We start from the raw sequence: 114,684 nt of genomic DNA on the forward strand, positions 1-114,684 counted from the left end.
GCGCCGGGGCCCCTTCTCGCAGATCAGATCTCGATGAGGTCCTCGGACGAGATCACCGGAATCGCAGCGGTGATCGCCTCGAGTCCGGACAGACGCGCGGGCGACAGCTGCTTGATGACCTCTTCGCGCGACATCAAGCCGGCCTCGACGACCAGGTCGGCCACGTTCCGGTTGGTCAGGAGCGCGGTCTTGGCCAGAGCAGCCGCGGCAGCGTATCCGATGAACGGCGTGAGAGCGGTGATGACGCCGACCGAGGCGCCGACCATGGCGCCGAGACGATCGCGGTTCGCCGTGATGCCGTCGACGCAGTTGACGCGCAGCGTCCACATCGCCTGGCGCATCCAGGTGATCGACTGGAAGATCGAGTGAGCGATCACGGGCTCGAACGCGTTGAGCTGAAGCTGCCCCGCCTCGGCTGCCATCGTCACCGTCATGTCCGCACCCGCGACCGCGAACGCCACCTGGTTGACGACCTCCGGGATCACCGGGTTCACCTTGCCGGGCATGATGCTGGAACCAGCCTGCATGGCGGGCAGGTTGATCTCGCCGAAGCCCGCCTGCGGACCGGACGACAGCAGTCGCAGGTCGTTGCAGATCTTCGACAGCTTCATCGCGTTGCGCTTCAGCGTCGAGGAGAAGGACATGAACGAACCGGTGTCGCTCGTCGCCTCGACGAGGTCGGCGGAGGTGACCAGGTCGAGCTCGGTGATCTCGCGCAGGTGCTTCAGCACGGCGGGCGCGTAGTCGGAGTGGGTCGTGATGCCCGTGCCGATGGCCGTGGCGCCCATGTTGATCTCGAACATCAGTGACGCGTTCTCGGTGAGGCGCGTGTGGTCGTAGCCGAGGGTCGAGGCGAAGCCGTGGAACTCCTGGCCCAGAGTCATCGGCACAGCGTCCTGCAGCTGGGTGCGTCCGACCTTGAGCACGTCGTGGAACTCATGCGACTTGTGCAGGAACGAGATGCGCAGCAGATCGAGCTCTTCGAGCAATGACCGGAGCGTCAGCGACAGACCGATCTTGACAGCGGTCGGGTAGACGTCGTTGGTCGACTGGCTGCGGTTGGTGTGATCGATAGGCGACAGGAACGCGTAGTCGCCCTTCTCACGCCCGGCGAGCTCGAGCGCGATGTTGGTGATGACCTCGTTGGCGTTCATGTTCGTCGAGGTGCCGGCGCCGCCCTGGATCACCCCGACGGTGAACTGGTCGTGGAACTCGCCGTCGATCACACGCTGAGCGGCCCGGTCGATCAGATCGGCGCGCTCGGGGTCGAGGACCCCGATCTCGCGGTTGGCCCTGGCGCTGGCCTGCTTGACCATGGCCAGCGCGACGACGAGGTCGGGATAGACCGAGATCGGGCGCTTCGTGATCGGGAAGTTCGCGTCGGCGCGGGCAGTGTGGATCCCCCAGTACGCGTCGGCGGGAATCTCCATGCTCCCGAGAGAGTCGGTCTCGGTGCGGGTGGGGGCAGGCGCGGCAGAAGCCATGTCACATCCTTGTGGGTAGTGGCGAGTGTGTGGTGCGGGGGATGCTCCCAGTCTACGCCTGCGTGCATGCGCCGCCAGGGATACGACGGCGGGTCAGCGTTTGCGCGAGAAGGCCTCGAGTCGTTCGTCGGGGCTGAGTCGCGCCATCCTCTCGAGCCATTCCAGCGAGAAGTGATCTCCGGTCGGCGCGTCCGTCACGGGCACCACGGTGTGGGTGATCGTCTCAGGACGCACATGCACGATCTGGAAGGCCTGTGCGGCATCCATGCCGTTCACGTCGGCGGCAGGGCGCGCGACATTCATGGTGTAGCAGGTCGCCGAAGCCACGCTGACCGGCACGCCCGCGAACGTGCCGTGCGAGGAGTAGTGCAGGTGACCGGCCAGGATGCCGCGCACGTCCGTATCGCGGATGACCGCCGCCAGTTCGTCCTGGTGCCGCAGCTCGAGGATGTCGAAGAGCGGCAGGTGGCTCGGCAGCGGCGGGTGGTGCATCGCGAGCAGAGTGCCGTGCGGCGCCGGTTCACTCAGGATCTCCCCCAACCACGAGAGCTGACCGGCGTCCAGGTCACCGTGATGCCACCCCGGCACACTCGTGTCGAGCGCGATCAGTCTCAGCCCGTCGAGGTCCCATACCCCCGTCACCGGCTCCTGGGTCGGAGGCAGATCGAGCAGCCCCTCTCGCAGGGCCGGGCGCTCATCGTGGTTGCCTGCCACCCACACGATCGGCGCCGCCAGCTCTTGCGCGACGGGCTCCACTGCACGACGGAGCCGGCGATACGCGTCCGGCTCCCCCAGATCCGCCAGGTCTCCGGTGATGACGATCGCCGCCGGGTGCGGATGCACAGCCCTGATCGCCTCGAGAGTGCGGGCGAAGTTCGACTCGACGTCGAAGCGTCCGCCGAGCCGCACGCCGTTCGCCAGGAAGTGCGGGTCGCTCACGTGGATGATGACGTGACTCGCGGGATCATGGCGACCGAAGACGAACTCGCTGTCGGAAGGCACTGGCATGGTCTCAGCCTAGGCCGCACGGCGACATCGGACCATGACACCTCCACGGCAGCTGTAGTAGTCGCGATAGTGTGCTCGGATGGCGAAGAACGAGACGAGGCGACGGAACATCGCGGATGCGGGGCTGAGCGTCCTGGCGACGGACGGTTCTCGCGGGCTCACGCACCGCGCCGTCGACACGGTGGCCGGCGTGCCGGTGGGCACCACCTCGAACTACTTCCGCAGTCGGGATGCGCTCATCGAGGGCCTCGTCGAGCGGATCGGCGAACGTCTCGCCCCCAGCGACGATGACCTCGCCCGCCGATCATCCGAACAGCCGAGCAGGGAGCTCTTCGCCGACTACGTCAGAGACATCGTGCGTCGTCTGACCGACGACCGCGACGTCACGCTGGCGCTGTTCGAGCTGAGGCTCGAAAGCAGCCGTCGCCCCGAGCTGGCCGCCCTCCTGGGGGCATGGCAGCGAGCGGGCTTCGATGCGGATGTCGCGTTCAACACGGCAGCGGGGCTTCCCGGCGGCCGACGCGAGATCGCGCTGTTCCACTACGCGATCGACGGGCTTCTGCTCGATCGGCTGACGTCTCCGATCGATCCCGACACGTCGACCGACGAGATCGTGGACGACCTCGTCACCGGCCTTCTGCGCTGAATCCGGACGCCGCCGGACACTCCGGTCAGTGCCCGACGACGATGATCAGGATGCCGGCCACCACGGCCACCGCACACAGCGCGAAGCACCCGTAGGCGCCGTACAGCGCGATGCGTCGCTGCGCCTCGGTGAGAGGACTCTTCTTCGCCGCCTTGGCGGCCTGCTTCGCCGCCCGCTTGAGCTCCTTCTCAGAGATCACGGTGATGGCGTCGGTGAACTCCGCCGGACTCACGACCGGCGCGTGTCCGCTGCGGACCAGCAGACGCAGACCGAACGCGTAGAACGTCACCACGGCGCAGGCGCCGATCAGAGCGGCGAGGAACACCTGGACGAATGCGCCCCAGTCGATGCCGACACTCACTTCGACTCCTCGCTGTTCGTCTTCTCCGGGTTGTCCGTCTGCGTCACGACGCCCGTCTTCGGCGCCTTCTTCGCGGCCTTCGCCGCAGCTTTCGCCTTCGCATCCGATCTGGCCTTGGCCTTGGCCTTTTCTCGCGCCTCTGCGCGGGCCTTCGCCTCGGCCTTGGCCTCGATGATCCGCTGCTGCCTGCGCGTGGGCGGCGTCGTGTCCGGGTGCTCGATCGCGAGCCCCGACTCGGCGACGTCGCTCATCGCGTTCGCCGAGGTCACTGCATCTTTGCGTGAGCGCAGGAACAGGCCGATGATCACGGCGAGTGCGAGGACGGTGTCGATCGCGATGCCCCAGAGTCCGAGCCATGTGATCAGCAGGGCCGCGAGAGCGCCGACGGCACCTGCCGCCGGAAGTGTGAGGAGCCAGCCGATGGCGATTCGACCGGCGGTCCGCCAGCGAACCGTCGACCCCCGACGGCCGAGGCCCGAGCCGATGACCGAACCCGATGCCACCTGCGTGGTCGACAGAGCGAAGCCGAAGGCGCTGGAGGCGAGGATGGTCGCGGCTGTCGAGCTCTCCGCCGAGAAGCCCTGCGCGGGCTTGACCTCGGTCAGGCCCTTGCCGAGCGTGCGGATGATCCGCCACCCTCCGAGATACGTTCCGAGAGCGATCGTGACCGCACAGGCGATGATGACCCAGAGATACGGGTCCGCCTGCTCGCTGTTCTGCCAGCCGACCGTGATGAGCGCGAGGGTGATCACGCCCATCGTCTTCTGGGCGTCGTTCGTGCCGTGCGCGAGGGCCACCAGCGATGACGTGAAGATCTGACCCCAGCGGAAACCGTCCCGCCCGTCGGGCTTGCCGTCGTAGCGCCGGGTGATCGAGTACGCGAGCTTGGTCGCCGCGAACGCGATGATGCCGGCCGTCAGCGGGGCGATGAGTGCCGGAAGGATGATCTTCGACAGCACCATGCCGAAGTCGATGCCGCCGACCCCGACGCCGACCAGCGTCGCTCCGATGAGACCGCCGAAGAGCGCGTGGGACGAGCTCGAGGGCAGACCCAGGAGCCAGGTCAGCATGTTCCAGGTGATGGCGCCGATGAGACCGGCGAAGATCATCGGGAGGAACACGTCGCCCTGGATGGTGTCCTCGCGGATGATCCCGTGCGACACGGTCTTGGAGACCTCGGTCGAGAGGAACGCGCCGACGAGGTTCAGCACCGCCGCGAGAAGGACCGCTGTCTTGGGCTTGAGTGCGCCCGTCGCGATGGGGGTCGCCATCGCGTTGGCCGTGTCGTGAAACCCGTTGGTGAAGTCGAAGAAGAGTGCCAGCGCGATAACCAGCACGACGATGAGGGCTGCGGTTTCCACCGTTCGCTTTCGGTCGTTGAGGAAGAAAGGAGAGGTGTCGACGGGATCGACGTGACGAACGAAGAGTTCACCGTGGGTTTTACTTCCGTTAACCGGCCCCGGTAGATCCTCCCACCCTCTCGGGTACCGGTCAACTCGACCTGGGCTAGCGTGGAACTCGTGACTGATGCCCCGATCGCAGACCGCCGCTCGACCCTCCGCACGCACCACGGCGACACATTCGATGATCCCTACGAATGGCTCCGCGAGAAGGACTCCTCCGAGGTGATCGCACATCTCGAGGCCGAGAACGCCCACACCGAGCACGAGCTCGCACACCTGGCGGATCTGCGCGACACGCTCTTCCACGAGATCAAGGGCCGCGTGCAGGAGACCGACCTCTCCGTGCCGACGCGTCGCGGGAACTGGTGGTACTACAGCCGCACCGAGGAGGGCGCGCAGTACGGCATCCACTGCCGGACCGCGGCTGCCGAGGACGACTGGACTCCCCCGGTGCTGGAACCTGGCGTTGCAGTGCCCGGCGAGGCCGTGCTGCTCGACGGCAACGTCGAAGCCGAAGGGCACGAGTTCTTCTCGCTCGGCGCGTTCGACACCTCGGACGATGCGACGAAGCTGCTCTGGGCGACGGATTTCGAGGGAGACGAGCTCTATACGGTGCATGTGCGCGACCTCATCACCGGAGAGACTCTCCCCGATGAGATCCCCGACACCGGTGGCGCGTTCTTCACACCTGACGGAACCGGGATCCTCTACACGACCCGCGATGACGCGTGGCGTCCTGACACGCTGTGGCTGCATCGCCTCGGCACCCCGGTCGCGGACGACGTGAGGCTCTTTCACGAGCCCGACGAGAAGTACTGGCTCGGAGCCGGCATCACCCGCAGCCGCAGGTACCTCGTGATCGCTGTCGGATCGAGCATCACCAGCGAGGAGTATCTCGTCGATCTCGAGGGCGATCTGACCGCCGCACCTCAGATCGTCTGGCCGCGCCGTGAGGGCGTCGAGTACTCCCTCGAGCACGCCGTGGTCGACGGCGAGGACCGCCTCTACATCCTGCACAACGACGACGCGCTGGACTTCGAGCTCGCCTCGGTGCCGGCATCCGACCCGCAGGGAGACCGTCATGTGGTCCTCGCGCATGAACCGGGACGCCGGTTGCTCGGGATGGATGCGTTCCGCGATTTCGCGACGGTGGAGTACCGCCGCGAGGGGCTCGAGCGTGTCGGGCTGCTCGACTACGCGACCGACGCGGTGAACGACATCGTCTTCGACGAGCCGCTCTATTCGGCCGGCGTCAGCGGCAACCCGGAGTGGCACTCGCCGTTCCTCCGGCTCGGCTACACGTCGTTCGTGACCCCGGGGACCGTCTACGAGCTGGATCTCGCCACTCGGGAACTGCACCTGCGCAAGCAGGTCGCCGTGCTCGGCGGGTACGACCCTCTCGACTACGGGCAGAAGCGCGACTGGGCGACGGCATCGGACGGCACCCGGGTGCCCATCTCTCTCGTCTGGAAGCGCTCGTTCGGCGAGCCGGGCTCGGAAGTGCGACCTGTGCACCTCTACGGCTACGGATCGTACGAGCACTCGATCGATCCCGGCTTCTCGGTCGCGCGGCTCTCAGAGCTCGACCGAGGAATCGTCTTCGCCGTGGCGCACGTCCGCGGCGGCGGTGAGATGGGTCGGCAATGGTACGAGGACGGCAAGCTGCTGAACAAGCGCAACACCTTCACCGACTTCGTCGCGTGCGCCGAGCACCTCATCGAGCAGGGAGTGACGTCTCCTGAGCGCCTCGTCGCCGAGGGCGGAAGCGCCGGCGGGCTCCTCATGGGAGCCGTGACGAACCTCGCCCCCGAGCTCTTCGCCGGAGTCCTGGCGGCTGTGCCGTTCGTCGACGCGCTCACGACGATCCTCGACCCCTCGCTCCCCCTGACGGTGATCGAGTGGGACGAGTGGGGCGACCCGCTGCACGGTGCCGACGTCTACGAGTACATGAAGTCGTACTCGCCGTACGAGAACGTGCGGGACGGAGTGGACTATCCGCGGATCCTGGCGGTGACCTCGCTCAACGACACCCGAGTCCTCTACGTCGAGCCCGCGAAGTGGATCGCCGCCCTGCGCGTCGCCGGAGCATCCGACGCTCTGCTCAAATGCGAGATGGTCGCCGGTCACGGCGGTGTCAGTGGTCGCTACAACTCGTGGAAGGAGCGCGCCTTCGAGCTCGCCTGGATCCTCGACACGGTGGGCCTCGCCTCGGAGTGACGCTCGACACTCGGTGATCTGAGTTCAGGGCGACCGGCTGAGATCAGGACGCACCACACAGCATCAGCCTGATCTCGCGCTGTTCTCCTGCTTCCGACAGCCGCACTCACTCCTGCACATTCGGCGATTGATCCGATTCGATTCACATCAGAGCTGCCGGGTCCCACCAGAGGGCGTGCGGCTGCAGAGTGACTGCATGCGACTGGAGGACTGGCTTCGCGAGCGCGACGGAGCCGCACACACGACGGAGATCTACGCGGCTGGATTCAGCAGACACGCTGTCGCCTCGGCTGTCGACTCCGGGCGGATGCTGCGGCTCCGCCGATCTTGGATCGCATCGAATGGCGCAGTGCGCGGGCATCACGCATCGCTGCGGTTGCTGACGTCCTGTCCGATTCCGGGCTCGAGACCCACTTCGTCATCCTGATGCGCTCGATCGGGGTGGTCGTCGTCCAGCAGGTGTGGGTCGACGGGCACCCGCTGGATGCCCTGATCGGTGATCGCCTCGCGGTCCAGTTGGACGGATTCGCCCATCACAGCAGCGCCCAGGATCGACGGCGCGACATCGAGGCAGACGCTCGATTGCGCTTGCGCGGTTACGCCGTGCTCCGACTCGACTGTCACCAGGTGATTTTCCAACCACAACTGGTCCTGAACATGGTGCGTGCGGTGATCGCCCAGCAGTTGCATCGTCGGGGATGACTGGCGTCACCAACTGGGTTCAGGACGACCGCCTGAGATCAGGAGAGTTCAGTCGGAATCCTCCTGATTCGCGTCGGTAGCCCTGTTCTCGCCCTACACCCGTGCGGGGTGCCGAGAGCAGGCGGATGCCGACGGCACCGCCTGCTTCGGTCTCAGCCGAAGAGCGCTGCAGCCTCGTCGTAGCGGCTGCGGGGAACCGTGTTCAGCTCGCCCAGTGCCTCTGCGAACGGGACGCGGACGATGTCGGTGCCCTGCATCGCGACCATCTGGCCCCATGCCTTCTCGACGATCGCGTCGGCCGCGTGGAGTCCGAGGCGGGTCGCGAGCACACGGTCGAACGCGGACGGTGATCCGCCTCGCTGGATGTGTCCGAGGATCGTCGCTCGGGTCTCGATGCCCGTGATGCGCTCGATCGCGGGAGCGAGCTGATCGCCGATGCCGCCGAGACGAGGGCGGTTGAAGGCATCGAGGCCCTTGTCGCTGTAAGCCTCGTCCATGCCGAGCAGCTTGAACCCCTCGGAGACGACCACGAGCGGTGCACGACCACGGTCATGCGCGCTGGAGACGAGAGCGGTGATGTCATCGATGGACATCGGCACCTCGGGGATGCAGATGGCGTGCGCGCCCGCCGCCATGCCCGCGTGCAGAGCGATCCAGCCGACGTGACGACCCATGACCTCCGCGACCATGCAGCGCTGGTGCGAGTCTCCCGTGGTGCGCAGGCGGTCCATCGCGTCCGTGGCGATGTTGACGGCCGTGTCGAAACCGAATGAGTAGTCCGTGGCGCGAAGGTCGTTGTCGATCGTCTTCGGCACACCGATGACGTTGATGCCGTCCTTGGCGAGGCGGTCGGCTGCTGCGAGAGTGCCCTCGCCGCCGATCGCGATGATGCCGTCGATCTTGTGCCCGTACAGCGTCTTGGCGATGTTCTCGGCGCCACCGCGCTCACCCTCGTAGGGGTTCGTGCGACTGGTGCCCAGAATCGTGCCGCCGACCTTCGACAGACCCTTCACCTCGTGTCGGGTGAGGGGGAAGAAGTCGCCGTCGACCACGCCGCGCCAGCCGTCACGGATGCCGACGAACTCGAGGTCGTAGGTGGTGGTGCCCTTGAGCACGATGCCGCGGATGACCGCGTTGAGTCCGGGGCAGTCGCCACCGCTCGTCAGAATGCCGATCTTCATGCTTGCCTCAGACGGTTCAGGGGAAGGGGGAACAGGCGACGATGCCTGCGATCGACACTAGCGCTCCGAGCCGACCGGGCGCCATTCGAGACGATGAAAACCGGGGATCTTGCCGGCGATTCGAGACGATCAGCGAGAAATGAGCGAACATGTCACCGAACACCAGAAATCGGCGTCAAGAACCGAAGTTCTTAACGCCGATCTCCATGGAATCAAGCGTGTGTCACACGGCTCCGAGCGCCTCCCGGAGCAGATGCATGAGAGCGCCCAGCTGCACGGGCTCGGCGGCAGCCTCGTCGAGTGCCTCGCCGTCGAGCGCACGGGCCGCGAGACCCTGCTTCTGATCGATGAGCTCTGCGATCTTCGCGTCGATGGTGTGCGCCGCGATGATCCGCCAGGCGGTCACCGGCTCGTCCTGACCGATGCGGTGCACCCGGTCGATCGCCTGCGTCTGCTCGGCCGCGGTCCACGACAGCTCCGCCAAGACCACGTTCGACGCCGCCTGCAGGTTCAGACCGACACCGGCAGCGGTCAACGAGCACACCGCGATACCCACGGCGGGGTCGCTGTTGAAGTCGTCGATCGCCTGCTGACGGACGGTCGAGGTCTGGTCGCCGCGGATCGAGACCGACCGGATGCCGGCGGAGGCGAAGTGCGCCTCGGCCTGATCCATCACGTCGATGTGCTTCGCGAAGAACACGACCTTGCCCACGGAGCGCTGGAGCTGGGCCGCATAGTCGGCCGCCAGATGCGCCTTCGCCTGTCCGATGCGGCGCACCATGGTGAAGACGTTGTCCCCACCGGTGCCTGCGGCCTTCGACTCCTCGAGCTCGTTCTGAGCGACCAGGCGCACGATGTCCTGGTCGATCTCGCCCGGTGCGAGTCCGCGATCCCCTCGCGCCTCGATGATCCGCCGGTAGCGGGCGGCGAGCCGCTCGCCCAGCTCGCGCTCGGCCTGACGGATGCCGCGGCCGAACTCGTCATCCAGCTGCACCGGGAGGTCCGCGATGAGCTTGTCGGGCAGATCGGCTGCGACGTCCTTCTTCTTGCGCCGGACGATCCCCATCGAGATCACCGCTTCGCGGGCCTCCGGGTAGAACGCCTTGTCGGCGGGGGTGAAGCCGGTCGCGTCGAGCTTCTCCATCAGCTCCGGGCCCGGCTTCTCGCCTGTGGTCCAGCCGAGGAAGCGCCAGATCGCGTCGAAGTCCTCGACGTCGTTGATGAGCGGTGTGCCTGTGAGCGCGAGCATCAGGGGCTTGCCACCCGGAGTGCGCTCGCGCACGCGGTTCGCCAGCGACAGCACGTTCTGCGAACGCTGCGAGCTGAGGTTCTTGATGAAGTGCGCCTCGTCGACGACCATGCCGCGAAGACCGATCGAGGCGAGCCACGACATGTGACGGTCGAGGATCTCGTAGTTCACGATGAACACGTCGGCGAACGCGTCGATGTCGGTGCCGTCGCCCTGGATCACGGTCGCCCTGCGCTGCGGGGTCCACCGCTCGACCTCTCGCGCCCAGTTCATCTTCACGACGTTGGGCACGACGACGAGCAGCGGGTAGGCGCCGGCGACGGATGCGGCCAGCACCGACTGCGCGGTCTTGCCGAGGCCCGGTTCGTCGGCGAGCAGGAAGCTCCTGTGTCCTTCGCGCACCGCTTCGAGGAAGCGCGACTGGTGCACCATGACCTCGAGGCCCTTGGGAGAGAGGTGGTCGTACTCGGGGGCCGGCGGCAGGTCCATGCTCGCGGCTCCTCCCCCGGCTCCGGTCTCGAACGCCTTGTACAGGGGGCCCATGAGCTCCCAGCCGTCCAGGCGTCGACGCGGAGTCGTGGCGGCGCGCGGGGTGAGATCGGGGGCGAGGAACGGATTCGCCAGCTGGCGCGCCTCGACGGAGGGCGGTGTGACCTGACGCTCGGGGATCCCCGCGGACACCATCGGCGTCTGCACGGGAGCGACGTCCGCGATGATGAGCTCTTCGGGAGCGAGTTCCGCTCCCGACTCGAGCAGCCAGTCGCGTCGCATGCGCTTCGCAACAGGCGAGGTCGCCTGATCGGCCTCGAGAAGCTGGATCAGCGAAGTGTCGCGCGCTGCCGTCTTCGCAAGGATCGTCGCCACGCCGTCGAGCCGCTTGAGCAGCTCGGCGCGGGCGGCATCCGCGATCTCAGGATCGGCCTTGACTCGTGCGCGCTCTTCACGCACCAGGAACGCGATGACCTGGAACTTGACCCGGTTCGTGGGTCCGAGCTTTCCCCGCTGCGACTTCGCCTCGATCTCACGCACCTTGCGGGCGAGGATCGGGATGAGGGGTGCCTCATCGTCGCGACGAGACGTCTTCTTGCGCCGTGTTGCGGCGGTTGCCGTGGTCGGCATGCTCCTCCTGAGCGTGAAGGCCGGAGCATCCGTGGGATGCGTCGGCCGTTCTCGGTGTCCGCGTGTGGCGTGAGCCAGGACCGTACGAACAGTATTTCCGGTGATCGTCTACGAGCGAATGACGCGCGAGGATCAAGGACCACCGAGGCCCATTCTATGCCATGCGACCTGAGCGACGCAGATCAGGACACGCAGAGTTCGACCGGAGTTCAGCTGGAGCTGCGCGACAGCACGCTCTCGGCATCCGTCACGTCGGCGGCCATCTGCGCCTTCAGCTTCTCGATCCCCTCGAACGCGACCATGCCGCGCAGACGCTCGACGAACTCGACGGTCACGTCGTGACCGTACAGATCGAGATCGGTCTCGCCGATCACGTGCGCCTCGACCTGCCGCTCGAGAACGTCGTCGAAGGTGGGGTTGGTGCCCACCGAGATGGCTGCCCGATGCCTGAACCCCGTCTCGTGATCGACGAGCCATCCGGCGTACACCCCGTCGGCGGGGACGAACGAATCGACCGAAGCCGAGAGATTCGCGGTGGGAAAACCGAGTTCGCGTCCGCGTTTGAGTCCGTGCACCACCTCGCCGCGCACGTCGACGTTGCGGTCGAGCACGCGGGCGGCCGCGGTGACATCGCCGGCCATCAGCAGTTCACGGATCCACGTGGACGAGACGCGACGGTCGGATCCGTCGAGGAACACGTCGTCGACGACCTCGACCGTGAATCCGTACCTCGGCCCGAGTTCTCTGAGGAGCTCGGGGTCTCCTGCCCCGCCTCGACCGAACCGGAAGTCCCTGCCGACGAGGACGGTGGACACATGCAGTGCACCGGTCAGGATGCTGGCCACGAAGTCTTCGGCGCTGCGCGCCGCGAGTTCTTCGTCGAACGTCAGAAGCAGTGTGGCGTCGAGCCCGAGTTCTCCCAGCAGCTCCAGCTTGCGCTCGACCGTGACCACGTTCTCGGGGCAGCGATCCGGTCGAAGCACCGCGAGTGGGTTGCGGTCGAAGGTGACGGCGACGGCGCGGACTCCCGACTGCGCCGCGATCTCCTTCAGACGCCGGATCACCGCGCGGTGACCGGCGTGCACGCCGTCGAACTTTCCGATGGCCACGGCGGAGGGGCCGAAGCCGTCCGGCACTTCGCTCGGGTCACGGAAGACGATCATGCGCTGGCCTCGGCGTGGAGAACAGATCGAGTCTCTCGCGTCGGCCTGTGCGTGCGCAGCCACCAGATGCCGAAGATCGGCAGCACCAGCGGGATGAACAGGTAGCCTCGCCCGAACATCGACCAGACCGTGTCGTGCGGGAACAGGTCGGGGAAGAAGATGCTCAGAGCGCCGACCACCAGGACTCCGGCGAGCTCGAAGACGATCGCCACCCACGCCACCGCGTACCAGCCGCGTCGGCTCGCGAGAACGAGCGCCAACGTGGCGAGGATGTACACGACAGCCGCGAGGGCCGAGAGGGAGTACGCGAGAGGCGCCTCGTCGAACTGTCGGAAGATCTGCACGAAGCTTCGGCCGGTGGCCGCCAGCGCCATCACGGCATAGACGATCACGAGGACACGGCCGATGCCGGTCATGCGGGAGGTGGGAACGGTGGTGCTCATAGCGTCCTCCATTCTAGATCCGGGCGGGAAGAGGCGGATGCGCTCCCGACCGGCTCAGGCCACCTGAACGGTCCAGATGACGTGCATGCGCCACACCATGATCGCCACGGCGAGAGCGGCCACACCGAGGATCACTGTGCTCCAGCGACTCCTCTCCATCAGCGCCCACAGCACCGCGCCGATGGGCAGCAGCACAGCGGAGACGAGATAGACCCAGTACTCGAGCAGGTCGCCCGTCGGAGGGTTTCCGGTCAACGGTGCCGCGATTGCGGCCACGACCTGGACGACGAGGAGCAGCTCGACCAGGGCGAGCGCGCCGACGGTGTAGTCGCTCGGACGCCGGCCGGCCAGACCGAGGACGACGCAGAACAGCCCCGCCGCGGTCGCGACCGCCACCTGAGCGATGGTCAACCAGAGGATCATCTGGGTGCCTCCGGCATGTTCATGGCGCTCTTGAGGTCAGCACCGCGTCTCTCGACGACGCCGACGAGGACGCCCTCCTCGTCGATCGCGGCCGCCAGAGAGCCGGTCAGCCGATCGGCCTGTCCCATGAGCCTCTTGCCGTGACGAAGATCTCTCGCTTCCTCGGCCGACACCGACAGCGGGTCGAGGACCCTGGCGGCCGCGGCGGCCGGGGTGAGCAGCGCCGTCTCCACGACATCGTCGACCGCCACGGCATCCGTGACGTCGAAGTCCCCCACGCGTGAGCGCCGCAGCGCCGTCAGGTGCCCGCCGACTCCGAGCGCTGTGCCCAGGTCTCGAGCGAGCGAGCGGATGTAGGTGCCGGAGGAGCAGTCGACGACGACGTCGAGATCCAGGAACCCGTCGCCGGAGCGCTCGGCGATGAGATCGAAGCGCGAGACCGTGACGTCGCGGGCGGCCAGCACGACCTCCTCCCCGGCGCGCACGCGGTCGTATGCGCGGCGTCCATCGACCTTGATAGCCGACACCGAGCTCGGCACCTGGGAGATCGCACCGGTGAGCTCCCTGATCCCGGCGGACACTCGCTCGGGGGTCACCGAATCCCATGACTCGGCAGAGGCCCGCGTCAGGATCTCACCGTCGGCGTCGTCCGTGCCGGTCGTCTGCCCGAGTCGGATCGTGGCCTCGTAGGTCTTGTCGGCTCCCACGATGTACGTGAGCAGTCGCGTCGCGCCTTCGACCCCGATCACGAGCAGACCGGTGGCCATGGGGTCGAGGGTTCCCGCATGCCCGACCTTGCGGGTGCCGAGCGCACGCCTGGTGCGTGCGACGACGTCGTGGCTGGTCAGTCCAGCTGGTTTGTCGACGAGAAGGATGCCGGGCGAGACCATCTCTCAAGCCTACGATGCGTCTGAATGCTCCACCGCACGTTCCGCCTCGCTCGCGCCGCCACCTGCCCTCGACTCCCGCCAGTATCCCGGTTCGCCTAGGCTGTCGGGGTGCCCTCGACATCGCTTCCCGCCTCCGCGGTGTCTCTGCCTCTTGCGGACTGGTATCGGGGCGCAGCACGAGATCTGCCGTGGAGGCGCCCTCGATTCCATGAGGACTTCGGCGCCTGGGGCACGCTGGTCAGCGAGTTCATGCTGCAGCAGACACCGGTCAACCGGGTGATACCGCACCTCGAGGCGTGGCTCGACAGGTGGCCCACCCCCGCGGCGATGGCTGCCGCCTCGACCTCCGATGTGCTCCAGCAGTGGGCCAATCTCGGCTATCCCCGCCGCGCCCTGTGGCTGCACCGCGCTGCCGTCGAGATCACGGAGCGACACGGGGGCGTCGTGCCCAAAGACGTGGATGCGCTGCTGAAGCTCTCGGGAATCGGCGACTACACGGCCAGAGCTGTGGCCGTCTTCGCATACGGCGACCGACACCCCGTCGTCGACACCAACACTCGTCGCGTGATGGCACGCGCGATCCTCGGCCAGGCGCAGCCGGGCCCGCCCTCGCGCCGCGATCTCGAGCTCATGGATTCGCTGCTCCCCGCGGATGTCGCCGAATCCGCCGTGTTCAACGCCGCGGCGATGGAGCTGGGCGCCACCATCTGCACGGCGCGGTCGCCGCGCTGCGAGATCTGTCCCTTGGTCGGCGTGTGCGCGTGGGTGGCTGCAGGGCGGCCGGACACCGGTGACACCCGGAGGCGCCAAGCGACCTTCGAGGGCTCTGACCGTCAGGCGAGAGGCGCCGTGCTGCGGATCCTGCGAGCCGCTGCACCTGACGCGGTCCTGATCGACTCCGTGCTCGCCGAGTGGCCGGATCCTCTTCAGCGCGACCGTGCGATCGACTCCCTCATCGCCGACGGCCTCGCCGAGGCCGATGGCGAGATGCTGTCGCTCCCCCGCTGACTCCGACGGTCAGACGAACTGCCCGATGCGATGGGCCAGCACCGTCAGCTCGACGCGGGTCCTGACCTCGAGCTTCGCGAAGACCCTGCCCAGATGAACCTCGACCGTGCGCACCGACACGTGGAGCGAGTCGGCGATGTCGCGGTTTGGAGCACCACCGGCCACCAGCATCGCGACCTCCAGCTCTCGAGCGGTGAGCATCGATGCCCAGACTCGGCGGCACGATGAGAGCGGATCTTCGGTCGCTGCGCCGTCGGTGACCTCCACCCGCTCCAGACGCACGGCGACCGCCCTCGCCCAGGCGGTCGCGCCGGAGACCTCCAGGAGGTTCCGCGCCATCGCCAGGTGCTCTCTGCCGATGGCGATGTCACCCTTGATCAGCGATCTGGTGCCGATCATCGCCTCGACTCGCCCGCGCGAGAACGGCGAGGTCAGAGTGCGTGCCGCTGCGACGACGAGCGGACGCTCGACACGCCATTCGTCATCCGAACAGCTGGTGATCTGCACCCGCAGTCGCTGGGCGAGACCGATCTCGGGCGGCTCGATCCGATGCGGACGCCACGATGCACCATGCGTGACGACGATCGCCTCCTCGAGTCCGGGAACAGACAGCGTCGGCTGCGGAGCGCCGCGGTCGCGCCAGAGCCGCATGCATGCCGCAGCCTCGGCCGAGTTGCCCGCCAGGAACGCCTCGATGCCTCGATCCACGAGCTGATCGATGCGCGGAGGCGCGGGAAGTGCGGCAGTGAGAGCCTTGGCGAACGGCCCGAGGTGACCGAGAACCGCCAGGTCGAGCCGTCGAGCGACGACGACGCCGAGTCCGGCGAACGGCACAGCGACGGGCAGCTCGAGCGCGGCATGCAGCATCCGGTCGCGCGCAGCGCCGATGTCTCCCCGCCACATCAGGAGCAGGACTTCGACGACCGCTCGATACGCCGCGACCAGTGGACTGAGCTCGAAGCCCGCGACGAACGGGTCGACCTCGACCCCGACCGGCGAATCGCCCGCGGCGAGCAGGCTGAGGCCCCTGTCGACGTCTCCGTCGACTGCCGCTCGCAGGGCGCGGAACAAGCTTCCGGTGAGCGGGCCTGCGCCGCTCACGTCGTCTCCGTCGCCGTCGCCGATCACCAGCCATGCGAGCGCGACGACCGGGTCGCGGAGTTCTCGATCGGCCCCGACGCGCGCGCTCGCCTTTCTGAGAGCCTCGAGCCACGGACGCATCCCCCGGCGGTCGCCCCGTTCGGCGCACAGCATCGCCGCGAACGCCGAGGCCCGGGCCCACGAATACCACTGGTCGGCGTCATCGACGCGCGGCTGGATGACGCTCGTGTCGACCTCAGGCACGGCCCCACGGAGATGCGCCTCGGCGACGAGCAACCCGCCGAGACCCTGCAGGCGATAGAGCTCGTCACCGCCGGGAAACAGACTCCCCAGTCGCCTCGCCGCGTCGACCGCGTAGCCCGCGGCGATGGCCGCGACACCGGCGACGAGAGTGGCCTCATCCCGTTCGATCCCGCTCGAGTGCGCGGCTGCTTCTGCCGCGAGGTGGAAGGCCCGCTCGCTCAGTCCCGCCTCCGAATGCTCCCTGGCGATGCGCGTCAGCTCCCCCGCGGTCGCCGGTTCGCCGTGCATCGCCGCTCGAGCGCCGTGCCAGTCGGCATCGACCCGCTCGCCGCGCGCGTCGAAGAGTCGGTGCAGTCTCGAGTGCACCGCGGCGGCCGACGAAGACGCCGTCGTCGCACGCAACCAGATCGCCAACCGGGGGTCGGCGAGCCGGACTCGGCCCGCGTGGATCTCGAGAAGCGCTCCGAGCGGTCCGCCGACGAGTTCTGCGGCGGACCGTCCCGCGAAATCCACCAGCGGGTCGAGCCTGTCGTCGAGCCGCAGAGACACGGCGACGAGGATCTCACGGTCGCGATCGTCGAGCTTCAGCTGAGCGAACAGCGCCTCGACGGATGGCACCATCGGCAGCGGCGACGGGAGCGCCCTGAGACCGTGCCGCTGAGCAGCGTCGAGTCGTGCCGCGACCGCCAGGATCGTCTGCGAATCCTCCGACAGCTCGAACGCGAGTCGCGCCGCGACATGCGGCGCGCAGCTCAGATCATGCTCGAGAAGGTCGTCGAGGATCGCCTCGACGACCGCGGGTGCGACCGAGGCCGCCCCGTGCGCGCGCGAAAAAACGATGCCGAACCCCCCAGTCCCCGCGGGCGATCACCCGTTGAGCTGAGGTTATCAAGACACTCCGACGCCCCGAAGAGGGCGCCGATATTCAGGACTTCGTGTCGTCGTCTTCGTCGCGGAGGTACGGATCTGCGTCGCCCGCGTGCGACGCGGACGATGCGAGCTTCGCCACTTCGGCGTCGCGCTGCTGCGCTTCACGGAGGAGGGCCGAGATGTGATCGGCGTTCTCCGGCAGCGCATCGGGGATGAACTCGAGCGTCGGCACGAGGCGCGTGCTGAGCTGCTTACCGACCTCGCTGCGCAGCATGCCAGTGGCGGAGGTCAGAGCCTCCCCGCTGGAGAGTCGCTCCTCTTCGGTACCGAGCACCGTGTAGAACACCGAGGCGTGCTGCAGGTCACCCGTGACACGGACATCCGTGATCGTGACGAAGCCGAGGCGCGGGTCTCGCAACCCCTTCTCGAGGCGCTCCGCAAGGATCACTCGAATCCGATCAGCCAGACGGGCCTGTCGTTCACCAGCCATTGTTCTCTCCCTCTACGTACTCTTCGGGCGAGGATGCATCACGCACCCTCGCCCGAAGATATCGAACTCGATCAGCCGCGAGGCTTCTCGATCAGTTCCGTCGTCTCGATCTCGTCACCGATCTGGATGTCGTTGAACTTGCCGAGGCCGATACCGGCTTCGTAGTCCGTACGCACCTCGGTGACGTCGTCCTTGAAGCGACGCAGCGACTCGATGGCCAGGCCATCTGCGATGACCACACCGTCGCGGATGACGCGAGCCTTGGCGTTTCGCGTGATCGTTCCCGATCGCACGATGACACCGGCGATGTTGCCGAACTTCGAGGAGCGGAACACCTCGCGGATCTCGGCGACACCCGACTGGACCTCTTCGTACTCCGGCTTGAGCATGCCCTTGAGCGAGCTCTCGACCTCGTCGATCGCGTTGTAGATCACCGAGTAGAACCGGATGTCCACACCTTCACGCTGAGCGCGCTCGCGCGCCTTCGTGTCGGGGCGGACGTTGAAGCCCACGATGATCGCGTTGTCGATCGTCGCGAGGTTGACGTCGGACTCCGTGATCGCACCGACACCGCGGTGGATGATGCGGAGCTGCACCGAATCGTCGACCTCGATCTTGAGCAGCGACTCCTCGAGTGCCTCGACGGCACCGGAGACGTCACCCTTGATGATGAGGTTGAGCGACTCGACCTTGCCCTCTTCGAGAGCACGGGTGAAGTCCTCGAGCGAGATGCGCTTGCGGGCCTTGGCCAGCTGGGCGTTGCGCTCGACTGCTTCACGCTTCTCAGCGATCTGACGGGCCATGCGGTCTTCTTCGGTGACGATGAAGACATCGCCTGCACGCGGCACCGAGTTCAGACCCTGCACCTGCACCGGACGCGACGGGTAGGCCTCAAGGACCTGCTCGCCGTTCTCGTCTGCCATCGCACGCACACGGCCGTAAGCCGTTCCTGCGACGATCGCGTCACCGATCCGAAGTGTTCCGGACTGGATCAGCACCGTGGCGATGGATCCGCGGCCCTTGTCGAGCTTCGCCTCGATGGCGACACCGCGAGCGGCCTTGTTCGGGTTGGCCGTGAGGTCGAGACCCGCGTCGGCGGTGAGCAGCACAGCGTCCAGGAGTTCCTGGATTCCGGTGTTCGCCCGAGCCGAGACGTCGACGAACATGACGTCTCCGCCATACTCCTCTGCGACCAGACCGTACTCGGTGAGCTGCTGACGGACCTTGGCCGGGTTGGCGTCGGGCTTGTCTACCTTGTTCACCGCGACCACGATCGGCACGTTCGCCGCCTGGGCGTGGTTCAGCGCCTCGACCGTCTGGGGCATGATGCCGTCGTCGGCTGCGACCACGAGGATCGCGAGGTCGGTGACCTGCGCTCCACGAGCACGCATGGCGGTGAACGCCTCGTGACCCGGGGTGTCGATGAAGGTGATGGCACGCTCGATGCCCTCGTGCTCCGTCCACACCTGGTACGCACCGATGTGCTGCGTGATGCCGCCGGCTTCACCCTCGATGACGTTGGTCTGGCGGATGGCGTCGAGCAGGCGGGTCTTACCGTGATCGACGTGACCCATGACGGTGACGACGGGAGGACGGATCTCGAGGTCGTCCTCGCTCTCCGCCTCCAGCTCGGCCTCGAGGTCGAGACCGAAGCCCTCGAGGAGCTCCTTGTCCTCGTCCTCAGGCGAGACCATCTGGATCTTGTATCCGAGCTCCTCGCCGAGCACCTCGAACGTCGCCTCATCCAGCGACTCGGTGGCCGTGGCCATCTCGCCGAGGTTGAAGAGGATCGTCACGAGGGTTCCGGGCTGAACCGTGTAGCCGGTCAGCGTCTCGATCTTGTCGGCGAAGTCCGCGATCGACGCACCACGGCGCATGCGGATGATCTCCCCGTTGCCGCGGGTGACGTTGACGCCACCGACGACCGGGGCGCTCCGCATCTCGAACTCCTGCCGCTTCGCCCGCCGCGACTTGCGCTGCTTGCTCTTGCCGCCGCCCTTGCCGAAGGCACCTGCGGTACCTCCACCAGGACCACGGCCGCGACCGCCGCCACCACCGGGGCGACCTGCGAAGCCACCGCCGGGACGAGCACCGGGACCGGCACCGGGTCCACCGGCACCGCCGGGACGACCGGGGCCGCCGGGACGCTGCTGGAACGGTGCACCACCGGGACGACCACCCTGACCGCCGCGCGGAGCGCCGGGACGGGGAGAACCGGGACGAGGCGCACCGGGACGCGGGGCACCGGGGCGCGGAGCCTGCGGACGCGGGATGTTGCCGGGAGTCGGGCTCGGCCGCTGGCCCATTCCCTGCGCCGAGGCGAAGGGGTTGTTACCGGGACGAGGACCTGCCGGACGCTGGCCCATTCCCTGCGCCGACGAGAACGGGTTGTTGCCCGGACGCGGTGCGCCGGGCTTCGGTGCGCCGCCGTCGTTCGACTTGGGCGCAGCGGATCCGGACGTACCCTCGGCCGAAGCAGCAGGCTCGGCCGGAGCCTCTGCGGCCGGGGCGGGAGCCTCAGGAGCCGGAGCGGCAACGGGCTCTTCCGGCGCGGGGGCCGGCTTGGGTCCGGGCTTGGGCCCGGGAGTCGGTCCACCCGTCTTGGCGGCACCGGGCTTCGCGGCACCGGGCGTTGCAGCACCGGACGTTGCAGCACCGGGCGTCGCCGCACCGGTCTTGGCCGCACCGGGCTTGGCGGCACCGGGCTTGGCCGCAGCGGGAGCCGTGTCAGCGGATGCCTTCAGCGAGGCGTCCGACTCGATGGCAGCGCGAAGCTTGCGCGCCACCGGCGGTTCGATGGTCGAAGAGGGGCTCTTGACGAACTCTCCGAGTTCCTTGAGCTTTGCAAGTGCGATCTTGCTGTCGACGCCGAGTTCGGCGGCGATCTCGTGTACGCGTGGTTTACCAGCCACAATTCTCCTGTCTGGGGTCGGTCCACCCAGACAGGGCAGACCACTAGTCGCGGACGGGTCTCATTTCGAGCCGTTCACTTTGTTTCCATAGCCGTTCAGCCTTTGTTTCTTGGTGGGTATTGTTCGATGATCCGCGTATCCAGATTGCCGGATGCGCGAAGTGCTCGGCCGAAAGCTCGGCGCCGCAGAGCGGCATCCATGCATTCCGGTGTCGGATGCACCCACGCGCCTCGCCCTGGCAGGACGCTTCGCTCATCGATGATGAGGATTTCGTCTTGGGACACCACTCTGAGAAGAGCGGCGCGGGGAGCACGCGTGCGACAGCCGACGCACGTTCGTACGGGTTCCATCTTACACCTGTGTTCCCGTCCGACTCGCGCGACGGGCGCGAGTCGGACGTGACGAGCGGTCAGTCCAGGACGCTGTCGGGCTGGATATCGATCTTCGCGCCGGTGAGCTTCGCAGCCAGACGAGCGTTCTGGCCCTCCTTGCCGATGGCGAGGGAGAGCTGATAGTCGGGCACCAGTGCACGCACGGCCCTGGTGTTCGCATCGAGGATGAACGAGCTGGTCACCTTGGCCGGCGAGAGGGCGTTCGCGACGAAGGCGGCGAGCTCCGGATCGTGATCGACGATGTCGATCTTCTCGCCTGCGAGCTCCTCGGTGACGGCGCGCACGCGACGCCCCATCTCACCGATGCAAGCACCCTTGGCGTTGATCGCCGGGTCGTTGGCGCGGACGGCGATCTTGGTGCGGTGTCCGGCCTCGCGGGCCAGCGAGACGATCTCGACGAGACCTGCGGCGATCTCGGGCACCTCAAGTGCGAACAGCTTGCGAACGAGACCGGGGTGCGTGCGCGAGACGGTGATCTGCGGCCCCTTGAGGCCCTTCGCGACGCTCGTCACATACACGCGCAAACGCGAGCCGTGGGTGTACTCCTCGCCCGGCACCTGCTCCTCGGGAGGAAGGATCGCCTCGACAGCTCCGAGGTCGACGTGGATCATGCGAGGGTTCGGCCCCTGCTGGATTACGCCGGCGACGATGTCGCCTTCCTTGTCCTTGAAGTCGCCGAGCACCACGTCGTCCGCGATGTCGCGCAGACGCTGGCTGATGACCTGCTTCGCGGCGAAGGCGGCGATCCGGCCGAAGTCATCCGGCGTGGCATCCTCTTCCCCGATGATCGCGCCCTCTTCGTCCTTGACGACCTGCAGCACGGCGACGTGCCCGGTCCGACGATCGAGCTCGACGCGGACGCCCTCGGGGGTGGCGCCCTCCGCGGAGACATGCTTGGAGTAGGCGGTCAGGATGGCCTGCTCGATGATCGAGACCAGCTCGTCGAAGGGGATCGCCTTCTCCTTCTCGATCCCACGCAGCAGACTCAGTTCGATATCCATGACGACTCCCTATTCAGCTCTCGTCGCGCGGGTGTGCACGCGCGACATCCGTACCACGATACCCTGTGCCCACCGCCGGTCGCCACGAGGCGGCCGCACCGATGCGGTGCCCAGCATGCAGGAGGACTCAGTGACGACGTACGACACCATCGTGATCGGGGCGGGGATGTCCGGGGTGACGGCGGCTCGCATGCTCGCCGATGCCGGAGCGGACGTCATCGTCCTCGAGGCGAGGGATCGCATCGGCGGCCGGATGCACACCGATCGCACCGCAGGCTTCCCCGTCGATCTCGGCGCGTCGTGGGTGCACGGCATCGAGGGCTCAGCGCTGTGGGATCTCGTGCAGGCTCTCGAGATTCCGACGCTCGAATACACCGTCGGCAGTTTCCAGGCCGGAGGGCGGCCGATCGAGAACTTCGACGGCGACGGCAGGCCGATGGATGCCGCCCGCACCTCCCAGTGGGTCGCCGAGGTCGAGGAGGCCGATCGCCTGCTGGTCGACGAGATCGAACGTTCCTCCCCCGGCGACACCTATCTCGATGTCACCGAGCGCGCGCTCGACCGCACCGGCTTCGATCCTGAGCGCATCGACGAGATCCGGGAGTTCTTCCGTCATCGCGTCGAGGAGCAGTGCGGAGCGTGGATCGGCGACCTCGACGCGCACGGGCTCGACGAGGACGCGATCGACGGAGACGAGGTCATCTTCCCTCGCGGGTACGACGAGCTCCCGCGGCGCATCGCCGCCGGACTCGACATCCGCCTGAGCCAGGCGGTCACCCGGATCGCGCGCACGGATGCCGGAGTCACCGTGTCGACCGAGAACGGAGAGTTCTCCGCACGAAGCGCCCTGGTCACCGTGCCGCTCGGCGTGCTCAAGGCGCGGTCGATCGACTTCACCCCTCCCCTGCCCGAGGCTGTCGCCGGGCCGATCGAGCGACTGGGCATGGGGGTCTTCAACAAGATCTTCATCCAGTTCCCGGAACGCTTCTGGAACGAGGACAGCTACGTGCTGCGGACACTCGGAGAGGCCGGCGAGCACTGGCACTCCTGGTACGACGTGTCAGCCGTCAGCGGACTTCCCACCCTGCTGACTTTCGCGGCCGGTCCGTTCGGCCGCCGGATGCAGGAGCTGTCCGACGACGAGATCGTCGCGGATGTCGTGCGCGCTCTTCGCGACCTCTACCCCGATGCCGTCGGCGAACCCACCGCTCACTGGGTCACCCGTTGGGGCCACGACGCGTTCTCGAACGGCTCGTACTCGCATCTCGCGGTCGGGTCGTCGCACCACGACCACGACGAGCTCGCGGGACCTGTCGACGCAGTGCTTCATTTCGCCGGCGAGGCGACGTGGGGAGACGAGCCGGCGACAGTGGGGGCGGCCTTCTATTCGGGCCACCGCGCGGCCGAGAGGATCCTCGGCGGCTCCGTGGATCTCGCCCGGTTCGCCGCTGGGATCAGAGCGCGGGAGCGGACTCCAGCGAGTTGATCGCGCCGATCAGGCGGAACAGACTGCCGACCTGACGCTGATCGAGGTGCAGGGCCAGTCGCGGAAGATGCAGCACGTCATCGTCGGCGACCTCGGGCGACCGCGGAGCAGTCCTCTCGATGCGTCCGCTCGCCAGCATCCCGGCGAACTGCTCGTTGAGCTGCTCCACCTCGGTATCGGACGGCTCGGCTCGGAGGCGGAGCACCAGGGTGTCTCCGAACCACCGCAGTGAGTCGTAGTTGCGCCAGAACCCTGCGATCACGGAGGCGGCCGACTCGACGGAGTCGGTGATGACGACGCGGTCGAAGTCACCCTCGGAGATCACGCCCGTGGGCGCCAGATCCTCGTCGATGAACCGCTTGAGACCGTTCCAGAAGGTGCCGCCTGGCTCGTCGAGCAAGACGATCGGCGTCGGCTCGGCCTTGCCGGTCTGCTGCAGCGTGAGCAGCTCGAACATCTCGTCGAGCGTGCCGAACCCGCCAGGCAGGCAGATGAAGCCGCTGGACTCCTTGATGAGCATCAGCTTGCGGGTGAAGAAGTACTTCATCGCCACCACGTGCTCGCTCGCCGCGATCAGGCTGTTGGCCTTCTCTTCGAACGGAAGCCGGATCGACACCCCGAGTGAGAGCGCCGGGCCCGCACCCTCCGCCGCAGCCTGCATGATCCCCGGGCCTGCCCCGGTGACGACCATCCACCCATCCGCTGCCAGAGCGGCGGCGACGTCACGGGCCTGCACGTAGAGCGGATCATCGTGCCGGGTCCGAGCCGAACCGAAGACCGTGACCTTGGGCACGCCCTCGAACGGAGCGAACAGCCGGAAGGCGTCTCGCATCTCGGCGAGGGCGGCGGAGGCGATCTTGAGGTCGAGACGGTCGGTGCCGTCCTCACCCAGCAGGACCGCCGTGCGCATCATGCGCATGACCAGCCTGCGGTCGGTCTTCACCCCGGCCTCGTCGAGGACGTTGTTGATCTCGGCGCTCAGCGATTCCGGCAGCGGTTCGTCGGTCATGCCCTCAGCCTGTCACGAGGGCGTGTCGGCCGGGTCGACGCAACGCCGCTGTGATCATCCTCATCGCGCGGTGTCAATACCCGTGCGCACGGATGTCATCCGAGGCACAGTGACGGCATGACTGAGATCACTGGACCGGAAGCACTCGCACGCGTGACCGAGCTCGTCGAGGACATCGACTTCACGATGCTGACGACGACGGACGACGACGGCAACCTGGTGAGCAGACCGATGTCGACCAGGCAGATGGACGATGCCGGAGACATCTGGTTCTTCACCGCGGAAGACACGGAGAAGGTCGAAGAAGCACGAGCCCACCATCAGGTCGGCCTCTCGTATTGCGATGCCAAGGGCATGCGATATGTCTCGGTGGCCGGGAACGCGTCCGTGGTGCACGACCGCGCGAAGATGGAGGAGCTCTACTCGCCCTCGCTCGACATCTGGTTCGAAGACGGCCTCGACACCCCCGGCATCGCACTTCTGAAGGTGACGCCGACGGTGACCGAGTTCTGGGAGCCTGCCAAGGGCAAGATCGCGATGGCGGCCGGGGCGCTCAAGGCTCTCGTCACCAAGGACACCCCCGACGACGACATCATGAACCACGGTCGCATCGTCTGCTGACAGACGGTTCGCCCCCGGACAGACGGAAATGCCGCGCACCTCGGACGAGGTGCGCGGCATTCTCCGTCCGCGCTCAGCGCCGGGACAGCTGCTGCAGGGCCTCTTCGACCGACACCGCTTCGCGGTCACCGGTGCTGCGATCCCACAGCTCGACCTGGCCGTCGGCAGCGCCACGGCCGACGATGACGATCTTCGGCACGCCGACGAGCTCCGCGTCTCCGAACTTCACACCGGGCGACACCTTCGGACGGTCGTCGTAGAGCACGTCGAGGCCCGCGGACTCCAGTTGCGCCGAGAGCTCGGTCGCCACGTCGAAGGCCACCTGATCGCGACCGGCTGCGACGACCTGCACATCGAACGGTGCGACGGATGCCGGCCAGATGAGACCCTTCTCATCGTTGTGCAGCTCGGCGATGATCGCGAGGATGCGCGTGATGCCGATTCCGTACGAACCCATCGTGACCGTGACGAGCTTGCCGTTCTCGTTCAGCACCTTGAGGCCCAGGGTCTCGGCGAAGAACCTCCCGAGCTGGAAGACGTGACCGATCTCCATGCCCCGAGCGAGCTCCACGGGTCCGGAGCCGTCGGGCGCGGGATCCCCGGCCCTGACGTTCGCGATCTCGACGACCCCGTCGGCGAAGAAGTCCCGACCGGCGACGACCGAATGCGCATGCTTCTGATCGATGTTCGCACCGGTGATCCAACTGGTCCCCTCGCTCACGCGGGGGTCGACCAGGTAGCGGATCCCGGTCGCGGACTCCTCTCCGAGCACCGCGCCGGTCGGTGACCACGGACCGATGTAGCCCCGCACGAGCAGCGGGTTCTTCTCGAAGTCGTCAGCGGTGGCGGTCTCGACCTCGGCCGGAGCGAAAGCGACCTCCGCGCGCTTCTCATCGACCTCGCGATCGCCCGGGATCCCGACGACGACGAGCTCGCGCGTGCCGTCCACATGCGTGAGCGCCAGCACGACGTTCTTGAGGGTGTCGGCAGCGGTGTAGTCGCCATCCAGGTTCGCGTTCGCGTGCGCCACGAGCGTCTCGATCGTGGGAGTGTCCGGTGAGTCGAAGACGATCGGCGCAGCATCGGCGTCGAAACCGATGGCGTCAGGGACCTCGGTCGAGAAAGCCTCGACATTCGCGGCGTATCCCCCCGCGCTGCGCACGAAGGTGTCCTCACCGACAGGTGTCGGGTGGAGGAACTCCTCGCTTCGCGCGCCGCCCATGAGTCCGTTGTCGGCATTCACGATCACGTATTCGAGACCGAGCCGCTGGAAGATCCGCTCATATGCGTCCCGCTGCGCCTGATAGCTGGTCTCGAGACCGGCATCCGACGCGTCGAACGAGTAGGCGTCCTTCATCGTGAACTCGCGACCGCGGAGCAGGCCAGCCCGCGGGCGTGCCTCATCGCGGTACTTGTCCTGGATCTGATAGATCGTGAGGGGCAGATCCTTGTACGACGAGTAGAGGTCCTTCACGAGGAGCGTGAACATCTCTTCGTGGGTCGGCGCGAGAAGGTAGTCCGCGCCCTTCCGGTCCTGAAGGCGGAAGATCCCGTCGCCGTACGATTCCCAGCGTCCGGACAGCTCGTAGGGCTCGCGCGGAAGCAGCGCGGGGAAGTGGACCTCCTGCGCGCCGGCATTCGCCATCTCCTCGCGCACGATGGCCTCGATGCGCGCCTTGACCTTGAGGCCCAGAGGCAGCCACGTGAACACACCCGGTGCCGCGCGGCGGATGTAGCCGGCGCGGATCAGCAGCCTGTGGCTGGCGACCTCTGCTTCTGCAGGGTCTTCGCGGAGCGTGCGGAGGAAGAAGTTCGAAAGACGAGTGACCACCGGGCAAGTCTACTGACCGGTGGTCACCCGTTTCGCGTCGCGTCAGTTGAGCGCAGGGAGGCCGTTCGGGATCACGCCGCCCGCATACAGGCTGGCGGCGAGCTCCTGAACAGCGGTGAGCGCCACACGCTGCGGGAGCGGCCCGTACGAGATGCGGGCGACGCCCAGCTTCTCGTACTCCGAGGCGGCGAGGGTTCCAGGGAGCCCGATCACGCTGAGCTTGCCTTCACCGAGACCCTCGACGAGCTGGCGGGTGATGTTGGCGTCGAGCATTCCGGGCACGAACACCGCGGTGGCTCCGGCGTCGAGGAACGCCCGGCCGCGCTGGATCGCATCCGCGACGCTTTCCGCGACAGGGCGGTGGCCGGCGCGGACGAACGCGTCGGTGCGCGCGTTGAGCGCGAACGGCACGCCCTCGGCCTCCGCTGCCTTGACGATGGCCTCGACTGCGGCGACGGATTCGTCGAACGGCTTGAGGCGGTCTTCGATGTTGGCTCCGACCACGCCCGCGCCGATCGCCAGGCGAGTGGTCTCCCCTGCGTCGCCGTATCCGTCATCGAGGTCGGCGGTCACCGGGACCGAGACGGAGGCCGCGATGCGACCCACCATGTCGATCATGATGTCTCGGGAGATCGTGCCGTCCTCGAAACCAAACGAGGCGGCGATGCCGTGACCGGCAGTCGCGATCGCCTTCGTCTCGGGAAGCTTCGCGACAGCGCGGGCTGACACGACGTCCCACACATTCACGACGCGGAGGATCTCCGGGGCTTCATAGAGTCCGATCAAGGTCTTGGCCTTCGCAGCAGTGGTCATACCCCCACGCTAACGCCCAGTATTCCGGTCTGGGTCGGACGGACACGCGAATCACAGGTTCCGAGGGGTCGCAGCGCATCACGGACCCTCCGCCTCCTCTCCCGTGTGCGCCTCCACCGCTGCTCAAGACAGCCAGCCGCCGGCCTTCTGAGGAGGTCCGGGCGACCCGGCTCGGGGGCGACGGGTGTCTCGTCCGCGGCGTCATAGTGTGGGGGCATGCCTCAGCGCCGATCGCACGTCGCCCCGTCAGCCGCGCAGACCGAGCTCGCCGCAGCGCTCGCCGCGCTGAGAGAGTCCCTCGACGCGCCCTCGGACTTCCCCGCCGCTGTCGTCGCCGAAGCAGAGGCCACGAAAGCGGCGACTCCCGAGCTCGATCTGCGCGACATCCCCTTCGCGACCCTCGATCCGCTCGGGTCACGCGACCTCGACCAGGCGTTCCACCTCGAACGCGACGGCTCCGGCTTCGCAGTCCGCTACGCGATCGCCGACGTCCCGGGGTTCGTTGCGCCCGGCGCAGAGGTCGACACGGAGGCTCGGCGCCGCGGCCAGACACTGTACGCCGCGGACGGGACGATTCCCCTGCATCCGAAGATCCTCAGCGAGGACCGCGCATCGCTCCTGGCCGATGTGGATCGCCCTGCCCTGGTCTGGACGTTCGCGCTCGACTCCTCGGGCACCGTCACGGACTTCCGCCTGGAGCGGGCGCTGGTCCGTTCCCGCGCCCAACTGGACTACGTCAGCGCCCAGGCCGCACTCGACCGCGGCGAAGGCGGTCCCGCGGCGCTGTTGCCGGAGATCGGCGCCTTGCGGATCGAGCAGGAGAAGATCCGCGGCGGCGCGAGCCTGAACCTCCCGGACGAGGAGGTGACCAGAGCGGCCGATGGCAGCTACGCGATCGAGCGCCGCCATCCTCTTCCGGTCGAGGAGTGGAACGCCCAGCTGTCCCTCATGACCGGTATGGCGGCGGCGGCGCTGATGCTGGACGCCGGCACCGGCATCCTTCGAACCATGCCGCAGCCCGACGAGAAGGCCTTCGACGCGTTCCGCCACCAGACCGAGGCTCTCGGACGACCGTGGACGACGGGACGATACGGCGATTATCTGCGTGACCTGGATCGCGCCGACCCGATGACCCTGCCCGTTCTCGAGGCAGCCGCGACCCTGTTCCGCGGCGCCGGCTACGTGACTTTCGACGGCTCCGCCCCGAGCGACGCACAACAGGCTGCGATTGCGGCGCCCTACGCCCACGCGACCGCTCCCCTGCGTCGACTCGTCGATCGCTGGTCTCTCGAGATCTGCCTCGCCGTGTCGGAAGACCGGGACGTGCCCGGCTGGGTTCGCGAGTCGCTGCCCGACCTCCCTGCGCTGATGCAGAGCTCCGGGCAACGCGCGTCCAGACTCGACTCGGCGACGATCAACTGCGTCGAAGCCGCACTGCTCACGCCTTTCGTGGGCCGGACGGTCGAGGCGACCGTGATCGAGATACGCGGCGAGCGCGCGACGGTCCAGCTCGCCGACCCTGCTGTGACCGCGTCCGCCCCTGTACCCGCCGGCACGGTGCCCGGCGGACGTGTCTCCTTGCGCCTCGTCAGCACCGACGTCGCCCGAGGCGAGATCGAGTTCGCGATCTGACCCCTAGGCTCTGCTCCATGCCCACATCGCCCTACGTCAGCGGGATCCGCGAACGCATCGGTCACGATCTCCTGCTGCTCCCCGCGGTCACTGCCGTCATCCGGCGAGATGACCGCTTCCTGCTGTGTCGGCGGGTGGACTCGTCGGAGTGGGGCCTGGTCGGCGGCGGGGTCGAACCCGGTGAGGATCCGAAGGATGCCGTGCTGCGCGAGGTGCGCGAAGAGCTCGGGATCCGTGTCGGCATCGATGGTCTCGTCGGAGCGTACGGCGGCGAGGAGCTCCTCGTCCGATACGCCAACCACGACGTCGTCAGCTACGTCACGACCGCGTTCCTCTGCTCGATCCCTGATGGCTCGCCCCTGGTCTTCGCCGACGGAGAACTGGCCGAGACAGGGTGGTTCGCGCTCGACGAGATCGCAGCGTTGCGACGTGATCGAGCCATCGACCGAATCCTCGGAGATGCGGTCGACCTCGCCCGGGCTCCCGCCGCGACCCCGACCCCGACCCCGACCCCGATCGTCGAGAAGGCTGAAGATCGCGCTGTCGGGGTGGACCACTTCGCCGTCGCAGCACGATTCGTCACCGCCCGCTTTCCCGGCGCCGACGTGGCCATCGTGGCCGGAAGCACGGCACGGGGCGATCGCACCGCGACGAGTGACATCGACCTGCTGCTGGTCGGTGATCAGCTCTTCGATGTCGAAGGGCAGACGAGCGAAGCCTCGACGCACGAGTTCGAGGGCGAGATCTTCGAGGTCTTCGCATACACGCCGACGGGGTTCGACGAGTGGGCGGCACGAGGCATCTCGCAGCATCGACCGGTGACGGTGCACATGCTGGTCGACGGCACCGCGATCAGAGACGATGGTCGACTGGCATCGCTCCGCCGGCAGTGGCGGAGCGTGCTCGACTCAGGGCCATCGCTCAGCGCGAGTGAGTCCGCGTTCCGTCGCTACGTCATCACCGATGTGCTCGACGATCTGGCGGACGCGACAGACCCTCTCGAGCAGCGTGTGGAGGCATCCGTCCTGTTCGAGCGGATCGCAGAGCTCATGCTGCTCACCGAGGGGCGGTGGATAGGGACGGGCAAATGGTTGCCGCGACGCCTCCGCGAGCTGAGCGTCGAGCGAGCGGACCGCTTGACCGTCCCTCTGCTCGAGAGCGACTACACGACCTTCGCAGCCCGCGTATCGGATGAGCTCGAGCGCGCCGGCGGTCGAGTGCAGTCCGGCTTCGTTCGCTGAGCGGACTCAGACCGCGGGAACGGCCTTCGTGGTCATCACCAGCAGCTGCGGATCCGTCAGGTCGAGCGCCACCGAGATCGAGACGAACTCAGAGAGAGACTCCACATGCGTTCCGCCGCAGAGGATCTCCGCATCGCCCTCCGGGAGTTCGCAGTGCCAGCTGCGACGATCCACGATCGCGGGCCCTTCGGGCGCCACGCGGCTCGCCGCACCGGTGGAGACCCACGTGGCCAGCTGCGCGTTGATCGCCGCCTCCCGCTCTCCGAGCGTCGCCACGAAGGTCTCGGTGTCGAATCCGGCCCGGCGCAGGCTCTTGCCCAGGCGGTACTCGTCGACCGCGCCGTCTTCATGGATGCGGCTCGACTGGTTCGCCCTGGCCTCGAAGTTCGGGTTGCCCAGAGCATCCGCACCGGGATCCTTGCGCCACAGATCGCCGAGCGCGATGTCCAACGCCAACGACGCCAGGTGGCACGCGGTGTGGCCGCGGCAGAGGCCTGCCCGTCGTGGGGCGTCGACCGACAACTCGACGCGTGCCCCCTCGACCAGCCAGGATGGAGCGTCGCCGTCGATCGGGTGACCGACGAGCCACGTCCATCCTTCGACGCCGCGCTTGACCGGGATGTCGGCTCCGACCGCGAACTGGCCCTCGTCCGACACGGCGGCCATCACGGCCTCGGCGACACGGACGACGTTCCCTTCGGCAGAGAGCTCGCCTGTGTCTCCGGGCTGGTCCGGCCAGGTGTGGTCGACCGGGTGGAACGGGGTCGCGTCGACCACGACGATCGTTCCCCGCGATGATGTCTCGACCCGCGAGACAGTGCTCGACCCTCTGAGGTCGCCTCCGGCGAAGGACACGATCGTGGACGACGGCATGGAACTCCTCATGTCGGATCGACGGGGTCGGTCAGGCCGTGACGACCTGCGCGGTGCCGAGCGGCGCCTCAGGCCCCATCTCAGCGGCGATGCGGTTGGCCTCTTCGATGAGAGTCGCGACGATGTCGGCCTCCGGCACGGTCTTGATGACCTCGCCCTTGACGAAGATCTGGCCCTTGCCGTTGCCGGATGCGACACCGAGGTCAGCCTCACGCGCCTCACCCGGGCCGTTCACGACGCAGCCCATGACGGCCACTCGCAGTGGGACGGTCATGTCCTTGAGTCCCTCGGTGACGTTCTCGGCGAGCGTGTACACGTCGACCTGGGCGCGTCCGCACGAGGGGCACGAGACGATCTCGAGCTTGCGCTCACGGAGGTTCAGGGACTGCAGGATCTGGTGACCGACCTTCACCTCTTCAGCCGGCGGCGCTGACAGAGACACACGGATGGTGTCTCCGATGCCCTCACCGAGCAGGATGCCGAATGCCGTGGCGCTCTTGATCGTGCCCTGGAACGCGGGGCCCGCCTCGGTCACACCGAGGTGCAGCGGCCAGTCGCCCCGCTCGGCGAGCTGACGGTAGGCCTTCACCATGACGATCGGGTCGTTGTGCTTGACCGAGATCTTGAAGTCGTGGAAGTCGTGCTCCTCGAACAGCGAAGCCTCCCAGACGGCGCTCTCGACGAGCGCCTCAGCGGTCGCCTTGCCGTACTTGGTCAGAATGCGGCGGTCGAGCGAGCCCGCATTGACACCGATGCGCAGCGAGACACCCGCAGCCTTGGCGGCCTCGGCGATCTTGCCGACGTTGCCGTCGAACTCACGGATGTTGCCCGGGTTCACCCGAACTGCGCCGCAGCCCGCGTCGATGGCGGTGTAGATGTACCGCGGCTGGAAGTGGATGTCGGCGATGACGGGAATCTGGCTCTTCATCGCGATGATCTTCAGCGCGTCGGCGTCGTCCTGATGCGGGACGGCGACGCGGACGATCTCGCATCCGGATGCGGTCAGCTCCGCGATCTGCTGGAGAGTCGCGTTGATGTCCGTCGTCTTCGTCGTCGTCATGGACTGGACGGTCACGGGGGCGTCACCGCCGACGAGCACCTTGCCCACCTTGATCTGGCGAGACTTGCGGCGCGGGGCGAGGACTTCGGGGATCTTCGGCATCCCAAGATTCACTGCTGGCACAACCCCCAGCCTACGCCGCCTGCATGCACGCAGGCTGGATGCCGCACGGCTCGGACGCGCGTCACACGACCGGGGCGGCGGTGCGCGGTGTGATAGTTTTCAGCCCATGCTCGCGAACTTCACCTGGTGGCCCGCCTCTTAGGCGGTGTGTTCGCGTTCCCACGAATCCAGACCGCCTCCGGGGCGGTCTTTTCGTTGAGCCGAGCCGGAGCCATGCACAGGAGACACCGATGACCCTCTCACGTCTTTCCGAGCTCACCGCAGATCCCGCGGCGTCGTTCGTGCTGATCGCCCGAGACGGCGCCGACACCGTCGAGCTGCTCACCGGCGAGGTCGTCGATGTCGAACTGCTGGCTGACATCCCGCTGTCGATAGACGGCATCCCCCGCGAGATCTTCACCATGGTGCCCTACCGTCAGGTGCGCGAGCGCGGCTTCGTCGCCCAGGATGACGGCGCACCCCTGCGCTGCATCGTGGTCGATGAGCACCTCCACCTGCCCACGTCTGCGCTGCTCGCCGAGCTTCCGACGGATGCCGTGCCGCTGAGCGACGGCGGCTTCGACATCGCCGACGACGAGTACGCAGGGATCGTCGAGACCGTGATCGCCGACGAGATCGGACGCGGTGAAGGCGCGAACTTCGTGATCCGTCGCGACTTCACCGCCGAGATCGAGGTCGACGACCGAACCGCCGCTCTCACCTGGTTCCGGGCTCTTCTCGCGCACGAACGAGGCGCTTATTGGACCTTCGCGGTGGTGACACCCGGGCACATCGCGGTCGGCGCGAGTCCTGAGGCGCACGTCGTCGCGCGCGGCGGCGTCGTCACGATGAATCCCATCTCGGGCACGTTCCGCCACCCTGCGGGGGGAGCCACGAGAGAGACGCTCGTCGACTTCCTCTCCTCGACGAAGGAGACCGAAGAGCTCTTCATGGTGGTGGACGAGGAGCTCAAGATGATGAGCGCCGTATGCTCCGACGGCGGACGCATCACCGGCCCGCATCTGAAGGAGATGTCGCGCCTCACCCACACCGAGTACATGCTCCGCGGGCGCAGTGCGCTCGACCCCCGCGACATCCTGCGCGAGACGATGTTCGCGCCGACCGTGACCGGCTCGCCGATGCAGAACGCATGCGCGGTGATCCGGCGCCATGAGAAGAAGCCGCGCGGCTACTACTCGGGCGTCGCCGCCCTGTTCACTCCGAACGACGCCGGAGGGCACGACCTCGACGCACCGATCCTGATCCGCACCGTGTATCTCCAGAACGGCTCGCTCAGCGTGCCCGTGGGCGCGACGCTCGTGCGCCACTCGGACCCGCACGGCGAGGTGTCGGAGACCCACGGCAAGGCCGCCGGCGTGCTCGGTGCCATCGGGGCGATCGATCGCGACAGCGTCGCCGAGGCGCGCGACGATGCCGACGCGCCGGGCGAACGGCTGCCCCTCGCCGACGACCCCGTGGTCGCTGAGCTCCTCTCCTCGCGCAATGCGCGCCTGGCCGACTTCTGGTTGAATCCGCAGGGTGACGATCTGACCGGACCCTTCGCCGGGCGCTCGGCGATCGTCGTCGATGCGGAGGACCGCTTCACCACGATGCTCGCTCACCAGCTGCGCCACCTCGGACTCGATGTCACGATCCGCGCCTGGAGCGACGTCGACGACGCCGAGCTCGACGCAGCCGACCTCGTGGTCGCCGGCCCGGGGCCCGGCGACCCCCGTGACGTCGAGAGCTCTCGGATCACCAGGTTGCGTGAGGTCGTGTCGCGACGTGTGGACGCCGGGTCGCCACTGCTCGCCGTGTGCCTGAGCCACCAGATCCTCAGCGATCGCCTCGGGATCGCCCTGACGCCCCTCGCCGCGCCGCATCAGGGGCTGCAGAAGTCGGTCCCCGTGTTCGGCGAAGACGCCTCGATCGGCTTCTACAACACCTTCACGGCCAGGGTGACCCCCGGCACGACGTCGACGGGAACGGTCGAGGTGTCGGCCGACCCCGAATCAGGCGACGTCTACGCGCTTCGCGGCGAGCGCTTCGCATCGGTGCAGGGCCACCTGGAGTCGATCCTGTCGCGCGACGGCATCCGCACTCTCGAGCGTCTGGTCTCGCACGCGCTCGCCTGATCCGAAGGCGGATGCCGTCGCGACCCGCCCGCCCAGCCAGCCGACCCCGCGAAGGCGGCTCAGCCGCCGAAGATGTTCACCGGGTTGAAGACATCGGCGAGGAGCAGCACGGCCCCCATCACGATGAGCAGTGTCGCCACGACCACGGTCAGCGGCACGAGCCTGGTGGCGTCGACGGGCGGGGGCGGCGGTCGCCGGAACAGCTTCGCCCAGGCGCGGCGGATGCCGTCCCACAGCGCGACGACCACGTGCCCTCCGTCGAGCGGCAGCAGCGGGATCAGGTTGAACACGAACAGTGCGACATTGAGGGATCCGAGAAGCCCGAGGAGCACGGAGAAGCGGTTGAGGATCGGCGCATCGATCGCCGCGACCTCACCCGCGATGCGTCCGACCCCCACGACGCTCAGCGGCCCGTTCGGATCGCGCTCAGACCCGGTGACCAGTGAGACGCCGGTCTCCCAGATCCGCACCGGGAGGGTGACGATCATCGACCCCACGCGCACGACGGTATCGGCCGCCATCTGGGGTCCTGCCGACAGCGGCTGTTGGACGAAGCCCATCTGCGCCGCCATGCCGACGTAGCCGACCTCCCGGACGACGGGCTGCCCGTCCTCGCCGATGACCGGCTGCCCGCTCGCATCGGTGATGGTGCGCTCAGCCTCGATCGGCGTGATGCTCAGGGTCTCCTCCGCACCGTCTCGAAGAACCACCAGGTCCAGGGTCTCTCCTGGAGCGACCTGCACGATCGCGGTCGCCTGCGCGAAGGTCGACACGGGCTGACCGTCGACGGACACCAGCACGTCGCCGGGCCTGATGCCGGCCTCGGCAGCCGGCGTCGCCGGGTCGTCGGCCTCGCACTCGGTCGCCGTCGATCCGGCGGGCAGGACGCACTGGTTCACCGACGCGATGGTCGTGGTCCCCTGCTGCACTCCGATGCCGGACACCAGAACCGTGAAGATCACGATCGCGAGGATCAGGTTCATCAACGGGCCGCCGAGCATCACGACGACGCGCTTCCACACGGGGAGACGGTAGAAGACGCGGTCCTCAGCACCTTCGGCGATCGTCTCGTCGTTCGCCGACCGTGCGTCCTGCACGAGAGCACGGAACACGCCCTTCGCCGGGCCCGATGCGGTGGAGGCCGGGTACATTCCCGACATCGAGATGAATCCGCCGAGCGGCAGCAGCTTGAAGCCGTACTCCGTCTCGCCGATGCGCTTGGACCACAGTCTCGGGCCGAAGCCGATCATGTACTGGCCCACACGCACGCCGAAGAGCTTCGCCGGCAGGAGGTGGCCGACCTCGTGCAGACCGATCGACAGGCCGAGGCCGATCAGCATGAACACGATGCCACCCAGATAGAGCAGTGCTTCCACTCCCCCAAGCTAGTGCTCGTCGCCTAGGAATAAGCCCCATGTGCTGCGCAGGGCGATGACGCGGCGCGGTTAGGCTTGTGTGGTGACCTCCCGCCAGCTGCGACTTCTGCGCGCAGCAGCGGCGTCCGGTGCCGCAACCCTCGTGGCCGCGGCGTCGCACACCACCGCGGGCGGAGCCGCTCCGCATCCGCTCCTGGTCATCGCCGTCGCAGCGCTCCTCGTGCCTCTCGCGGCACTGCTCATCGGCGCCCGGGTCTCCAGATCGCGCGTCGCTCTGACGGTGCTGGTCAGTCAGGGGCTCTTCCACCTCGTGTTCCAGCTGCTCGGCACACCGACCGGCACGACGGCGCTCGGTGGCCACGAACACCATCTCGACCTCGCCGCCCTGGGCCCGGTGGTCGCGACGACCGCTCCTGATGCGCTCATGATCGTCGGTCACGCCATCGCAGCGATCGTCACCACCGCTCTGGTCTGTCACGGCGAGTCGTCGGTGCGAGCGATCGCCGGCTGGGTGCAGGCACGCCTCCGCCGCACGGTCACCCTGTTCCGACCGGCCCATGAACGTCCCGCCTTCCCGGTGTTCGCGATCCGAGTGCCGACCGAGAACGACTTCTCGGTATCGGTCTCGCGCCGCGGTCCTCCTGCGCACGTCTGATCACGTATCGCCTCCCCGAGGCGTTTCCACCTTCCCGCGGATGCCGCGCACACCGACGCGCCCGCAGATCAGCACACAGGAGTACCACCATGCGTTCCACCACCACCCGTCGCAACATCACCGCAGGACTCGTCGGCGGCACGATCCTCGCTCTCGCCCTCCCCACGATGGCCAGCGCCCACGTCAGTGTCAGCCCGGATGAGCTGACTGCAGGAGACCACGGCGTGCTCACCTTCTCGTTCGCCCACGGCTGCGAGAACTCGCCGACCACCTCGCTGAAGGTGACGATGCCCGAGGGCCTCGCATCGGTCGCGCCCACCATGGACAGCGACTGGACGATCGACATCGAGAAAGGCGATGACGGCCTCGTCAGCGCCGTGACCTACACCGCCATCGCGCCGGTACCCAATGAACTGCGCGGCGCAGTGAGCATGGCTGTCGGGCTCGACGAGGACACGCCGGACTCGCTCGCATTCCCGGTCGTCCAGACATGCGTCGAGGGCAGCACCGAATGGACGCAGCTCGCAGAGGACGGCGAAGACCCGCACAGCCTCGACGCCCCGGCTCCGGTCGTCGAGGTCGTCGCCGCGTCCGCTGACGGACACGGGGAGCACGCCTCCGCGGACGGGGCCGAAGACGCGGACACCGCGAACTCGGATGCCGACGACGATGCGGTCTCCGCGAACGCGCTCGGCACGGCACTGGGCGCGGGCGGCCTCGTCGCCGGCATCGCCGCACTCGTCGTCTCCGTACTGGCGTACCGCCGCAAGGCGTGACGCCCCGGCGCGTCTCCTCGGCTCGATGGGGCCGAGGAGACGTGCCGCACCCCGTGTTCTCGTCGGAGCCGTGAGATCATTGATGCGACATGTCGATTGAACAACAACCGAGCCTGCCTCCCGTGCTCCGCCCCGCGAACCCGCCCCGGCGTGAGCTGTCCGAACTCGCCTCTCGATTCGCGCGAGACGTCCGTGGCGAGGTGAACGGTGTCACCCTGTCAGGGATCACCCTCGCCACCGCCGACCTCCGCCCCGGCGAGGCCTTCGTCGCGATCCGGGGTGTGAACCGCCACGGGGCCGAGTTCGCGGCCACCGCCGCCGAGAAGGGTGCCGTCGCGATCATCACCGACGAGGACGGCGCCGACATCGCCGAACCGGCCGGACTCCCCGTGCTCATCGTGGACGACCCCCGCGCCGTGCTCGGTGCGCTGAGCGCCTGGGTCTACGGCACGGGCGCAGGCGAACCGCTCCCGCTGCTGTTCGCCACCACGGGCACCAACGGCAAGACGAGCGTCTCGCATCTGCTCGAGGGCATCCTCGGCCAGCTCGGCGTCGTCACCGGACTCTCGTCGACCGCCGAGCGCCACATCGCCGGTGAGGTCATCGTCTCGAGACTGACGACCCCGGAAGCCTCCGAGATGCACGCGCTGCTCGCGCTGATGCGCGAGCGCGACGTCGAGGCGGTCGCCGTCGAAGTCAGCGCTCAGGCGCTCTCTCGTCACCGCGTGGACGGCATCCGCTTCGACGTCGCCGGCTTCACCAATCTCAGCCATGACCACCTCGACGACTACGCCGACATGGAGGAGTACTTCGAGGCCAAGCTGGCGCTGTTCCGACCGGATCGGGCGACGCGCGCAGTGGTATGCCTCGACTCACCGTCGGGCGCCACCGTCGCGCAGCGCTCGGAGATCCCCGTGGTCACCGTCGGCACCCCCTCGATCGCCGCGGATCCCGAGGGCGCGGCCCGCGCGGACTGGGTCGTGGTGATCGACGACGAGCGCGCATCCGGAACCACGTTCACGCTGACCGGCCCGGCAGGAAGACTGACGACGACCGTTCCCGTGATCGGCCCGCACATGGCGGCGAACGCCGCCCTCGCGATCGTGATGCTGCTCGAAGGCGGCTACGAATGGGACCGCATTGCCTCGGCGCTCGACCGTGACGGCGGCATCCTGGCGCATCTCCCGGGTCGCACCCAACTCGTCTCCGGCGACACCGGCCCTGTCGTCTTCGTCGACTTCGGGCACTCTCCCGACGCGTTCGAGAAGACCCTCGCTGCGGTCCGCCGCGTCACACCGGGCAAGGTGCTGATGCTCTTCGGCGCCGACGGCGACCGCGATGCCAGCAAACGCTTCGATATGGCGCGCACTGCCGTGGAGGGCAGTGACATCCTCGTCGTGACGGACCACCACCCCCGCTTCGAAGACCCCGATTCGATCAGGGCCACTCTCGTCGCCGGCGCCCGCGCGGCGCGGCCCGACGCCCAGATCCACGAGTACTCGCCTCCCGAGGCGGCCATCGTGGCAGCGGTCGGCCTGGTCGGAGAGGGCGACTCGATCCTGTGGGCGGGTCCGGGGCATCAGGACTATCGCGACATCCGGGGCGTGCGCACGCCTTATTCGGCCCGCGAGCTGGCGCGACGTGCGCTGCGTGCGGCCGGGTGGCCGGTGCCCGATTCGCACTGGCCGGTCCCCTACCCCGACGAGGACTGACCCGAGCGCCGGTGCCGTCGCGATTCGCGGCGGCGCGGCAGCGGGGCGGCCCTCGTCGTCTCTCGCCTCGAGCGGGCGACCGCCTGAGCGCGGATCAGGCTCGCGCGATCAGCTCGTCAGCCTTGCGGCGCGCCCACTCCTCGGCCTCGGCGAGCGATTCGACCGTCAGCGTCTGCGGCGGCTCGTGGGCATCGACCACGCGCGAGATCGTGTCGACGATTCCGAGAAACGGCAGGCGTCCCTCATGGAAGGCATCGACCGCCTGCTCGTTGGCGGCGTTGTAGACCGCGGGGAATGTCGCGCCCGCACGGCCCACGGCCTTGGCGAGGTCGACAGCCGGGAACGCGACGTCGTCGAGCGGCTCGAAGGTCCACGAGGTCGCCTGGGTCCAGTCGAGGGGCCGTCCGACCCCGCCGACGCGACTCGGCCAGTCGAGCCCCAGCGAGATCGGCAGACGCATGTCGGGCGGGGACGCCTGGGCGATCGTCGAGCCGTCGATGAACTCGACCATCGAGTGCACGATCGACTGCGGGTGCACGACGACCTCGATGTCGTCGTAGGCGACGTCGAACAGCAGGTGCGCCTCGATCACCTCGAGACCCTTGTTCACCAGCGTCGCGGAGTTCGTCGTGACCATCCGGCCCATGTCCCATGTCGGGTGCGCGAGTGCCTCCTGGGGGGTGACCTCGAGCATCTGCTCGCGTGAGCGCCCGCGGAACGGCCCACCGGATGCCGTCACCACCAGGCGCCTCACCTCGGCGTGGGTGCCGCTGCGCAGCGCCTGCGCCATGGCCGAGTGCTCCGAGTCGACAGGGACGATCTGGTCAGGGGCGGCCGCAGCGAGAACCAGCTCACCCCCGACGATGAGGGATTCCTTGTTCGCGAGAGCGAGCGTTCTGCCGGCTTTCAGCGCTGCAAGAGTGGAACCGAGTCCGATCGATCCGGTGATCGCGTTGAGCACCACGTCGGCCTCGACATCGCGGACCAGCTGCTCGGCCTCGGCCGCACCCAGTGCGGTGCTGTCGACGTGGAAGCTCGCAGCCTGATCCGCGAGCATCTCGGCGTTCGTCCCGGCGGCGAGGCCGACGAGTTCGAAACGTCGAGGATTGGCGCGGATGACGTCGAGCGCCTGCGTGCCGATGGAGCCGGTGGAGCCGAGGACGATGATGCGACGCATGCCGCCAGCCTATGGCAAGCCCCCGGCCCCTCTGCGTTACGGCGCCTGCTCGACCGGAGTCGTCGCGAGGATGTCGACGACGAAGACGAGGGTCTCTCCGGTCAGATCGGTGTCGTTCGTCTCGCCCTCACCGTAGCCGTCCTTCGGAGGCATGGCGACGACCACCTGCGACCCGACCTTCTGGCCTTCGAGGGCCATCTTGAACCCGGGGACCACTCCGCTGGTCGGGAACTGCGATGGCGCTGCGTCCCGGCTCCAGCTCGAGTCGAACTCGGAGCCGTCCGACCACTTCACGCCGCGGTACTGCACCGTGACGAGGTCGCCCGCTCCGACGACAGCACCGTCACCCTGCTTGAGGACGGCCACCTCCGTCTCGGTGGGGGCGTCGGCGTCGGGGATCGTGATGGTGGGAGAACCGGCGTCGTCGAGCTCGACGACGGGCATGCCCTCGGTCGCATCGACGTCGGAGCCGGAAGCCGTCGTGGGAAGCTGCTCGATCGTCTCGACGTAGAGGACGCTCGGGTTCATGCCCTCCTGCGCTGCAGGAAGGGTCAGGACGACGCTCGAACCGATCGGGAGGCACTCCGCCGCGACGGTGAAGACGGTGGACTGCGTCGGATCGACGATCTGCTGCGGCTGCTGGACGGCGAGGAGAGCGGACAGGACTCCGTCGGGCCCGCGCTCCGAGGTGCTGAGCACTTCGTTGGTCGTGGCGTCGATCAGCTGGTAGCGCAGCGAGACGAGGTCTCCGGGCATGACGTCGTCACCATCGCCCTCGACCACGACCGAACGCTCGGCCTCGGCGAGATCCGTGCCCTCGGGTACGGAGACCTTGGCACCTGCGCCGGATCCCTCGACGGACACGGCATCGGAGCCTGCCCCCGACGCGATGTCAGCGAGGCAGGAGCTCTCGGAGCCGGCATCCGGGGTGGCGGTCGACTCCGGAGTCGCGCCACCGGAGCACCCGGCCAGCAGAAGGGTCGCCGCGGCGACGGTGGACAGGACGATAAGCGGACGCTTGCGCACAGTTGAACCTCAGGATCGCGGGCGGGACACCCCATCATCCCTCACGCCCCTTTGCTGATGCTGGGAGGCGCGCGCTGGCGCTTCATTCCCGCCGCGGCATGATTGCCGGGGTAATCTGCTCTGATGACGTCAGAGCAGTCCGTGGAGCCCGAAACTTCGCCCGCAGAGACTGAGAAGCCTCGTCACGCAGGCTTCGCCTATGCGCTCGGTCGCAGCCTCATCACCCCACTCGCGCGCACGATCTACCGCCCACGCATCGAGGGCAGGGAGAACGTCCCGAAGGACGGCGCGGTGATCTTCGCGAGCAATCACCTCTCCTTCATCGACTCGATCGCGATTCCGGTGGCCTCTCCGCGTCCCGTGCATTTTTTGGCGAAGTCCACCTATTTCGAGGGGACGGGGTTCAAGGGCTGGCTCAGCAAGACGTTCTTCGAGTCCATCGGCGCCATCTCCGTGCGCCGTGGTGCGGGCAAGGCAGCCCTCGACGCCCTCGACGTGCAACGCCAGCTGCTCGACGAGGGCCTCGCCGTCGCTCTCTATCCCGAGGGCACCCGTTCGACCGACGGACGCCTGTACAAGGGGCGCACGGGTGTGGCCTTCCTTGCGCTGCAGACCGGAGCACCTGTCGTCCCGGTCGGATTGATCGGCACGGACAAGGTCATGCCCGTCGGCGCCAAGATGCCCACTCTGAAGGAACGCATCACGGTGCGCTTCGGCGAACCGCTCGACCTCTCGCCCCACGGCCCCGCCACGAGCGGTCGCGCCCGCAGACTCGCGACGGACGAGATCATGGCCGCGATCCATGCCCTGTCCGGCCAGGAGCTTGCCGACGCCTACAACGAGGCTCCCGCGCAGAGCACGATCGAGAAGATCAAGCAGGCGCTCCCCCACGAACGCCGCTGACGCGGACCGACCGCTCAGTCCGTCTCTGCGCGCACCGACGCCTCGTGCCGCACCGGGAAGTTCATCGAGTTCGCGATGAAGCACCATTCGTTGGCCTGCGCATGAGCACGCTCGGCCGCGTCGATCATCGACACATCCGCGACGACCACCTCCGGACGCAGCATCACCTCGACGAACGCGCCGCCGCCTTTCCCGTCCTCCCGCATCATCCCCGAAGCCGAGTCCCGATAGGAGACGACGACGACGCCTGCAGTGACGCAGGCGTGCAGGTAGGAGAGCAGATGGCACTCGGAGAGCGAGGCGAGCAGCAGATCCTCGGGATTCCACCGCGACGAATCACCACGGAACGGCTTGTCGGCTGAGGCGAGGATGTCGGGCTTGCCCGCGACCTCCAGCGTGACATCGCGACGATATTCGCGATAGCCGCTGGTGCCGGTGCCGGAGTTGCCGGTCCAGGTGGAGCTGAGTGAATAGCGATGCTCGCCGAGCGGCACTGGTCTATCTGCCATGTCGACAGTCTGCCACCAGGAAGCCCTCGACGATCCCCGCGCCTGGCACTGCGTGCACCCAACCGACGATATCCTTGGGAGGTGCTGGAGACTCTCACCGTTCAAGATGCCGTGGAACTCGCCGTCGTCGAACGGAGCGGATTCATCGAGTCCCGCCACGCGGGAGCAGCGGTGGTGCTCTCACCTGATGGCGACATCGTCGCGCGCTATGGGAACGCGGACGCTCTGATCCTGCCTCGCTCGAGCCTCAAGCCGTTGCAGGCCGTGGCGTGCATCACCGCAGGAGCCGCTCTGGAGGGCGCGCAGCTCGCCATGTCCACCGCGAGCCACAGCGGCACCGACCGTCATGCTGCGGTCGTCCGCGACGTCCTCACCGAGGGCGGCCTCACCGAGGACCACCTGGGTTGCCCGCCGGCGTGGCCAGGCGATACGTCCGCCCGTGACGAGCTCGTGCGCGAGCACGGTGCGCAGACCCGCATCCGCATGAACTGCTCCGGCAAGCATGCGGCGATGCTTCGCGCCTGCGTCGCGACCGGCTGGCCCACCGACAGCTACCTCGACCCGACTCACCCGCTGCAGCTGCACATCCGCGAGGTCATCGAGCGTCTGACCGGCGAGAAGGTCGCCCACACGGCGATCGACGGATGCGGCGCCCCGGTCTACGCGATCACGCTGACGGGTCTCGCCCGTTCGATCCACCGGATCGGCACCGCCTCCGATCGCTCTCCGTTCGCCCTGCATCGGGTCGCAGGTTCTCTGGTGCGCGCGGTGCGCGAGCACCCGTGGACCATCGACGGACCCGGTCGCCCTGACACCATCGCGATCGAGAAGCTCGGGGTATTCGCGAAGGGCGGCGCAGAGGGCGTCATGGTCATGGTCGCTCCGAACGGAACGACCGTGGCGCTGAAGATGATCGACGGCGGCGCACGCGCATCGACCATCGTGGCCGCGACTCTGCTCGCACGCGCAGGCGGGCTCACCGACTCCGAGGTCGCGACTCTCGCCGCCGCTCTGCCTCTTGAGGTGCTCGGTGGCGGCGCGGAGGTCGGAGCCGTCCGCCCCGGCAGGGGCATCTGACCACACGACGTACCGCTGCTCATCGCCCGGACGCCAGTGCCGGGACCACGACACGACGAGGCCCGGCGTCACCGATCAGCGACCAGGCACGTCCGGCATGCGGTCGCGCGTAGGGCGGGAGTTCTCGCACGCCCGCGAGCTGCCGCAGCTCGGCGGCGTTCTCTGCCCGAATGAGAGTCTCACCCTCTCGGCGCACCCGTTGCCACAGCGGCCAGTTCCGTTGCCACGCGTCCGCGTCGCCGATCACTATGGTCGGACGTGTCGACGTCGTGAGGTCGCGAGGTTCACCCGAGAGCGCCACGACATCGCATCCTGGGTGCGCGGCGGCCAGCGATTCGGCGACCGTCGGCACCCCCGCGCTGACGAGCGCCGTGAGAGCGCATCGCGGCGACCAACCGCTGTCCTGCCGATACCGAGAGGCACCGTGGGCAGGGCCTGACGATCGCAGTCGCTCCTCGGGTACCCAGACCAGCTGGATCTCTCGATCTCCCATCCGCATCCGCCCCGGCGGTCGGTCTCGATCGAAACCGTCGGACTCGCCGCCTGCGGCGAGATGATCGACACGGCTCGGCATCCTCAGGAGCCCCCGGCGTGGCAGCGCATCGAGAAGCCGACCGATGGGCCCCGCCGCTCTCGTCGCCGTGAGCACGAAGGTGGTACGGGAACCGTGCCGCAGGATCTGATCCCAGAGCTGCGCGACATGCTGACCGTATTCCACAGGCAGCTCGCTGATCCTGACGTCGATGTCGTCGCAGAGAACGAGACCTGCGCCGCGCGATCCGTCTGCAGCCAGAGCGACGACGGCGTCCCAGGCGTGCTCCGGGTCGGACGGTATCCAGAGCGGGTCTGCGTGCTGCTTGGCCAGCGCACGCAGAGCCGAGGTACGCCCCGACCCCGGCCCGCCCAGGAGCACGATGCCACGATCGGACCCGATTGAGAGGAACACGAGCGGCTGGTGCTGACGCTCCGGCTCGTCGGCTCGCCCCAGAACGGCATCGCCCTTCCGCGTCTCCACCTGAAGCGTGGCCAGTGGGAGCATGCGCGGAAGCACGGGCAGCCACGGGCTGTGCGGGCTTTCGGCGTCGGCCCATCTCATGGCGATGGCTCTCAGGTCGGCCGCGCCCGTCAGCGCCACTCTCATCGCCGTCGGTTCCGCATCCTGGGGACGACGGACCAACGCCAGTCCCCTGGACTCCACCCCGCCGGGAAGCTCAGCCGCACCGTCGGTGCCGATCACGGCGCGGCTGTCTGCGGCGTCTGCAACGCGCAGGCTCACTCGAAGCGGGCAGTTGGCTGCCAGCGCATCGCGGATCACGCCGGAAGCACGCTGGGTTCCGAGGATCAGATGCATACCGAGGGCTCTGCCCCGAGCAGCGATATCGGTGAACACGGCACCGAGGTCGGCATGATCCTGAAGCAGCGCCGCGAACTCGTCGACCACGATCACCAGCCTCGCCATTCCGATCTCCCGCACATCACGTGCGCCGGCCTCTGCGAGGACGGACTCACGGCGGCGCAGCTCTGCGGTCAGGCTCGAGACTCCTCTGCGCGCACCCTCCTCATCGAGATCCGTGATGACCGCGGCCGCCTGCGGTAGCGTCCGAAGCGGCTCGAAAGCCGTGCCCCCTTTGAAATCCGCCAGGACGAAAGTCACTCGATCCGGCCCATGGCTGCTCGCCATGGCTGTCACCCACGACACCAGCAGCTCGCTCTTGCCGCTGCCCGTCGTGCCGGTCACGATGGCGTGCGGCCCGTCGTCGACGATGTCGAGCAGGACGTCGGCGTGTTCGCCTCGGCCCACCACCGCAGCGAGACCGACCTGCGACTCGGGCTGGCGGAGGTCGCTCAGAGCCACCCTGCTCGGGAGCGAGTCCAGCTCATCGCCCTCGACCGAGCTCTCTTCTGCGGTCGCGATCGCCTGATCGCGGGACACGCATTCGGTGGAGACCTCGACGATCCCCTGCGGTGTGCGCACGCTCGCGCGGTGCGGCTCGACGATGTCGATGACCGTGGTGATTCCCTCGGGGACATCCTCGCCGCGTCCGAGCAGCCAGATCACGGCGTCAGCCGCCGGCCGGGGGTCTCCGCTTCGCGCCACCGCGACGCGGAGCGACCCGCGCCGCGTGAAGCGCGCCTGCGGAAACCGAGCGACCCCCAGCTCCTCGAGATGTGGGCCGACGATCGACATCTGCGCAGCTCCGAATCTCACACACAGCTGCACCACGAGGGCTCTCGCTACGGAGGCGACGACGGGGTGCGCACCGCGCAGACCGAGGCCACTGTTGAGCGGAACCGTCATCGGCACGTTCTCGACCCTGGCGCATCGCGTTCTGAAGTCTCGTTCGCGTTCCCCGTCGCCTCCCGACGCCCGCACACCGCTGGTGCCGACACCGCTGCCGACGACGATCTCGGTGTCGGCGTCCGGTGGCTCGAGGCCGCGCAGCGGAGGTTGCGCCAGACCTGCGGCCGCATCGGGATGACGGTGCCATCGCATCTGACGCTCGTCATCATGGAGCCGTGACAGCTGCGCTTCCGCGAGCGACCACGCCGCCGCGCTCTCGGCCTCCGCGACGCGGAACGCTTTTCGCCGGGAGCGCGACCCGTCGATCAGCGACGCGAGGATCATCAGAGGTCCGAGCGCTGCGAAGCACAGCGAGAACAGGGAACCGGTGACGAGCCAGAGCACCACCCCGGCGGCGACGGGCACGAGCGCCGCGATGAACGGCGTCGGCGGTCTGCGTGCGGGCACGGGGGCGGCGGGGATCGCTATGGGCAGAGAATCCATGCCCCCTAGTGGACCGCGCGGGAGGGGCCCAGTGAGCGCCCTCCACAGGGATCGGACGTTATTCGGAGGATTCGCCCTGTGTGGAGGAGGACTCGTCCGCTGCGGAGGGGGCATCGTCAGGCGCCGAAGAGGGCTCGTCCTCGATCTGCACGATGACGAGCGTCACGTTGTCGCGGCCACCGTTCTCCAACGCCGCCGCGAGCATCGCATCGACGGCAGCGGCAGGATCGGCGTTCTCACGGAGGAAATGCTGGATGCCGTAGTCGGTGAGCTCTTTCGTCAGCCCGTCCGAGCAGATCACGAACCGGTCGCCCGGGCGGACATCGAGCGTGACGTAGTCGGGTGCAGTGAGTTCACTCGCTCCCACCGCTCGTGTGATCACATTGCTGTAGGGGTGACCCTCGGCCTCTTCGGGGCTGATCTTGCCAGCGGCGATGAGCTCCTGGACGACCGAGTGGTCGGTGGTGATCTGCACCAGACGTTCGTCCCGGAGAAGGTACACACGCGAGTCGCCGATGTTGAGCGAGGTCCAGTGCGGCTCGTCCCCCTCGAACTCGAGGAAGACCCCGGTGAGGGTGGTGCCGGTGCCTTCATCGGTGGTCTCGGGGTGGTCGGCGATGTCGGCAACGGCCAGCTGGAGCGCTCCCTCGATGGCTCCACGATCGACCGCGCCGGCGGCGACGACCGCATCGAGTCGTCTGACCGTGCTCCGGCTCGCGATCTCTCCACCGGCATGACCGCCCATGCCGTCGGCGACGATGAACAGCGGGTAGTCCGCGAAGAACGCATCCTGATTCGTCTCACGGCGGCGCCCCACATCAGTGACACCCGCCCAGGAGAGCAACAGCGAACGCTGCGCAACCCTGACGCTGTGCGTCTTCGTCGTCGTCTCAGCCACTCGTCGCCTCCGGATCGCCTGCGGGTCGGGGTCCCCCAGGACACTCACACATCGTAGTGGACGCTGCCACGGTGGCACTCGCGCCCGTGAAGGCCGCTCGCAGTCGAGCGGCGCCGTCCCGGGGCTGCGACATGACCATGCCTCCACGTTATCGTCTTCAACCGGTGCTCTGAGCCACAGAGCGTCGTCTCCGTACAGCACAGAGCCCCCGACCGAAGTCGAGGGCTCTGTGTCGCGTCAGATCAGGCCGGGGGCTGCGTGGGGTCCGTGGGTGGAACCTGCGGAGCTGCCGGGGGCGCTGCGGGCGGAGCGGGCGGAGCCGTCGGGGGTGTCGACGGCGCAGCGGGCGGAACGCCGGGTGCGGCCGGGGACGACGGTGCCGCGGGCGGTGCGTAGCCGGGCTGGGCAGGCTGAGCCGGCGGGGCGTAGCCGGGCTGAGCGGGCGGAGTGTAGCCCTGCGGCGCGGGAGGCGCATAGCCCTGCTGAGGAGCGCCGTAGCCCTGCGGAGCGCCGTAGCCGGGGCCCGCGACCGGGCGCGGCTGCACGGGCACGCCGTCCCAGACAGTGGAGTCAGCGAGGAAGCTGTTCCCTGCCCACGGAGCGGGAACGATGTTCGGGTTCCAGCGGGACTTGTCGAAGGCGTTGATGCCGTACCAGACGATCGAGAGCAGAACGAACAGGACGACCCAGACAGCGTCCTTCTGCAGCTTGAGTCCGACACGCCATGCAGCGAGAGCGAGGACGACCGCGAGCGCGATACCCGTCAGGAAGTTGAGGTACGGGATGAACGAGAGCCCGATGCCGATCAGGACGACCCACGGTGAGATGTCTCCGAGCTTCGCGAAGATCATCGTGTTGTACACGGGAACCCACGCGCGCCACTTGCCCTGCACGCCCGCCTTTTCGAAGATCTTCATCAGGAAGATCGACGAGATCACATAGAACGCCAGTGCGAAGAGCAGACTGATCAAGAAGACGACGAAGAGGCCGGCGATAGCCGCCCCGTTGTCGTAATAGTCGTTGTACATGATCCCCTCCGGATCCGATGGAGCTGACGCTGTGCGCGCCGCGACACCAACCATATCGGTGTGCTGATATTTGGGGCAACGACACACGCGCGGAGAACTCCCTGCGCGACATGCTCGGTCATTCCGCGACGACGAGCTCCACGACACCGGGTTCGTCGGTGCGGCGGAGAACGAGTCCCCGGCCACCGGTCCACGTCTCCAGCGTCCGAAGCGACCGGATGCGGGGGCGGTCCTCGGCGAGAGCCCGCACGAGGAGCCCCTTGGACTTCTTGTTGAAGTGGTTGAGAGCGCGACCGTGCTCCGTCACGACTCGCACGTAGCAGGAGGCGACGGCGTGCGGCACCGGGCCGAGCGCGACGTAGGCCTCGCTGCGCAGATCGAGGACGAAGTCGGGGTCCTCCCCCGCTATCGCCTCCATGGTGGCGTCTGGCCAGTGTCGGCGCAGCGCGGGCAGACCTGGAAGCGATATCCCTGCAGCGAGACGGTACGGCGGTATGGGATCGAGAGCGCCTACCGGGCCGAGCGGGGCCGAGTGGATCCACACGTGTGCGCCGAGCCAGCGACGGGATGCGGGAACGAGACTGCCCGCGTCGAGCGCGTCATACAGGACACCGGTGTACCGATCCACAGCCGGCATGGTCGCCGCGGAGCGCAGCATCCGATTGTGCGCGACATCACCTGCCTGCTTCGGACTGAGTTTCAGCACTTTCCGCGCGTGCTCTTCGTCTCCTGCAAGATCGACGAGAGCGTCGATCACCTCGTGACGCTTCGCGCCGAGGCCCGGAAGCGCGAGCGCGCCCAGGTCGAGAGGGGCACCGTCGCCTCCGGATCGCTTCGTCTCTGACGGGGGCAGCAGAATCTTCATGACACCTCGGTGATACAGACGCGTCCGCCCCGACCCCCGGAGGGGTCGAGGCGGACGCGATGAACTGAACTGCTCAGGCGATGAGAGCCGCGTTGCCTGCCACGATCGTCAGGACGTCGCCCTCCATCGAGAGGAAGCCGTCCTGCGCGTTGGCGAGCACCTTGGTGCCATCCGTCTGAGTGATGCGGACCTGGCCTTCGGCGAGGATGGCCAGAACCGGCTCGTGGCCGGTCATGAAGCCGATCTCACCCTCGACGGTCTTGGCGACCACGAGGCTCGCCTCTCCCGTCCAGACCTCCGCATCCGCGGAGACGAGGCTGACATGCAATGCCATGGTCAGCCGTTCTCCTTCTGGATCTTCGCCCACTGCTCTTCGACGTCGGAGATGCCACCGACGTTGAAGAAGGCCTGCTCGGCGACGTGGTCGAAGTCACCGCGGGTGATCGCATCGAAGGACTCGATGGTCTCCTTCAGCGGGACGGTCGAACCCTCGACACCCGTGAACTTCTTGGCCATGTAGGTGTTCTGCGAGAGGAACTGCTGGATGCGGCGTGCACGCGACACGACGATCTTGTCCTCTTCGGAGAGCTCGTCGACACCGAGGATGGCGATGATCTCCTGCAGTTCCTTGTTCTTCTGGAGGATCTGCTTGACCGTGGTGGCGACGCGGTAGTGGTCCTCGCCCAAGTAGCGGGGGTCCATGATGCGCGACGTCGAGGTCAGCGGGTCGATGGCCGGGTACAGACCCTTCGACGCGATCTCACGCGAGAGCTCCGTGGTGGCGTCGAGGTGGGCGAACGTGGTCGCCGGGGCCGGGTCCGTGTAGTCATCGGCCGGCACGTAGATCGCCTGCAGCGAGGTGATCGAGTGGCCACGGGTCGACGTGATGCGCTCCTGGAGCACACCCATCTCGTCGGCGAGGTTCGGCTGGTAACCCACGGCGGAGGGCATGCGGCCCAGCAGCGTGGAGACCTCGGAACCGGCCTGCGTGAAGCGGAAGATGTTGTCGATGAAGAGCAGCACGTCCTGCTTCTGCACGTCACGGAAGTACTCCGCCATCGTCAGAGCCGAGAGGGCGACGCGCAGACGCGTTCCCGGCGGCTCGTCCATCTGGCCGAAGACGAGGGCCGTCTTGTCGAAGACACCCGCCTCTTCCATCTCGTGGATCAGGTCGTTGCCCTCACGGGTACGCTCGCCGACACCGGCGAACACCGACACACCACCGTGGTCCTGCGCGACGCGCTGGATCATCTCCTGGATGAGGACGGTCTTGCCGACACCGGCTCCACCGAACAGACCGATCTTTCCACCCAGCACGTAGGGCGTCAGAAGGTCGATCGACTTGATGCCGGTCTCGAACATGGTGGTCTTCGACTCGAGCTGGTCGAAGTTCGGAGCCTTGCGGTGGATGGGCCAGCGCTCGGTGACCTCGATGGTCTCACCGGGCTCGAGGTTCAGGACCTCGCCGATCACGTTGAAGACCTTGCCCTTGGTGACGTCGCCGACGGGGACCGAGATGGCCTCGCCGGTGTCGCGCACTTCCTGGCCGCGCACGATGCCGTCGGTCGGCTTCAGAGCGATGGCGCGAACGAGGTCGTCACCGAGGTGCTGAGCGACCTCGAGGGTGATCTCGACCGAAGAGTCGCCGATCACGATCGTGGTCTTGAGTGCGTTGTAGATGTCGGGGATCGAGTCGTGCGGGAACTCGATGTCGACAACCGGACCGTTGACGCGTGCGACGCGCCCGACGACCGCGGTCGCCGGCTGGTCAGCCGTAGCGGTGGGGGTCATTTTCGTCTCTCTCCTGATGGTCTATTTGCTCGACGAGAGTGCGTCGGCGCCGCCGACGATCTCCGCGATCTGCTGCGTGATCTCCGCCTGACGCGCGTTGTTGCGCAGACGGGTGTAGTCGGTGATGAGCTTGTCGGCATTGTCGCTGGCCGACTTCATCGCCTTCTGCGTCGCGGCCTGCTTGGCAGCAGACGACTGCAGGAGAGCGTTGAAGACACGGCTCTGGATGTACACCGGCAGGATCGCGTCGAGGACTGTCTCGGCATCCGGCTCGAACTCGTACAGCGGATAGACGGCGTTGCCGGCCTCCGAGTCGTCGGCTTCCGTGATCTCCAACGGAAGCAGACGCACGGACTCGGGCGACTGCGTCATCATGCTGACGAAACGGTTGTACACGAGGTGGATCTCGTCGACGCCGCCGTCGTCTGCCCCGCGGCCGAAGTCCTCGAGCAGCTTCGCCGAGATCTCCTCTGCGGTGTGGAACGACGGGGTGTCGGTGTCGCCGGTCCACTCCGCAGCCGCCGCGATGCGACGGAACTGGAAGTAGCCGACGGCCTTGCGTCCGACGAGGTAGAACACCGGCTCCTTGCCCTGCTCGCGCAGGAGCTCCGCCACCTCGAGACCCTCACGGAGGATCTGCGAGTTGAAGGCTCCGGCGAGACCGCGGTCCGACGAGAAGATCACGACCGCAGAGCGGCGGATCGTCTCGGGCTCGCGCGTGAGCGGGTGGTCGACGTTCGAGTGGGTCGCGACGGCGGACACGGCCCTCGTCACGGCTCGCGCGAAGGGACTGGACGCTTTGACACGTCCCATCGCCTTCTGGATGCGCGAAGCCGCGATGAGTTCCATCGCCTTCGTGATCTTCTTGGTCGTCTGAGCAGAGCTGATCTTCTGCTTGTAGACCCTGAGTTGAGCGCCCATGAGTTCAGTTCCTCACGCGGTTACGCGCGACGACCCTTGACGATCTTCTCCTGGTTGACGTCGTCAGCCTCTGCTGCAGCGTGCTCCTCGTGGCCGGGAGCGCCGATGGCGTGTCCCTTGCCACCCTGGAACTCCAGGATGAAAGCGTCAGTGTGCTTCTCGAGCTCGGCGACGGTGTCGTCGTCGAGGACGTTGGTGTCGCGCAGCGTCTCGAGAACCTGGGTGTTGCGACGCAGGTAGTCGAGCAGCTCGCGCTCGAAGCGCAGGACGTCGGAGACCTCGATGGTGTCGAGCTTTCCCTTGGTTCCGGCCCAGATCGAGACGACCTGCTCCTCGACCGGGTACGGCGAGTACTGAGGCTGCTTGAGCAGCTCGGTGAGACGCGCGCCGCGGGAGAGCTGACGACGCGAAGCCGCGTCGAGGTCGGACGCGAACATCGCGAACGCCTCGAGCGAGCGGTACTGCGCGAGCTCCAGCTTCAAGGTTCCGGAGACCTTCTTGATCGACTTCACCTGAGCGTCACCGCCGACTCGCGAGACCGAGATACCCACGTCGACCGCGGGACGCTGGTTGGCGTTGAAGAGGTCGGACTGCAGGAAGATCTGGCCGTCGGTGATCGAGATCACGTTGGTCGGGATGTATGCCGAGACGTCGTTCGCCTTGGTCTCGATGATCGGCAGACCGGTCATCGAGCCCGCGCCGAGCTCGTCGGACAGCTTCGCGCAACGCTCGAGCAGACGCGAGTGCAGGTAGAAGACGTCACCCGGGTATGCCTCGCGGCCCGGCGGACGGCGCAGGAGGAGCGATACGGCACGGTAGGCCTCAGCCTGCTTCGACAGGTCGTCGAAGATGATGAGGACGTGCTTGCCGCCGTACATCCAGTGCTGACCGATGGCCGAACCGGTGTACGGAGCGAGGTACTTGAAACCGGCGGGGTCGGATGCAGGAGCGGCCACGATGGTGGTGTACTCCAGAGCGCCGGCCTCTTCGAGCGCGCCCTTCACCGAAGCGATGGTCGAGCCCTTCTGGCCGATCGCGACGTAGATGCAGCGAACCTGCTTGTTGACGTCGCCCGACTCCCAGTTGTCCTTCTGGTTGATGATCGTGTCGATCGCGATGGCCGTCTTACCGGTCTGGCGGTCGCCGATGATCAGCTGACGCTGACCGCGGCCGACGGGGATCATCGCGTCGATGGCCTTGATGCCGGTCTGCATCGGCTCGTGGACCGACTTGCGCTGCATGACGCCGGGAGCCTGAAGCTCGAGCTCACGCACGCCGTCGGTGGCGATGGAGCCGAGGCCGTCGATCGGGTTGCCCAGCGGGTCGACCACGCGGCCCAGGTAGCCGTCGCCGACGGGGACGGAGAGGACCTCACCCGTGCGGGTGACCTCCTGGCCGGCCTCGACGCCGGTGAACTCACCGAGCACGACGACACCGATCTGGTGCTCGTCGAGGTTGAGCGCGAGTCCCTTGGTGCCGTCTGCGAAGGTGACGAGCTCGTTCGCCATCACGCCGGGAAGTCCCTCGACGTGCGCGATGCCGTCTGCCGCGTCGATGACGGTGCCGACCTCGGTCGCCGCGGCCCCAGTGGGCTCGTATGCTGCGGCGAAGTCCTTCAGCGCGTCACGGATGACGTCGGGGCTGATCGATAGTTCTGCCATTGTCTTCCCTTTGTATCTGGGTGCGCGGTTCCCCGCGCGAAGTCGTGTTAGCCGGCGAGCTTCTGGCGAAGGTCGGCGAGACGGGCGGAGATGCTGCCGTCGATGACGTCATCGGCGATCTGCACGCGCAGGCCTCCGACGACGGCGGGGTCAGAGACCTCGTTGAGCGAGATCTTGCCGTCGTAGCGACGCGAGAGTGCGTCCCTGAGACGAGTGCGCTGCGCATCCGTGAGCGGCTTGGCGCTGTGCACAGTGGCCACCACGCGGTCGCCCTGATCTGCGACGACCCGCGTTGCGCGACCGAGCATCTGACGCACGCGGCGATCACGAGGCTGGCGGACCAGCGACGAGACGATCACCGCAGTCGCGTCGCTGACGCCACCTGCGAGCAGCTTGTCGACGAGTGCACCCTTGGCGTCTTCTCCCCCGAGGCGGCTCCCGAGCGCGAGCTCGAGTTCCGCGTTCGCGGCGATCACGCGGGTGAAGCCGAACAGCTCTCCCGCGATGTCGGCCTGGGGCTCGGCGAGGGCAGCAGCTCGGATGGCGAGCTCCTCGATGCCGTCGACCAGCTGCGACGCCGAAGACCAGCGCTCGGCGACGACGGTCTTCAAGACACTCTGGGCGTCCTGAGAGAACCCGCCGAACACCGCTGCGACGACGTTCTGTCGCGCCTCGACCGGAGCCGAGGCGTCGGCGAGCGCGCCGCTCAAATGAGACGACTCCGTCACGGCACGCGCGGCTGCGAACAGCTCCCGTGCCGTGTCGAGAGTGACGTCCGTCGCTGCGGCAAGCGTCTGAGTGGATGCCGCGAGTGCCTGAGTGGTCGCGCTGCCCATTACTGAGCCGCCTTCTCGGATGCTTCGAGGTCTGCGAGGAAGCGGTCGACCACTGCGGTCGCACGTGCGTCGTCGGAGAGCGTCTCGCCGACCACGCCACCGGCGAGGTCGATGGCGAGCGAGCCCACCTCGCTGCGCAGCGAGACGAGAGCGGTCTGACGCTCGGCCTCGATCTGCGTGTGCGCGGTCGCGGTGATGCGAGCAGCCTCGCTCGACGCGGCGTCCTTGGCTTCGGCGACGATCTTCTTGCCGTCCTCGCGGGCGGCCTCACGGATCTCACCGGCCTCGGTGCGTGCCTCAGCGAGCTGGCGGGTGTACTCCTCGAGCGCGGCCTCAGCCTGCTTCTGCGCTTCGTCAGCCTTGGCGATGTTGCCCTCGATGGCGGCGGACCGCTTGTCGAGCATCGCCGTGAACTTCGGAAGGGCGACCTTCCACACGACGACGAGGATGATGAGGAACCACAGACCCGACCAGATGATGTCGTACCACGCAGGGATCAGCGGGTTAGGCGTTTCTCCCTCAGCCGCGAGGTTCGTGACAAGAGCGTTCAGCATCCTGTCTCCTTCTGAAGTCGGTAGAGATTACGGGAAGGGGATGAATCCGACGGCGATGCCGACGAATGCAAGCGCCTCGGTGAAGGCGATACCGATCCACATGAGGACCTGAAGGCGACCGGCCAGCTCGGGCTGACGGGCGACGCCCTCGATGGTCTTGCCGACGACGATGCCCACGCCGATGGCCGGACCGATCGCTGCGAGGCCGTAGCCGACCGATGCGAGGTGACCGTTGATGTCTGCGAGAACCGTAGTAGCGTCCACGGGTTTTTCCTTTCGTTGGGTGGGACGGCAGTTGCCGACCCGCTCAGTGCTCTTCTGCGACCGCGAGCTGGATGTAGACCGCGGTGAGGACGGTGAAGACGTATGCCTGGAGGACGGCGACAAGAATCTCGAAGAGAGTGAAGGCGCCGCCGAAGGCGAGGGTTCCGACACCGAGAGCGGCCCAGCCGCCACCTGCGGTGAAGAAGAAGAACTGGGTTGCCGCGAAGCACAGCACCAGGAGCATGTGGCCGACGACCATGTTCATCAGGAGTCGGAGCATCAGCGTGACGGGCCGGATGATGAAGGTCGAGAGGAACTCGATCGGCGTCACGATGACGTAGACCGGCCACGGAACACCGGCCGGGAACAGCGCGTTCTTGAAGAAGCCGAGTGGGCTCTTCTTGATACCCGCGTAGATGAAGGTGACGTAGCTCACGATTGCGAGCGTCAGCGGCACGGCGGCGATGCTCGTGCCGGCGATGTTCAGGAACGGGATGATGCCCGTGATGTTCATGAACAGCACCATGAAGAAGATCGTGGTGAGGATCGGCAGGAATCGGTTGCCGTCCTTGCGACCGAGCAGATCGTGCGCGATGTTGGTGCGGACGAAGTCCAGACCCATCTCGACGACGCTCTGGAAGCGGCCGGGGACGATCTTCATGCGACGGGTTCCGAGAACCAGGAGCAGGACCACCACCACGACGGCGAGGAACTGCACGAGGTGGATCCGGTGGACGGGAATGACCCCGAACGCGTTGAAGAGGATCTCCGGGAAGAACTCGTCGATCGAAGGTCCGTGGAACTCGCCGTCAGAGGCGAGTTTGGGCATCAGGGTCGCAGCAAGATTGAACAGCGCGGGCTCCAGCTTCGGGGCACCGGTCAGAACCGGGGCGACGATGGTCGGTGTGCTTCAAGCGCAAGCGCTCGCGAACGAGCGGCGGGCACGTGTCAACACTATCAGAATCTGAGGGTGTCCTAAGACCGAGGGGCCTCTTCGGCCGGCCCATCCTGATCACGGGTCTCCGGAATCAGGTTGTGCCTGCCGGGGGCGCGATCCTCGGGCACGATGGTGGGCAGCTGCACACCGGGCGCGTGGTCCGTCGGCGCTTCCGACGGCAGAGTGGCATCGCTCACGTTCGGCAGACGCATGCGCGTGAGCACGATGACGTCGATCACCAGCGACACGATCACGCCGGCGACGATCGAGAGGAAGAAGACCATGGGGTCCAGCCACGGCTGACCGGCGAGGAGGATCATCACGAGCAGGAAGACACCGAGCTTCAGCAGCCAGCCGCCGAGCACGATCGCGAAGAACAGCTGCACGTAGAGGGGGTCGCCGAACCAGCGGTTGGCGATCAGGATGCTGAGTGCCGTGATTCCGAGGAACAGCATGGCGAGCACGACGCCGAGCAGGCCGCTCACGAGGCCCTCTCCCCCGCCGACGAGAAGGCCGACACCTCCGGCGATGATCGCGAGGACCACCATCGAGAGGGCGGACCAGAGCAGCGTCCTCCGCAGGATCGGATTGCTGGAAACGGGGCTCGGGCTCACGGGGACTCCACGGGTGTCGGGTCGGACTCAGCAGACGCCGCGGGCTTCCGTCGGCGCAGAGGATTCAGGGTGATGACGAGGCACGCGGCGATTCCCACGAGGCCGAAGACGACCCCGGGAAGATACTGGCCGGGCCAGTCCTCGCGGGCGCCCACGTACATCAGGAGGACGGCGAGCGAGATGACCGCCGTCCAGGCGTAGAAGATCAGCACGGCGTCGCGGTCGCGATGGCCGAGGTCGAGCATGCGGTGATGAAGATGCTTGCGGTCGGGAGAGAACGGCGACTTTCCCGCGTTCATACGGCGCAGAACGGCCAGCCCGAAATCGAGGAGGGGCAGAAGCACCACCAGCAGCGGAAGCAGGATCGGGATGAACGCGCCGAGGAGCTGCGATCGGCCCAGGCGCTCGGGGTCGAGGGCGGAGGGTTCGAGCTGTCCGGTCACGGCGATCGCGGACGTCGCCATCAGCAGGCCGAGGACCAGAGCGCCCGAGTCGCCCATGAAGAGCTTCGCCGGGCTCCAGTTGAACGGCAGGAATCCGAGGCAGGCGCCGATCAGCACAGCCGCCAGGAACGAGGCGAGGTTGAAGTAGCTGGACGCGCCGGTGTCACGCGTCAGGATGTAGGAGTACGCGAAGAAGACTCCGTTGGCGATCAGGCAGACGCCGGCGACGAGCCCATCGAGTCCGTCGATGAAGTTGACCGCGTTCATCACGATGACGATCGCGAACATCGTGATGGTGATGCTCAACCAGCTCGAGAACACGATCAGATCGCCGAACGGCAGGGAGAGGATCTGCAGCCCGCCCCCCACGGTGATGATCCCTGCGGCGAGGAACTGCGCGCCGAGCTTGATCATCCAGTCGAGATCCCACAGATCGTCCACGACGCCGATGACGGCGATCAGCAGCGACGCGGCGAGGATCGACCACATCGTCTGCGGCGGCATCCACATGGTGGCGAAGAATGGATTCGCGGCCGAGAATCCGATCGCTGCGGCGATGCCGAGGAAGATCGCGACGCCGCCGAGACGCGGCGTCGGGGTGGTGTGGACATCCCGCTCGCGGATCGTCGGGTAGAGCTTGAACCGCAGGCTCAGCCGCCAGACCGCCCAGGTCAACGCGAATGTGATCGCGGCGGTCAGGATGATCGTGAAGAGGTACTGCTTCACGAATCCCCGTCCGATTCCGGTGCCTGCGCGTCGGGCTCGAGCAGATCGCCGAGCACCTCCTCCAACCGCTCGCGGCTGACAGCGCCGACCCGGAGGATGCGCACGCCGCCCGTGGTGGGCTCAGCGCCGCGGGGCACCAGCGAGGTCGCGTCGACGATCGTCGACGCGATCCCGTCGCGGCTGACACCGTCGGCGAGATAGACCGAGACGCTGTCCCCGAGCATCCGCTCGGCATCGAGCGCCGAGATCGCCGACTCACGGCCTGTGAGGTTGGCGCTGGACACCGCGAGCGGTCCCGTCTCGGCGAGCAGCTCGAGTGCGACGCGTCCTTCGGGCATCCTGACGGCGACTGTGCCCTCCGTGTCTCCCAGATCCCAGACGAGGGAGGGCTGGGCAGGCAGGACGATGGTCAGGCCGCCGGGCCAGAACTCATCGACGAGACGCTGGACGGGCTCCGGCACGGACTCCGCGAGCGCGTGCAGGGTCTCCTTCGTGCCGATGAGCACGGGCGGGGGCTGGTTGCGCCCTCGTCCCTTGGCATCGAGGAGGCGCTGCACCGCTGCGGGCGAGAAGGCGTCGGCGGCGACGCCGTAGACCGTGTCGGTGGGCATGACGATGAGTTCGCCGCGGCTGATCGCCTGGCGGGCGTGGCGCATGCCGGCGAGGAGCTGGGCCTCATCGCCGCAATCGAAGATGGAGGACATGACGATCCGATTCTAGTTGGGGATGCCTGTGCGGTTCGTGTCCGCGTCTCAGGGGCGCAGCGAGGTCGTCGCTCTGTCTCGGAGCGTGAGGTCGCGGTGCGTCGCCGCCGCCCGCCACCCGTCGCGGGTGAGGATGCTGCGGATCTCCTCGCCCTGCAACTCGCCGTGCTCGATGACCAGAAGCCCGCCCGCATGCAGCAGCTCGAGGGCGCGCACGCTGAGCACGCGCACGACGTCGAGTCCGTCCTCTCCCCCGTACAGCGCCATCGACGGATCGAAGAGGCGCACCTCGGGGTCGCGGGGAACAGCTGCGTCAGGGACGTACGGCGGGTTCGAGATCACGACGGACGCCGTGCCGTCGAGCTCGGGGAACGCATGCGCCAGGTCTTCATTCACCAGGGTGAGGTTGTCCACGCCAGCGGTGTTCCGTACCGCCCACGGGTAGGCGTCGGGTGACAGCTCCGTCGCGAAGACACGCGCATGGGGCACCTCGGTGGCCATGGCGAGAGCGATCGCGCCGCTGCCTGTGCCGAGGTCGATGCCGATCGGCGCGGGAAGCGCGGAACCCAGGAGGGCGTCGATCGCGTACTGCACCACGGTCTCGGTCTCCGGCCGAGGCACGAAGACCCCCGGACCCACGGCGAGTTCCAGATGCCGGAACGGCGCGGTTCCGGTGATGTGCTGCAGCGGCTCCCTGCCCGCCCGGCGGGTGACCAGGGCTCGCAGTGAATCCGCGTCCGCCTCCTCGACCGCATCGCCGCGGATGATGACGGCCTGCACCTCTCCCCGTCGCAGACCGAGGACGTGGCCCGCGAGCAGCTCGGCATCGACGAGGGGATCCGAGACGCCCGCGTCGGCGAGTTGTCGGGCCGCGGCATGCACGGCTGAGGCGAGGGTGAGATCGGGCATGGATCAAGCGTAGAGCGCAGAAGGTGTCATATTGCCCACCCCTCCAGAGTGCTCGCCTAGGCTGGAGCGCGCAGTCCCCCCGCTCAGGAAGGCTCTCCCCATGCCCGGAATCCACTCCGACATCACCACCGCTTTCGGCAACACTCCCCTGGTTCGCCTGAACCGGGTCACCGAGGGCCTCGGTGCCACCGTGCTGGCCAAGCTCGAGTTCTACAACCCGGCCTCGAGTGTCAAGGACCGGCTCGGCATCGCCATCGTCGACGCCGCAGAGGCATCGGGCGAGCTCAAGCCCGGGGGCACGATCGTGGAGGCGACCAGCGGCAACACCGGTATCGCCCTGGCGATGGTCGGCGCCGCCCGCGGCTACAAGGTGATCCTGACGATGCCCGCGTCGATGTCGAAGGAGCGGCGCATGCTTCTCAAGGCATTCGGCGCCGAACTCGTGCTCACCGACCCCACCAAGGGCATGACGCACGCTCTCGCCGAGGCGGAGGACATCGCCGCCCGCACGCCCGGTGCGGTGCTGGCGAAGCAGTTCGCCAACGAGGCGAACCCCGCGATCCACCGCAAGACCACAGCGGAGGAGATCCTCCGCGACACGGAGGGCTCGGTCGACTACTTCGTCGCCGGGATCGGCACCGGCGGAACCATCACCGGTGTCGGCCAGGTTCTGAAGGAGCGCGTCCCCGGCGTGCAGATCATCGCCGTCGAGCCCAAGGACTCCCCGATTCTCACCGAGGGGCACCCCGGACCGCACAAGATCCAGGGCATCGGACCGAACTTCGTGCCCCCCATCCTCGATCGCGAAGTCCTCGACGAGGTCATCGACGTCACCTTCGACGACGCCATCCGTGTCGCGCGTGAGACCGCGCGCAAGGAGGGCATCCTCGTGGGCATGTCGAGCGGCGCCGCGATCTGGGCCGCTCTGCAGGTCGCGCAGCGCCCCGAGGCTGCGGGCAAGACCATCGTCGTCATCATCCCGTCGTTCGGCGAGCGCTACCTCTCGACCGCCCTGTACGAAGACCTTCGCGAAGGCTGATCCGCTCGATGGGCATGATCGGCCGAATGCGCGAGGACATCGCGGCAGCGCGAATCCGCGACCCCGCGGCGCGCAGTGGCGCTGAGGTGGCGCTGCTGTATCCGGGGCTGCACGCGATCTGGGCGCATCGCGTCTCGCACGCGCTCTGGCGCCGACGGCTGCGGCTCGTCGCCCGGGCCACCTCGCAGATCTCGCGCTGGCTCACCGGCATCGAGATCCACCCGGGGGCGCGGATCGGCCGACGCTTCTTCATCGACCACGGCATGGGTGTGGTGATCGGCGAGACGGCGGAGATCGGTGACGACGTGATGCTCTACCACGGCGTCACGCTCGGCGGACGCACGCGAGACGCCGGCAAGCGTCATCCCACCCTCCGCGACGGTGTCGCCGTCGGCGCGGGGGCGAAGATCCTGGGGCCGGTCACGATCGGCGAGGGCTCGGTGGTCGGGGCGAACGCCGTGGTGACCCGTGACGCCCCGGCTGACAGCATCCTCGTCGGAGTGCCGGCGAAGCCGCGGGCACGGATCATGGGTGAGGACACCAGAGCCGTGCTGACCGCGCCGGACTACTCGATCTGACGCTCTCGCGAGTGCATCACGCGCCGCGGCGCGACCGCACCTTGTCGACCTTCTTGCGGAGGAAGATCAACGGCAGCAGAACGCTGCCCAGCGCGGTGATGAGCCAGACGATCACGGATCCGAGCAGCCACCCCGAGAGATCGACGATGCGCAGCCCGCCGATCGGCAGCAGCACGACGATGACGAGCGAGATGAGCGTCGAGAAGATCCCGATGCCGCCCATCAGCACGGGCGCGTAGCGATCGGCCATCCTGCTGACCCATGGAGCGAGAACGCTCTGCAGGATCGCGAAGATCACGATGCAGACCACGAATCCCCACCATTTGTCCCACTCGATCTGGAAGCCCTCGAGCAGGAGGTCGGCGGCGATGAGGCCGAGACCTGCGGACACGAGATACATGAGCGCGCGGAACAGAAGGGTGATCACGGCCTGAGCCTATCGCTCTCACTGCGCGACGAAGAAGGGGATCGCTCCCGACAGGATGCCGACGGCGAGCATCACCAACGACACGATCACCGCGCGCCAGAGCACCTTCTTGTGATGATCGCCGAGGTTGACGCTCGCGAGCGAGACGAGCAGCAGGATCGCCGGCACCAGAGGACTCTGCAGGTGCACGGGCTGACCGATGATCGACGCCCTCGCCATCTCGACGGGATCGATTCCGAAGGTCGCTGCGCTCTGGGCGAGCACAGGAAGGATGCCGAAGTAGAAGGCGTCGTTGGACATGAAGAAGGTGAACGGGATCGACAGGACTCCGGTGATGGGTGCGAGGAAGGGCCCGAGCGCCGGCGGCAGGACATCGGTGATCCACGTCGCCATCGCATCGACCATGCCGGTGCCGGTCAGCACGCCGACCAGAACTCCGGCGGCGATGACCATCGACACCACCCCGACGATGCTCGGGGCGTGTGCGACGATCTCCGACGCCTGCTCCTTGATCCCCCGGAAGTTGACGAGCAGCGCGACCGCTGCACCGACCATGAAGACGTACGGAAGCGGCATGATGTCGAGCACGAGCAGGACCATCACGGCGAGCGTGAGGGCGAGGTTGAACCAGATGAGCCTCGGCCGCAGCGTGGGCCGTGCGGGGTCGAGCATGGTGTCCGCCATGGCCGTGTCCGCCGGGTCCACGCTCGCCGCGGCCACCGGGTTGCGCCCACCCGCCACGACGACGATGTTGCCGGTGCGCAGCGCCGCACGGGCACCGGGCGTCGCATCCGAGCCGCGGAAGATCCTCGGCACCGTCGAGAAGGCTCCGCCGTCTGCGCCCGTGAGCAGCGCCTCGGAGTCCAGGCGGCCGAGACGACGTCGCTCCTGCAGACCGAGCATCCAGGCGAAACCGAGCGTCACGACGATGCCGACGCCGAGCGCCGGCAGCATGGGAACGAAGATATCGGTCGGCTGCAGACCCAGAGCGGTCGCGGCGCGCACGGTCGGCCCGCCCCACGGCACGATGTTCAACGTGCCGTTCATCAACCCGGCGACGCAGGTGAGCACGACCGGGCTCATGCCGAGACGGAGATAGATCGGCAGCATCGCCGAGGTCGTGATGATGAACGTCGTCGAGCCGTCACCGTCGAGAGAGACAGCGCCGGCAAGGATCGCCGTGCCCAGCACGACCTTCGCGGGGTCGTCACCGAGAACGCGCGTGATGACGCGGATCAGCGGGTCGAACAGGCCGACGTCGATCATGATCCCGAAGAACATGATCGCGAACATCAGCAGAGCGGCGGTCGGTGCCATGGTGGCGATCGAGTCGAGGATCATGTCGCCCATGCCGAGCCCGGCGCCGGCGAACAGCCCGAACACGGTCGGCACGAGGATCAACGCCACCATGGGAGTCAGCCGCTTCGTCATGATCAGAGTCATGAAGGCGAGCACCATGGTGAATCCGAGAAGGACGAGGACCCACTCCGGCGGAACGAACGCGACGTCGTAGGTCGGCGCCTCTTCGGCGGCCGCTGACAGGCCGGTGAGTACGTCGGGCATGCTGTGACTCCTTCGTCGGGGATCCGTCGACTCCGACGGATCCTGACGAGACTAGGCAATCCGTCGCTTGCGAGCGCGGTATGCCGCATTCCCGGACGTTGTGCGCGTAGCGTGAGTTCTGCGCATATTGCGCGATGGTCGCGTGCGAAGGGAACAGGGTGTCGAAGACGACGACGAGACCTCGGTTCGCGACACGGACGCTGCTGCTGCACCTCGGCACGGTCGCGCTCGTGGTCGCGCTGTGCACCGGTGTGTACCTCGCACTCGCCGTGCAGCAGCTGCGCGCCGAAGCCGAGTCCACCGCCCTCGGCATCGCGAGGACCCTGGCCGAGGACCCGCAGGTTCGCGCCGAGGTCGCGCGCATCTCCTCATTGCAGGAGACGCCGGATGCCGAGGTGCTCAGAAACGGCGAGCTGCAGCGCATCGCGTCGGACGTGTCCGACCGCACCGGCGCGCTCTTCGTGGTGATCGCCGACTCGGACGGCATCCGCCTGGCCCACCCCACCAGCTCACGCATCGGCCAGATGGTCAGCACGCCTTTCGAGGAGGTTCTCGCCGGGAACGAGGTCGTCGACTGGCAGACCGGCACCCTCGGCGAGTCGGCGAGAGCCAAGGTGCCGGTGCGTGACGAGGCCGGCGTGCCCGTCGGCGAGGTCAGCGTGGGGTTCGAGCGCACGGGAGTGTTCGACGACCTCCCACCCCTGCTCGCCGTGATCGGCGCCACAGCCGCGGGGGCGGTGTGCCTGGCGATCATTGCATTCCTTCTGCTGCGTCGTCGCTGGGAGCGGCTCACGCTCGGCGTGCAGCCGGAAGAGCTCGTGGCGCTCGTGCAGAACCAGACAGCAGTGCTCAACGGCGTCGACGACGGCGTGCTCGCGGTCGACATCGCCGGCGTCGTGCGGGTCAGCAACGATGCGGTCGACCGTATGCTCGGCCTCGATTCGCCGGTCGGACATCGGCTGGCGGAACTCGGACTTCCTCCGGCTGTCGTCGAGACCGCGACGGGCAGGCGCACCACATCGACCGCGGTGGTGGGCGGACGCGTCCTGTACTTCGACTCCAGACCCGTCATCCGCTACGGGAGGCCGCTCGGAGACGTGCTGATCATCCGCGACCGCACCGACCTCATCGCGCTGACGGAGCGGCTGGAGACCGTGCGCGCGGTCACCACTGCGCTGCGCGTGCAGCGCCACGAGTTCGCCAATCGCATGCACGTGGTCGCCGGACTCATCGATGCGGCCAGGATCGACGACGCCAGAGGCTTTCTCGATGAGCTCGTCGAGCGGGGCTCGGTCGCGTTCCCCGTCGCCGGACTCGAGCTGCTCAGCGATCCCTTCCTGCATTCGTTCCTCGGCGCCAAGGGCATCGAAGCCGGTGAGCGCGGCGTCGCGTTGCGGATCGCGGACGAGACCCAGCTGATAGGCAGTGTGGCAGAGCCGGAGGACGTCGCAGCCGTGCTGGGCAACCTCGTCGACAACGCGGTGAAAGCAGCCGCCTCCGGAGAGCGGATCCCCCGCTGGGTGGAAGTCGCGGTGCTGGGAGACGGTGACGCGCTGGTCGTCACGGTCGCGGATTCCGGGCCGGGACTCGCGGGGATCGATCCGATGGCGCCGCGGACGCCGGGTGAGGACGACCACGATCACGTGCACGGCCACGGTCTGGGCATCCCCCTGGCTCGAGACATCGCGCGCCGCCGTGGCGGAGACCTCTGGATCATCGACGCGGGGGGCGGGGAGCACGGCGCCGTTCTCGCCGCGCGCATCGGCCGCGCCGTGTCCGACACTCCGACGACCGAGGAGAAGCAATGACCGACCCCCTCCGCGTACTGATACTCGACGATGACTTCCGCGTCGGCCTGCTGCATCAGAGCATCGTCGACGACCAACCGGGTTTCACCGCCCTGGAGCCGGTGCGGTCTCTCGCCGAGGCGAGGGAGCGCATCCGCTCGGCGCGCCCTGACCTGCTCCTCGCTGATGTCTTCCTCCCCGACGGAGACGGCATCGCTCTTGTGCGGGAGGCCGGGATCGACGCGATCCTCATCTCGGCGGCTGATGATGCGCCCACGGTGCGCCGGGCGCTCAGATCAGGTGCCGTCGGATATCTGCTGAAGCCTTTCGACCGGCGCGCGCTGATCGGCCTGCTCGAGCGCTACGCGCGGTACCGCAACCTGCTCGCCGGCGACCGGCCCCTGCGTCAGGAGGACGCCGACCGTGCTCTGGCGATCCTGCACGGCGCCGGAGAACCGGTGTCGGTCTCGCGTTCGGCGACGGAGCAGCTGGTGCTCGCCGCACTCGGCGATGGCGAGGCCTCGGCGGCCGAGGTCGGGGAGCTCGTCGGGATCTCGCGCGCCACTGCACAGCGTCACCTCGCGGCTCTCGCTGCACGCACCGTCGTGGAGGTGCGACTGCGCTACGGCGCGACCGGACGACCCGAGCACCGGTACGCGGCCCGCACCTGATCCGAGCACAGGCGAGGACCGAGGCGCGATCGGCTCAGGAGTCGGATCCCACCGCGGCGAGCCGGGCCTCTTCGTCTGCCTGGATGGCACTGACGATGATCGGCTCGAGCGCACCGTCCATCACCTGGTCGAGGTTGTACGCCTTGAAGCCGGTGCGGTGGTCGGCGATCCGGTTCTCGGGGAAGTTGTATGTGCGGATGCGCTCCGAACGATCCATCCCGCGGATCTGCGACTTGCGCGCGTCGGATGCCGCTGCATCCAGCTCCTCCTGCTGCTTCGCGAGCAGCCGCGCTCGGAGCACGCGCATCGCCGCCTCACGGTTCTGCAGCTGGGACTTCTCGTTCTGCATCGACACGACGATGCCGCTCGGCAGGTGCGTGATGCGCACAGCCGAGTCCGTGGTGTTCACCGACTGGCCGCCAGGGCCCGATGAGCGGAACACGTCGATCTTCAGGTCGTTCTGGTTGATGGCGATCTCGTCGGGCTCATCGACCTCGGGGAACACCAGCACTCCGGTGGTCGAGGTGTGGATGCGCCCCTGCGACTCGGTGGCCGGCACGCGCTGCACGCGGTGCACGCCGCCCTCGTACTTCAGGTGCGCCCAGACGCCCTGGGCCGGGTCGGTCGACGACCCCTTGATCGCGACCTGGACATCCTTGTAGCCGCCGAGGTCGGACTCGTTCCGCTCGAGCAGCTCGGTCTTCCATCCCTTGGACGCCGCGTACTGGATGTACATGCGGAGCAGATCTGCGGCGAACAGCGCCGACTCGGCACCGCCCTCCCCCGCCTTGATCTCCATGATCACGTCGCGTGCATCGTCGGGGTCACGAGGGATGAGCAGACGCCGGAGCTTCTCCTGCGCCGTCTGCAGACCCTCTTCAAGGGACGGGACCTCGGCGGCGAACGCCTCGTCGTCGCGAGCGAGCTCACGCGCAGCGTCCAGATCTTCGGATGCCGCCACCCAGGCCTCATAGGCGGCGACGATCCTCGACAGCTCGGCGTAGCGACGATTGACGCGCTTCGCCCGAGCAGCATCGGCGTGCACCGCCGGGTCGGAGAGTTCCTCCTGCACCCGGCGATGCTCGTCGATCAGAGTCTGGACGGACTCGAACACGTCAGCTCCGCTCAGCGGATGTTGTTGTCGTGACCGTGCGCGCCCGAAGGCAGCGTCGGGATCGACTTCTGCATCTGCACGAGGAACTCGACGTTCGAGTGGGTCTCCTTGAGCTTGCCCAGGACGACCTCGAGCGCCTGCTGCTGGTCGAGGCCCGCGAGGGCTCGGCGCAGCTTCCAGGTGATCTTGACCTCGTCGGTCGACAGCAGCATCTCTTCGCGGCGGGTGCTCGACGCGTTCACATCGACGGCCGGGAAGATGCGCTTGTCGGCGAGCTGACGCGACAGGCGCAGCTCGCTGTTGCCGGTGCCCTTGAACTCCTCGAAGATGACCTCGTCCATCTTGGAGCCGGTCTCGACGAGAGCCGTGGCGAGGATCGTGAGGGATCCGCCGTTCTCGATGTTGCGGGCGGCGCCGAAGAAGCGCTTGGGCGGGTACAGCGCCGAGGCGTCGACACCACCCGAGAGCACCCGTCCGGATGCCGGAGCCGCGAGGTTGTACGCACGGCCGAGACGCGTGATCGAGTCGAGCAGCACGACGACGTCGCGGCCCAGCTCGACGAGACGCTTGGCACGCTCGATGGCGAGCTCTGCGACCGTGGTGTGGTCTTCTGCAGGACGGTCGAACGTCGAGGCGATGACCTCGCCCTTGACCGTGCGCTCCATGTCGGTGACCTCTTCGGGGCGCTCGTCGACGAGCACGACCATGAGGTGGACCTCCGGGTTGTTCTGAGCGATCGCGTTCGCGATCTGCTGCAGGACGATCGTCTTGCCGGCCTTGGGCGGTGCGACGATGAGGCCGCGCTGTCCCTTGCCGATCGGAGCGACGAGGTCGATGATGCGCTGGGTCAGCTTCTCGGGCACCGTCTCGAGGCGCAGACGCTCCTGCGGGTAGAGCGGGGTGAGCTTGCCGAACTCCACGCGGGTCGCGGCGTCGTCGATCGACAGGCCGTTGATCGAGTCGACCTTCACGAGGGCGTTGTACTTCTGGCGCCCCTGCTGCTCGCCTTCGCGCGGCTGCTTGATCGAGCCGACGATCGCGTCGCCCTTGCGCAGGTTGTACTTCTTGACCTGTCCGAGGGAGACGTACACATCGCTCGGGCCGGCGAGGTAGCCGGTCGTGCGCACGAACGCGTAGTTGTCGAGCACGTCGAGGATTCCGGCGATCGGAACGAGGACGTCGTCCTCGCCGATCTCGGTGTCGAACTCGTCGGTCGGCACACCACCGCGGCGCTTGTTGCGCTGACGGTTGCGGCCGTTGCCGCCCTCGTCTTCGGCGGGTGCGCTCTGCTGCTGCTGAGGCTGCTGCTCGCCGCCCTGTGCGGTGCCGTTCTGACCGCGACCGCGGTTGCGGCTGCGGTTGCGGTTGCGGTTGCGGCCGCCCTGCTCCTCGCCGCCGTCAGCGGAGTCGGAGGACGAGTCGGCGGCGGAGGTCGCGTCGGCCGGTGCGGCCTCGGCGGGCTTCTCGGTCGCAGGAGCCTCGGTCTCGGCCGCGGGCTTCTTCGCCGTGCGGCGTCCGCGGCCGGTGGTCTTCTTCGGCTCGTCGGTCGAGCCGGCAGCGTCAGCAGAGCCGGCTGTGTCAGCGGAGTCGCTGCTGTCGGCGGTCTTCGCAGCGGGAGCCTCGGCGGGCGCTGCGGGAGCCGATGAGGAGGGTGCAGAAGCCTCGACGGCTGCGGGAGCCTCGGCGGTCTCGGCGTCGGCCTTCTTCGCACGACTGCGGCGGGGGGCCTTGGCCTTGGGAGCCGCGTCGGCGGTAGGCGCCTCGGCAGCGGGGGCCTCGGGCGCCGGTGTGCTGTCTGCGGACGCAGCAGCCTTCTCGGCCTTCGCGGCGGCCGATGCGGTGCTCGCTCGGCGCGGCGCGCGCTTGCGGGCCGGGGCCACCTCGGTCGCGGCAGTCGTCGCGGCGTCGGAGCTCGCGGCCTTTGCCGGAGCCTCGGCGGCAGTCGCCGCCTGGTCGTTCTGGGTCTCGGAGAAATTCTCCACGAGTACTCCCTCTTTGGTCTCGGGGACATGAGCGGCACGCGCACAACGGGTGCTGCGCGCGATCGCACGGACTGACGCTCGGCGTCAGTCAGCCTCTGCACTGGGTTCTCGGAAAGAACGAAGTTCTCGGTGAGAGCAGTGTCACAGGGGTTTGCGTGCGGGTCTTGCAGAGTTGCAATGGGGCCAGATTCACGCAGTTACGTGGAGCCCTCCGCTCGATTCCCCACTGTACCACCACGCACGTCGACCGCGAGCAGCAGCGCGTCCCACGGGGTGTCGGTCGTCGATGCGGCGAGTTCCATGGCGTCCTGACGGCTTCCCGGGCCGTCGGCGAGCACGAGCACGCTGGGACCGGCACCGGAGACCACGGCGGCGAAGCCCGCCGCACGAAGCGTCTGGACCAGCCGCTGAGTCTCGGGCATCGCCTCGGCTCGATAGTCCTGATGAAGGCGGTCGGCCGTCGCGTCGAGCAGCAGTTCAGGGCTCTGCATGAGTGCGGCGATCAGCAGTGCCGAGCGCGAGACGTTGAACACCGCATCCGCCGTCGAGACCTGAGGCGGCTGCAGCGAGCGCGCCTTCGTGGTCGACATCGTGTACGAGGGCACGAGCACGAGCGGCGACACACCGCGGTGCACGAGCAGCTTCTTGTGCTGCGCTCCGCGCTCACCCATCCACGCGATCGTCAGCCCGCCGAACAGCGCGGGCGCCACGTTGTCGGGGTGTCCCTCGATCTCGGTGGCGAGGCGGAGCATGTCCGCGTCACTGATCTCGACATCACCCTCGAGCAGCCCCTTGGCCGCGAGGATGCCCGCCGCGACGGCAGCACCTGAGGATCCGAGTCCACGACCGTGCGGCACGCCATTCTCGGCGACGATGCGCAGCCCCGGAAGGGGCCGCTCGACGTCCGCGTACACATGCGCGATCGTGCGCACAATGAGATTCGAGTCGTCACGGGGGATCTCGGCTGCTCCCGAACCGGAGACCTCGATCTCGAGCGCTCCCGCATGGAGCTCCGTCACCAGGAGCGTGTCGTAGACGCTGAGCGCGAGTCCGAGGGTGTCGAATCCAGGGCCGAGGTTGGCACTGGTCGCCGGGACCGTCACCTCGACCGTGCGCCCCGCCGCCATCGTCACTCGCCTTCCACGCGGAGCACCGAGACGACCCGTTCGACGACAGAGCTGTCGGCGAGCGCATCGACCGTGGCGCTGAGCGCGGCATCCGTGGCCCGGTGCGTGCCGATGACGAGGCGAGCGGTGGGCTCGTCCTCTCCTTCGACGGTCTGCACGACAGTGGCGACCGAAACGGCTCCATCGCTCAGGATCCCGGCGACGGTCGCCAGCACGCCCGGAGCGTCCGCGACCTCGAGAGTGATCTGGTAACGGGTCGTGACGTGACCGATCGGCACCACAGGGAGGTTCGCTCTGGTGGACTCCCCCACGCCGACACCGCCGGCGATGTGCCGGCGAGCCGCCGACACGACGTCTCCGAGCACAGCGGATGCCGTCTGCACTCCGCCGGCGCCTGCACCGTAGAACATCAGCGACCCTGCGGCCTCCGCCTCGACGAAGACGGCGTTGTTGGCTCCGTGCACCGAGGCGAGCGGGTGGGACTTGGGGACGAGTGCCGGGTAGACGCGCACCGAGATCGACTCGGTGCCGTTGGCCTCGATGCGCTCGCAGACGGCGAGCAGCTTGATCACGAAGCCGGCGGCGCGCGCCTCGTCGATCATCGACGCCGTGATCGTCGTGATGCCCTCGCGGTACACGGCGTCGAGGGGAACCGCAGTGTGGAATGCGAGACTCGCGAGGATCGCGGCCTTCTGGGCGGCGTCGTATCCCTCGATGTCGGCGGTCGGGTCTGCTTCGGCGTAACCGAGGCACTGCGCGTCGGAAAGGACGTCGGCGAAGTCGGCGCCCTCGGTCTCCATGCGATCGAGGATGTAGTTGGTGGTGCCGTTCACGATCCCCATGATGCGCACCACGCGGTCGCCGGCGAGCGAGTCGCGCAGCGGGCGGATGATCGGGATCGCACCGGCAGCGGCCGCTTCGTAGTAGACGGATGCGCCCACCCGGTCGGCCGCCTCGAACAGCTCGGGACCATGCGTCGCCAGCAGCGCCTTGTTGGCCGTGACCACATCGGCGCCGGAGCCGATCGCCTGCAGGATGCTCGTGCGCGCCGGCTCGATGCCGCCGATCAGCTCGATCACGATGTCGGAGCCGAGGATCAGCGACTCTGCATCCGTCGTGAACAGCTCCTTCGGCAGATCGGTCTCGCGCGGCGCATCGAGGTTGCGCACCGCGATGCCGGCCAGCTCCAGCGTGGCACCCGCGCGGTCGGCGAGTTCGTCGCCGTGGCGAAGAAGGAGGGCGGCCACCTGGGAGCCGACCGCTCCGGCGCCGAGGAGCGCCACCCGAAGTCGTCGGTACTCAGTCGTCATTGCATCTCTCCTTAGGAGGGTTGATCAGTCGTGCTACGTCGGGGACCGCGTCGTTCGCGCGGATCACCCGTGGTTCTCGGACGCCCCGACGCCGACATCGCGTGCCAGGACGTCGGCGATGGTCTCGCCGCGGACGATGATCGCCGACCGGCCATCGCGCACGGCGACGATCGGAGGGCGAGGGACGTGGTTGTAGTTGCTGGCGAGCGGCGCGCAGTAGGCGCCGGTGGACGGAACAGCCAGCAGGTCGCCCGGAGAGACATCGGCGGGCAGATACTCGTGGTCGACCACGATGTCGCCGGACTCGCAGTGCTTGCCGACCACCCGGCTGAGCTGCGGCTCCCCTGAGCCGAGCCGCGAGGCGAGACGAGCCGAGAACTGCGCTTCGTAGAGCGCCGTCCTGGCGTTGTCGCTCATGCCGCCGTCGACGCTGATGTAACGCCGAGTGGCTCCGGTGTCGAGCGCGACGTCCTTGGTGGTTCCGACCTCGTAGATCGTCACCCCGGCGGTGCCCACGATCGCCCTGCCCGGCTCGAACGACAGGGCGGGCACGGCGATCCCGCGTGCGGCGCAGCCCTCCGCGACGGCGGCGACGATCTCGCCCGCGAGCATCTCGATCGGCGTGGGGTCGTCGACGCTCGTGTATGCGATGCCGAAGCCTCCGCCGAGGTTGAGCTGAGGCACCGGTCCGCCCTCGAGCAGCGCGGCGTGCAGCTCGAGCACCCGCTCCGCCGACTCGCGGAAGCCCGCGACGCCGAAGATCTGCGATCCGATATGGCAGTGGAGTCCGGCGAATTCGATGCCGGGGATCTCGCGGATGCGAGCGACCGCCTGCTCGGCGTCGGGGAGCGGGAAGCCGAACTTCTGGTCTTCGTGGGCCGTCGCCAGAAAATCGTGGGTCTCGGCGTGCACGCCGCTGATGACCCGCACCAGCACGCGCTGCACAGCGCCCGTCCTGGCGGTGATCACCGCCAGACGCTCGATCTCGATCGCGCTGTCGACGATGATCGTGCCGATGCCCACCTCGACGGCGCGCTCGAGCTCGGCGACCGACTTGTTGTTGCCGTGGAAGCCCAGGGATGCCGGAGCGACGCCCGCTGCGAGCGCGACCTCCAGCTCGCCGCCGGTGCACACGTCGATGCGGAGTCCTTCGTCGATCACCCAGCGCGCGATCGTCGTGGTCAGCAGCGCCTTGCCCGCGTAGTACACCTGCGCGGTCGTGCCGTATTCGCTCGCCGCCGCGTCGAAAGACGAGCGGAAGGCGCGGGCGCGGGAACGCACCTCGTCCTCGTCGATCACGAGCAGCGGCGTGCCGTACGTCTCGGCGAGAGCGGTCGCGGAGATGCCGGCGATCCGCAGTTCTCCGTCGGCGCCGCGGGCTGCGGAGGCGGGCCACACAGCGGCGGGAAGATCATTCACGTCGTCGGGCACGACGAGCCATTCCGGGGCGAGCGAGTCGGCAGGGGAAAGCAAGGAACACCAATCGTGGGACGAGTCTCGGGCGGATACGCGCACTGCGAGGTTGCCCCCGATTCTAGGGCACCGTGCATGCCGCATCAGTCATGGTGACACTCGGCGTCAACCCCCTGCGGACTCATCCTGCCGACTCGTAAGGTGGTGGAGATGAGCACCGAATCCGCAGCACCCGATGCCCGACGCCCCGGCCTGATCGCGCGCGTCAGCACTGCGACGATCCGCTGGGCTCTGACCCGTCGTCCGGTGCGGGCCTTCCTCCTCTACTCGGAGCGTCGGGGCCCGATGCTGGCCGACAGCGTGACCTACCGCGCGCTGTTCAGTGTGTTCGCCGCCGTTCTCCTCGGCTTCTCGATCGCCGCACTGTGGCTCGCCGGCAATCCGGACGTCTGGGATGCGATCATCTCCGCCGTTCAGTCCGTGGTGCCCGGTCTCATCGGCGAAGACGGCGTCGTGAATCCCGACGACCTCAAGGAGCCGATCTCGCTGTCGATCGCGGGCGCCGTCTCGACGGTCGCTCTGATCGGCTCGGCGCTCGGCGCCGTGGGATCCCTGCGCACGGCGGTGCGAGTCCTCGCCGGAACGGCGCACGCCGACGTGCTGTTCATCTGGGTCATGCTCCGCAACCTGCTGCTCGCGGTGGGTGTCGCCGTGCTGTTCATCGCTGCGGCGGCCGTCACCTTCGCCGGCCGGCTCGGGATCACCTGGATCAGCGGTCTGCTCGGCATCCCCGAGGATTCGCCCGTCGCATCCTGGGGCATCCGGATCGTCTCGCTGATCGTCGTACTGGCGCTCGACACCGTGCTCATCGCGGGCGTGTTCCGGCTGCTCTCCGGTCTCCGTCCCTCGGGGGGTTCCCTCTGGATCGGGGCCCTCATCGGTGGCATCGGGCTGCTCGTGCTGCAGGAGCTCTCCGGGCTGTTCATCGGGGGCGCGACGAGCAATCCGCTGCTCGCGTCCTTCGCCACGCTGCTGGCGCTGCTGATCTGGCTCAACCTGTCGACCCAGGTCATCCTGATCTCGTGCGCATACATCGTCACGTCGGAGGAAGAGCGCAAGGACCGCGTGCATGCCCGGTTCGGCGCGACGACCTTCCCGCAGCGACGCGTGCAGCGAGCTGAGGCCGAGGTCGCGCTCGCGACGTCGGAGCTTCGCGCGGCCCAGCAGGCCGAACGGGAAGCCCGCCTCGGTTCCGACGACGACTGAGCGTCACCCCTGAGGGCAGGTGCCCTTCTCGAGCAGACTCTCGTCGGTGGCGATGGCACCGTCGACGTCGACGTCGATCACGGCCTCCGCTCCATCGATCTCAAGATCGGTGAGTGTGATGCCCGCGGGCAGCTGATCGGCGATGCAGATGCGCTGCGTCTCGGTGAGCCGTTCCCCGAGTGCGCCGAGGGTCGATCCGACCTGATCCGCGTCGACCTCGAGTCCGCCGATCGTCAGCCCGACGGGGGTGAGCTCGAGGTCTCCCTCCGCGACGCCAGGAGTCACCGTGAGGGAGATCGGGATCGCGATGCCCAGCACGCTCACGGAGCCCGCCACCGTCGCGTTCGGCGTGTCGAGCGTGACGGTGTCGATGGGGAGGTCGGTGTCGGACAGCAGATCCGTGAACTGCGACTCATCGATGCGGATGGTGCCGGAAGCGCCGCGCAGGTCACCGCCGCGCAGCGGGACGCCCGTGGCAGTGACGTCGACGGCGCCGGTGATCCCCTCCAGGGTCACGGAGTCGGTGGTGAGGTGCAGGCTGTCGAGCGTGCCACCGATCAGCTGAGGCAGCAGGATGCCGTCAGCCTCGACCGCGAGTTCCTGGTCAGCGGGCAGATCGAGCTGCTCGATCACGATGCCCCGCACTATGCCGGGCAGGACAGCCCGCGCGATGAGCTCCGCCGCGACGACGAGAGCGGCGAGCACCACGACGACGATCAGCAGCACCCATGGCCACCGCTTGCGCTTGCGTGCGGGTGCGGCGACACCGTCGACGGGCGCACCATCCTTGCCGCCGGGGATCACGAGCGTCGGATGCTCGGAATCCGCAGCGGGGTAAGGAAGGGTGTGGTTGTCGTCGCTCATGCTGCCATCCTGCCCTACGACGCCGGACGGCAACCGGAGTCACATGCGCTCTGGCGCAGACACACCGAGCAGGTCGAGTCCGTTGCGGAACACCTGCCCTGCGGCGTCGTTGAGCCACAGACGCGTGCGGTGCACCGTCTCGACAGGGTCGTCGCCCTGTGGGATGACCCGGCAGTTGTCGTACCAGCGGTGGTAGAGGCCCGCGAGCTCTTCGAGGTAGCGCGCGACCCGGTGCGGCTCGCGCACCTCAGCCGCGAACGCGACGATGCGAGGAAACTCCTGCAGGGCGCCGAGAAGCGCGCTCTCGGTCTCGTGCGTGAGCGTCTCGGGAGAGAACTCCGAACGGTCCACCCCGGAGTCGGCGGCGTTGCGCGCGACGTTGTGCGTGCGAGCATGCGCGTACTGGACGTAGAACACCGGGTTGTCGTTCGTGCGCTTCTGCAGCAGCTCGGGGTCGAGTGCGAGAGGAGAGTCGGCGGGCGAACGCTCGAGCGAGTAGCGGAGAGCGTCGGTGCCCAGCCACTCGCGCAGATCGTCCATCTCGATGATGTTTCCGGCGCGCTTGCTGAGACGTGCACCGCCCACCGAGACCAACTGCCCGATCAGCACCTCGACGTTCTTCTCGGGGTCCTCCCCTGCCGCGCCCGCGATCGCCTTGAGGCGGTGGACATAGCCGTGATGGTCGGCGCCCAGCAGGTACAGCTTGTACTCGAAGCCGCGATCGCCCTTGTTGAGGTAGTACGCGGCGTCGGCGGCGAAGTAGGTGTACTCGCCGTTGGAGCGACGGATCACACGATCTTTGTCGTCGCCGAAGTCGGTCGTGCGCACCCAGACAGCGCCCTCGTGGTCGAACACGTGCCCCTGCTCGCGCAGACGATCGACGGCACGGTCGACGAAGCTGACTCCGTCTTCGTCTTTGGCGTGCAGAGTGCGCTCCGAGAACCACACGTCGAAATCGACGTTGAACTTCGAGAGGGACTGCTTCTGCTCTTCGAGCTGGAAGCCGTAAGCGAGTTCGCGCGTCACGACCACCTGCTCGTCGCCGGGCAGGTCGAGCAGGTCGGGGCGCGCAGCGAGCACCCGTGCGGCGAGGTCGCCGATGTAGCTGCCGGCGTATCCGCCCTCGGGGGTGGGCTCGCCCTTGACTGCGGCCAGCACCGAGTTGGCGAAGCGCTCCATCTGCACGCCGGCGTCGTTGATGTAGTACTCCCTGGCGACCTTCGCGCCTGAGGCCGCGAGCACCCGGGCGATCGCGTCGCCCAGCGCCGCCCAGCGGGTGTGGCCGATGTGCAGCGGTCCGGTCGGGTTCGCGCTGACGAACTCGATGTTGATGCTGCGCCCGGCCTGGGTGTCGTTGTGCCCGTATTCGGCACCGGCGTCGACGATCACCTTCGCCAGTGCGCCGGCTGCAGCCGCATCCAGGCGGATGTTGATGAACCCGGGCCCCGCGACCTCTGCGCTCTGCACGCCGTCGACCTGCGCGAGCCCGTCCGCGATCTGCTGCGCGAGCTCACGGGGGTTCGTGCCGAACGGCTTCGCCAGGCGCATCGCGATGTTCGAGGCCCAGTCTCCGTGGTCGCGGTTGCGAGGACGCTCGAAGACGATGTCTGCTGCGGTGAGTCCGAGCGGCTCGCCAGGACGTCGTTCCTCGGCGATCGGTGCGAGGACGGCGAGGAGGGCTGTGGCGAGCGTTTCAGGGTTCATAGGCCTCCCAGTTTACGGCGCGTCACGCGTCGGAATTTGCGCGGGCGGGATCGTGATCTAAAGTCATGCCATGAAGGCCGCCCCCGCCCGCCGCCGTCTGCCCGTCGCAGGCCTCGCCGTCGCCGTGATCCTGGCGCTCGCCGCGGTCGTCCTCGGTGTCTGGCGCCCGTGGGTTCCGGTGCCGTCCTCGGCACCCGTCGGTGCGGCCGCCGTCGCGAATGAAGACGGCGTCGCGATCGCGCCGGTTCCGCTCCATCTTCCCGAGCATCCGACCGTGCTCGTGTTCGGCGATTCCTGGACCTACGGATCGGCTGCGACCGACCCGACCCTCGGCTACGCCTATCAGCTCGCCGCCCTGATCGACGGCGAGACGATCGTCGACGGCGTCCGCGGCAGCGGCTACCTCAAGCCCGGACTCGACGGCCCCGCCTTCGGCGAGCGCATCGCCGCTCTGGACCCCGCGCTCAGCCCCGACCTGATCATCCTGCAGGGGTCGATCAACGACCGGGCACAGGGCGAGGCCGGGTACCGAGAGGCCGTCACCGCCGCGTGGGATGCGATGGCCGCGAAGTATCCGGAGGCAACGATCGTCATCCTGGGCCCGGCGCCCCACGAGCTGCCCGTGGGCGCCGAGACCGCTCGCATCGACGCCGATCTCGGCGAACTCGCCGCGGCTCGCAGCTGGTGGTACATCTCCCCCGTCGCGCAGGACTGGATCACCGAGCAGAACTATCTGTCGGTCATCGACGTCGAGGTGGGCCGCAAGCATCCGTCGACGGACGGCCACCGTTACCTCGCCGAAAAACTGGCCGCGGCGCTGGGCGAACTGGGCGACGCGCCGGTGACCGAAGCCGGTGGGTCGGAGACCACTCCCGAGCAGTGATATTGTCGATCGGTACGCCTCCGTAGCTCAGTGGATAGAGCGCCGGTTTCCGGTACCGTAGGTCGCAGGTTCGACTCCTGTCGGGGGCACACATGATGGGTTGCATGCGGAACGAGTGAGATTCGCACGCGGACCCGCAAACACGAGAGAAGCCGCCTGGGTTCAGGCGGCTTTTCTCGTTGGTGCTCTGCGCGACGTGAGCGCACGACACGAAGTCAGGCGTCGTCGGCCGTCACGGCGTTACCCCAGACCCAGCATCGGAACGTGGTCTCGCCGGCACGGAACTCGATACCTGCGGCCTCGGGTGTGGAGCGGGCGAGCTTGGCGTCCACACGAATGGCCTCCGGCCCGAACCGCACCCACGCGCGGACTGCACGGTATGGCTGCGGGTAGATGGTGACCGGCTGTTCTCGAAGTGCGAGTTCGCGGTCAGTCAGGGACTGGAGGGGTCCACATCGAGCGGCCGCGAGGATCGCCTGGTACTGGGATCGCATGTCGTAGTGAGCAGCGAGACGCTTGCTAGACCCCACGCCGGCTCCCTTCTCCGGCCTGAGTTCAGGGTAGCAACATTCGAAGCTATGTTCTATTCTGAACTCATGCGACCGACGACAGATCACCTCCCGGCCACCCTATGGATGGTCAATGACATCCCGTCGCGCATGGTCTTCGCCGGTCACCGATGGAGGGTGTCCGACACCCCTACGCGCCTACGCCACTCGATCTGGTCCGCATCGGCGACTCAGCATCACGGGCTCTATGGATGGCGCTTCCAGGGCACGAACGACGACGGGTTGTCGCTGGTGTTCGATGTCTTCAAGGGCGAGGACGGCTGGCACGTCCACCGCAGCTACGACTAGTCACGCGTGAACCGGCGCACCGGACACTGCTCGGACTGGTTCACTCGACGCTCCCGCTACGCGTTGACCGCGCACGGTCATCAGCTGTCCGAGCGTCGCGCCCCGAGCGAACGCGGCGCCGTGGTGTGACCCGGATCGGAGACATCACTGGGAGCGCCACTCACCGCCTATGATTCGTGAGATGCTGCGCAATCGTCGGCTGAAGGACGTCCACGGCCCCACACGCACCGCTCACGCTCCCACTCCTGCTGAGGCTGGGGGGGCTCTCCCCCAACCTGCGCGTCCTCCTGACGCTCGCGGCGGCGACCGTCGCTCTCGCCGGGGTGTACTTCACCCGAGAGGTGTTCGGGCCCGTCGCGCTCGCGATCGCGATCGTGGTGATCTGCGAGCCCCTCCGCCGACCACTCGATCGGCGCGGCCGGCCCCGGTGGGCCGGAACGACAGCCGTCATCGCCCTCGCCTACCTGATACTCCTGGCCATGGGCGCGTTGCTGTGGCTCGCGGGGACGCAGTTCGCTCGACTGATCAGCGACCTCACCTCCGAGGGCGGTCTGACCCGCGCCGCGGATCAGCTCATCTCTTCACTGCGGTCCCTCGGGCTGGACGCGGAGTCGTCGGACGCTGCGGCCTCGGTTCTCGATCCCGCGACGCTGCTCGCCGTCGCGCGAAGCGTCGGCGGCACAGCGCTCAGCGTGGCCACCGCGCTGTTCTTCGTGTGCGCGTACATCATCTTCATGGCCGTCGACGCCGCCCGTTACCGTCAAGCTCCCGTGCTCTTCGCAGCGAGCAAGGGTGCGACGATCGAGCGCATCGTGCGCCTCAACTCCGGCATCCGCAGGTACTACGTCGTGAACGCCACCTTCGGCGCCATCGTCGCGGTCATCGACGGGCTCGCGCTGTGGTGGATGGGAATCCCGGTTCCGATCGTCTGGGCGATCCTCGCGTTCGTCACGAACTTCATCCCCAACATCGGATTCATTCTCGGACTCGTCCCACCGGCCATCCTCGCGTTCATCGTCGGCGACTGGCCTCTGCTCCTGGGCGTCATCGCCGTCTACTGCGTCGTCAACGTCGTGCTGCAGGTCCTCGTGCAGCCCAAGTTCGTCAGCGACGCCGTCGACCTCAGCCTCACACTGAGCTTCCTCTCGGTGATCTTCTGGACCTTCATCATCGGACCGCTCGGAGCGATCCTGTCCATTCCGCTCACCCTGCTCGTGCGCACTCTGGTGCTCGAAAGCGACCCGAGCACGACATGGCTTCGGTGGCTCTCCGGTGACCGGAATGCGGTTCCTTCAGAGGAGCACCCCGCAGAGGAGAGACCTGAAACGAGACCCCGGCGTCAACGTTCCGCACGCGACCACCGATCAGGCGACCGCTAGGACACGGCCTCCGTCAATCGGATGCGCCGCTCCCCGGCGCTGCATCTGCGGCCGCTGCGTCCTCGTCCCGGCGTGGCTTGGCGCCCGCACCGGCGCCGAGCGAGATCGTCGAGAGCAATCCGAGCGACAGGAACCCCGCCGCCGTCCACGCGGCGAACCGGGTGCCGTCGGAGAACGCCGACTTCGCATCGTCTGCGATCTCGGCGGTCTCGGGCTGCGCCTCGAGCCCGCTGATCGCCGCGCCGGCGCTGTCGACGACGGACGACACGATCTGATCGCGCTGCTCGACCGGAAGCCCCCGTGCATCGAGTGACGATGAGAGGATCCCGGCCGTGCTCGTGAACAGCACGGTCCCGAGCACGGCGACACCGAGAGCAGCACCGAGCTGGCGCGACGTCGACTGGGTGCCCGACGCCGCGCCGCTGTCATCGACCGGCACGTCGGCGAGCACGACACCCGTCAGCTGAGCTGTGGCGAGGCCGACACCGAGTCCGTAGACGAAGAGGAACGGGATGAGGGGCACCCACGACGCGTCTGGGGCGATGACGAAGCCGACGCCTGCGACGCCGATGATCTCGGCCAGAAGTCCCGCCCGCACGACCCAGACCGGAGCGATCTTGCCGCTCGCCGCGCCCGCCGCGCCGCTGGCCACGAACGACCCGCCGGCCAGGGCGAGCAGCAGCAGGCCCGTCTGCAGCGCATCGAACCCCAGGACGAACTGCAGCCACAACGGCAGCGCGAGGATGATGCCGAACTCGCCCAGAGACACCACTGTCGCCGCTATGTTGCCGTTGCGGAACGACGGGATGGAGAACAGACGCAGGGCGAGAAGGGTCGACCTGCCGCGGCGCTCCCGGTGGACGCCCCACGCGATGAAGGCGACGAGGGCGACGACGGCCAGCGCGAAGGCGAACGGGATCGGAGACACGTCCGACGGCCAGGTCCAGTCGCCGATCTGCGGACGCTGGTCGACGAGCCACCACCCGTAGGTACGCCCCTCGATCAGACCGAACACGAGACTCGCCATCGTGATCACCGCGAGGATCGCTCCGACGACGTCGATCTTCGACGTCCGATCGCTGCGCGATTCGGCGACCGTGAGCAGCACCCCGATGATGATGACGATCCCGAGCGGGATGTTGATGCCGAAAGCCCAGCGCCAGGAGAACGCCGTCGTCAGCCATCCCCCGAGCAGAGGGCCCACAGCTGCCATACCGCCGATCGTCGAGCCCCACACCGCGAAGGCGATGCCGCGCTCGCGGCCTCGGAACGTCGCATTGATGATCGACAGTGTCGTCGGCAGGATCATCGCCCCGCCGACTCCCTGCGCGAGACGCGCGAGGATCAGCATCCCGCCGTCCGCTGCGAACGCCGCGAGCACCGAGGACGCCGCGAAGACGACGACGCCGATGAGCATCACGCGCCGTCGTCCGAAACGATCCGCCAGACTGCCGAACACGAGGAGCAGGGCGGCGAACACCAGCGTGTACGCCTCCTGCACCCACTGCACCTCGGTCGAGGTGATACCCAGATCGTCCACGATCGCCGGAATCGCCACATTCACGATCGTCGAATCGACGATGATCAGCGACACGGCGATGCTGATGAAGACCAGGCCCACCCAGCGCAGGCGAATGTAGCGTTCCATGACTACTAGCCTAGCTAGCAATTAGACAGGTGTCACGAATCTGTTCACCGCCTCTCAGCGGCAATCAGTCGGCGTGCGCCTCCACGGCCGGACGATCGACGATCCTCCGAACGCCACCCCTTGCGAGCATGAGCACGATGATGAGCGCGGTCACCTGCAAGAACCCACCCAGATACACGGCGTCACCGACGACCCACGCCACGATCTCGAGCACGAGGAACTTGCTACCGGGAAGGACGAGGAGCAACGCGGCGACGTTCAGCACTCTGACCCAGCGGCTGTGCGTTCCGCGGATGCGCGCCACGATGCGCTTCTTCACGTAGAGCACTCCCTCGAGCACGACCTTGAGCAGCACCGCAGTCAGCAGGGCGAGAAGGAATGACTCGGAGATGACCTCGGGGAACAGCTGGATGAAGACGCCGAGCACCACGAGGTAGACGAAGATGTCGACGAGGTCGACGGGACGGAGCCGCACGGCCTCATCGTAGCGAGGACTCGAACACGATTAGATTGTGCACAATCTAATCGTGTGCAATGCTTGAGAGATGGCCGTGACCGATGAGATGGTGTGCTTCTCGCTGTATTCCGCCGCCCGAGCGACGACGCAGGCCTACCGAGCCCTCCTCGCACCCTGGGGTCTCACCTACCCGCAGTACCTGGTGCTCGCGATCCTCTGGATGGAGGGCGAGCAGACGATCGGGTCGCTGGGAGACGCGATGCAGCTCGATTCGGGCACCCTCTCCCCCCTCGTGCGTCGCCTCGAGCAGGCGGGCTACGTGACCCGAGCCCGCAGCTCGGCCGATGAGCGGGTCGTCACGGTGGGGCTGACCGAGGCGGGCACGGCGCTGCGCACCGAGGTCGCGTCGGTCCACACGACGATCGCAGCCCTCGCCGGCATGCAGGACGACGACCAGCGTCACCGCCTGATCGCCGAGCTGCAGGAGCTCACCGAGCGGCTGCAGAAGACAGGCGCCACCCCGCACCCCTGACGCGCACACCGCGCGCCGACTGACCACAACCGGAAGGAATCCCCATCATGGAAGCTCTCTACACCGCCGAGGCCCTCGCCACAGGAGCCGGCCGCGACGGCCGCGTCGCCACGAGCGAAGGCAACCTCGAGCTCGACCTCGCCATCCCCAAGGAGATGGGCGGCAGCGGAGACGGCGCCAACCCCGAGCAGCTGTTCGCCGCCGGTTACGCCGCGTGCTTCCACTCCGCGCTGCAGTCGGTCGCCCGCACGCAGAAGGTGAAGATCACCGACTCGTCGGTCGGTGCCCGCGTGCAGATCGGATCCAACGGCGAGGGCGGTTTCGGGCTCGCCGTGCAGCTCGAGGTCGTCATCCCCGACCTCCCCCACGACCAGGCCCAGGCACTCGCGGACGCCGCCCACAAGGTGTGCCCCTACTCCAACGCGACCCGCGGCAACATCGACGTCGAGATCACCGTCACCGACGACTGATCCACCCCGAACATCCCCCATGATCGATCCCACGAGGAGACACAATGCGCGCACTCACCCATGACACCTTCGGCGATCCCGAACAGGTTCTGACCGTCACCGAACGCCCCACCCCCGAGCCCGGCCCGGGTCAGGTGCGGCTGAAGATCGTGCTGTCGCCGATCCACAACCACGACCTCTGGACCATCCGGGGCACCTACGGCTTCAAGCCCGAGCTGCCCGCGGCATCCGGCACCGAGGCCCTCGGCATCGTCGACGCTCTCGGCGAGGGCGTCGACAGCCTGGCAGTCGGACAGCGGGTCGCCACCGGCGGCACGTTCGGCGCCTGGGCCGAGTACGTGGTCGCGAACGCCGCAGGTCTCATCCCGGTTCCCGAGTCGCTCAGCGACGAGAGCGCGGCACAGCTCGTCTCGATGCCGTTCAGCACCATCAGCCTGCTGGAGTTCCTGGGGGCCGAGAAGGGCGACTGGATCGTCCAGAACGCGGCGAACGGCGCGGTCGGACGCATGCTCGCCCAGCTCGGCGCCGCTCGTGGCGTCAATGTCATCGGCCTCGTGCGCCGCTCGGCCGGCGTCGACGAACTCCGCGAACAGGACATCGAGAACGTCGTCTCGACCGACGACGACGGCTGGCGCGAGCAGGTCGCCGAGATCACCGGCGGCGCGCACATCGCCTTCGGCATCGACTCCGTGGGCGGATCGTCTGCGGGAGACGTGCTGTCGCTCCTCGGAGAGGGCGGCACACTCGTCGCTTTCGGCGCCATGAACTCGCCCACGATGGAGATCGCCTCGGGAGACGTCATCTTCAAGCAGGCGACCGTCAAGGGCTTCTGGGGCAGCAAGGTCATCCAGACGATGGATGCCGCCACACGCGGCGCTCTGTTCGGCGAACTCATCCAGCGCGTCAGCGACGGCACCCTTACCCTGCCGGTCGCCGGGGTCTTCGACGCCGCAGACGCCGCGGACGCTGTGCGTGCGAGCAACACCGCCGGCCGCGTGGGCAAGGTCCTTCTGCAGTTCTGATCTCGGCGAGGCGCAGGGTGTCCGGCATTACTTGACACCGGCAATTAATACCGCATACGCTGACGGTGACATCGAGATCGATCGAACACACCGGAGTGCGATGACCGACACACTGCGCCTCACCTGGGACGCCCCCGCCACCCAGTGGGAGGAGGCGACTCCACTCGGCAACGGCCGCATCGGCGCCATGTCATTCGGCGGATCGGACGGTCGCTATCAGCTCAATGACTCGACTATCTGGTCGGGGACACCCGACGGCCCCGCGCGCGCACTGCAGCACGTGCGCGCGAAGGGCGCCGGCCCCGAACGTCTCGCGGCGGTTCGCGAGGCACTCAGCGCCGGTGACGTGCGCATCGCCGAGGACCTCCTCATGGCCTTCGAGGGTCCCTACTCCCAGGAGTTCCTCCCCCTCGCCGACCTGCACGTCCGCGTGCACGAAGCCGATGAGGATGCCGACCTGTCCGCTCCGTGCCGCGTCCTCGATCTCGACTCGGCGACGCTCACCGAGACACTCCGGACCCCGAACGGGGACGTCATCCGTCGATCCTGGATCTCGGCTCCGGCACAGGTCCTGATCATCGAGCTCACCTCGACCGTCGAGTTCGCGGCGACCATCGAGCTGTCCACGCCCCTGCGCGGTCGCATCGTCGATGCGCACGATGCGCACGACGCCCTCGTCCTCGACGTCCAGGCGCCGATCGACGGCGCTCCACTGCACGAGGACTCGGTCGATCCCCTGCGCTACACCGATGACGACACCGAGTTCGATGCCTATGCGGCCGTCGCGGTGTCGCTCGACTCGGACGGCGAGGTGCGTCGAACCGGCGATCACCTCATCGTCCGCCATGCCCGCCGCCTGCTGATCGCCCTGTCCACATCGTCGCGCGCCGGGTCGTGGTGGGCCGACGCCGACGGGGACTGGCGGACCGCCTCTCGGGAGGCGATCCGGGATCGCGCACGAGCGAGAGCGGAGACCGCGGCTCAGCGCGACGTCTCCGCCCTCTTCGCCGAGCACGTCGCCGACCGGCGACGCATCACTCGGGCGCGATTCGCGATCGGCAGTCGGCGTGAGGGCGAGTGGAGCGTCGACCGCGATGTCCTTCACGGCTCCGACCCTCTGCTGCGCGCGACCGTCGCCGCCGAATTCGGGATGTACCTCCTCGCCTCCAGCTCTCGCGCGGGCAGCCCCGCCGCGAACCTGCAGGGCATCTGGAACGACCAGCTGCAGCCCGCCTGGTCGTCGAACTACACGATCAACATCAACACCGAGATGAACTACTGGGCGGCTCCGATGCTGCTCGACCCCGATGCGCTCGAGCCGCTCCTCGCGCTCGTCGAGCTGCTCGCACGCACGGGCACCGACACCGCGCGCGAGCTCTACGGGACGCGCGGGTGGGTCGCCCACCACAACAGCGACGTCTGGGGCTGGAGCCTGCCCGTGGGCGACGGCCACGGCGCCGCGAGCTGGGCGATCTGGATGATGGGCGGAGTATGGCTCACCCACAATCTGTGGGACGCGTACGAGTTCGGCGGAGACACCGAGCTGCTGCGCGCACGGATCTGGCCGGTGATGCGCGGTGCGGTGGAGTTCTGTCTCGACTGGCTCGTGCCGGGTGCCGACGGCCACCTGCACGCCTCCCCCTCGACCGCGCCCGAGAACTCCTACGTCGCCGCCGACGGCCGGCCGACTCCCCTCGGCCTGACCGCGACCTCGGACCTCAGCCTCATCGGCTCGCTGTTCGAGCGCGCACTCGTCGCGATCGATGCGCTCGGCCTCGACGATGCGCTCGAAGCCGAGGTGAGAGAGGCGCTCGCGGCTCTCGCATCCCTGCAGGTCGGCTCAGACGGGCGCCTGCTCGAATGGTCCGCGGAGGTCGAAGAGCACGAACCTCTGCATCGGCACCTCTCCCCCGTCGTCGGGCTGTTCCCGCTCGACCTGGTGACCCCCGAGCGCACCCCCGAGCTGTTCGACGCCTCCGTGCGACTGATCGACGCCCGCGGTCCCGGCGCGATGGGCTGGTCGTGGGCCTGGAAGGTGGCGCTGCGCGCCAGAGCACGGCAGGGCGAGGTCGCCGCCTCGCTGCTCGAGGAGGCACTCACCCCGTTCGACGGCGACGCCACCCGGCACGGCCCGGTCGACGGGTCGGAGTGGGGCGGCCTTCTGCCCAACCTGTTCAGCACGCATCCGCCGTTCCAGATCGACGGCAACCTCGGCTTTCCTGCCGCGATCGCCGAGATGCTCGTGCAGAGCCACGGCGGCACGGTCCGCCTGCTTCCCGCGCTCCCCCTCTCGTGGGATCACGGAGACGTCCAGGGCATGGCTGCGCGCCCCGGCCTCGTGCTCGACATCGCCTGGGTGGGCGGGCGGGTGACCTCCGGCATCCTCCGCAATCCCGGTGACCGCGACAGGCACGTCACCGTCTCGGATGGCGACCGGGTGGCGGAGATCCTGGTGCCCGCCGGCGGGCAGGTCGACCTCGCGCGTCACGGCTTCGGCTCTGTCGAGGCGGACGAGGCGGAGTCCCGTGCACGGTGAGACGCGTCTCATCGACGCGCCCACCACTCAGACCGAGCCCGAGGATTTCGACGTCTTCTGGGCGGACACGATCGAGAAGACCCGCAGCCGTCCCCTCGACCTCACCGTCACCGCGCACCCCACGCGCCTCACGCAGATCGACGTGTTCGACGTGTCGTTCCGCGGATTCGGCGGAACACCCATCCGCGCCTGGCTGCGCGTGCCGCACGGCACCGAAGGACCACTTCCGGGGCTGGTGCAGTTCTTCGGCTACGGCAACGGCCGTGGCCACGCACTGCGCGATCTGCGATGGGCATCGGCCGGCTACGCCCACCTCGTCGTCGACGCCCGCGGGCAGGGGCACGGCGACACCGACGACGACCACGCCGACGGCGGCCCCTCGGCCGGCGGTTTCCTCACCCGCGGCATCCGCTCGCGCGAGGAGTACTACTACCGCCGGGTCTATGCGGATGCCGTGCGAGCCGTCGACGCCCTCCGCACCATCGACCTCGTCGACGCCGAACGAGTCGGTGCGGTCGGGGCGAGCCAGGGCGGGGGGATCGCGCTCGCGATCGCCGGCCTCGTGCCGGACCTTGCCGCCGTGATCGTGCAGGCCCCGTTCCTCTGCGAGCTCGACCGGGCGGCGGTGCTGAGCTCCGAGCATCCGTACGCGCTGCTCACGCAGTACTTCGCCGACCGTCGCAATGACACCGCGGCCGCTCTCGAGACTCTTCGGTATTTCGACGGCATCACCCATGCGAAGCGCGCGAACGCCCCGGCGCTGCTCAGCACGGGACTCCTCGACGGCATCGCACCACCCGACACGGTGCTTCCCGCGTTCACCGCATACGGCGGCCCCAAGACCGTGGTGCTCTGGCCGTACAACGGACACGAAGCCGGCGGGGACCTCGACGAGGAGAACGCGCTGGAGTTCGCAGCCGAGCATCTCGGTGCGCGCGCGCCCGACCGCCTGGCGGCGGATTCGCTACGATAGCCGACACGACCCGAAGGACCCGATGGACCACGACACCGTAGCGCGTACCACCCTGATCCGCTCGGCGTCCGACGCGGGATCCCGGGTCTTCGAGACGATCCTGACGCGCAGCCCCATCAGCAGGATCGACATCGCCCGCCAGACCGGGCTGTCCCAGGCCGCCGTCACGAAGGCCGTCGCCCCGCTCGTCGCCGCCGGCCTCGTCGATGCACCGCCGGCCTCGCACCGCGACGGCACCCCCGGGCGGCCCGTGAGCCCGGTGTCCATCGTCCTCGACGCGATGGTCATGATCGGCGTCAAGGTCAACGTCGACGAGGTCATCGCCGTCGCCACGGACCTCGCGACCACCGTGCTGGCCAGCGAGCGCCGCGCCCTCCCCGCCGACGATCCCCGCACCGTGATCGAGACGATCTCCGAGATCGTCGATGCCCTCGAGACCCAGCTCGGGGCGAGCGCCTCGGCGATCGCCGGCATCGGCGTCGCCGTCTCGGGCGACGTCGACAGCTCCACCGGCATCGTGCGCGAGTCGAACATCATGGGCTGGGCCGATGTGGCGCTCGGAGACCTCCTGCAGGAGCGCCTTCCCTGGCCCGTCACCGTGGAGAACGACGTCCATGCCCTGACGATCGGCGAGCACTGGTTCGGAGTCGGTCTCGGCACCGCATCCTTCGCCATCGTCACGATCGGACGCGGCATCGGCAGCGGCCTGCACCTCAACGGCGAGGTCGTCAGCGGCGCGTTCGGCGTCGCGGGTGAGATCGGCCACCTGCCGCTCGCCGACCCGTCTCTCGTCTGCCCGTGCGGCCGCCGCGGCTGCGTCGAGGCGGCCGCATCGACGGGCGCGATCGAGTCAGCCGTATCGGCCGCCCTCGGACGCCCGATCGCCATCGATGAGGCCGTGGCCCTCGCCCATGCGGGCGACCCTGACGCCGATGCCGCGTTCCGAGAAGCCGCCCGCCTCATCGGCACGGCGATCGCCACCCTCGTGAACCTCACCGGCCCTGAGGTCGTCATCATCGGCGGAGAGGGCGTCTCCGACTTCGATCTCTTCGAGAAGACGCTGCACGATGCGTTCGACGCGCACGCGTTCGGCGCTGCGGCGCGCTGCCGCATCCTGACCCGGCCCCACACGTTCGAGGACTGGGCGCGAGGCGCATCCGCCGCCGCCATCCAGTCGCTCGTGCGCTGACCGTCGGCCACAGCTCTTCGACCGGAGGGAGCGGATGCCGTCGGCATCCGCTCCCTCCGCTGCGCATCCGCTCCTGCGACGGCCAGACGCAGAAGTGCGCGAGACGGATGATCCGTCCCGCGCACCTCATGGTCGATCAGAGTGCGTCGTATGCCGCCTGCAGCAGCTCCAGGTAGCGTGCGAGTCCGAGCCCCTCGATGTCGGCGACGTAGGCGTCCCACGCGGCGTCGTCTGCGATGTCGCGCTGTCCGGTGACGAACTCCGCCTGCGCCTGCGTGATGTAGGTGGCGATGTTCGTCTGCACCTCCGCGAGCTCGGCAGAGGTCTCGAGGTCGGGCCACAGCTTCTCGACCGGGAAGAGCACGCTCTCGTCGGGCGCGAACGGCTCGTACTCCTGCGTCGCATAGAGCAGACGTCGCTCGTAGCCGTCCGGCGTGTAGATGTCCTCAGGCACCACCTGCGCGTTGCGGAACTCGAGCGAATCCCAGTACTGCGACATCGAACGCCACGCGGCATTGGAGGTCTCGTCGTAGGTGACGGGACGGAAGGTCGGCTCGAGCTCCGGGTCGAGCGCGAGATCGCCCTCTTCAGCCGGCACCCAGGCCTCGCCCTCGGGCCCCATGGACGCGCGGATCTGCCCCTCGTCCGTGGCGAGGTAGTCGAGCAGCTTGATCGCCTCGATGCGCTCCTCCTCGGTCGACTTGTTCGTGAGGGCGAAGGTCCCCACCGGGTTCACGGGCGATCGCCAGGTGGCGAGCTGCGTACCGTCCGGTCCTGCGAGGGGTGCCACCGCGTCGTAGTTCTTGTCGCGACCGTCCGGCGAGTCCGCCGAGACGAAGACGTAGGGGTGCAGAGTGACGGCGGAGCCGAGGATCTGCGCATCCGCACTGTCGCCGAGCGCCTTCAGCGCGTCGCCGTTCTGAGTGAACGCCGCCGTGTCGAGCAGCCCCTCCTGGGCGAGCGAGGTGATGTACTCGAGCCCTGCGCGCCAGCTGTCAGAGGTGGCGTTCAGCACGACCTCGTCGCCGTCGAGCACGAGCGGCGGCGGACTGGAGGGCCCGCCGACGGGTGCATAGGTGAAGGCGTTCATCAGGTAGTTGATGATGGGCTCCGACGCCGATCCGCTCAGCGGCACCTCGTCGGCCGCGCCGTTGCCGTTCGGGTCCCCGTCCTTGAAGGCACGCAGCACCGTGCGCAGCTCCTCGGTGGTGGTCGGCTGCTCGAGTCCCAGCGCGTCGAGCCACGTCGTGTTCATCCAGAGCTTCGACGGGTAGCTGCAGTGGAAGCACTCGCTCCACTGGGTGATGGCGTAGATGTGACCGTCCGGCGCGGTGACCGACTGCTCCCAGTCGGGTTTCTCCTCGAAGCGCTTCTTGAGGTTCGGCGCGTGCTCGTCGATCAGGTCCTCCACGGGCATGAGCACGCCCTGCTGGCCGTATTTGAGGATCTCGTTGCGCGAGAATCCGTCGACCCACGGCACGAGGAAGTAGGCGTCCGGATAGTCACCGCTGGCGAGCGAGATCTGGCGCTTCTCTCCCGCGACGCTGCCGTCGTAGGTGGTGGTCTGCCAGTCGAAGTCGATGTCGAACTTCTTCTCGACCTCCTGTGTGAAGAGGTTGTCCTTGAGCGAGCCGTTCTCGCCCTGTGGGCCGAATGCGACCAGCTGGCCGTTGTCGTCGCTCGACGGGGTGCAGGCGGCGAGCGCCAGTCCCGTCGCGACGACGGTGACCGCTGCGATCGCCCCTCGTGTGATGCGGTGTGTCATTGCCGGAATCTCCTTTGACCGGTTCAGGTGTGCGGGTGTGTGTGGTGGGTCTGAGTGGGGTCTGATCAGCCTTTGACGGCGCCGACCATGATCCCCTTGCTGAAGTGCTTCGCGACGAACGGGTAGACGATGAGCATCGGGACCGTCGCGATGATCACGGTCGAGTACTTCAGCAGGTCTGCGAGCTCCCGGCGCTCGAGCTGTGCGGCGAGATCGCCACCGCCTCCGCCGTCGTTGAGGATGAGGATGCCTCGAAGCACCAGCTGCAGCGGCTGCAGATCGGCGTCGCGCAGGTAGAGGAGGGCGTCGAAGTACGAGTTCCACTGCATGATGGCGTACATCAGCGCGATGACCGCGAGGAGAGGCTTCGCGAGCGGCAGCACGATGGTCCAGAGGATCCGCAGTTCGCTCGCGCCGTCCAGCTGCGCGGCCTCGTACACCTCGTCGGGAATCGACGTCCGGAAGTAGACCATCGCGATGATCACCTGCCAGACACCGATCGCGTTGGGGAGGAGCATCGACCATCGCGTATCGAGCAGACCGAGCGACTGCACCACGATGTACATCGGGATGACTCCGCCCGAGAACAGCATCGTGAACACGACGCCTCCGGTGAGCGTCTTGCGGCCGAAGAGGTTGGCCCGCGACAACGGGTAGGCGATGGCGACGGTGCCGGCGACGCTGATGACGGTGCCGGCCACGGTGTAGAACACCGAGTTGCCGAATCCTCGGAGAATCGCCGGGTTGTTGAGCGCCTCCGTGTAGCCGCGGAGCGTGAACTCGACGGGCCAGAACAGCACACGCCCGGATGAGACCGCCTGGGGACTCGAGAACGAGCTGGCGACGATGTTCAGCAGGGGCAGGAGCACGACGAGCAGGAAGACCGTGAGCAGCAGGTAGGCGGCGATCACGAAGACGCGATCCGCGCGGGTCTCTTTGACCTTCACGCCGGAGGTCAGGGGGTCGCGTCGGCGCCGACCGCGTCCTCTGCCGGACGAGACGACGATCTCCTCGGTGAGGAGAGGCTGTTCTCTGATCACAGTGCTCACCACAACCCGCTTCCGGTCACTCGCTTGGATATGCCGTTGACGACGAGCAGCAGCAGCAGGCTGATGACGGCGTTGAAGAGCCCGATGGTGGCTCCGAGGCTGAAGTTCGCATTGAGGATGCCCGTCTTGTAGACGTAGGTCGGGATGATCTCCGAGGTCGAGAGGTTGAGCGCGTTCTGCAACAGGAACGCCTTCTCGAATCCGATCGCCATGATGTTGCCGACACCGAGGATCAGGATGATCGTGGCGGTGGGCAGGAGCGAGGGGAGGTCGACGTACCAGATCTTCTGCAGCCGCGAGGCGCCGTCGATCTTCGCGGCCTCGTAGAGGGAGGTGTCGACCGAGGCCAGAGCCGCGAGGTAGATGACGGCCGAGTAGCCGGTCGTCGTCCAGATGTCGGTCGCCACGTAGATGTGGCGGAAGAAGTCGGCACTCGCCAGCAGATCGACCTGTCCGGCACCGAAGAAGCTGAGAGTGCGCCCGAGGATCCCCACTCTCGGCGACAGCAGCAGGATCGTCATCGACACGATCACGACCGTCGAGATGAAGTACGGGGCGTAGGTCACGAGCTGCACGGTGCGTGTGAAGAACCGCAGCCTGACCTCGTTCAGCATGATCGCGAGGATGATCGGAAGAGGGAAGCTCGCGATGAGCGTGTACACGGCAAGGATGAAGGTGTTGCCGATCAGCTTCGGAAACACGGGATTGCGGAAGAGCGCCGTGAAGTTGTCGAACCCGACCCACGGGCTCCCCCACACGCCGTCGATGGGGTTGTAGTTCTTGAACGCGATCACGGCGTTGGCCATGGGCACGTATCTGAACACGATGAACCAGATGACGGGCAGTAACAGCAGCAGGTACAGCTGCCAGTATCGACGCAGACTGCGGGCGAACCGGGAACGTGCGTCGGTACGTCGAGGAGCCGGTGTCGAGACCTCGACCGGTGGTGCGTGCTCAGCACTGAGCTTCATGATCGCCCTCCCAGGGCAGGGTTACTTTACGACGTAATAAAATCACGTGCAGCGGAAAAAGTAAACGCCGACTTTCGCGGCGGAGATTTCTGCGGATCGCTTGCACGTCCCTCGCAAACGTGATTTATTGACGTTGTCAAGTAACTACCGGAGGGTCTTATCCCATGACTTCCCGTGCCGACACCGTCGTCGCACTCCGCGCCTCAGGCGTCGCATTCGTTCTCCAGATCTCCGCCCCCATCCCCCGTGTCCTGCACTGGGGCGCAGACCTCGGCGAGGCCACAGCGGCGACGGCATACGCGCTGGCGCTGACCGCCAGCCCCGCTCAGCTCAACAACTCCCCCGACATCCCCCGCTCGTTCTCCGCTCTGCCCACGGAGTACGAGGGCTGGTCAGGAACACCCGCGCTGTCCGGACACGCGCAGGGCCGCGCGACGACGCCGCGACCACGGCTCGTTCGGCACGACGTGGTCATCCCGTCAGACGGAGTCGGCGGCCGCATCACGCTCGAGTTCGAGGACGAGGTCTGCGGCATCCGCACCGAGCTGCGGTATCACCTCGACGCGCACGGAGTGCTCGCCGTCGACGCCTCGCTGACCAGGGCCGCAGAACTCAGCCCGCGGATCGGAGACACCGCGTATACGGTCGGCGCGTTCCTCGCCCTGCTTCCCCTTCCCGAACGCGCGACGGAGATCCTGGATTTCACGGGCAAGTGGTGTCGTGAGCGGTCTCCGCAGAGGTCGCCGTTCGGGTTCGGAACACACCTGCGGTCCGCACACCGTGGCAAGCCCGGCCATGACTCGCCCTTCCTCTTCGCGGCCGGCACCGAGGGCTTCGGATTCGGTCACGGCGAGATCTGGGCCGTGCACCTCGCATGGAGCGGCGAGCAGCAGTACCTCGCTGAGCGCCTTCCCGAGGGCGCGGGGGCATTCAGCTCGGTCCTCGGCGCCGGCGAGGACCTGCACCCGGGCGAGATCATCCTTGAGGACGGCGAGCGCTATGACGCGCCGACCGCCCTGTTCGTCTGGTCAGACGACGGCCTCGACGCGATCAGCGATCGACTGCACCGGCGACTTCGCGCGCGGGACTCGCACCCGCGCGGCCCGCGCCCGCTGGTCCTCAACACCTGGGAGGCCGTCTACTTCGATCACGACCTCGCCCGCCTGACTGCCCTGATCGAGAGGGCTGCAGAGGTGTGTGTCGAGCGCATCGTCCTCGACGACGGCTGGTTCCGCGGTCGGCGGGAGGCGGATGCCGGCCTCGGCGACTGGTTCGTCGATGAGGACGTCTGGCCGCAGGGACTCAGCCCGCTTGTCGACGTCGTCCGCGCACACGGCATGCAGTTCGGCCTGTGGTTCGAACCCGAGATGATCAACCTCGACTCCGACCTCGCCCGGTCGCATCCTGACTGGGTCCTCGGGCCCGCCGAAGGGTTCGGGCCCGAATCCCGATCACAGCACGTGCTGGACATCGCCAGGCCCGAGGCATACGAGTACCTTCTCGAACGCATCGACGCGCTGGTCCGCGAGCATTCGATCGACTACCTCAAGTGGGACCACAACCGCGACCTCCTCGAGGCGGTGAGTCGCGGCACCGATGGCGATCGTCCGAGTGTGCATCGGCAGACCGAAGCGCTCTACCGGCTGCTCGACGAGCTCCGCCTGCGCCACCCGGAGCTCGAGATCGAGACGTGCTCGGGTGGCGGCGGTCGGGTCGACCTCGGAATCCTCGACCGCACCGATCGCGTGTGGGCATCCGACTGCAACGATCCGGTCGAGCGGATCCAGATCGAACGGTGGACGCGCACGATCGTGCCACCCGAACTGATCGGATCTCACCTCGGGGCCGCTCGCTCGCACACCACGGCGCGGACCACCGATCTGTCGTTCCGTCTCGCCACCTCGCTCACGGCTCACGCCGGCATCGAGCAGGACCTCACATCGGTGGACGACGACGAGCTGGCCGCGATCGCCCGCTGGGCCGGCATGTACCGGGAGTTCCGCGACCTGCTGCACAGCGGTCGCGTGGTGAACGCAGACCTCGCCGATCAGGCGACCTCGCTCTCGGGGATAGTCGCCCAGGACGGTTCCGCGGCGCTGTTCACGTGGAGCAGGTTCGCGACCTCGGCGGCGGGTCAGTCGGGTCGAGTGCGCTTCCCCGGGCTCGATGCGCACGCGGCGTACAGCGTCCGGATCCGCGAGGACCTCGGCTCCGCGAGTCGGCACGGGGGCGACCCCGTGTGGGTGACGACCGCCCTGGCGGGCGCGATCGACGTGCCTGGAGTGGTCCTGAGCACTGTGGGGGTTCCTCTCCCGACCCTCAACGCGCAGCAGGCGATGCTCATCGAGATCCGGCGCACCGACAGCTGACACCCCGACTCTTCCTTCCCATCCACACGACAGAGCAGTCGAACGAGAGGAAAGCAATGAAGACCCATCGACAGAGAAGGCGAGCGGCCTCGATCGCCGGGGCACTCGCCGCAACCGCACTCGTCCTGAGTCTCGCCCCCGGCGCGACCTGGGCGACTGCGGCGACGCCCACCCCGACGCCTGCGCCGGAAGCGACCCCGGTCTCCACGCCGTCACCACCCGCGGAGGACTCTCCCGAGACGCCGCCCCCGGCGGAGGAATCCCCCGAGACCACGCCCCCGACGGAGGATCCGACGCCGACCGAATCCGAGCCCGCCCCCTCGGCCTCGCCCGATGCCACCCAGGCACCGCCGGCGAAGGAGGCGGCGAAAGCCACGTCGGACGCCGACGACGGGATCTCCGAGCTGTCCGCGAAGCCCTACATGGGCTGGAGCAGCTACAGCATGCAGGTCTACGAGGGCGGCCAGTGGATCACCGCCGATCAGATCATGGCGCAGTCCGATGCCATGCACGACAAGCTGCAGGACTTCGGCTACGAGTACATCAACATCGACGCAGGGTGGAACGGCGGCCAGGACGAGTACGGACGCCCGATACCCAGCACGACGCTGTTCCCCGACGGGCTGGATGCCGTGATCGACCGCGTGCACGGCAACGGCCAGAAGGTCGGCCTGTACCTCATCCCCGGCATGAGCCTGGAGACCGCTCAGAAGGCGCTTCCGATCCACAACGCGCCGGGCTGCACCACCGAGAACCTGCTCAAGCAGCCCCTGCAGCAGGGCGACTACTGGGGCTTCGGCTACCGCTTGGATTTCGACAACCCCTGCACGCAGAAGTACATCGACTCGATCGCCGACCTGCTCGGCGAGTGGGGTGTGGACTTCATCAAGTTCGACAGCGTGACGCCCGGTTCCGGCATCGGCGACCTCTCGATGGATGCTCGCGAGGAGGTGGCCGCCTGGTCTGAGGCCCTCGAACGCAACGACATCTGGTTCGAGCTGTCGTGGGCGGTCGACATCGACTACGCCGACTACTGGAAGCAGTACGCCGACGGCTGGCGCATCGACTGGGACGTCGAGTGCTATTGCGGCGACGAGGCGCTGACGACCTGGGAGAACGTCGCGCGTCTGTTCCCGCGGCTCTCCGACTGGTGGCGCCACGCCGGACCCGCCGGATGGAACGACCTCGACTCCCTCAATGTCGGAAACGGCAGGATGGACGGCCTCACCCGCGACGAACGGCGCACGGCGACGACGCTGTGGGCGACATCTGCCGCCCCGATGTACCTCGGCAACGACCTCACGAACCTCGACGAGTTCGGCCTCGACCTGATCACCAATCGCGAGGTCATAGCCGTGAATCAGGCGGGTGTCCCCGCGCGACCGGTCTCGACCGGCACGAAGCAGCAGGTCTGGTACGCACTCAACCCCGATGGCACATATACGGTCGCGCTGTACAACCTCGGTCGTGCAGACGCCGACATCACCGTCGACTGGTCTGACATCGGTCTCGACGGATCCGCGAAGATCCGCGACCTCTGGGCCGGCAAGAACCTGGGCACGGAGGCCGACGGCTTCACAGCCGAGAGCGTGCCGATCCATGGTGTGCGCCTGCTGAAGGTGACGCCTGCGAAGCAGGCCGTGCTCACGGTGAACGATGACTCGCTGCGCGTCGGCTACGACGGAGACTGGATCCGCAACGACGGCAACGAAGTCCCGGCGACATCGCAGCCGTTCACCGTCGCCGTGTCCGACACCCCGGGGGGTGGCACGCCCACCCCGCCCGCCACAGGTCTCACGGTGACGCTGAACGACGACGATGCACGCATCGGCTACAGCGGATCGTGGGGCGACAGCAACAATCGAGGACTCGGCGATCACGGCGACGATGTGCACTACGCAGAGACCAACGGAGCGGCGTTCGAGTACACGTTCCAGGGCACGGGAATCCAATACGTCACCGAGAAGCACGAGTCGCAGGGAGAGGTCGAGATCTACCTCGACGGTCAGCTCGTGGAGACCGTGGACACGTCGCTTCCTGCGGCGGACGGCCGACTCTCGCAGCAGGTCGTCTACGGCGTCGCCGACCTCGCGAGCGGGAGCCACACCCTGCGTGCGGTGAAGAAGTCCGGCTCCTTCATGCTCCTCGACAAGCTGGTCGTCACGCTCGACAGCCAGCTGAGCACGACCTCGGGAGCCTTCAACAAGGCCGCGCCCGCCGATGTCGCCGTCGACGTGCTGCGGGATCCCGGCGAGCTCGCCTCGATCAGCGTCGCCGGCGATGCGCTCGAGCGCGACGTCGACTTCACGCTGTCGGGCAGCACGGTCACGATCCGCTCGTCGTACCTTGCGACGCTTCCCGTCGGCGATACGACCCTGGACTTCGACTTCACGGGAGACCACCTCGATGACGTGCACGCCACCGTGGCTGACGGAGCGTCCGTGGCATTCAGCTTCCGCGGAACCGGCGTCTCGTGGATCGGTCCGAAGGGCCCTGACCAGGGCACGGTCGACGTCTACATCGACGGCAAGAAGGTCGAGAGCATCGGCACTCACAACGAATCGCGCGTCTCGACCCAGGAGCTGTTCTCCGTCTCGGGTCTGAAAGACAAGGAGCACACGATCAAGATCGTGAAGACGTCGGGAGACGTGCTGCGCACGGACGTGTTCCGGTACACGGTCAAGAAGGTCGGCTGATCACTGCCGGGGCGGGCCTCGCGCCCGCCCCGGCAGCACCCGTGCGCCTCGCGGATGTCCGCGTCCGGGTGCATACTCTGCGGCATGGAGATCACACTCGCACAGCCCGCGGGACTCGTCGTGAGCCCCGCATTCAGTCATGTCGCCGTCGTCCCCCCAGGGGCCACGACGATCCACATCGGCGGCCAGAACGGCGTCGACGAGACCGGCGCGCTCGTCTCGGCGGATGCCGCCGAGCAGTCGCTCCGAGCGGTTCAGAACGCCCGCATCGCCCTCGAGTCAGCGGGCGCGAGCCTCGACGACGTCATCAGCTGGACCATCTATATCCATCAGGATGCTGATCTGCGCGCTGCCTACGGCGCCGTCGCATCCACGCTCGCGCGCGACGGCGCCCCTCCCCTGGTGACCGCAGCCCTGGTGGCCGGTCTCGGCGTCCCCGGAGCAGTGATCGAGGTGAGCGCGATCGCCGCTGTCATCCGCGAATGACCTGACCCGGCGTCAGGTGTTCAGATTCTGCCCCGCACCGGCGTCCGCTCGGCCGAGTCGCCGCCGTCCGGCATGGCCATCTCGGCGCGAACACCGAGCAGTCGCACCTCACGGTCGCGATCGAGCGTGTCACCGAGAGCGAGAGCCGCATCGACGACCTCGGCCCGCTCGGTCGTCGGCTCTGACAGCTTGCGACCGAAGGTCTTCGTCTCGAACGGTGCGTAACGCACCTTGAGGTGCACGCGGACGACCGCGCGCCCCTCGGAGGCGCAGTCGTCGAAGGCCTGCCCGGCCAGATCGACCAGCGCCGACCGCACCTCCGCGGGCGTCGTGAGGTTCTGCTGGAAGGTCGTCTCACGGCTGTGGCTGCGTGCCACCCAGGGGGTGCTGTCGACCACAGCAGGTCCGAGACCCGACCCCAGACCGTGATACCAGACGCCCATCCGGGGACCGAACTCCGCGGTGAGCTGGCCCTCATCGGCCTCAGCCAGCTCACGGACGGTCGTGATGCCGTGGGCTGCGAGCCTCTTCTGCACCTTCGGCCCCACACCCCAGAGCCCCCGCGTGGGCTTGTCACCCATCACCTCGAACCAGTTGTCGGCGGTGAGCCGGAACACTCCTCGGGGCTTGCCGAACTCGGTGGCGATCTTGGCGCGCACCTTGTTGTCTCCGATACCGACCGAGCAGTGCAGCCCGGTCGCCTCGAGCACCGCGCTCTGAGCGAGGCGCGCGATCCCCTCAGGATCATCGGTCGTGACGCCGAGGAAGCACTCGTCCCAGCCGATGACCTCGAGCACCACCCCTGGCAGCGCGCGCAGCGTCGACATCACCTCCGTCGACGCCGACTCGTAGGCGTCGTGATCCACCGGCAGGAAGACAGCGTTCTCGGGCGCCTTGCGCGCCGCGATCTTCAACGGCATCCCGGATCCGATGCCGAACTCGCGCGCCTCGTACGACGCCGTCGACACGACGGCTCGCTCCGTGGGATCCCCCCTGCCGCCGACGATCACAGGGAGCCCCGCGAGCTCGGGTCTGCGCAGCACCTCGACCGCAGCGATGAACTGGTCCATGTCCACGTGCAGAACCCAGTCGCTCATGCATCGAGTGTGGCCCGTGTCACTCGGGAAGTCACCCCTCGCACACGATCAGCGCGCGGTGCTCAGCTGATCGAGATGCCGATCGCCGTCGCGATCACGGCGAGCAGCGGCAGAGTGCCCTGCATCGCGGCCGCCCGCAGCTTGGTGCGGTCGGAGAGCACGAGCACCAGTGCCGCGGCGAGCATCATCCCCGTGCCGGCGAAGACCAGAGTCAGCCCGATCGTCGTGAGGCCGATGATCACGAAGCCGACGCCGAGCAGCGCGGTCAGCGCCAGGAAGAGGTTGTAGAAGCCCTGATTGAAGGCGAGGGCCTTCATCGTGACGGCGTCGGCCTCGCTGGCGACGCCGAAGATCTTCCTCGTCTCAGGTTCGGTCCACTTGAGCGATTCGAGCGCGAAGATGAAGACGTGGAAGGCGGCAGCGGCCGCGGCGAGGACGAGTCCGACGATGAGCATGACTCGATCGTATCGACCCTCGCGTGCTGTCAGATCAGGAAGATCGGCAGCAGCCCGGGGTTGTGCGCGTGCACGAGCACGGCGAAGACGACAGCGTCGAAGAGCAGATGCACGGTCACGACATAGGCGAGCGAGTGCGTCCGCATGAAGATGAACCCCTGCAGTAGCGCGAACGGGATGGTGAGCAGCGGACCCCACTCGCGGTAGCCGAGCTCCCACAGGAAGGAGACGAACACGATCATCTGCAGCACGTTGGCGAGGGCATCGGGAAAGTGTCTGCGCAGCAGTGCGAACACGGTGCAGATGAAGAACAGCTCGTCCCAGATGCCGACTGCGCCGACGCCGACGAACAGCCGCGCGATGAGCTCGGGCGAGTCGACGACCGGCCAGTTCTGATAGACCCCGCTCGTGATGAAGTAGAAGGGCAGGATCAGCCAGCCGAGCACCAGGACCGCCACCAGCCAGCCCCATTGCAGGCGCCCCCATCGCCGGTGTGCACGCCAGGGGAAACCGATCGCCCGATCTCGGAAGACGAAGCGCGAGACGACGTACGGCACGGCGACCGCACCTCCGAGCGCCAGCGTGAAGCGCAGCATCGCCAGGTTGTCGAGCTCCGCCGCCAGCGGGATGACGCTCACGATGAGCATTCCGAGCGCGATCAACGAGAGGTCCCGGGTGAGCGAAGGCCGACGACTCGCTCCGATCACGCGAGCGCTCTCAGGCCGCGCGCCGACGGTCGCCGTCTGATCCGGGGACGAGGGCACACGCCGTTCGACCAGCCAGGCGGCGCCGACGCCGAGCGCGAGCAGCACCCAGCCGAGCCAGGCGATCTGCACGACGAAGAACGCCGGTGCCGCAAGGCACACGAGCAGCGCAGGTGCGACGGCGGGCCAGGTGGTCGACGTGCGCTGGATGTCGATCACGCGCGCGGCTTCCGCCGATACACGAGATCGCGGATGTCGCGCCCCTTGGCGATCCCCTTGCGCTCGAAAGCCGTCATGACTCGTCCGTCGAACCGCTCCGCCCAGTCACCGTCGAAAGCGCGCTCGAACAGCGGCTCGTCGTCGAGCACGTCGCGCATCTGGAGGGCGTAGTCCTCCCAGTCGGTCGCCAGGCGGAGGAGACCTCCGTCGCGAAGCGCGCGGGCGGCGGTGTCACCGAACCCCTGGCGGACGAGCCGGCGTTTGGTGTGCTTCTTCTTGTGCCACGGGTCGGGGAAGAAGATCCAGACCTCCGCTGCGGCTTCCTCGGGCAGGTAAGACGACAGCACCTCCGGCGCATTCGCCTCGACCACACGCACGTTGCGTGCGCCCTCGCGGTCGGCATCGAGCATCGTCCTCGCCAGCCCGGCGCGAAAGACCTCGACGGCGAGGAAGTCGTCATCGGGTCGCGACGACGCCGCGGCGACGATGGCGTGCCCCTGGCCGGATCCGATCTCGACGAACAGATCGGCCGCCCGTCCGTATTCGACGGTCGGGTCGAGCCTTGCTTCAGGGTGCACCGAGGTCCACGCGACATCACGAGGGACATCCAGGAGGTAGTGCGGTCCGAGCTCTTCGAACGCGCGTTCCTGCGCGTCGGACATCCGGCCGCTGCGGCGCACGAAGGAGACCGGTTCGTCGCGGAAGGTGCGGGGTTCGGGCATGCTTCCAGGGTAGTCGGCGGCGATCGACGCCACAGACCGCGGATCAGGGCGCGGGCGCGGTGACGAAGTCGATCAGCTCTTCGACCCGGCCGAGGAGCGCGGGCTCGAGGTCGCGATACGTATGCACCTTCGACAGGATGTGCTGCCAGGCCCGACCGGTGTCGCCCTGCGTCTCGTATGGCCAGCCGAACGCACGACAGATCCCGGTCTTCCAGTCCGTCCCCCGGGGGATCTCCGGCCACTTCGCGATTCCGAGAGCCCGCGGGGTGACGCACTGCCAGACGTCGACGAACGGATGGCCGACGATGCGTACGTGCTTTCCATGCGGTCCGCGGGCGACCGCATCGGCGACGCGCGACTCCTTCGACCCCGGCACGAGATGATCGACGAGCACCCCGTAGCGCCGGGAGGCGGTCGGCGGCTCGGCGGCGAGCAGCTCATCGAGCAGATCGACTCCCTGCAGGAACTCGACGACCACGCCCTCGACCCGCAGATCTGCGCCCCACACCTTCTCGACGAGCTCGGCGTCGTGCTTGCCCTCCACCAGGATGCGGCTGGGCAGTGCGACCCTGGCTCGCTGGTCAGCGGCCACGAAGGATCCGGATGCCGTGCGCCGGAGTCCCTGCTCCTTCGCTGCGGGGACTGTGAGGCGAACAGGCGATCCGTCGATCAGGAACCCGCCGCCCAGGGGGAAGAGGCGCTTGCGCCCGACTCGGTCTTCGAGCTCGACGTTGCCGCCCTGCACCCGCGTGACCGCTCCGCAGAATCCGTCCTGCGCGACCTCGACGACGAGATCGAGCTCGGCCGCAACCTGAGGAACCGGCTTCGCTGCGCGCTCACGCCAGCCGGCCGCGAGCACATCCGATCCATACCTGTCGTCCATGCCATCCAGCGTATGTGTCTCCGCTGAGGGCGAACGGCTATCCCCGCTCGGAAGCTGTCGCGTGTCGGTCTCAGTGCATAGACTCGTGCCATGGGGCTCGGCTGCCGGTCGGAGGGAACACGATGAAGACACGGTGGCTCGCGCTGGCCGCGCTGACCGCGGCAGCGGCCGCAGGGGCGTTCTCCGCCTCGGCCGCGTCTGCGACCGATCCGGTCACTCTCGACTCGGGGTACGTGACCGACGACGCCGACGTCCTCAGCGCGAGCGAAGAGGATGCTGTCGAGGCGCGACTCCAGACGCTCAGCGACAACTCCTCCTCCGACCTCTTCGTCGTCCTCGTCGACGACTTCACCTCGCCGTCCGACAACATCGCCTGGGCCGACACCGTCGCAGAGAGCAACAACCTCGGCTCCGAGCAGTATCTTCTCGCCATCGCGGTGGACGGACGCAGCTACTACATCTCGGCCGCCCCCGACGGTCCGCTCAGCGACAGCAAGCTCGACGATGTGGAAGACAAGATCCAGGGCCTGGCCGCGCAGGAGGACTGGGAGGGCATGATCGTCCTCGCTGCCGACGAGATCGAGGGTGACGGCGGGGCGGGCGCTCTGCGAGCCACCCTGATCGTGGTCGCTGTCATCGCACTCGGCCTGGTCGTGTGGCTCGTCATCGCGCTCGTACGCCGCTCGCGGAGGAACGCCGAGATACGCAGGCGCGGGGCCATGCCGGAGAAGCCCGATCCGAACGATCCGTTCTCGACTCTGACCGACGAGCAGGTGCAGACGCAGGCAGGTGCTGCCCTCGTGCAGGCCGACGATGCGATCACCTCGAGCCGGGAAGAGCTCGGCTTCGCCGTCGCGCAGTTCGGCGAAGCGGCCACCTCGGCGTTCACCGGCGCCGTCGAGACCGCCAAGGCCAAGATGTCGGAGGCCTTCGATCTCAAGCAGAAGCTCGACGACGAGATCGAGGACACCGTCCACGATCGTCGCGCGTGGCACATCCGCATCATCCAGATCTGCGACGAGACCGACGATGTTCTCGACGAGAACACCGAGGCGTTCGACGCCCTTCGCAAGCTCGAGCAGAATGCACCGCAGGAGCTCGAGCGAGTGAAAGGTGAGCGGGCAGCGCTCCAGCCCCTCCTCGACGGCGCGGCCGCTGCTCTCTCGGCTCTCGCCGACACCTACGACTCGACGGCTCTGTCGACCGTCGCAGACAACCCGGCGCAGGCCCAGGAGCGCGCGCTGCTCGCAGACCGTTCGATCGAGGCCGCAGCACAGGCGATCGCCGCGGGAAGGTCGGGCGAGGCCGCCTTCGCAATCCGCACGGCCGAGCAGTCCGTCGCACAGGCGGCTCAGCTGGTTCAGGCGATCACCGCGCTCGGCTCCGAGCTGACGGACATCGAAGCGCAGGCGCAGGCCCTGGTGACCGAGCTGCAGGCAGACGTCGCCGCCGCGCAGCAGCTGCCAGACCCTGACGGAGCGATCGCCTCGGTCGCCACGGCGACCGTCCGCCAGCTGCAGCTGGCCCAGACCGGCCTCGCCGGAGCCTCACGCGACCCCCGGCGGGTGCTCGACGCCCTCACTGCCGCGAACACGCAGATCGATGCCGCGATCGCCCAGGGCACGCAGGCCGCGGAGCGTGCCCGTCGAGCCCAGCAGATGCTCGAGCAGACGTTGACCCAGGCCGGCTCCGAGATCCGCGCGACCCGTGAGTACATCGAGACGCGCCGCGGCACGGTCGGGTCGACCGCACGAACCCGGCTGTCGCAGGCCGAGGCCTCCCTCACCCAGGCACTGAACCTGCGCGCGACCGACCCCGTGGCGGCGCTCACCGAAGCCGGTCGCTCGCTCGATCTCGTCCGTCAGGCCACGTCGTCCGCGCAGGCCGACGTCGAGGCGATGAATCCGAGCCGCTACCAGAACGACAGCTGGGGCGGCGGAGGCGGCAGCATCTTCGGCGGATCCGGTTCCGGCGGCTCGGGCCTCGGCGGCGACATCCTCGGCGGCATCATCGGCGGTCTGCTCTCCGGTGGTGGAGGCGGCGGTGGCTCCTCCCGCAGCAGCAGCTGGCGCTCCAGCGGAGGCGGCGGTTTCCGCAGCTCCGGTTTCGGCGGAGGCGGCGGCAGCCGCTCCAGTGGCCGCAGCGGCCGTTCGGGAGGACGACGCTTCTGAACCGCACACACATCGGCCCCAGACATCGAGTCCGACCCTCTGAAAGGAACCACGCATGACCAAGCAGTCCATCTTCGGACGTATCTCGACCCTCGTCCGCGCGAACATCAACTCCCTCCTGGACTCTGCGGAAGACCCGCAGAAGATGATCGACCAGCTGGTTCGCGACTACACGAACAGCATCGCCGATGCGGAGTCGGCCATCGCAGAGACCATCGGCAACCTGCGCCTGCTCGAGCGCGACCACGAAGAAGACGTCCAGGCGGCCACCGAGTGGGGCAACAAGGCCCTCGCCGCCAGCCGCAAGGCCGACGAGATGCGCACCAAGGGCGACGCGGCCGACGCCGACAAGTTCGACAACCTCGCGAAGATCGCTCTTCAGCGTCAGATCAGTGCCGAGCGCGAGGCGACCGGGGCCGAGCCCCAGATCGCGGCACAGACCGAGATCGTCGACAAGCTCAAGTCCGGCCTCAACGGCATGAAGGACAAGCTCGGCGAGCTCAAGAACAAGCGCAGCGAGCTGCTCGCCCGCGCGAAGGTCGCCGAGGCGCAGACGAAGGTCCAGGACGCGGTCTCGTCGATCAACGTCCTCGACCCCACCAGCGAGCTGGGCCGTTTCGAAGACAAGGTCCGCCGCCAGGAGGCCCTTGCCCAGGGCAAGATCGAACTCGCGGCCTCCAGCCTCGACGCGCAGTTCGAGAGCCTCGAAGACCTCGGTGAGCTCACCGAGGTCGAGGCTCGTCTCGCCGAGCTGAAGGCGGGCGGCTCCGCCCCTCGTCAGGCCATCGAAGGCTCCTGATACACCTGCGGGTGCCTCGGATCCTCGTGTCCGAGGCACCCGCTCCTCTTCACAGCTGGAGGCACCCATGGTGCGTTTCCTCGTCGTCCCGCAATGGCAGGGCTCCCCTGCCCCGCGCGCGATGCTCCTCGTCGACGGCGCCTCGGCGATCGCCGGCGATCTTCCGCGCGCGGCGACCACCGTGCTCGATGTGCCGGTGGAGGCGGGCGAGTCCCTGGGCACGGGCGTTCGACGCCTCAGCGCGCTTCTTCGCACCAGAGAACTCGTCGATGCGAGCATGACGGCCGACACGGTGATCATCGGCGGCGACTGCAGCGTGACGGTCGCCGCCCTGGCGGCTCTCCCCGGCGGCACCGATGACCTCGCCGTCGTGTGGTGCGACGCCCATGCCGATATGCACACGCCCGACACCTCCCCCTCCGGCGCGTTCTCGGGCATGGCGCTCCGAGCCGTGCTGGGCGAGGGAGAACCTCAGCTCACGCTCGCGCCCGGAATCGCACGCGATCGGGTGGTCACGGTGGGCATGCGCAATCTCGACGATGCCGAGGTCACTGCTCTCGACGGACTCACGCAGCTCTCCGTCGAAGATCTCGACTCGCCTGATGCCCTGGCCGACGCGGTCGAGGCGACCGGCGCACGCCGCGTATGGGTGCACATCGACGTCGACGTGCTCGATCCCGCCGAGATCGCCGGCGTCTCCTCCCCTGCCCCGTTCGGGCTCGCGCCTGCGGCCCTCAGCGCAGCGATCCGCGCGCTGCGGTCACGCGTGCCGCTGGCCGGCGCGACCATCGCCGGATTCGCCCCGCGGTCGCCCGCCGATGCGGTCGACGACCTGGGAGCGCTGCTCCGCCTCGTCGGTGCTGTCGCATGACGGCTGACTGGCGGCCCGCTGCCGAGCTCGCCCTGGCGCGCGGTCGACGACTCGACCGGAGAATCCCCTCGTTCCTCCTCCGCTCGCCGGTCAGTCGGATCGGATACTGGTGGGGCACGGCGGTCGGCTGGATCTGGGGCTCACTGTGGAGCACGGGCCCCGTGGAACGACGAGCAGGCCTCTGGGTGTTCCGAGGGATGCCGAACTGGACGTTCAATCGCGGCGGGGTCTGCGTGGGCGGCTGCTTCCTCACCGGTGACGCCCGACCCAGCGACGCGATGCTGCGCCACGAGGCGGTGCACAAAGCACAGTGGCTGCGCTATGGATTCCTGCTTCCGGTGCTCTATCTCTTCGCAGGCCGGGATCCCCTGCACAACCGCTTCGAGATCGAAGCGGGCCTCGAAGACGGCAACTACGTCCGCCGCAGCCGCCCTCAGCCGTAGACGGGCAGCCGTAGACGGGCAGAGCCCTGATCCGTAGAGGGCAGAGCTCTCAGCTGCACACAGGCAGAGCCATCAGCCGTAGACGGGCAGAGCCCTCAGCGGTCGACGGGAAGAAGTCCGAACCGTTCGGGGGCGTAGATCTGAGCGGGCTGGATGTCGAGGGTGCCGGTCAGGTGCTCGACGATGTCGGCCGTGCCGAGGTAGCCGCCGAGAAGGGTGATGTGGGTCTCGAGCTCGTCGTCGCAGAGCATCTCGTCAGCCCAGGCGCAGGTTGCTCGCGCGAGCGCCTGTCCGGGCGCGCAGGCCCGCCCGGTTCCGGGTGCTCCCGATCGCTGGGCTCGAGCGAGCCAGGTGACGGTCATGCGTCCGGGAGCGTCGATCACGCCGATGTCCGATGCGTCGGCGACCTCGATGAAGATCCGGCCCGATGCGCACAGCGGCAGAGTCGTGAGGAAGACCTCGAGTTCGGCGAGCGAATGCTCGTCGGCGGTCACCAGGTGGTGAGCGCGACGACGTGCGGCGCGGCGCTCGGCACGCGTGCTGCGGGTCTCGAGGAAGGTCTCCATGATGCATCCATCATACAGGACGCGAAGGGTTGCCTAACCTTGCTCAGCAACTTCTTCCACGAGCGCCGCCCGAAGAGCCTCGAGCTCCTGATCCGTCATGCCGTTCGCGCGAAGGTAGCCGGCGGCCGAGCCCCACCGCTCGTCGACCTGCTCGAGCAGCGCCCTCATCACGGGCGCAGGCGACTGCGTGGCCAACGCGACCGCGTGCACCGCCTGCGGATGCTGCGACCTCAGGTACGCGGCGATGCGATGCGACCGCTCGGCCGGCAGCAGCGACTCCGTGAGTGCATAGTCCTCGATGATCGCGTCGCGGTCGGCGCCGACCGCGGCGAGCGCCAGAGCGACCGTCACCCCGGTGCGATCCTTGCCCACCGTGCAGTGGATCAGGGTCGGCTCGCCGGCGGCGATGATCCGGATGGCGGCGACGAGCCGCTCTCCGCTCTCCTCGAGAAGGTGGAGATAGAGGTCTTCCAGGCTCGTGTCCGTCTCGAAGAACGAACGCACGGATCCGAGGAAGAGCGGAAGGTGGGTGGTGTCCGGCCCTTCGATCTCGGTCGGCTCCGCAGCGACCTCTTCGCCGTCGCGGAGGTCGACGATGTGCGCGACGCGACGACGAACCTCGTTCACGCCCGCCGTGGTGGCGGCGGAGAGCTGGCCTGATCGCAGCAGCATCCCCGAGCGGATCCGCCCGCCGTCTGCGGGGAGTCCGCCGACGTCGCGGAAGTTGTTGACGCCGTCGATGTCGAGGACGCTCATGCCTGCGCCTGTGGGGCGCGGGGCGGGACGGGGTATCGTCCGGCGATGACGACCCGGTTGAAGGCGTTGATCGAGACGCAGGCCCAGCTCAGTGCCGCGTACTCCTTCTCGGTGAAGACTCCGCCGACGCGGTCGTAGACCTCGTCGGAGATGCCCTCTTCGGAGATGAACGTGAAAGCCTCCGCGAGCTCGAGCGCGGCCTCCTCGCGGTCGCTGAACACGTCGCTCTCACGCCAGGTCGCGATCTGCATCAGCGTGTCCGTGTCGATGCCGGCCTTGAGGGCTCTGTCGACGTGCAGGCGCGTGCAGTAGCTGCATCCGTTCAGCTGCGAGGAGTGGATCATCACGATCTCCTTGAGCCGATCGTCGATGCCGTTCGCTGCACAGATGTCACCGACCGTACGGGCGAAGGCGTCGAGGGCCTGATAGGCCGCTGGCTCGGTCTTGGAGAGGTGCACTCGCGTCTCGCTCATGCCTCAATGATATTCCGTTGCGCAATCGTCCCGGCGAGTCGCTTTCCACGCAGACGAATGCAGAATGACAACAGTCATCCGCATCCGGCTTGCGCAATGACACTCTTCACCGCAACCTGCGTTGACACATTGCTCCTGCATTTCCGCACTGCCCCGAAAACAGAGCAGAATATGCAAGTGGCGATCGACACCAGCGAGTTCAGCTATCTTCCCGCACAGGCGCAGGCGATGGGAGTCCCCGTGCCATCCGTCCGACGCGTGACGCTGCCCCTCCCAGACGGCCGTCACGTCAGCGCTCTGCGGTTCGGCGAAGAGACGCCCCGTGTCACGCTGCTGCACGGCGCGGGCCTCAACGCGCACACGTGGGACACGACGGTGCTCGCCCTTCAGCAGCCGGTGCTCGCGATCGACCTCGCCGGACACGGCGATTCATCATGGCGCAGCGACGTCGACTACACCCCTCGCACGCTCGCGGTCGACGTCGCGGCAGCACTCGACGCCTGGACCGACGGAGCGCAGCTGGTCGTGGGCCAGTCGCTCGGCGGCCTCACCGGCGCCGCCCTCGCTGCAGCCCGCCCCGAGCTCGTGTCCGAGCTGATCGTCGTCGACATCACTCCCGGCATCGACACCTCGGCCGGACCAGCCGCCCTGCGCGAGTTCTACGCCGGACCCACCGATTTCGAGACCCGCGACGAGCTCGTCGACCGCGCGATCTCCTTCGGTTTCGGGGGCGCCCGCTCCGACACCGAGCGCGGGGTATTCCTCAACACCCGTGTGCGCGACGACGGCCGCGTCGAGTGGAAGCACCATTTCGCGCACCTCGCCGCTCAGACACTGGCAGCCCACGGCCCCGGAGACGACTCGGCGCCGTCACTGCTGCACACGACCGGATGGCAGGATCTGTCGAAGACGACGGCCCCGGTGACGCTCGTCCGCGCCATCGACGGCTTCGTGAGCGAGGCGGACGCGAAGGAGTTCGGCGAGCGCCTGCCCCACGCCCGCGTCATTGCCGTCCAGGCCACGCACAACGTCCAGGAGACCGCACCCGCCGAGCTGGCGTCGCTGATCTCCTCATCCCTCGCTTCTCGCGGAATGTGACGTTCCGTTCCACATTCCGCCCTCATGCCCTGACACATCCCTAGGCTCGATCCAACGGCACACAGCAACTGCCGCACCGAGAGGAAACACCCCATGTTCCGACGTACGCGACGACTCGCGCTGATCTCCGCGATCGCGGCGAGCGCCATCGTCCTCACTGCCTGCGCAGGTGCCGCAGAGCCCGAGACCACCGAACCGGTCGGAGAGCCTGATCCGGACGCGACGCTGCAGGTCGGCCTCGTCCTCGAGCCCACCAACCTCGACATCCGTCACACCAGCGGCGCAGCGCTGGAGCAGATCCTGATCGACAACATCTACGAGGGTCTCATCAGCCGCACGCAGGAGAACGAGATCGTGCCGCGACTCGCCTCCGACTACGAGGTCTCCGAAGACGGACTCACCTACACCTTCACGCTGAACGAGGGCATCACCTTCCACAGCGGAACCGCGCTCACCTCCGCCGATGTGGTCTCCTCCTACGAGGCTGTGCGCACCGACGCGACGCTGCAGGGCAATGCCGAGTTCGCCTCGGTGGCCTCGATCACCGCACCGGACCCGACCACGGTGCAGATCGTGTTGACGGCGCCGAACCAGAACTTCCTGTTCTCACTGACCGGTCCTGCCGGTCTCGTGTTCCAGACCGGCGATACGACCGATCTCAAGACGGCCGAGAACGGCACAGGTCCCTTCACCCTCACGCGGTGGAACAAGGGCAGCGCCATCACGTTCGCCCGCAACGAGGCCTACTGGGGCGAGCCTGCGGGCGTCGCCGAGGTCGAGTTCCAGTACATCCCCGACTTCACGGCCGGGGTGAACGCTGCTCTCGATGGCGGCGTCCAGGTGCTCACAGCGGTGGATCCGAATCTCGCCCCGCAGCTCGAGGAGTCCGGCGACTTCACTCTCACGACCGGCCGCACCACCGACAAGGCGACGCTCGCGTTCAACAACGCCAAGGCGCCCCTCGACGACGTCCGGGTGCGCGAAGCGCTGCGCCTCGCGATCGACCACGAGGCTCTGGTCGAGGCTGTCGGCGCGGGCTCGACCCTCTACGGACCGATTCCCGAACTGGACCCCGGTTATGAAGACCTCTCTGACGTCGTCTCCTACGACCCCGAGAAGGCCAAGGAGCTGCTCGCCGAGGCCGGGCAGGAAGACCTCGAGCTCACCCTGACGATCCCGAACTTCTATGGAACCACGGTTCCGAAGGTCCTCATCTCCGACTTCCAGAAGGTCGGAGTCACCCTCGACGTCGACTCGGTCGAGTTCCCGGCCTGGTTGGAGGACGTCTACACCAACCACGACTACGACCTGAGCTTCGTGCTGCACGTCGAGCCGCGCGACTTCGGCAACTTCGCGAATCCCGAATACTACTTCGGCTACGACAACGCCGAGGTGCAGGACCTCTACACCGAGGCTATGGCCGAGGTCGACCCCGACAAGTCCGCGGACCTGCTCGCCGAGGCCGCGCGGATCGTCTCCGAGGATCACGCGGCGGATTGGCTGTACAACGGTGCGACGATCACGGCCGTGAGCCCGCTGGTCACCGGGTTCCCCGAGGACTCGATCAACTCGCGCATCAACCTGGCCGGCGTCACCGTCGCCACCGAGAAGTGACGACGCGCACTTCGTGATCCGCTACGCGCTCGTCCGAGGAGCCCTGCTCATCGCAGGGCTCCTCGTCTCGAGTGCGGTGATCTTCCTCACCTTGCGGGTCTTCCCCGGCGACGTCGCGCAGCTGATCGCCGGAACCCAGGCCTCCCCCGCCGAGGTCGAGGCGCTCCGAGAATCGCTGGGCCTCAACCGTCCCCTCCCCGCGCAATACGCCGAGTGGATCGGGGGCCTCTTCCGCGGTGATCTCGGCACGTCTCTGCTCTCCGGTGCATCGGTCGGCGAGGAGCTGCTCGAGAAGGCGCAGGTCACGGTTCCCCTCGGCATCCTGGCCCTCCTGATCGCCGTGCTCATCGCGGTGCCGTTCGGCATCCTGTCAGCCGTGCGGCGCGGCGGCCGCGGAGGCACCGCCCTCAGCGTCGGCGCACAGGCCCTCGCCGCCGTGCCGGTCGTCTGGGCGGGGATGATGCTCATCGTCGTCTTCTCGGTCTGGCTCGGCTGGCTTCCGCCGCAGGGGTTTCCCCGCACGGGGTGGAGCACGCCGTGGAAGGCGATCGAGTCGCTCCTCCTGCCCGCTCTCACGATCGGCATCGTCGAGGGGGCGATGCTCATGCGGTTCGTCCGCAGCGCCACCCTGCAGGCGGCAGGCCAGGACTTCGTCCGCACGGCGGCCGCCAAGGGCCTCACCCGCACCCGCGCCCTCATCTCGCACGGCATCCCCGCAGTGGGCCTGTCGATCATCACCGTGCTGGGACTCCAGATCGCCGGGATCATCGTCGGGTCTGTTGTCATCGAACAGCTCTTCACACTTCCCGGGATCGGACGGATGCTGGTGGCCGACGTCGGCACCCGAGACCTCATCAAGGTGCAGAGCGAACTCCTCGTCCTCACCGGATTCGTGCTCGTGGTCGGATTCCTCGTCGACCTGATCCATCGCGCGATCGATCCGCGCCAGAGGGAGGCCTGATGCCCGGCTGGCTTCCGAGACTGGCGCGATCCGCCACAGGTCGATTCGGCGTGATCGTCGTCGCCGTCGTCGCGCTCACCGCACTCGTCTCGCTGTTCTGGACCCCGTTCGATCCCCAGGAGTCCGACCTGCGCGCTCGCTGGTCGGTCCCGAGCTGGCCTCATCTGCTCGGCACCGACGACACGGGCCGTGACATCCTCAGCCTGCTCATGGCAGGTGCTCGCACGACGGTCTTCGTCAGCATGGGCGCCGGCGTCATCGCGACCTTGGTCGGCATCTCCCTGGCCGCGCTCGGAGCGCTCACCGCCCGCTGGCTGCGAGAGACGGTGGCAGTGCTCGTCGACATCCTGATCGCCTTCCCCGTGCTGCTGATCGCCATGATGATCTCGTCGGTCTGGGGCGGCTCGCTGTGGGTGGTGATCTGGTCGGTCGGCATCGGCTTCGGCGTCAACATCGCCCGCGTCACGAGGCCCGAGCTGCGCCGCGTGCAGCAGAGCGACTTCGTCCTCGCCGCTCGGGCGTCCGGCCTCACGACCGGACAGAGCCTCGCTCGCCACCTTCTTCCGAACGTCGCCCCCGTGTTCATCGTGCAGCTCTCGTGGTCGATGGCGGTCGCGGTGCTCGCCGAGGCCGGCCTGTCGTACCTCGGTTTCGGCGCCTCGGTCACGGAGCCGAGCTGGGGACTCCTGCTCGCCGACCTGCAGCGCTACATCGGCGTGCATCCGCTCTCGGTCATCTGGCCGGGGCTCGCGATCACGATCACCGTGCTGGCGCTCAACCTCCTCGGTGACGGCCTGCGCGAGGCCACCGACCCCACGCTGCGTCACCGCGCGGCCGAGATCCACACACCCGCGGTGATCGCATGACCCTCGAGGTGACGGACCTCGTCGTCCGCATCGACGGACGCCCCGTCGTCGACGGCATCTCGTTCGAGGTGCCGGACGGATCCCGTCTCGGCCTGATCGGTGAGTCCGGCTCCGGTAAGTCGCTCACCGCCCTCGCGGTGCTCGGTCTGCTCCCCGAGGGTGCGGTCGCGAGCGGCAGCATCCGCTGGAACGGCACAGAGCTGATCGGACTCCCCGACCGCGAGCTCGCGAGACTGCGCGGAGACGAGATCGGGATCGTGTTCCAGGAGCCCCGCACCGCCCTGAACCCGATCCGCACGATCGGCAGGCAGATCGCCGAGTCGATCCGCATCCATGAGGGCATCGGTCGGCGGGAAGCCCGCGAGCGTGCGATCCAGGAGGCTGCGCGCGTGCGGCTGCCCGATCCCGCATCGATCGTCGATCGCTATCCGCATCAGCTGTCCGGCGGTCAGCGGCAGCGTGTCGCGATCGCGATCGCGCTCGCATGCCGGCCACGCCTGCTCATCGCCGATGAGCCGACGACCGCTCTCGACGTCACCATCCAGGCCGAGATCCTGTCGCTGCTGTTGAACCTCGTCGAGGAACAGGGCATGTCCCTCATGTTCATCACGCACGACCTGGCGGTGCTGGCGCAGGTCGCGACCCGTGGCGTCGTCCTCGAAGACGGTCGGGTCGTCGAGGCTGCCCCCGTGAGCACGCTCCTCACCGCCCCGGCGTCGCCGATCACACAGGGGCTCCTCCGCGACGCCACCGCGACGCTCTGGCGTCCTGAAGGAGGTGCGCGATGAGTCTCATCGAGGCGCGGTCGCTGCGGCGCGACTTCGTGATCCCGAAGCGTTCGACGTTCGAGCGCACCCGGCGCCAGACCGCGCTGGCGCCGACCGATCTCGACATCGTCGAGGGATCGTCCGTCGGCATCATCGGCGAATCCGGATCGGGCAAGTCCACCCTCGTCAGGCTGCTCCTCGGTCTCGACCGCCCGACGTCCGGCACCGTCACGGTCGACGGGAGAGCGGTGGATGCCACGGCATCCGCGCGGTCCCTGCACTGGCTGCGCCGTCAGACCGGTCTCGTGTTCCAGGACCCCTACGCATCGCTGGACCCGAGGATGACCGCGGCGCAGATCGTCCGCGAGCCGCTGTGGGCGCTCGGCATCGACGAAGATCACCGAGCCAGGGTGCGCGAAGTGCTCGAGCAGGTGGGTCTGGAGCCCGAGATGGGCGATCGATACCCGCACGAGTTCTCGGGCGGGCAGCGGCAGCGCATCGCGTTGGCCAGGGCCATCGTCCACCGTCCGCGCATCCTCGTCGGCGACGAGCCGCTGTCGGCGCTCGATGTGACCGTCCGCGCTCAGATCCTCGAGCTCCTGATCGAGCTGCGACGCACCGCCGACCTCACGCTCGTCCTGGTGTCGCACGACATCGGCGTGGTGCAGAACCTCTGCGACGCCGTCGTCGTGATGAAGGACGGGAGCGTCGTCGAGCGAGGAACCACCGCAGACGTGCTGCTGCGTCCGACGCAGGACTACACGAAGACGCTGCTCGCGGCGATCCCGGTCATCCCCGCTCCCCCGGCATGAGCGCGATTCTCAGCGCCCGGAGCT

At 67.8% G+C, this 114,684-nt stretch carries 105 protein-coding genes and 1 tRNA gene (1 of these 106 only partly in view); 42 read left to right on the top strand and 64 right to left on the bottom strand.

What is annotated here, in order from left to right; translation table 11 throughout:
- Positions 1-23 precede the first annotated feature (23 nt).
- On the bottom strand, positions 24-1,484 hold the full coding sequence (locus tag AC04ME_RS15630; protein ID WP_042541809.1) for an aspartate ammonia-lyase: 1,461 nt from the start codon (positions 1,482-1,484) through the stop codon (positions 24-26).
- A gap of 93 nt (positions 1,485-1,577) precedes the next feature.
- The gene (locus AC04ME_RS15635) at positions 1,578-2,492 is read right to left on the bottom strand and encodes a phosphodiesterase (RefSeq protein ID WP_311879311.1); all 915 of its coding nucleotides are present in this window, start codon (positions 2,490-2,492) and stop codon (positions 1,578-1,580) included.
- Positions 2,493-2,571: 79 nt separating this feature from the next.
- Here AC04ME_RS15635 and AC04ME_RS15640 point away from each other — a divergent pair, with 79 nt between their 5' ends.
- Positions 2,572-3,138 carry a TetR/AcrR family transcriptional regulator gene (locus AC04ME_RS15640; protein WP_309687823.1) on the top strand — a complete coding sequence of 189 codons (567 nt, stop codon included), beginning with the start codon at positions 2,572-2,574 and terminating at the stop codon, positions 3,136-3,138.
- Positions 3,139-3,163: 25 nt separating this feature from the next.
- Here AC04ME_RS15640 and AC04ME_RS15645 read toward each other — a convergent pair whose 3' ends face one another.
- Positions 3,164-3,499, bottom strand: coding sequence for a peptidase (locus AC04ME_RS15645; RefSeq protein ID WP_042541812.1), 336 nt, complete (start codon positions 3,497-3,499; stop codon positions 3,164-3,166).
- Entirely contained in the window at positions 3,496-4,860 is a 1,365-nt protein-coding gene (locus tag AC04ME_RS15650; protein WP_079112662.1) for an inorganic phosphate transporter, read from the bottom strand. The genes AC04ME_RS15645 and AC04ME_RS15650 overlap by 4 nt, the downstream gene beginning before the upstream one ends.
- 159 nt (positions 4,861-5,019) lie before the next feature.
- On the opposite strand from AC04ME_RS15650, the gene AC04ME_RS15655 reads away from it, so the two are divergent.
- Both AC04ME_RS15655 and AC04ME_RS15660 read left to right on the top strand, forming a co-directional pair.
- Complete coding sequence (locus AC04ME_RS15655) at positions 5,020-7,119, top strand: S9 family peptidase (RefSeq protein WP_475435919.1); 2,100 nt, start codon at positions 5,020-5,022, stop codon at positions 7,117-7,119.
- Between the two features lie 426 nt (positions 7,120-7,545).
- On the top strand, positions 7,546-7,821 hold the full coding sequence (locus AC04ME_RS15660; protein ID WP_475436151.1) for a DUF559 domain-containing protein: 276 nt from the start codon (positions 7,546-7,548) through the stop codon (positions 7,819-7,821).
- A 152-nt stretch (positions 7,822-7,973) separates the two neighbouring features.
- On the opposite strand, the gene AC04ME_RS15665 is transcribed toward AC04ME_RS15660, so the two are convergent.
- From AC04ME_RS15665 to truB, 6 genes are all read right to left on the bottom strand, one after another.
- The gene (locus AC04ME_RS15665; RefSeq protein ID WP_042541814.1) at positions 7,974-9,002 is read right to left on the bottom strand and encodes an ATP-dependent 6-phosphofructokinase; all 1,029 of its coding nucleotides are present in this window, start codon (positions 9,000-9,002) and stop codon (positions 7,974-7,976) included.
- Between the two features lie 223 nt (positions 9,003-9,225).
- The gene (locus AC04ME_RS15670; RefSeq protein ID WP_042541815.1) at positions 9,226-11,370 is read right to left on the bottom strand and encodes a DEAD/DEAH box helicase; all 2,145 of its coding nucleotides are present in this window, start codon (positions 11,368-11,370) and stop codon (positions 9,226-9,228) included.
- Between the two features lie 209 nt (positions 11,371-11,579).
- Complete coding sequence (locus tag AC04ME_RS15675; protein WP_042541816.1) at positions 11,580-12,533, bottom strand: bifunctional riboflavin kinase/FAD synthetase; 954 nt, start codon at positions 12,531-12,533, stop codon at positions 11,580-11,582.
- The gene (locus AC04ME_RS15680; RefSeq protein ID WP_235558963.1) at positions 12,530-12,976 is read right to left on the bottom strand and encodes a hypothetical protein; all 447 of its coding nucleotides are present in this window, start codon (positions 12,974-12,976) and stop codon (positions 12,530-12,532) included. The genes AC04ME_RS15675 and AC04ME_RS15680 overlap by 4 nt, the downstream gene beginning before the upstream one ends.
- 54 nt (positions 12,977-13,030) lie before the next feature.
- Positions 13,031-13,399 (bottom strand): hypothetical protein, encoded by a 369-nt coding sequence (locus AC04ME_RS15685; protein ID WP_042541818.1) that lies wholly within the window; start codon positions 13,397-13,399, stop codon positions 13,031-13,033.
- Positions 13,396-14,289, bottom strand: a complete 894-nt coding sequence (truB, locus tag AC04ME_RS15690; RefSeq protein ID WP_042541819.1) for a tRNA pseudouridine(55) synthase TruB — start codon at positions 14,287-14,289, stop codon at positions 13,396-13,398. The genes AC04ME_RS15685 and truB overlap by 4 nt, the downstream gene beginning before the upstream one ends.
- 108 nt (positions 14,290-14,397) lie before the next feature.
- Here truB and AC04ME_RS15695 point away from each other — a divergent pair, with 108 nt between their 5' ends.
- Positions 14,398-15,297, top strand: a complete 900-nt coding sequence (locus tag AC04ME_RS15695) for an HhH-GPD family protein (RefSeq protein WP_269430353.1) — start codon at positions 14,398-14,400, stop codon at positions 15,295-15,297.
- Positions 15,298-15,306: 9 nt separating this feature from the next.
- Here the strand turns inward: AC04ME_RS15695 and AC04ME_RS15700 are convergent, their stop codons facing one another.
- From AC04ME_RS15700 to nusA, 5 genes are all read right to left on the bottom strand, one after another.
- On the bottom strand, positions 15,307-17,262 hold the full coding sequence (locus AC04ME_RS15700; RefSeq protein WP_082041166.1) for a helix-turn-helix domain-containing protein: 1,956 nt from the start codon (positions 17,260-17,262) through the stop codon (positions 15,307-15,309).
- A gap of 304 nt (positions 17,263-17,566) precedes the next feature.
- On the bottom strand, positions 17,567-18,001 hold the full coding sequence (gene rbfA / locus AC04ME_RS15705) for a 30S ribosome-binding factor RbfA (RefSeq protein ID WP_042541822.1): 435 nt from the start codon (positions 17,999-18,001) through the stop codon (positions 17,567-17,569).
- A 71-nt stretch (positions 18,002-18,072) separates the two neighbouring features.
- Entirely contained in the window at positions 18,073-20,913 is a 2,841-nt protein-coding gene (gene infB / locus AC04ME_RS15710) for a translation initiation factor IF-2 (RefSeq protein ID WP_042541823.1), read from the bottom strand.
- 95 nt (positions 20,914-21,008) lie between these two features.
- A complete protein-coding gene (locus AC04ME_RS15715; protein ID WP_475435923.1) occupies positions 21,009-21,263 on the bottom strand; it encodes a YlxR family protein in 255 nt (84 codons plus the stop codon).
- Positions 21,264-21,322: 59 nt separating this feature from the next.
- Positions 21,323-22,306, bottom strand: coding sequence for a transcription termination factor NusA (gene nusA / locus AC04ME_RS15720; protein ID WP_079112654.1), 984 nt, complete (start codon positions 22,304-22,306; stop codon positions 21,323-21,325).
- Positions 22,307-22,436: 130 nt separating this feature from the next.
- Here nusA and AC04ME_RS15725 point away from each other — a divergent pair, with 130 nt between their 5' ends.
- Positions 22,437-23,792 carry a flavin monoamine oxidase family protein gene (locus AC04ME_RS15725; protein ID WP_475435925.1) on the top strand — a complete coding sequence of 452 codons (1,356 nt, stop codon included), beginning with the start codon at positions 22,437-22,439 and terminating at the stop codon, positions 23,790-23,792.
- Here AC04ME_RS15725 and AC04ME_RS15730 read toward each other — a convergent pair.
- Entirely contained in the window at positions 23,761-24,801 is a 1,041-nt protein-coding gene (locus tag AC04ME_RS15730; RefSeq protein ID WP_079112653.1) for an LOG family protein, read from the bottom strand. The genes AC04ME_RS15725 and AC04ME_RS15730 overlap by 32 nt on opposite strands.
- Positions 24,802-24,918: 117 nt before the next feature.
- Between AC04ME_RS15730 and AC04ME_RS15735 the strand changes: the two genes are divergently transcribed.
- The gene (locus AC04ME_RS15735; protein ID WP_042541827.1) at positions 24,919-25,422 is read left to right on the top strand and encodes a pyridoxamine 5'-phosphate oxidase family protein; all 504 of its coding nucleotides are present in this window, start codon (positions 24,919-24,921) and stop codon (positions 25,420-25,422) included.
- Positions 25,423-25,495: 73 nt separating this feature from the next.
- Here AC04ME_RS15735 and AC04ME_RS15740 read toward each other — a convergent pair whose 3' ends face one another.
- A complete protein-coding gene (locus tag AC04ME_RS15740) occupies positions 25,496-27,253 on the bottom strand; it encodes a proline--tRNA ligase (protein ID WP_455904635.1) in 1,758 nt (585 codons plus the stop codon).
- Between the two features lie 42 nt (positions 27,254-27,295).
- Entirely contained in the window at positions 27,296-28,066 is a 771-nt protein-coding gene (locus AC04ME_RS15745; RefSeq protein ID WP_042541829.1) for an isocitrate lyase/PEP mutase family protein, read from the bottom strand.
- Between the two features lie 216 nt (positions 28,067-28,282).
- Between AC04ME_RS15745 and AC04ME_RS15750 the strand changes: the two genes are divergently transcribed.
- Both AC04ME_RS15750 and AC04ME_RS15755 read left to right on the top strand, forming a co-directional pair.
- The gene (locus AC04ME_RS15750; RefSeq protein WP_475435928.1) at positions 28,283-29,698 is read left to right on the top strand and encodes an RNB domain-containing ribonuclease; all 1,416 of its coding nucleotides are present in this window, start codon (positions 28,283-28,285) and stop codon (positions 29,696-29,698) included.
- A gap of 17 nt (positions 29,699-29,715) precedes the next feature.
- A complete protein-coding gene (locus AC04ME_RS15755) occupies positions 29,716-30,939 on the top strand; it encodes an NUDIX domain-containing protein (RefSeq protein ID WP_475435930.1) in 1,224 nt (407 codons plus the stop codon).
- A 6-nt stretch (positions 30,940-30,945) separates the two neighbouring features.
- Here the strand turns inward: AC04ME_RS15755 and AC04ME_RS15760 are convergent, their stop codons facing one another.
- Together AC04ME_RS15760 and ispG are read right to left on the bottom strand one after the other, a co-directional pair.
- Complete coding sequence (locus tag AC04ME_RS15760) at positions 30,946-31,812, bottom strand: alanyl-tRNA editing protein (protein WP_475435932.1); 867 nt, start codon at positions 31,810-31,812, stop codon at positions 30,946-30,948.
- Positions 31,813-31,843: 31 nt separating this feature from the next.
- A complete protein-coding gene (gene ispG / locus AC04ME_RS15765; RefSeq protein ID WP_042541832.1) occupies positions 31,844-32,974 on the bottom strand; it encodes a flavodoxin-dependent (E)-4-hydroxy-3-methylbut-2-enyl-diphosphate synthase in 1,131 nt (376 codons plus the stop codon).
- Positions 32,975-33,225: 251 nt separating this feature from the next.
- Here ispG and AC04ME_RS15770 point away from each other — a divergent pair, with 251 nt between their 5' ends.
- Entirely contained in the window at positions 33,226-35,109 is a 1,884-nt protein-coding gene (locus AC04ME_RS15770) for a chorismate-binding protein (RefSeq protein ID WP_309687765.1), read from the top strand.
- Between the two features lie 59 nt (positions 35,110-35,168).
- Here the strand turns inward: AC04ME_RS15770 and AC04ME_RS15775 are convergent, their stop codons facing one another.
- On the bottom strand, positions 35,169-36,485 hold the full coding sequence (locus tag AC04ME_RS15775) for a M50 family metallopeptidase (protein ID WP_475435934.1): 1,317 nt from the start codon (positions 36,483-36,485) through the stop codon (positions 35,169-35,171).
- A gap of 82 nt (positions 36,486-36,567) precedes the next feature.
- Between AC04ME_RS15775 and AC04ME_RS15780 the strand changes: the two genes are divergently transcribed.
- The 3 genes from AC04ME_RS15780 (at position 36,568) to AC04ME_RS15790 (ending at position 39,628) form a co-directional block, all read left to right on the top strand.
- A complete protein-coding gene (locus tag AC04ME_RS15780; protein WP_042541834.1) occupies positions 36,568-37,140 on the top strand; it encodes a hypothetical protein in 573 nt (190 codons plus the stop codon).
- A gap of 89 nt (positions 37,141-37,229) precedes the next feature.
- Positions 37,230-37,916: a YcnI family copper-binding membrane protein gene (locus tag AC04ME_RS15785; protein ID WP_475435936.1), complete on the top strand. Its 687-nt coding sequence runs from the start codon at positions 37,230-37,232 to the stop codon at positions 37,914-37,916.
- 89 nt (positions 37,917-38,005) lie between these two features.
- Positions 38,006-39,628 (top strand): Mur ligase family protein, encoded by a 1,623-nt coding sequence (locus AC04ME_RS15790; RefSeq protein ID WP_475435939.1) that lies wholly within the window; start codon positions 38,006-38,008, stop codon positions 39,626-39,628.
- A 94-nt stretch (positions 39,629-39,722) separates the two neighbouring features.
- Here AC04ME_RS15790 and dxr read toward each other — a convergent pair whose 3' ends face one another.
- Together dxr and AC04ME_RS15800 are read right to left on the bottom strand one after the other, a co-directional pair.
- Positions 39,723-40,805, bottom strand: coding sequence for a 1-deoxy-D-xylulose-5-phosphate reductoisomerase (dxr, locus tag AC04ME_RS15795; protein WP_475435941.1), 1,083 nt, complete (start codon positions 40,803-40,805; stop codon positions 39,723-39,725).
- A 36-nt stretch (positions 40,806-40,841) separates the two neighbouring features.
- Complete coding sequence (locus AC04ME_RS15800; RefSeq protein ID WP_367820854.1) at positions 40,842-41,831, bottom strand: FKBP-type peptidyl-prolyl cis-trans isomerase; 990 nt, start codon at positions 41,829-41,831, stop codon at positions 40,842-40,844.
- 123 nt (positions 41,832-41,954) lie between these two features.
- Here AC04ME_RS15800 and AC04ME_RS15805 point away from each other — a divergent pair, with 123 nt between their 5' ends.
- Entirely contained in the window at positions 41,955-42,734 is a 780-nt protein-coding gene (locus AC04ME_RS15805; RefSeq protein ID WP_042541839.1) for a lysophospholipid acyltransferase family protein, read from the top strand.
- A 14-nt stretch (positions 42,735-42,748) separates the two neighbouring features.
- Here the strand turns inward: AC04ME_RS15805 and AC04ME_RS15810 are convergent, their stop codons facing one another.
- Positions 42,749-43,243, bottom strand: a complete 495-nt coding sequence (locus AC04ME_RS15810) for an OsmC family protein (protein WP_309687745.1) — start codon at positions 43,241-43,243, stop codon at positions 42,749-42,751.
- A gap of 81 nt (positions 43,244-43,324) precedes the next feature.
- Here AC04ME_RS15810 and AC04ME_RS15815 point away from each other — a divergent pair, with 81 nt between their 5' ends.
- Complete coding sequence (locus AC04ME_RS15815; RefSeq protein ID WP_475435943.1) at positions 43,325-44,320, top strand: asparaginase; 996 nt, start codon at positions 43,325-43,327, stop codon at positions 44,318-44,320.
- Positions 44,321-44,339: 19 nt separating this feature from the next.
- Here AC04ME_RS15815 and AC04ME_RS15820 read toward each other — a convergent pair whose 3' ends face one another.
- From AC04ME_RS15820 to prmC, 16 genes are all read right to left on the bottom strand, one after another.
- The gene (locus AC04ME_RS15820) at positions 44,340-47,105 is read right to left on the bottom strand and encodes an FtsK/SpoIIIE domain-containing protein (RefSeq protein WP_475435945.1); all 2,766 of its coding nucleotides are present in this window, start codon (positions 47,103-47,105) and stop codon (positions 44,340-44,342) included.
- A gap of 58 nt (positions 47,106-47,163) precedes the next feature.
- Positions 47,164-48,003, bottom strand: coding sequence for a PP2C family protein-serine/threonine phosphatase (locus tag AC04ME_RS15825; RefSeq protein WP_042541843.1), 840 nt, complete (start codon positions 48,001-48,003; stop codon positions 47,164-47,166).
- A 242-nt stretch (positions 48,004-48,245) separates the two neighbouring features.
- Positions 48,246-49,031 carry a DUF5684 domain-containing protein gene (locus AC04ME_RS15830; protein ID WP_052493006.1) on the bottom strand — a complete coding sequence of 262 codons (786 nt, stop codon included), beginning with the start codon at positions 49,029-49,031 and terminating at the stop codon, positions 48,246-48,248.
- Between the two features lie 118 nt (positions 49,032-49,149).
- Positions 49,150-49,896, bottom strand: a complete 747-nt coding sequence (locus AC04ME_RS15835; protein ID WP_475435948.1) for a YaaA family protein — start codon at positions 49,894-49,896, stop codon at positions 49,150-49,152.
- Between the two features lie 73 nt (positions 49,897-49,969).
- Positions 49,970-50,230 (bottom strand): F0F1 ATP synthase subunit epsilon, encoded by a 261-nt coding sequence (locus AC04ME_RS15840; protein ID WP_042541845.1) that lies wholly within the window; start codon positions 50,228-50,230, stop codon positions 49,970-49,972.
- A 2-nt stretch (positions 50,231-50,232) separates the two neighbouring features.
- Positions 50,233-51,687, bottom strand: a complete 1,455-nt coding sequence (atpD, locus tag AC04ME_RS15845) for a F0F1 ATP synthase subunit beta (protein WP_042541846.1) — start codon at positions 51,685-51,687, stop codon at positions 50,233-50,235.
- Between the two features lie 21 nt (positions 51,688-51,708).
- Positions 51,709-52,608, bottom strand: a complete 900-nt coding sequence (locus tag AC04ME_RS15850; protein ID WP_042541847.1) for a F0F1 ATP synthase subunit gamma — start codon at positions 52,606-52,608, stop codon at positions 51,709-51,711.
- A 20-nt stretch (positions 52,609-52,628) separates the two neighbouring features.
- Complete coding sequence (atpA, locus tag AC04ME_RS15855; protein WP_042541848.1) at positions 52,629-54,269, bottom strand: F0F1 ATP synthase subunit alpha; 1,641 nt, start codon at positions 54,267-54,269, stop codon at positions 52,629-52,631.
- A 47-nt stretch (positions 54,270-54,316) separates the two neighbouring features.
- The gene (locus tag AC04ME_RS15860; RefSeq protein ID WP_042541849.1) at positions 54,317-55,105 is read right to left on the bottom strand and encodes a F0F1 ATP synthase subunit delta; all 789 of its coding nucleotides are present in this window, start codon (positions 55,103-55,105) and stop codon (positions 54,317-54,319) included.
- Positions 55,105-55,659: a F0F1 ATP synthase subunit B gene (locus AC04ME_RS15865; RefSeq protein WP_042541850.1), complete on the bottom strand. Its 555-nt coding sequence runs from the start codon at positions 55,657-55,659 to the stop codon at positions 55,105-55,107. Before AC04ME_RS15865 ends, AC04ME_RS15860 begins: the two co-directional genes overlap by 1 nt.
- 27 nt (positions 55,660-55,686) lie before the next feature.
- Positions 55,687-55,923, bottom strand: a complete 237-nt coding sequence (atpE, locus tag AC04ME_RS15870; protein ID WP_042541851.1) for an ATP synthase F0 subunit C — start codon at positions 55,921-55,923, stop codon at positions 55,687-55,689.
- 43 nt (positions 55,924-55,966) lie between these two features.
- The gene (atpB, locus tag AC04ME_RS15875; protein ID WP_056376571.1) at positions 55,967-56,752 is read right to left on the bottom strand and encodes a F0F1 ATP synthase subunit A; all 786 of its coding nucleotides are present in this window, start codon (positions 56,750-56,752) and stop codon (positions 55,967-55,969) included.
- Positions 56,753-56,898: 146 nt separating this feature from the next.
- Positions 56,899-57,474 (bottom strand): Cg1360 family ATP-synthase-associated protein, encoded by a 576-nt coding sequence (locus AC04ME_RS15880; protein ID WP_056376570.1) that lies wholly within the window; start codon positions 57,472-57,474, stop codon positions 56,899-56,901.
- Positions 57,471-58,643 (bottom strand): MraY family glycosyltransferase, encoded by a 1,173-nt coding sequence (locus AC04ME_RS15885; protein WP_042541854.1) that lies wholly within the window; start codon positions 58,641-58,643, stop codon positions 57,471-57,473. Before AC04ME_RS15885 ends, AC04ME_RS15880 begins: the two co-directional genes overlap by 4 nt.
- Entirely contained in the window at positions 58,640-59,347 is a 708-nt protein-coding gene (locus AC04ME_RS15890) for an L-threonylcarbamoyladenylate synthase (RefSeq protein ID WP_042541855.1), read from the bottom strand. Before AC04ME_RS15890 ends, AC04ME_RS15885 begins: the two co-directional genes overlap by 4 nt.
- A 48-nt stretch (positions 59,348-59,395) precedes the next feature.
- Positions 59,396-60,256, bottom strand: coding sequence for a peptide chain release factor N(5)-glutamine methyltransferase (gene prmC, locus AC04ME_RS15895; protein WP_475435952.1), 861 nt, complete (start codon positions 60,254-60,256; stop codon positions 59,396-59,398).
- Between the two features lie 100 nt (positions 60,257-60,356).
- Between prmC and cysK the strand changes: the two genes are divergently transcribed.
- Together cysK and epsC are read left to right on the top strand one after the other, a co-directional pair.
- Positions 60,357-61,295, top strand: coding sequence for a cysteine synthase A (gene cysK, locus AC04ME_RS15900; RefSeq protein ID WP_042541857.1), 939 nt, complete (start codon positions 60,357-60,359; stop codon positions 61,293-61,295).
- Positions 61,296-61,303: 8 nt separating this feature from the next.
- Entirely contained in the window at positions 61,304-61,873 is a 570-nt protein-coding gene (gene epsC / locus AC04ME_RS15905; protein WP_042541858.1) for a serine O-acetyltransferase EpsC, read from the top strand.
- Positions 61,874-61,889: 16 nt separating this feature from the next.
- Here the strand turns inward: epsC and AC04ME_RS15910 are convergent, their stop codons facing one another.
- Positions 61,890-62,300, bottom strand: coding sequence for a phage holin family protein (locus AC04ME_RS15910; RefSeq protein ID WP_079112633.1), 411 nt, complete (start codon positions 62,298-62,300; stop codon positions 61,890-61,892).
- An 18-nt stretch (positions 62,301-62,318) separates the two neighbouring features.
- Positions 62,319-63,863 (bottom strand): CitMHS family transporter, encoded by a 1,545-nt coding sequence (locus tag AC04ME_RS15915; RefSeq protein ID WP_475435954.1) that lies wholly within the window; start codon positions 63,861-63,863, stop codon positions 62,319-62,321.
- Between the two features lie 158 nt (positions 63,864-64,021).
- Here AC04ME_RS15915 and AC04ME_RS15920 point away from each other — a divergent pair, with 158 nt between their 5' ends.
- Complete coding sequence (locus AC04ME_RS15920) at positions 64,022-65,671, top strand: sensor histidine kinase (protein WP_228385687.1); 1,650 nt, start codon at positions 64,022-64,024, stop codon at positions 65,669-65,671.
- A complete protein-coding gene (locus AC04ME_RS15925; protein ID WP_056376562.1) occupies positions 65,668-66,321 on the top strand; it encodes a response regulator in 654 nt (217 codons plus the stop codon). Before AC04ME_RS15920 ends, AC04ME_RS15925 begins: the two co-directional genes overlap by 4 nt.
- A gap of 34 nt (positions 66,322-66,355) precedes the next feature.
- Here the strand turns inward: AC04ME_RS15925 and prfA are convergent, their stop codons facing one another.
- The 5 genes from prfA to lysA form a co-directional block, all read right to left on the bottom strand.
- Positions 66,356-67,435: a peptide chain release factor 1 gene (gene prfA, locus AC04ME_RS15930; RefSeq protein WP_042541861.1), complete on the bottom strand. Its 1,080-nt coding sequence runs from the start codon at positions 67,433-67,435 to the stop codon at positions 66,356-66,358.
- An 11-nt stretch (positions 67,436-67,446) separates the two neighbouring features.
- Positions 67,447-69,417, bottom strand: coding sequence for a transcription termination factor Rho (rho, locus tag AC04ME_RS15935; protein WP_475435957.1), 1,971 nt, complete (start codon positions 69,415-69,417; stop codon positions 67,447-67,449).
- A gap of 197 nt (positions 69,418-69,614) precedes the next feature.
- Positions 69,615-70,544, bottom strand: a complete 930-nt coding sequence (gene thrB / locus AC04ME_RS15940; protein WP_475435959.1) for a homoserine kinase — start codon at positions 70,542-70,544, stop codon at positions 69,615-69,617.
- Positions 70,545-70,546: 2 nt separating this feature from the next.
- Positions 70,547-71,854, bottom strand: coding sequence for a homoserine dehydrogenase (locus tag AC04ME_RS15945; protein WP_475435961.1), 1,308 nt, complete (start codon positions 71,852-71,854; stop codon positions 70,547-70,549).
- Positions 71,855-71,917: 63 nt separating this feature from the next.
- Positions 71,918-73,327: a diaminopimelate decarboxylase gene (gene lysA / locus AC04ME_RS15950; protein WP_475435963.1), complete on the bottom strand. Its 1,410-nt coding sequence runs from the start codon at positions 73,325-73,327 to the stop codon at positions 71,918-71,920.
- Positions 73,328-73,477: 150 nt separating this feature from the next.
- On the opposite strand from lysA, the gene AC04ME_RS15955 reads away from it, so the two are divergent.
- A complete protein-coding gene (locus AC04ME_RS15955; protein WP_475435965.1) occupies positions 73,478-74,533 on the top strand; it encodes a YihY/virulence factor BrkB family protein in 1,056 nt (351 codons plus the stop codon).
- A gap of 3 nt (positions 74,534-74,536) precedes the next feature.
- Here the strand turns inward: AC04ME_RS15955 and AC04ME_RS15960 are convergent, their stop codons facing one another.
- Positions 74,537-75,397, bottom strand: coding sequence for an LmeA family phospholipid-binding protein (locus AC04ME_RS15960; protein ID WP_311879346.1), 861 nt, complete (start codon positions 75,395-75,397; stop codon positions 74,537-74,539).
- A gap of 39 nt (positions 75,398-75,436) precedes the next feature.
- Complete coding sequence (gene argS / locus AC04ME_RS15965; RefSeq protein WP_311879348.1) at positions 75,437-77,101, bottom strand: arginine--tRNA ligase; 1,665 nt, start codon at positions 77,099-77,101, stop codon at positions 75,437-75,439.
- Positions 77,102-77,171: 70 nt separating this feature from the next.
- Here argS and AC04ME_RS15970 point away from each other — a divergent pair, with 70 nt between their 5' ends.
- Together AC04ME_RS15970 and AC04ME_RS15975 are read left to right on the top strand one after the other, a co-directional pair.
- Entirely contained in the window at positions 77,172-77,984 is an 813-nt protein-coding gene (locus tag AC04ME_RS15970; RefSeq protein WP_475435967.1) for an SGNH/GDSL hydrolase family protein, read from the top strand.
- Positions 77,985-78,000: 16 nt separating this feature from the next.
- Positions 78,001-78,073 (top strand) — tRNA-Arg (locus AC04ME_RS15975).
- A 126-nt stretch (positions 78,074-78,199) separates the two neighbouring features.
- On the opposite strand, the gene AC04ME_RS15980 is transcribed toward AC04ME_RS15975, so the two are convergent.
- Entirely contained in the window at positions 78,200-78,514 is a 315-nt protein-coding gene (locus AC04ME_RS15980; RefSeq protein WP_228385686.1) for a hypothetical protein, read from the bottom strand.
- A gap of 105 nt (positions 78,515-78,619) precedes the next feature.
- Here AC04ME_RS15980 and AC04ME_RS15985 point away from each other — a divergent pair, with 105 nt between their 5' ends.
- On the top strand, positions 78,620-78,841 hold the full coding sequence (locus tag AC04ME_RS15985) for a hypothetical protein (RefSeq protein ID WP_475435969.1): 222 nt from the start codon (positions 78,620-78,622) through the stop codon (positions 78,839-78,841).
- Between the two features lie 287 nt (positions 78,842-79,128).
- On the top strand, positions 79,129-80,220 hold the full coding sequence (locus AC04ME_RS15990; protein WP_475436152.1) for an AI-2E family transporter: 1,092 nt from the start codon (positions 79,129-79,131) through the stop codon (positions 80,218-80,220).
- A gap of 13 nt (positions 80,221-80,233) precedes the next feature.
- Here AC04ME_RS15990 and AC04ME_RS15995 read toward each other — a convergent pair whose 3' ends face one another.
- Together AC04ME_RS15995 and AC04ME_RS16000 are read right to left on the bottom strand one after the other, a co-directional pair.
- Positions 80,234-81,868 carry an MFS transporter gene (locus AC04ME_RS15995; RefSeq protein WP_079112622.1) on the bottom strand — a complete coding sequence of 545 codons (1,635 nt, stop codon included), beginning with the start codon at positions 81,866-81,868 and terminating at the stop codon, positions 80,234-80,236.
- Between the two features lie 64 nt (positions 81,869-81,932).
- Entirely contained in the window at positions 81,933-82,343 is a 411-nt protein-coding gene (locus tag AC04ME_RS16000; RefSeq protein ID WP_475435971.1) for a hypothetical protein, read from the bottom strand.
- A 70-nt stretch (positions 82,344-82,413) separates the two neighbouring features.
- Here AC04ME_RS16000 and AC04ME_RS16005 point away from each other — a divergent pair, with 70 nt between their 5' ends.
- From AC04ME_RS16005 to AC04ME_RS16030, 6 genes are all read left to right on the top strand, one after another.
- A complete protein-coding gene (locus AC04ME_RS16005; protein WP_194286023.1) occupies positions 82,414-82,857 on the top strand; it encodes a MarR family winged helix-turn-helix transcriptional regulator in 444 nt (147 codons plus the stop codon).
- 47 nt (positions 82,858-82,904) lie between these two features.
- Positions 82,905-83,327, top strand: coding sequence for an organic hydroperoxide resistance protein (locus AC04ME_RS16010; protein WP_042541872.1), 423 nt, complete (start codon positions 82,905-82,907; stop codon positions 83,325-83,327).
- A gap of 44 nt (positions 83,328-83,371) precedes the next feature.
- Positions 83,372-84,349: a zinc-binding dehydrogenase gene (locus AC04ME_RS16015; protein WP_079112620.1), complete on the top strand. Its 978-nt coding sequence runs from the start codon at positions 83,372-83,374 to the stop codon at positions 84,347-84,349.
- Positions 84,350-84,449: 100 nt separating this feature from the next.
- Positions 84,450-86,885, top strand: coding sequence for a glycosyl hydrolase family 95 catalytic domain-containing protein (locus AC04ME_RS16020; RefSeq protein WP_475435973.1), 2,436 nt, complete (start codon positions 84,450-84,452; stop codon positions 86,883-86,885).
- Entirely contained in the window at positions 86,875-87,858 is a 984-nt protein-coding gene (locus AC04ME_RS16025) for an acetylxylan esterase (RefSeq protein WP_475435975.1), read from the top strand. The genes AC04ME_RS16020 and AC04ME_RS16025 overlap by 11 nt, the downstream gene beginning before the upstream one ends.
- A gap of 22 nt (positions 87,859-87,880) precedes the next feature.
- Positions 87,881-89,047 (top strand): ROK family transcriptional regulator, encoded by a 1,167-nt coding sequence (locus AC04ME_RS16030; RefSeq protein ID WP_475435977.1) that lies wholly within the window; start codon positions 87,881-87,883, stop codon positions 89,045-89,047.
- A gap of 136 nt (positions 89,048-89,183) precedes the next feature.
- Here AC04ME_RS16030 and AC04ME_RS16035 read toward each other — a convergent pair whose 3' ends face one another.
- The 3 genes from AC04ME_RS16035 to AC04ME_RS16045 all read right to left on the bottom strand — a co-directional run bounded on the left by AC04ME_RS16035 (position 89,184) and on the right by AC04ME_RS16045 (position 92,832).
- Positions 89,184-90,812 carry a type 2 periplasmic-binding domain-containing protein gene (locus AC04ME_RS16035; RefSeq protein WP_475435979.1) on the bottom strand — a complete coding sequence of 543 codons (1,629 nt, stop codon included), beginning with the start codon at positions 90,810-90,812 and terminating at the stop codon, positions 89,184-89,186.
- A gap of 65 nt (positions 90,813-90,877) precedes the next feature.
- The gene (locus AC04ME_RS16040; protein ID WP_231567638.1) at positions 90,878-91,861 is read right to left on the bottom strand and encodes a carbohydrate ABC transporter permease; all 984 of its coding nucleotides are present in this window, start codon (positions 91,859-91,861) and stop codon (positions 90,878-90,880) included.
- Positions 91,858-92,832 carry an ABC transporter permease gene (locus tag AC04ME_RS16045; protein WP_079112616.1) on the bottom strand — a complete coding sequence of 325 codons (975 nt, stop codon included), beginning with the start codon at positions 92,830-92,832 and terminating at the stop codon, positions 91,858-91,860. The genes AC04ME_RS16040 and AC04ME_RS16045 overlap by 4 nt, the downstream gene beginning before the upstream one ends.
- A 164-nt stretch (positions 92,833-92,996) precedes the next feature.
- Between AC04ME_RS16045 and AC04ME_RS16050 the strand changes: the two genes are divergently transcribed.
- From AC04ME_RS16050 to AC04ME_RS16060, 3 genes are all read left to right on the top strand, one after another.
- Positions 92,997-95,201 carry an alpha-galactosidase gene (locus AC04ME_RS16050; RefSeq protein WP_475435982.1) on the top strand — a complete coding sequence of 735 codons (2,205 nt, stop codon included), beginning with the start codon at positions 92,997-92,999 and terminating at the stop codon, positions 95,199-95,201.
- A gap of 56 nt (positions 95,202-95,257) precedes the next feature.
- On the top strand, positions 95,258-97,897 hold the full coding sequence (locus tag AC04ME_RS16055) for a X2-like carbohydrate binding domain-containing protein (RefSeq protein ID WP_475435984.1): 2,640 nt from the start codon (positions 95,258-95,260) through the stop codon (positions 97,895-97,897).
- Positions 97,898-97,981: 84 nt separating this feature from the next.
- Positions 97,982-98,383: a RidA family protein gene (locus AC04ME_RS16060; RefSeq protein ID WP_042541878.1), complete on the top strand. Its 402-nt coding sequence runs from the start codon at positions 97,982-97,984 to the stop codon at positions 98,381-98,383.
- Positions 98,384-98,403: 20 nt separating this feature from the next.
- On the opposite strand, the gene AC04ME_RS16065 is transcribed toward AC04ME_RS16060, so the two are convergent.
- From AC04ME_RS16065 to AC04ME_RS16085, 5 genes are all read right to left on the bottom strand, one after another.
- Positions 98,404-99,480 (bottom strand): DNA polymerase IV, encoded by a 1,077-nt coding sequence (locus tag AC04ME_RS16065; protein WP_079112613.1) that lies wholly within the window; start codon positions 99,478-99,480, stop codon positions 98,404-98,406.
- Positions 99,481-99,542: 62 nt separating this feature from the next.
- Positions 99,543-99,935 carry a DUF1304 domain-containing protein gene (locus AC04ME_RS16070; protein WP_042541880.1) on the bottom strand — a complete coding sequence of 131 codons (393 nt, stop codon included), beginning with the start codon at positions 99,933-99,935 and terminating at the stop codon, positions 99,543-99,545.
- A 29-nt stretch (positions 99,936-99,964) separates the two neighbouring features.
- Positions 99,965-100,858, bottom strand: a complete 894-nt coding sequence (locus AC04ME_RS16075) for a CPBP family intramembrane glutamic endopeptidase (protein WP_042541881.1) — start codon at positions 100,856-100,858, stop codon at positions 99,965-99,967.
- A complete protein-coding gene (gene trmB, locus AC04ME_RS16080; protein WP_042542162.1) occupies positions 100,855-101,580 on the bottom strand; it encodes a tRNA (guanosine(46)-N7)-methyltransferase TrmB in 726 nt (241 codons plus the stop codon). Before trmB ends, AC04ME_RS16075 begins: the two co-directional genes overlap by 4 nt.
- Before the next feature lie 43 nt (positions 101,581-101,623).
- A complete protein-coding gene (locus tag AC04ME_RS16085) occupies positions 101,624-102,463 on the bottom strand; it encodes a DUF3097 domain-containing protein (RefSeq protein WP_042541882.1) in 840 nt (279 codons plus the stop codon).
- A gap of 122 nt (positions 102,464-102,585) precedes the next feature.
- On the opposite strand from AC04ME_RS16085, the gene AC04ME_RS16090 reads away from it, so the two are divergent.
- From AC04ME_RS16090 to AC04ME_RS16105, 4 genes are all read left to right on the top strand, one after another.
- Positions 102,586-104,634: a TPM domain-containing protein gene (locus AC04ME_RS16090; protein WP_475435988.1), complete on the top strand. Its 2,049-nt coding sequence runs from the start codon at positions 102,586-102,588 to the stop codon at positions 104,632-104,634.
- 55 nt (positions 104,635-104,689) lie between these two features.
- Complete coding sequence (locus AC04ME_RS16095) at positions 104,690-105,433, top strand: PspA/IM30 family protein (protein ID WP_042541884.1); 744 nt, start codon at positions 104,690-104,692, stop codon at positions 105,431-105,433.
- Between the two features lie 67 nt (positions 105,434-105,500).
- Positions 105,501-106,304 carry an arginase family protein gene (locus AC04ME_RS16100; protein WP_079112611.1) on the top strand — a complete coding sequence of 268 codons (804 nt, stop codon included), beginning with the start codon at positions 105,501-105,503 and terminating at the stop codon, positions 106,302-106,304.
- Positions 106,301-106,747, top strand: a complete 447-nt coding sequence (locus AC04ME_RS16105) for a hypothetical protein (protein WP_042541886.1) — start codon at positions 106,301-106,303, stop codon at positions 106,745-106,747. Before AC04ME_RS16100 ends, AC04ME_RS16105 begins: the two co-directional genes overlap by 4 nt.
- Before the next feature lie 95 nt (positions 106,748-106,842).
- Here AC04ME_RS16105 and AC04ME_RS16110 read toward each other — a convergent pair whose 3' ends face one another.
- From AC04ME_RS16110 to AC04ME_RS16120, 3 genes are read right to left on the bottom strand one after another with little or no spacing between them, the layout of a single operon-like run.
- Positions 106,843-107,313, bottom strand: coding sequence for an SIP domain-containing protein (locus AC04ME_RS16110; RefSeq protein WP_042541887.1), 471 nt, complete (start codon positions 107,311-107,313; stop codon positions 106,843-106,845).
- Between the two features lie 33 nt (positions 107,314-107,346).
- Complete coding sequence (locus AC04ME_RS16115; RefSeq protein ID WP_042541888.1) at positions 107,347-108,069, bottom strand: tyrosine-protein phosphatase; 723 nt, start codon at positions 108,067-108,069, stop codon at positions 107,347-107,349.
- Positions 108,066-108,542: a carboxymuconolactone decarboxylase family protein gene (locus tag AC04ME_RS16120; RefSeq protein WP_042541889.1), complete on the bottom strand. Its 477-nt coding sequence runs from the start codon at positions 108,540-108,542 to the stop codon at positions 108,066-108,068. Before AC04ME_RS16120 ends, AC04ME_RS16115 begins: the two co-directional genes overlap by 4 nt.
- A gap of 171 nt (positions 108,543-108,713) precedes the next feature.
- Here AC04ME_RS16120 and AC04ME_RS16125 point away from each other — a divergent pair, with 171 nt between their 5' ends.
- From AC04ME_RS16125 to AC04ME_RS16150, 6 genes are all read left to right on the top strand, one after another.
- Positions 108,714-109,640 (top strand): alpha/beta fold hydrolase, encoded by a 927-nt coding sequence (locus tag AC04ME_RS16125; protein ID WP_475435992.1) that lies wholly within the window; start codon positions 108,714-108,716, stop codon positions 109,638-109,640.
- 93 nt (positions 109,641-109,733) lie between these two features.
- Entirely contained in the window at positions 109,734-111,254 is a 1,521-nt protein-coding gene (locus AC04ME_RS16130; protein ID WP_475435994.1) for an ABC transporter substrate-binding protein, read from the top strand.
- A 13-nt stretch (positions 111,255-111,267) separates the two neighbouring features.
- Positions 111,268-112,215 carry an ABC transporter permease gene (locus AC04ME_RS16135; RefSeq protein WP_042541892.1) on the top strand — a complete coding sequence of 316 codons (948 nt, stop codon included), beginning with the start codon at positions 111,268-111,270 and terminating at the stop codon, positions 112,213-112,215.
- The gene (locus tag AC04ME_RS16140; protein WP_475435996.1) at positions 112,215-113,081 is read left to right on the top strand and encodes an ABC transporter permease; all 867 of its coding nucleotides are present in this window, start codon (positions 112,215-112,217) and stop codon (positions 113,079-113,081) included. The genes AC04ME_RS16135 and AC04ME_RS16140 overlap by 1 nt, the downstream gene beginning before the upstream one ends.
- On the top strand, positions 113,078-113,869 hold the full coding sequence (locus AC04ME_RS16145) for an ABC transporter ATP-binding protein (RefSeq protein ID WP_042541894.1): 792 nt from the start codon (positions 113,078-113,080) through the stop codon (positions 113,867-113,869). The genes AC04ME_RS16140 and AC04ME_RS16145 overlap by 4 nt, the downstream gene beginning before the upstream one ends.
- Positions 113,866-114,660 carry an ABC transporter ATP-binding protein gene (locus AC04ME_RS16150; protein WP_311879370.1) on the top strand — a complete coding sequence of 265 codons (795 nt, stop codon included), beginning with the start codon at positions 113,866-113,868 and terminating at the stop codon, positions 114,658-114,660. Before AC04ME_RS16145 ends, AC04ME_RS16150 begins: the two co-directional genes overlap by 4 nt.
- 9 nt (positions 114,661-114,669) lie before the next feature.
- Here AC04ME_RS16150 and AC04ME_RS16155 read toward each other — a convergent pair whose 3' ends face one another.
- Positions 114,670-114,684, bottom strand: partial view of a GNAT family N-acetyltransferase gene (locus AC04ME_RS16155; protein ID WP_042541895.1) — the end only. Its footprint extends 603 nt past the window's final position; only the last 15 of its 618 coding nucleotides appear in the window; its start codon lies off the right edge, out of view; it ends in the stop codon at positions 114,670-114,672.

Source organism: Microbacterium sp. LjRoot205 (assembly GCF_056175745.1).

Excerpts from the sequence above, each read along its gene's own strand:
- AC04ME_RS15630 (WP_042541809.1), bottom strand. The coding sequence starts at position 1,484 with ATGGCTTCTGCCGCGCCTGCCCCCACCCGCACCGAGACCGACTCTCTC.
- AC04ME_RS15635 (WP_311879311.1), bottom strand. The coding sequence starts at position 2,492 with ATGCCAGTGCCTTCCGACAGCGAGTTCGTCTTCGGTCGCCATGATCCC.
- AC04ME_RS15640 (WP_309687823.1), top strand. The coding sequence starts at position 2,572 with ATGGCGAAGAACGAGACGAGGCGACGGAACATCGCGGATGCGGGGCTG.
- AC04ME_RS15660 (WP_475436151.1), top strand. The coding sequence starts at position 7,546 with ATGCGCTCGATCGGGGTGGTCGTCGTCCAGCAGGTGTGGGTCGACGGG.
- AC04ME_RS15665 (WP_042541814.1), bottom strand. The coding sequence starts at position 9,002 with ATGAAGATCGGCATTCTGACGAGCGGTGGCGACTGCCCCGGACTCAAC.
- AC04ME_RS15670 (WP_042541815.1), bottom strand. The coding sequence starts at position 11,370 with ATGCCGACCACGGCAACCGCCGCAACACGGCGCAAGAAGACGTCTCGT.
- AC04ME_RS15675 (WP_042541816.1), bottom strand. The coding sequence starts at position 12,533 with ATGATCGTCTTCCGTGACCCGAGCGAAGTGCCGGACGGCTTCGGCCCC.
- AC04ME_RS15680 (WP_235558963.1), bottom strand. The coding sequence starts at position 12,976 with ATGAGCACCACCGTTCCCACCTCCCGCATGACCGGCATCGGCCGTGTC.
- AC04ME_RS15685 (WP_042541818.1), bottom strand. The coding sequence starts at position 13,399 with ATGATCCTCTGGTTGACCATCGCTCAGGTGGCGGTCGCGACCGCGGCG.
- truB (WP_042541819.1), bottom strand. The coding sequence starts at position 14,289 with ATGGTCTCGCCCGGCATCCTTCTCGTCGACAAACCAGCTGGACTGACC.
- AC04ME_RS15700 (WP_082041166.1), bottom strand. The coding sequence starts at position 17,262 with ATGGTGCCATCCGTCGAGGCGCTGTTCGCTCAGCTGAAGCTCGACGAT.
- rbfA (WP_042541822.1), bottom strand. The coding sequence starts at position 18,001 with ATGGCTGGTGAACGACAGGCCCGTCTGGCTGATCGGATTCGAGTGATC.
- AC04ME_RS15715 (WP_475435923.1), bottom strand. The coding sequence starts at position 21,263 with ATGGAACCCGTACGAACGTGCGTCGGCTGTCGCACGCGTGCTCCCCGC.
- nusA (WP_079112654.1), bottom strand. The coding sequence starts at position 22,306 with ATGGATATCGAACTGAGTCTGCTGCGTGGGATCGAGAAGGAGAAGGCG.
- AC04ME_RS15730 (WP_079112653.1), bottom strand. The coding sequence starts at position 24,801 with ATGACCGACGAACCGCTGCCGGAATCGCTGAGCGCCGAGATCAACAAC.
- AC04ME_RS15735 (WP_042541827.1), top strand. The coding sequence starts at position 24,919 with ATGACTGAGATCACTGGACCGGAAGCACTCGCACGCGTGACCGAGCTC.
- AC04ME_RS15745 (WP_042541829.1), bottom strand. The coding sequence starts at position 28,066 with ATGACCACTGCTGCGAAGGCCAAGACCTTGATCGGACTCTATGAAGCC.
- AC04ME_RS15750 (WP_475435928.1), top strand. The coding sequence starts at position 28,283 with ATGCCTCAGCGCCGATCGCACGTCGCCCCGTCAGCCGCGCAGACCGAG.
- AC04ME_RS15755 (WP_475435930.1), top strand. The coding sequence starts at position 29,716 with ATGCCCACATCGCCCTACGTCAGCGGGATCCGCGAACGCATCGGTCAC.
- AC04ME_RS15760 (WP_475435932.1), bottom strand. The coding sequence starts at position 31,812 with ATGCCGTCGTCCACGATCGTGTCCTTCGCCGGAGGCGACCTCAGAGGG.
- ispG (WP_042541832.1), bottom strand. The coding sequence starts at position 32,974 with ATGCCGAAGATCCCCGAAGTCCTCGCCCCGCGCCGCAAGTCTCGCCAG.
- AC04ME_RS15770 (WP_309687765.1), top strand. The coding sequence starts at position 33,226 with ATGACCCTCTCACGTCTTTCCGAGCTCACCGCAGATCCCGCGGCGTCG.
- AC04ME_RS15785 (WP_475435936.1), top strand. The coding sequence starts at position 37,230 with ATGCGTTCCACCACCACCCGTCGCAACATCACCGCAGGACTCGTCGGC.
- AC04ME_RS15790 (WP_475435939.1), top strand. The coding sequence starts at position 38,006 with ATGTCGATTGAACAACAACCGAGCCTGCCTCCCGTGCTCCGCCCCGCG.
- dxr (WP_475435941.1), bottom strand. The coding sequence starts at position 40,805 with ATGCGTCGCATCATCGTCCTCGGCTCCACCGGCTCCATCGGCACGCAG.
- AC04ME_RS15805 (WP_042541839.1), top strand. The coding sequence starts at position 41,955 with ATGACGTCAGAGCAGTCCGTGGAGCCCGAAACTTCGCCCGCAGAGACT.
- AC04ME_RS15810 (WP_309687745.1), bottom strand. The coding sequence starts at position 43,243 with ATGGCAGATAGACCAGTGCCGCTCGGCGAGCATCGCTATTCACTCAGC.
- AC04ME_RS15820 (WP_475435945.1), bottom strand. The coding sequence starts at position 47,105 with ATGGATTCTCTGCCCATAGCGATCCCCGCCGCCCCCGTGCCCGCACGC.
- AC04ME_RS15830 (WP_052493006.1), bottom strand. The coding sequence starts at position 49,031 with ATGTACAACGACTATTACGACAACGGGGCGGCTATCGCCGGCCTCTTC.
- AC04ME_RS15835 (WP_475435948.1), bottom strand. The coding sequence starts at position 49,896 with ATGAAGATTCTGCTGCCCCCGTCAGAGACGAAGCGATCCGGAGGCGAC.
- AC04ME_RS15840 (WP_042541845.1), bottom strand. The coding sequence starts at position 50,230 with ATGGCATTGCATGTCAGCCTCGTCTCCGCGGATGCGGAGGTCTGGACG.
- atpD (WP_042541846.1), bottom strand. The coding sequence starts at position 51,687 with ATGACCCCCACCGCTACGGCTGACCAGCCGGCGACCGCGGTCGTCGGG.
- AC04ME_RS15850 (WP_042541847.1), bottom strand. The coding sequence starts at position 52,608 with ATGGGCGCTCAACTCAGGGTCTACAAGCAGAAGATCAGCTCTGCTCAG.
- atpA (WP_042541848.1), bottom strand. The coding sequence starts at position 54,269 with ATGGCAGAACTATCGATCAGCCCCGACGTCATCCGTGACGCGCTGAAG.
- AC04ME_RS15860 (WP_042541849.1), bottom strand. The coding sequence starts at position 55,105 with ATGGGCAGCGCGACCACTCAGGCACTCGCGGCATCCACTCAGACGCTT.
- AC04ME_RS15865 (WP_042541850.1), bottom strand. The coding sequence starts at position 55,659 with ATGCTGAACGCTCTTGTCACGAACCTCGCGGCTGAGGGAGAAACGCCT.
- atpB (WP_056376571.1), bottom strand. The coding sequence starts at position 56,752 with ATGCCCAAACTCGCCTCTGACGGCGAGTTCCACGGACCTTCGATCGAC.
- AC04ME_RS15890 (WP_042541855.1), bottom strand. The coding sequence starts at position 59,347 with ATGTCCTCCATCTTCGATTGCGGCGATGAGGCCCAGCTCCTCGCCGGC.
- prmC (WP_475435952.1), bottom strand. The coding sequence starts at position 60,256 with ATGCCCGATCTCACCCTCGCCTCAGCCGTGCATGCCGCGGCCCGACAA.
- cysK (WP_042541857.1), top strand. The coding sequence starts at position 60,357 with ATGCCCGGAATCCACTCCGACATCACCACCGCTTTCGGCAACACTCCC.
- epsC (WP_042541858.1), top strand. The coding sequence starts at position 61,304 with ATGGGCATGATCGGCCGAATGCGCGAGGACATCGCGGCAGCGCGAATC.
- AC04ME_RS15915 (WP_475435954.1), bottom strand. The coding sequence starts at position 63,863 with ATGCCCGACGTACTCACCGGCCTGTCAGCGGCCGCCGAAGAGGCGCCG.
- AC04ME_RS15925 (WP_056376562.1), top strand. The coding sequence starts at position 65,668 with ATGACCGACCCCCTCCGCGTACTGATACTCGACGATGACTTCCGCGTC.
- thrB (WP_475435959.1), bottom strand. The coding sequence starts at position 70,544 with ATGGCGGCGGGGCGCACGGTCGAGGTGACGGTCCCGGCGACCAGTGCC.
- AC04ME_RS15945 (WP_475435961.1), bottom strand. The coding sequence starts at position 71,854 with ATGACGACTGAGTACCGACGACTTCGGGTGGCGCTCCTCGGCGCCGGA.
- AC04ME_RS15955 (WP_475435965.1), top strand. The coding sequence starts at position 73,478 with ATGAGCACCGAATCCGCAGCACCCGATGCCCGACGCCCCGGCCTGATC.
- AC04ME_RS15960 (WP_311879346.1), bottom strand. The coding sequence starts at position 75,397 with ATGAGCGACGACAACCACACCCTTCCTTACCCCGCTGCGGATTCCGAG.
- argS (WP_311879348.1), bottom strand. The coding sequence starts at position 77,101 with ATGAACCCTGAAACGCTCGCCACAGCCCTCCTCGCCGTCCTCGCACCG.
- AC04ME_RS15970 (WP_475435967.1), top strand. The coding sequence starts at position 77,172 with ATGAAGGCCGCCCCCGCCCGCCGCCGTCTGCCCGTCGCAGGCCTCGCC.
- AC04ME_RS15985 (WP_475435969.1), top strand. The coding sequence starts at position 78,620 with ATGGTCAATGACATCCCGTCGCGCATGGTCTTCGCCGGTCACCGATGG.
- AC04ME_RS15995 (WP_079112622.1), bottom strand. The coding sequence starts at position 81,868 with ATGGAACGCTACATTCGCCTGCGCTGGGTGGGCCTGGTCTTCATCAGC.
- AC04ME_RS16005 (WP_194286023.1), top strand. The coding sequence starts at position 82,414 with ATGGCCGTGACCGATGAGATGGTGTGCTTCTCGCTGTATTCCGCCGCC.
- AC04ME_RS16010 (WP_042541872.1), top strand. The coding sequence starts at position 82,905 with ATGGAAGCTCTCTACACCGCCGAGGCCCTCGCCACAGGAGCCGGCCGC.
- AC04ME_RS16015 (WP_079112620.1), top strand. The coding sequence starts at position 83,372 with ATGCGCGCACTCACCCATGACACCTTCGGCGATCCCGAACAGGTTCTG.
- AC04ME_RS16020 (WP_475435973.1), top strand. The coding sequence starts at position 84,450 with ATGACCGACACACTGCGCCTCACCTGGGACGCCCCCGCCACCCAGTGG.
- AC04ME_RS16030 (WP_475435977.1), top strand. The coding sequence starts at position 87,881 with ATGGACCACGACACCGTAGCGCGTACCACCCTGATCCGCTCGGCGTCC.
- AC04ME_RS16035 (WP_475435979.1), bottom strand. The coding sequence starts at position 90,812 with ATGACACACCGCATCACACGAGGGGCGATCGCAGCGGTCACCGTCGTC.
- AC04ME_RS16045 (WP_079112616.1), bottom strand. The coding sequence starts at position 92,832 with ATGAAGCTCAGTGCTGAGCACGCACCACCGGTCGAGGTCTCGACACCG.
- AC04ME_RS16050 (WP_475435982.1), top strand. The coding sequence starts at position 92,997 with ATGACTTCCCGTGCCGACACCGTCGTCGCACTCCGCGCCTCAGGCGTC.
- AC04ME_RS16055 (WP_475435984.1), top strand. The coding sequence starts at position 95,258 with ATGAAGACCCATCGACAGAGAAGGCGAGCGGCCTCGATCGCCGGGGCA.
- AC04ME_RS16060 (WP_042541878.1), top strand. The coding sequence starts at position 97,982 with ATGGAGATCACACTCGCACAGCCCGCGGGACTCGTCGTGAGCCCCGCA.
- AC04ME_RS16065 (WP_079112613.1), bottom strand. The coding sequence starts at position 99,480 with ATGAGCGACTGGGTTCTGCACGTGGACATGGACCAGTTCATCGCTGCG.
- AC04ME_RS16070 (WP_042541880.1), bottom strand. The coding sequence starts at position 99,935 with ATGCTCATCGTCGGACTCGTCCTCGCCGCGGCCGCTGCCGCCTTCCAC.
- trmB (WP_042542162.1), bottom strand. The coding sequence starts at position 101,580 with ATGCCCGAACCCCGCACCTTCCGCGACGAACCGGTCTCCTTCGTGCGC.
- AC04ME_RS16085 (WP_042541882.1), bottom strand. The coding sequence starts at position 102,463 with ATGGACGACAGGTATGGATCGGATGTGCTCGCGGCCGGCTGGCGTGAG.
- AC04ME_RS16090 (WP_475435988.1), top strand. The coding sequence starts at position 102,586 with ATGAAGACACGGTGGCTCGCGCTGGCCGCGCTGACCGCGGCAGCGGCC.
- AC04ME_RS16095 (WP_042541884.1), top strand. The coding sequence starts at position 104,690 with ATGACCAAGCAGTCCATCTTCGGACGTATCTCGACCCTCGTCCGCGCG.
- AC04ME_RS16100 (WP_079112611.1), top strand. The coding sequence starts at position 105,501 with ATGGTGCGTTTCCTCGTCGTCCCGCAATGGCAGGGCTCCCCTGCCCCG.
- AC04ME_RS16105 (WP_042541886.1), top strand. The coding sequence starts at position 106,301 with ATGACGGCTGACTGGCGGCCCGCTGCCGAGCTCGCCCTGGCGCGCGGT.
- AC04ME_RS16110 (WP_042541887.1), bottom strand. The coding sequence starts at position 107,313 with ATGGAGACCTTCCTCGAGACCCGCAGCACGCGTGCCGAGCGCCGCGCC.
- AC04ME_RS16115 (WP_042541888.1), bottom strand. The coding sequence starts at position 108,069 with ATGAGCGTCCTCGACATCGACGGCGTCAACAACTTCCGCGACGTCGGC.
- AC04ME_RS16120 (WP_042541889.1), bottom strand. The coding sequence starts at position 108,542 with ATGAGCGAGACGCGAGTGCACCTCTCCAAGACCGAGCCAGCGGCCTAT.
- AC04ME_RS16125 (WP_475435992.1), top strand. The coding sequence starts at position 108,714 with ATGCAAGTGGCGATCGACACCAGCGAGTTCAGCTATCTTCCCGCACAG.
- AC04ME_RS16130 (WP_475435994.1), top strand. The coding sequence starts at position 109,734 with ATGTTCCGACGTACGCGACGACTCGCGCTGATCTCCGCGATCGCGGCG.
- AC04ME_RS16140 (WP_475435996.1), top strand. The coding sequence starts at position 112,215 with ATGCCCGGCTGGCTTCCGAGACTGGCGCGATCCGCCACAGGTCGATTC.
- AC04ME_RS16145 (WP_042541894.1), top strand. The coding sequence starts at position 113,078 with ATGACCCTCGAGGTGACGGACCTCGTCGTCCGCATCGACGGACGCCCC.
- AC04ME_RS16150 (WP_311879370.1), top strand. The coding sequence starts at position 113,866 with ATGAGTCTCATCGAGGCGCGGTCGCTGCGGCGCGACTTCGTGATCCCG.